Source organism: Trinickia symbiotica, from assembly GCF_003028655.1.
In the GTDB taxonomy this organism is placed as follows: Bacteria; Pseudomonadota; Gammaproteobacteria; order Burkholderiales; family Burkholderiaceae; genus Trinickia; species Trinickia symbiotica_A.
In genome coordinates this window covers 170,478-284,017 of the sequence record NZ_PYUC01000002.1, presented here as the reverse complement: position 1 = coordinate 284,017, position 113,540 = coordinate 170,478, and the positions used below count along the sequence as shown (strand labels likewise).

Below are 113,540 nucleotides of genomic sequence, written 5' to 3'. Positions count from 1 at the left end.
GTGCGCTTTTGAAGGGGTAATCCCTTAGCGCCTGCGCATAGCGCCATGCGTCACTGAGTATCTTAGTAGTCGAAACGAAAGAATGGTGAAAGTTGTTTTTTAATGAGCGGGGGCAAACTATCAGCAGAGATCTCCGCGGAGATACGCTGCGACGGCCCCTGTTAGCGCGATGCCCTCCAACTCCTCTGGCGACGCCAGATGCGCGGCGATGATCTCGCGGTTATCAAGGCGCAACTCGGGTATGCAATCGAGGTGGAGTTCGAAGAAATGCACTCGGTCGATTCGTCCGTCCCAATTGCCGCAGACGCTGCCCGCGGGGAGTAATGGATACGACGAGAGACCAATTTCCTCTTCCATTTCGCGCTGCGCCGCTGCATCAGGCGTCTCACCGGTCCGAATGCTACCGCCGGGAAGACTCCACTCGGCTCGGTACGATGACTTCACAAGCAACAGCGCTCGCCCGACGTAGATCGCTACCAGCGCGCCTTCATGGCGAGGCCGCCGAAGGCGCCACCAGGCGCGAGCGAGCGGAAACCCGAAGCGAAGCGCCATGCGCCAGGCTGAGTCGATAAGCATAGCCGCTGGCGCGCGATCAAGGCCCGTCACGTGATCTCCTCGTTCCTTCCATGATGCAACGACTCAGCGCTCGTTCAGGCGCTGAGGCGCAGGGCAAGCAGCTGGCGTTGTATGCGCGGAAGCTGCATCCGTCAATGCAATCGACGTCACCGTGATAGAGTCGAGCATCATTCTTTCTCGCGTAGCCTTATGTCGCCACGCATCGAGCTTCGGCCCGTCGATTCGGCAGGCCATCGACAGGGCATGGAAAGCGCCGGTGAGGCGCACAGCGTGAACACGCAGATTCCGGCGATTGTTCCAGCGCAAACCGCTCTAGTGGTCATGCACTATCAGACTGACATCCTGCGCTTATTCCCATCGGTCGCACCCACCTTGCTCGCCAATACGCGAAAGCTCTGCGACGCTGCGCGGGCCAAGCGTGTCAACGTCTATTTCGCGAAGATCCATTTTAGTCCGGGCTATCCGGAGGTCAGTCCATTGAACCGGAATGGGCAGGGAATCAAGCAACTGGGTCTTTTCGTCGACGACCAGATCGTGCCGGAGCTCAACCAGCAGTCCACTGAACCGCTCATCATCGCGCATCGTGCCAGCGTGTTCTTTGGTACGGACTTGCAGGCACGGCTCTTGGCGCAGGGTATCGATACACTAATCATGGTCGGCATCGCGTCGACCGGTGTCGTGCTGTCGTCGGTGGCGTATGCGAGCGATGCGGACTTTCGCTTGTTCACGGTCAAGGATTGCTGCTACGACCCTGACCACGTTGTGCACGATCATCTGTTTTCAACAGCATTCGCTTCGCGCACAACAGTTCTCTCGCTTGCGGATGCCTTGTTGTTGCTTGCCTAGTCGACCCTATCCCGCAATTCGAAGGGGTAGTCATTCGAATTTGTGAGCAGGGCGGAATTTTCGAAGAACACCCGTCGTTTACGCTTCTCCGGTGCTAGCTCGCGGATCAATTCCTCAGCAGTCAGGCGAAGGAGGGCGTCATGTGTCAGGTGTCTTGGGGTCTCAAAACGGCGGCCGCACTTGTCCTCGCGGCCGGTTTCACGATCGGGCATGCGGCTGACGATGATGTTTATGTCGTCACACCGCTCGTATCCAACTTGGCAGGCGCTGCCCCGAAGGTCGACGGCGTACTACAGAACGCATGGGGTATCGCGTTCAGTCCTGCAGGAAGCCCATTCTGGGTCAACGACAATGCGACAGGCTGCGCCACGCTGTATGACGGCGAGGGCACGAAAGTGGCGCTACAGGTCTCCATCCCGCTGCCAGGCAACGTCATACCGGCCAGCGCCTGTCATCCCTTCTTCCCGAACAACCCACCGCAAACCGCGCCCGCGGCGCCGACCGGGATGGTATGGAATCCCTCGCCGGCGTTTCTCGTGCCAGGCACCACGATCCCTGCCGTATTCATCTTCGCGACCGAGGACGGCACGATTTCCGCTTGGGCCGGCGGCTTGAATCCGGCGACCAACGCCGTGATCGCGATCGATAATTCTGCCGTTCCCTCCGCCGCCAACGGGGCGGTCTACAAGGGTCTCGTTTTCGGTGTGAACGCAAAAGGCGCATTCCTGTTTGCGACGAACTTCCGCTCAGGGCATATCGATGTGTTCGGGCCGAGCGGCGGGACGAACGGCTTTTTCACGCCAGCAACGACGGACGGTGGGTTCGTCGACTCACACATCCCTGCGGGATATGCGCCGTTTGGCATCGCCAATATCAATGGGGATCTTTTCGTCACCTACGCAAAACAGAACGAAGATAAGCACGACGACGTCGCTGGCAAAGGTAACGGCTTCGTCGATGTCTTTGATACGGACGGTCACCTGCTGCGCCGCTTCGCCAGCCGAGGGACGCTTAACTCACCGTGGGGAGTCACGCGCGCGTCGTTTGCATTCGGCCGCTTCAGCGGGAAAATCCTGATCGGCAACTTCGGCGACGGCCGAATCAACGTCTTCAATAATGACGGCACGCTCGTCGATCAGCTGGAGGATGCAAACGGCAATCCGATATCGATCGACGGCTTGTGGACGCTCACACTCGGTGGCGGTCGCAACTCGAGCTCGGACGCGTTGTATTTCTCGGCGGGTCCCAACAAGGAAGTCAATGGGCTGTTCGGCATGATAAGTCCAGTGAACGCCTCCAAGGCACACGCGTCGGCTGAGCCGAGGCAATAGCGGGAAGTGCGGCTCGCGACGCAGCGCTATCATGGACGCTCGAACCAGGAGGGCGACCATGTGCTATTCGGCGCAGATCAAGGCGGACTACCGGAAATTCCTCAGGACTTTCGGTGCACGCATCGATCTGCGAGAGTTCGTCCAGCTCTATTGGGAGCGAGAGCAGGGAAGGGCGATCTCTATACCGAAAGCGATCGATGCGATGTTCGATGAGCCGCAGACGAATGAAGAGCAGCGCATCAAAGAGATGATCGCGCGTTTCAACAAGGCGCAGGCGGCGAAGCTGGAGCAGGAGATCTTCAAGCAGCGCGCTCGCCTCGCCGATGCCGAACGCAGCCTGCAGGCCAAGGCGACAAAGGCCGCAACCGAAAGCAAGCGAATTGCGACGAACAAGATCGAGGCTGCGCTCCAACGGCTCGACGATCTGCGCCGACCTGAGCTAGACGGAGAACGGGACGCGCGAATTTTTCCGGGCCACTACGCACCCGTCCTCGTCATGGAAGGCGGCGAGCGCGTCGTGAAGCCCATGCGATACCAATGTCGTCTCGCTGGAAAGCCCGCTCTCTACGACACGAAATATCCCGGGACGTATATCGCTCGGCGGGACAACCTCGAAGGGTTCTGGAAGACGCTGTTCGGGTACTCGCATGGTCTCTTGGTCGCGACCGCCTTTTACGAGCATGTCAGCAAGGCACGGCTCGAGCGGCGCGAACTGAAGGCGGGCGAGCGAGACGAGAATGTGATTCTCGAATTCAAACCGAGCTCAGCTCAAGACATGCTGCTCGCTTGCCTCTGGTCGCGCTGGGAGGGAAAGGACGAACCGAGTCTGCTGTCGTTTGCCGCGATTACTGACGAGCCTCCGCCCGAAATTGCAGCTGTCGGCCACACGCGCTGCATCATCCCGATTAAGCCGCAAAACGTCGATGCTTGGCTTCGCCCCGACGCCGCCGATCTCGCGCAGCTCTATACCGTTCTCGATGATCGTGAACGGCCGTTCTACGAGCACTTGCTGGCGGCGTGAGGGGCGGCGTCCACCACGATTACCCAAAGAACTCGTTGAGCAGACGGTTCACTTCCGATGCAGCCTCCATCTGCACCATGTGTCCCTTGCCCTCGATCACGTGCACGCTTCCCGGCAGCCCCTGCGCCTGCTTGGCGGGAATGATCTGGTCCCGCGCCCCCCAGATCACCAGCGTCCGGGGCGCGAGCGTCTCGAGCCGGTCGCGATAGACACGCTGCTGGACGCCGCCTTCGAACGAGGACGCGGCGATCTTCTGCAACGCCTCCTTCACGCCTTCGAGCCGCTTATATTTGACGATATCTTCGATCAGCTGCCGAGTGACGAGCGACTCGTCGGCGAAGAGCTTCAACAGATGCGGCTTCAGTGCGTTGCGCGTGCTGCCGGCAACGAAACCTTCGATGTACTCGCGATTAATCTCTTCGCCGAGACCGGCCGCCGCGATCAGCGCGAGTGATACGACGCGCTCGGGCGCTTTCGCCGCGACCGTCATCGACACTGCGCCGCCCATCGAATGCCCCACGAGATGCGCACGCTCGATGCCGCGGTCGTCGAGAAACGCGATGACGCTGTCGGCCAGTTCGTCGACGCTTCCGGTCTCGACCGCCTTGCCCGACTCCCCATGCCCCGGCAGATCGAGCGCCCAGACAGCGCGGTGCGCGGCGAGTTCCGCATGATTGAAGAGCCAGTTGTTCAGATCGCCGCCGAAGCCGTGGATCAGCGCGACCGGCGTGCCGCCGTCGCCCATCTTCAGATACCGCACGGTGCGCCCGGCGATCTGTGCCTTTTCCGGCTGTGGCCCGGCATCGGCGGTGTCGGCCGCGGCCGCCACGAAGTCGCGCTGGAACGCTTCAACCGCCGCGTCGATCTCGGCATCGGACGTTGCTTCGTCGGCCACCACGCCGAGCAGTGCGCCGATCGGCAACGTGTCGCCTTCCTGCGCGATCTGCCTGCGCAGCGTGCCGTCGAAAGTGCATTCGACGCCCGACGCGATCTTGTCTGTCTCGACGTCGAGCACCTCGTCGCCTTTCGCAACCTTGTCGCCGATCGCCTTGAGCCAGCCGTTGACCTGCCCCTGCTCCATCGAAAGGCCCCACTTGGGCATCGTGATCATGTGAATCGGCATCGATCAGCTCCTCACTTTCCGCACGGCCGCGGCGATGTTGTCCGCCGAGGGGATGTACAGGTCCTCGAGCACACCGGAAAATGGCGCGGGCGTATGCGGCGCGGTCACGAGTTCGATAGGCGCCTTCAGCGAATGGAATGCGCGCTGCGCGACAAGCGCGGCGATGTCGGTCGCGATCGAGCAACGGGGATTCGCCTCATCGACAATGACGACGCGCCCGGTGCGCTCGGCGCTTTCGAGTATCGTGTCTTCGTCGAGCGGTGACGTCGTGCGCAAGTCGAGTACATCGACATGGACGCCTTCCTTCCCGAGTTTTTCGGCGGCCTCCGTCGCGTAGTGGACCATGCGGCCATAGGTCACGATGGTTGCGTCGTCGCCTTCGCGGACCACGTTCGCCTCGCCGAACGGTATCGTGTACGACTCCTCCGGCACGTCGCCCTCGCGGCCATAGAGCAGCTTGTGCTCGCAGAAGATGACCGGATCGTCGTCGCGAATCGCCTGGATCAATAGTCCTTTAGCGTCGTACGGGGTGGATGGACAGACGACTTTCAGGCCAGGTATATGGGTGAAGAGCGACGTCAGCATCTGCGAGTGCTGCGCCGCTGCGCGCAAGCCCGCGCCCTGCATCGTGCGAATCACCACCGGCGTCACCGCCTTGCCGCCGAACATATAGCGGAACTTCGCGGCCTGATTGAAGATCTGGTCGAAGCATACGCCCATGAAGTCGATGAACATCAACTCGGCAACCGGGCGCATCCCGCACGCGGCTGCACCGACCGCCGCGCCGATGAAGCCGCCTTCGGACAGTGGCGTGTCGAGCACGCGTCCCGGGTACTTATGAAAGAGCCCCTTCGTGACGCCGAGCACGCCGCCCCACGCATCCTCTTCGCCGGGCGATCCCGCGCCGCCCGCGTTGTCCTCGCCCATCACGATGACGCTTTCGTCGCGCGCCATTTCCTGGCTCAGCGCTTCATTGATCGCCTGGGAAAACGTAATTTTCCGTGCCATGTCTGTCTCCTGAAGTTCGAAATGGTTCGACGTGCGCGTTACGGATACGACACGTAGACATCGGTCAGCAAATCGTCGGCAGTCGGCAACGGCGCCGCCTTCGCATCCGTCACTGCGTTGTCGATCAGCTGCTTCACCTCGGCATCGATGCCGCGCAGCTCGTCCGAGTCGAGCATTTCTGCACGCACCACGCGCTCTTCGAAGCGCTTCAGGCAGTCCTTTTCGTCGCGCAGCTTCTGCACTTCACCGGGCGCGCGATAGGTTTGTGCATCGCCTTCGAAGTGGCCGAAATAGCGGGAGAACTTCACTTCGACGAGCGTCGGGCCGCCGCCATTGCGCGCCCGCTCGATTGCGGCACCGAGCGCTTCGTGCACGGCGAAGAAATCGAAGCCGTCGACGATCACGCCGGGCATGCCGAAGCCGTTGGCGCGGTCGGCGATGTTGTCGGACGCGACCGACCATGTCGACGAGGTCGCCTCCGCATAGCCGTTGTTCTCGGCGACGAAGATCGCCGGCAGGCGCCATACGGAAGCGAGGTTCATCGATTCGAAGACCACGCCCTGGTTCGACGCGCCATCGCCGAAGAAGCACACACCCACGCCGCCAGTCTTCTTGAGCTTCGCGGCAAGCGCGGCGCCGCATATGAGCGGAGCACCGGCGCCGACGATCCCGTTTGCGCCGAGCATCCCTTTCGATAGATCGGCGATGTGCATCGAGCCACCCTTGCCGTGGCAGACGCCGGTCCTGCGGCCGTAGATTTCGGCCATCATTGCCCGCACGTCGACGCCCTTCGCGATGCAGTGACCATGACCGCGGTGCGTCGTCGCGACATAGTCCACATCGCTCAGATGCATCATCGTGCCGACCGCCGACGCCTCCTCGCCGGCATACAGATGCACGAAACCCGGGATCTCGCCGGTTGCGAACTCGACATGCAGACGCTCCTCGAACTCGCGGATCGTGCGCATCATCCGATACGCCTCCAGCAGTTTTTCCTTGCTCAACTGATTCGAAACGGACATGGTTTGTCTCCTTGGAACGATCTCGATGTTGACTGCCACTTCAGTAAGCAGTGATTTGGTTTTCGCTTCGTCCAGCGTCGATCACCTTCGATGCGCCGCCAATTCGCGCATCAACTGCCGCGATGCCGAGTAACGCAGCGTGCGGCCTCCATCCACGGTGAGCGGGCCCGCCCAGTCGAGCGCGATCTCGTAACGGTCGTCGCGCTCCAATTCAATTTCGCGCTCGCCATCGAACGCGAGGGTCCCGTGTTCCGCATGCAGCGGCGCCCAATGGCCGGCTTCGAAACGCTCGCAGGTGCGCAGCGTGACCTGATCGAGGCGGCCTGGCGCAATCGGCGCGAAGATCGGCATTCCGGATTCGCCCGCGCGTGCGAACGTGAGATGCAGCCCATGCGGTGCCGTCCGCTCGACAGGCGCCCACGCGCCGCCGATCGACGACAGGCCGATGCCGTCCGGCGCCGCAAACGTAAGAAAGAGCGTTTCGATATCGCCCGGCTCGGAAACGGCCCGGGCACCGACGAAGCGCTGCCGGCTCACGCACACGTCGACGAGCGCGATTTCTTCGCGGCCCTTGTGCGGACCCGCGACGCAGCGGACGACGAGGCGCTTGTTGCGCGTCAATGCGATGTCGGGCGGCACAAGACCCGACGCGGCGAGCGCACCCGCAACGCCTGCCACTGTCGCTTCGCGCAGATCGGGAAACGCGTTGTTGGTGCCGGTCGAGAGCGTCAATAGCGGTACTTCGCCGCAATGCGCGGCAACCGCGCGATGCGTGCCGTCGCCGCCCAGCACCGCGATCAGATCGACGCCCATGCGGACCATCTGCGCGACACCAGCATGGGTGTCCGTCACGCTGTCCGTGATCGGCAGATCGAGGAATTCGACGTTGGGCCAGCGCTGCGGCTCGCCCACGGCCGCATGCGTTTCGAGCGCGCGCAGCACCAATGCCGCCACGCCGGTCTTATCGCGCAGCATCAACACGCGGCCCACGCCGAGCATGCCGAGGCCTGCGAGCAGGCGCACGACCATGTTCGCTTTCTCGGCGGTCGGAAAGACCGAGGCATGCGTGGTGAGGCGTCGTATATCGCGGCCCGATGCGGGGTTCGCGATCACGCCGACGGTGATGAGCGATGACACTGGCTTGTCTCCTGTCCGCGAGTTGCAGAAGCGCGGACTTGTAGTAGTGAGGCGCCGTTGCGCGCGTCTGCCACTGCAATGGATGTGCCAAAGTGCTTCGGCGTCGCTCAAATGCCCCGCAAGCCGCGTATTCAAAGGGCTCTGCGGATGTGACGCGCTGGTGGCTGCTGTCGTCATGCCCTTGGCTCGACGTTCGATGTGTCTCACGAGCACGTCCTGCGATCGGGTTCAACGTGAGACGCACAGAGCGGCAATACCCGCATGCCGCGCCACACAACGGTTTGCGCGACGAGACCAACGTCTCGTCGATGCATGAGACGTTCGTCTCATGCGACGCACTTGCTGCATCGCAGTGTGATCGCCCATCGCGGATGTGCTACAAGACGGGAACCCGCCTACTCGGTGTCGCTCGCCCGGAGCCGGCCATGCCTTACGTTTCTCAAACGCAGCACATCGATCGCGTACGCGGGGCAATCGAAGGACGGTTGCCCGCCCCCGCCAACTCGCCGCGCCTCGTGTCGTCGTGGCAGCGTTCGTATGAGCAATACCGGCTCGACCCGGGTTCCGTAATCGGCCCGCGCGTGCTGTCGTCGGCGGAGCTGCGAGAAGTCCAGGACAAGGAGCAGGCCTTTTTGCGCGCGTCCGGGCAGTGCCTGACCCGGCTGCATGAAATGATCCGCGTCGCCGACTATTGCGTGATGCTGTCTGACGCGCACGGCGTCACGATCGACTATCGGATCGATCGCGACCGGCGCAACGATTTCAAGCGAGCGGGGCTCTATCTCGGCTCGTGCTGGTCCGAGCGCGAGGAGGGCACGTGCGGCATCGCGAATGTGCTGACCGATCTCGCGCCCATCACCGTGCACAAGACGGATCACTTCCGTGCCGCGTTCACGACGCTGACGTGCAGCGCGTCGCCGATCTTCGCGCCCACGGGCGAGCTGATCGGCGTGCTCGATGCATCGGCGATTCAATCGCCGGATAACCGAGACAGCCAAGGCCTTGTCTTTCAGCTGGTGCGACAAAGCGCGAGCTTGATCGAGGACGGCTATTTCCTGAATCAGACGGCCCAGCACTGGATTCTCTTCGGCCATCAAAACCGCCATTTCGTCGAAGCGCAACCCGAAGTGCTGATCGCGTTCGACGAATGCGGCAACATCGCCGCCGTGAACCGCAAGGCCCGCGAGAGCATCGCGGGCCTCGATGGCCCCCGTCACGTCGACGAGATATTCGACACATCCGATGTCCGTCTCAACGACATCGCGCGCACCGACATGATCGTTGCGCTGCGGCTTCGGGCGACGGGCGCGATGTTCTACGCACGTATCCGCGCACCGATGAAACGCGCGGCGCGCACAGTCTTGGCAGCCACGCAAGGCGAGGTGCGCGCGAACGGAAGCATCGGCGCGATGAGCCGCTTTTTGCAGAGCCGCGACGAACGGATCGCGCGCAACGCGGAAGTCGCATTGCGGATCGCCGGCAAGCGGCTGCCGATCCTCCTCCTCGGCGAAACCGGCGTCGGCAAGGAGGTGTTCGCGCACGCCGTGCACGATTCGGGGTCGCGGCGCACGCGGCCGTTTGTCGCCGTCAATTGCGGGGCGATTCCCGAATCCCTGATCGAGAGCGAGCTGTTCGGCTATGCGCCCGGCGCGTTCACCGGCGCACGCAGCCGCGGTGCGCGCGGCAAGATCGCGCTCGCGCATGGAGGCACGCTGTTTCTCGACGAAATCGGCGACATGCCGCTCAGCCTGCAAACACGCCTGCTACGTGTGCTCGCCGAAGGTGAAGTGGTGCCGCTCGGCGGCGATACGCCGGTGCATGTCGATATCGAGGTCATCTGCGCGACCCACCGGGATCTCGCGCACATGGTCGAAGCGGGATCGTTCCGCGAAGATCTTTACTATCGCTTGAGCGGCGCGGAGCTGCGGATACCGCCGCTGCGCGAGCGCGCGGATATCGGCGATGTGATCGATGCGGTGTTCGACGAGGAAGCGCAGGCGGCCGGCCACGTGCTCACGCTCGATCCGCGGCTCGCCGGGCTGCTTGCCACATTCGCGTGGCCCGGCAACATTCGTCAATTGCGCAACGTGCTGCGCTATGCATGCGCGGTGTGCGATTCGGCTTGCGTGGCGCTGCAGCACCTGTCGCCAGATTTCGCGGCGCAACTCGTGACCGACTCGGCGAACGAACCGCCTTCGTTGGTCGCCACCGACGACGAGCGCGCGCGCATCATCGCGGCGCTCACCCACCATCATTGGCGGCCGAACGCCGCCGCGCAGGCGCTCGGCATGTCACGCGCGACGCTGTACCGGAGGATCGCGAAGCTGGGCATCATCGGTCCGCACCGCCTCTGAGCGGGTCGTTGCACTGAGCCGACTTGCGCCGACAAGGACGCAACTCGTCCCCACGGGGACTTCCTCCGCGTCCTCTGTCACGCAAACGTCACCATAATTCCGCAAAGATATCGCCCCAAAGTATGGGCGGGTTGGCCGTTGACCGGCGCGCGGGCCTTACACTATCGCTCTGCTTGGCCTAGGCCCGGCATCCGACCGGCACCATCGACGATTTCACAACGAACGGAAAACGAATGAAAAAGCCCGAACAGCCGACTTCCCACCCCGAGGATAAGGACTCCGAGCCCACGCAAACACCGCAGCGCCCCAGCCGGCGCCACTTTCTAGGCGGCGTCGCAGCCGTCGCGATGGGCGGCGGGTTGGCAGGTTGCGCTGTGCCTTCGACGCCTCGCAACGCCGCTGTCACCGGTGTCGCAGCGGGCCCGGAGTTCGACCGCCCACTTCGCAACAAGGTGAAGACAGTCGTCGTGATCTTCGCGGAAAATCGCAGCTTCAATAATCTTTTCGGCGACTACCCGGGCGTTGAGCGCCCGCTCTCCGCGCTGAAGCCGGAAGACTATCTGCAGCGCGATCGCGACGGCACGACGGTGTTGCCCAAGCTGCCGAAAGTTCCGGGCGGCTGGCTGCTGAAGGACCAGGTCGCGGACGGCGTCACCTACAAAGCCGGCGAGCAGTACCAGCTCGACCTGCCGAACGCACCGTTCGCGCTGAAGGGCCCACAGGGCGAAAACCTGCCGCTGTCGCTCGTCACGCACGACCTCTGGCACGTGTTCTACCAGAACCAGATGCAGATCAACGGCGGCAAGAACGACATGTTCGCCGCTTGGGCGGACTCGGGCGGCTTCACAATGGGCCACTATGCGAACGCGAGCTACGACTTGAGGATGTGGGACCTCGCGAGCGAGTACGTTCTCTGCGACAACTTCTTCCAGGGCGCATTCGGCGGCTCGTTCCTGAATCACCAATACCTCGCCGCGGCGACGCCGCCGGTCTACCCAGACCCGGCGCGTAGCATTGCGAAGCATCAGATCGCGGCGACTGTCAGCGGACGGCCGGACGACCCGAACCTGAAGCCGCTCGACGCATCGCCGAAAAGCGCGATGGAGGGCATCCCGAAGTTCGGCCCAAGCGCGCTGACGCCGCCGGAGACGATCGCCGACGGCCGCACCGTCAGCTACGCGGTCAACACGATGATGCCGCCGTATGCGCCTACGCCCTATGCGGTCGGTGCGGACGGCGTAGTCGACCTCACGCGCGACAGCAATGCGATGGTCGTACCGCCGCAGACGCACGAGCACATTGGCGACAAGCTCGACAAGCGCGGAATCGACTGGGCGTGGTACGCGGGTGCGTTCCAGCAGACGCTCGAGATGCACGGCAAGAACCTGACCGACGGCACGCCTTTAATTCCGAACTTCCAGTATCACCATCAGCCGTTCAACTACTTCGCGAATCTCGGGCCCGGCACTGCCGCGCGCGCGAAACATCTGCGCGACGCCGGCCTCGGCGACGATGAGAGCACGAACCGCTTTCTTGCGGACGCGCGTGCGGGCCGGTTACCGCCGGTTACGTTCTACAAGCCCCAGGGCAACCTGAATATGCACGCGGGCTATGCGGACGTGGCTTCGGGCGATCGCCACATCGTGCATGCCGTCAAGGCACTGCGCGCGAGTCCGCAATGGGAGGACATGGTGGTCATCGTGACGGTCGACGAGAACGGCGGATGGTGGGACCACGTCGCGCCGCCGAAGGGTGACCGCTGGGGGCCAGGCACGCGTATCCCGGCGCTCGTGGTGTCGCCATTGGCGAAGAAGGGCTATGTCGATCATACGGTCTACGACACGGGGTCGATCCTGCGCTTCATCACGCGCGTGTTCGATCTCGAGTTGCTCGACGGCCTGCGCACGCGCGACGCGGCGATGCGCGAGCGCGGCCAGGCGCCGATGGGCGACCTGACCAACGCGCTCAATTTGTCCGCTTGACGTAGTGGGCGCGACCATTAGGGAACGCCGGCGGCGCCATGCCACCGGCGCTTGACGGCGATGGCGTAGAACGGCAAAGCAGAACGTCTGCCATCATAGTGGCGTTCTGTTACCGCTCCCGCTTCGTCCTCGAATGCCATGCCGACCCGTCTCGCTCGCCTGCCGCCGCTCGACACACCGCGTCTTCTTATCCGTCAACGCACACTCGAAGACGCGGATGCCTGCATCGAGATGGATCTCGATCCCGAGGTGACGCGGTACATCGCGGGCCCCTGGAACGATCCGATCGCACATCGACGCTTGATCGAAGTGCGCACCACGCGACCGTACCCACCGGGACTCGGCTACTGGACGATTCGCGAAATGAATTCGCCGAGTCGGTTCCTCGGTTGGGTCTTGCTGATTCCCGACCATGGCGTCGGCCCCGAAGTCGAAATCGGATGGAGGCTCGTCCGCCGCGCGTGGGGAAGAGGGATCGCAACGGAGGCGGCGAGGGCGCTGTTGCGGCATGCGTTCGAGACGGTGCATTTGGAGGAGGTCATCGCGGACATTGCTTCGGAGAACATTGCGTCCCGTCGTGTCGCCGAAAAGATCGGCATGAAGCAAGTGACGGACACGAGCGGCGGCGATAGCGACTACGGGCGCTATTGCATTCGCCGCAGTGACGCTCCGGGCTAGTGCCCTGGCCACGCCGATTGTTAGCGCAACGGCAACGGTGAATTCGTTTCAATCGACATAGATTTCCGATAGCAAAGGCCTAAACTCACTTCTAACGTTGTGTCGGCGCATTGAACCCACGTTGCGCTCGAAGAGCGACGGGTGCGGCGTCGGCATCCCGAGCGAAGCCTCGTCAATGCGGGGCGAACTGGTCTACGAATGAATGTGAGGTGGCGGAATGCTAACGATTGTGAAAGGTTTCGAAGGTCTTGCTCTGCTTGCGGCGCTCAGCTTCTACCTAGCGCCTTCGATCGTGGCGGACGCCAACGAGCGCGACGACGCGCTGGCGATTACGCTCGTCAATGTTCTGCTCGGTTGGACCGTCATCGGATGGATCGCCGCGTTCGTATGGGCCCATCGTCCGGTGAATGACCGTCCGATCGCGCAAGTGGTAGCGCGGCGCCGCCAGGCGTGGGCCCGCACGACGATCGCCAAGCTCGTCGCGCATGCGAAGAGCGGCGTGGCGCTGCCCGGCGGACTTTCCCGGAGCCCACTCTCGCACCAACCGGTGCCTGTGACGGTGAACGCGGGTCGCGAGCACGCTCGGCAGAAGTAAAGCCGGCCTTGAAACCCAACCCTGTAGCGCCGCATCACGTTTAGTTGCGGGCGCAACGATCAGAGCGGAAAGCCATCGGCAAACGCCGAGCGCAGATAGGCGACAAAAAGCGCCACGGCCTGCGGAACATGATGGGCATAAGGCCGCACGATATAAAGCTGCTCGGCGAATGCACCCAACGTGCGCCACTCGGGCAGCACGACGACCAACTTTCCCGACTGCACGGCTGACTGTGCGCTGAAGTCGGGCAACAACGCGATGCCGAGATCATCGAGCGCGGCATCGCGCAGCGCCTCGCTGTTGTTCGCCGAAAACGGACCATTGACGGTAACGGCGACGGGCTCCCCCGAACTTTTTCTTGCTGTGCCGCGCTCGAATGACCAAACGGCCGGACCCGATCCCCTCGGATAGAAAAGGCAGTCGTGCTTGGCGAGATCGTGAGGCGTCTCGGGCAGACCGCGCCGCTTGATATACGCGCGGGTTGCGACAAGCACCGACTGCGTCTTGCAAAGCTTCCACGCCACATGGGTTTCCGGTGGATGAGCGCTGTGGCGAATCGCGAGATCGAAGCCTTCCGTCGCAAGCGAAGCGAGCCTGTCCGATACTTCCATCTGGACGCGAATCTGAGGATGCTCGTTGAGAAACGCGGATAGGCGAGGCACGATCTGCTGGCGCGCAAGTGCGACCGGCGCGGTCAACCGGATCAGTCCGCGCGGCAGGCCCGCCATGTCGCGCACGGATTCGAAGCTGCTTGCGATCGTTTCATAGTGCGCGCGCGTCGCCTCGACGAGCCGCTGGCCCGCTTCCGTAAAACGCACGCTGCGCGTGGTGCGCTGCACAAGCGCCACGCCCGCCGCGCGCTCGAGCTCTGCGATACGCTGGCTCATCGCTGCTTTGCTGACACCCAATCGATTGGCCGCGGCCGTATAGCTGCCTTGGTCGGCAAGCACGGTCAGCCAGTGCAAGTGCACCCAGAGCCCCTCCACCTTTTGCGTATCCATATCCCCATTGTTCACGAATGAAAACAATCATTTCAATGTTACCGCCTTTGCGGCAGGGGCTGCGGTTCTTAAACTCGGGGGCATAGATCAACTCAACTGGAGGGGCGCAAATGAAAGCCTTCAACGATACGGCTGACGTCACGCATTTCATCGGCGGAAATCGGGTTCGCGGCGCGGCGACGCGCACGCAGGCGGTCTTCAATCCCGCGACGGGCACGGAGGCCCGCAAGCTGATCCTCGGCGAATCGAGCGACGTCGCCGCGGCGGTCGAGTCGGCCAAGGCCGCGTTCCCGAAGTGGAGCGATACGCCCCCGATCCGCCGTGCCCGCGTGATGCTGCGTTTCCTCGAGCTGATGAACAAGCGTCGCGACGAGCTTGCGGCCATCATCACGGCCGAACATGGGAAGGTATTCTCGGATGCGCAAGGCGAAGTCGAGCGCGGCATCGACGTCATCGAGTTTGCTTGCGGCATTCCGCAGCTGCTGAAGGGCGACTATACCGAGCAGGTTTCGACCGGCATGGACAACTGGACGATGCGCCAGCCGCTCGGCGTCGTGGCCGGCATCACGCCGTTCAACTTTCCCTGCATGGTGCCGTGCTGGATGTTCCCGGTCGCGATCGCGGCGGGCAATACGTTCATCCTGAAGCCTAGCGAGCGTGACCCGTCGGCATCGCTCTTCATGGGCGAGCTGCTGAAAGAGGCCGGCTTGCCTGACGGCGTGTTCAACGTCGTGCAGGGAGACAAGGTCGTCGTCGATGCGCTGCTGACGCATCCGGACGTCAAGGCGGTCAGCTTCGTGGGCTCGACGCCGATCGCGAATTACATCTACGAGACCGGTGCGAAGCATGGCAAGCGTGTGCAGGCGCTCGGCGGTGCGAAGAACCATATGGTCGTCATGCCCGATGCCGATCTGGACAAGGCCGTCGACGCGCTGATCGGTGCGGCCTACGGCTCGGCCGGCGAGCGCTGCATGGCGATCTCCGTGGCCGTGCTCGTCGGCGACGTCGCCGACAAGATCGTGCCGAAGCTGGCCGAGCGCGCTCGCTCGCTCGTCATCAAGAACGGTATGGAGGCGGATGCCGAGATGGGGCCGCTCGTGACACGCCAGGCGCTCGAGCGCGTCGAAGGGTATGTGGCACTGGGTGTCGAAGAGGGAGCGACGCTCGTCGTCGATGGCCGAGGACACAAAGTGCCGAGCCACGAAAATGGCTTCTTCACGGGCGGCACGCTGTTCGACCACGTCACGCCGCAAATGCGCATTTATAAGGAAGAGATCTTCGGGCCCGTGCTCAGTTGCGTTCGCGTGCACGACTTTACCGAGGCCGTCGACCTGATCAACGCGCACGAGTTCGGCAACGGCGTGTCGTGCTTTACGCGCGACGGCAACGTCGCACGCGAGTTCGGTCGCCGGATCGACGTGGGGATGGTCGGCATCAACGTGCCGATTCCCGTGCCGATGGCGTGGCACGGCTTCGGCGGCTTCAAGCGCAGCCTGTTCGGCGATATGCACGCGTACGGCGAGGAAGGCGTGCGTTTCTATACGAAGCAAAAGTCGATCATGCAGCGTTGGCCCGAGAGCGTGGGGAAGGGCGCCGAGTTCGCGATGCCTACCGCTCGCTGAGCGCAATCGATGAGGCATTGGTTTCCCGCGGGGAACCCATGCCGTTCATTGTGTCGCGTCGGGAAACACGATGCGCCGCGGGCTGTCGCGGCGCATCGCGCATTGGGACGCCGCAAGACTTCCGCCTTTTCCTCGCAGTCAACACTGTTTTGCCGGTTGGCGATTGACCCACCTCCCCGCAAAAACGAAGATGTCGCTGGACGATACACGTCTATACTTTTCTGATCGCCCGTGAAGGGTTCATGAGCGCGGCTTATGTCGAAGTCGTGCACGTCCTTGGGCGCACGGGCCACGCTTTTCGGCCAAGATATTGGCGCTCGGCGGTATCGGGTGAATCGGAAGCAAACGTTCGTCAGCGATGCACCGCCTCCTATCTGAGTCCGGACCAAGGGGAAAGGAATGAATAGCGTTAGCGGCAACCAAAGACAAAAAGCGTTGTTGAGCTTGCTCGGCGTCGAGAAGCCGATCATTCAAGCGCCAATGGCCGGCGTCAACACACCGGCGCTGACGGCTGCGGTCTCGAATACGGGCGCGCTGGGTTCATATGGCGTGGGCGCGATGAACGCCGATAACGCGCGCAAGACTATCCGCGAAATCCGAGCGCTCACGAGCAAGCCGTTCAACATCAACGTCTTCTGCCACCAGCCGGCGACGGCGGACGATGCGGTCGAGCGTCAGTGGATCTTATGGCTCGCGCCGCATTTCGCGCGATTCGGCGCCACACCACCCGCGAAGCTGAACGAGATCTACAAGAGCTTTCTCGTGGACGAGGACATGTTCAACGTCTTTCTCGAAGAAAAGCCGCCTATTGTCAGCTTCCATTTCGGATTGCCTTCGCGCAGCGTGATCGACGCGCTCAAAGGGGCCGGCATTCGGCTTTTGGCCTCTGCAACGAATGTCGGCGAAGCTGAGGAAGTCGTGGCCGCGGGCGTCGATGCGATCGTCGCGCAGGGAATCGAGGCCGGCGGACATCGCGGCGCGTTCGACCCACGACAGGACGAAGAGCTCGGCACATTCGCACTGACGCGGCTCTTCGCATCGAAGTTCGATCTGCCGGTCATCGCCGCGGGTGGGATCATGGACGGCGCGGGGATCGCAGCGGTGTTCGCGCTGGGCGCCGCGGCGGCTCAACTCGGTACCGCCTTCGTCGCATGTCCGGAAACCTCGATCGACGATGGTTACCGGCGTGCTTTGCTCGGGGACGACGCACGCCGCACCACATTCACCGAGGCCATTTCAGGTCGTCGAGCGCGAAGCATCGTGAACAAGTTCACCGAGCTCGGCGCCGATGCCGAGGCGCCGCAGGTCCCGGCTTACCCCATCACCTATGACATTGGCAAGGCGCTCCATGCTGCCGCGAAGGCGAAGGGCGAATTCGGATACGGTGCGCAATGGGCAGGGCAAGCCGCCGCGCTAGCACGCGATCTGCCTGCGGCGGAACTAGTCGCGAAACTGGAGGAGGAGTTGCAGGCCACCGTTAGGGGGCTTTGCGACCGATGCGCTATCTGAAAGGCGTAAAACGGTTGCCGCGGCCGGTTGCATGGCGAGCACGCCGCCATCCTTCGATCGCTGCGGTAGGCGGCCGGCACTAGAAGCGATGCGGGGGCGGCTCATTGCTCGCATCGGCGGAAACACACGGTGGTGTAGCATTAGCAGCGATGCTTGCGATGTGTTCCACTTCCCCGAGGGGCAAAGCATGGACGTGGCCGACCTCAAGGTATTCGAAGCCGTGGCGAGGCTTGGCAGCATGAACCGCGCTGCCGCCGAACTGCATACCGTGCAGTCGAATGTCACGGCGAGGATCCGGTCGCTCGAGCGTGAGATCGGCGTGGCCTTGTTTCAGCGGCATGTACGCGGGGTGAGCCTGACGCCGGCCGGCGAGCGGATGCTCCCGTATGCCGCGCGCATCGCGAAGCTCGTGGCGGACGCGAAGCTGGCGGCACTCGACGACGGCGCGCCGGGGGGCACGCTCACGCTCGGAACGCTCGAGACGACCGCAGCGCTTCGGTTGGCCCCGGTTCTCAGCAGCTTTGCGCGCATGTATCCGCAAGTGCGCCTTTCGCTGACCACGGGCACGAGTTGCAGCTTGACGGCGGACGTAGCCGATTGCCGTCTCGACGCCGCGTTCGTGGCGGGGCCGGTCGACCATCCCGATCTTCACTGTGAAACGGTCTTCCGCGAAGAATTGGTGCTCGTTACCGCGCGCGCGATTCGCTCACGGGAAGCGCTCAACGCGATCGGCGAGCTCAAGACCATCGTCTTCCGACTCGGCTGCTCCTATCGTCAGCGGCTCGATGAACTGCTCGCCGATATGGGCATCGTGACGGCGACTCCGCTCGAATTCGGTTCGCTCGATGCGATTGTCGCCTGCGTAGCGGCGGGCATCGGCGTTACGCTGTTGCCGCGGGGCGTGGTGTCGGCTGCTGCCGATCAAAACCTCGTAACCATCCATACCGTGCCGCCGGAGATCGCTGAAGTCGAAACGTTGTTCATCCGGCGACACGATGCTTATGTATCAAGCGCGATGCGCTCGTTCGTCGACACTGCCCGTTCACAGCTCGGACCCGTCATGGCCGCGGCTTGAGTATTACGGTTCAGGCAGGAACGACATCGAACTCTATCCTGATGCCACCAGGCTCGTAGATCATCGTGTGGCGCTTCGGTCCTTTGCCGAGCAGTTCGGGCGCGAATTCGACGATGACACCGGGCCACTTCGAGACGCGCTCGACGATCTCGGCAAACGATGCCTCATCTGCTGCCCTCAGAGCAAGGTGATGGAGTCCGACGTTTCGCTTACGATCGAACTCGACCTTGCGCTCGGTGTCCGTTAGCTGCCACAGCGTCAGCATCACTGTGCCATCGGAGACGAACGACGCGGGATACTCGGGGCGGCCTCCTACCTCCCGCCAACCGAGGCAGCTTACGAAGAAATCACGGGTCGTCTCGAGGTTCGACACGGTCAGTCCGACGTGATCAATGCCGACGGTCAACGGTTGCGCGTGCATGGGGGAGCTCCTTTGGGGTTGGTTGTTGCGTCGTTTAGCAGCCTGTATTGTGCGTCCGCGCAAGGCGATGAGCCAGACGCCAGTCAGTCGTTATCGTCACGGAAAAGCATTGTTTCCTGCGTCCACGGCGGAAATCCGAGGGGTATCGCGCTTTGTGATACCCCTATCTGAACAAACCGCCAGCGTCCCATGCAAACGTTGCTAAAGTTGGTACTAGTCAACGAGGCAACAATCGGCATGGATGTCGTGCGCAGCATGAAGATTTTCATCGCGGTCGCGGAATCGGGGAGCTTCACGGCGGCCGCGCTCGAACTCGACGCGAGCACAGGATATGTCTCGCGCACGATTTCGGAGCTCGAGTCGCGCCTGCGCACACGGCTCTTGAACCGGACGACGCGCCGCATCGCGCTGACCGAGGCGGGCGAACGCTATTTGAATCGTTGCCGCGCCATTCTCGCTTCGATTGGCGAAGCCGAAGCGGAGGCATCCGAGGCGCATGCGAAGCCATCGGGCACGCTGAGGCTGCATGCGATGTCGAGCATCGGGCAGAACTTCGTCGTGCCCGCCATCGCCGCCTACCAGCAGCGCCATCCCGAAGTGACGATCGAGCTCACGTTATCGCAGAACGTACCGGACTTGCTCGAGGACGGGTATGACATTGCGCTGCGCGTGTCGCTCGATACGCTGCCCGATTCTAACTACATTTCCCATGAGCTCGGGTCGGCTCAAGGCATCCTCTGCGCCGCTCCGCAGTATCTTGCGGCGCGCGGCACGCCGAAGACGGTCGAGGATCTATCGCGGCATACGTGTTTGCAGGTCGCGTTGCCGTCTGTCTTCCCCGCCGATCACTGGCGACTCGTCGGGCCCGACGGCGAACGCCTCTTTCGTTTGCCCGACCATCGATTCAAAGTGAACGTTCCCGACGCGATGGCCGTTGCGTTGCAAGAAGGGATGGGCATCGGCGCATTGCCGGTGTTCGTGGCCCGTGCGTTCCTTCGTAGCGGATCGCTCGTCAGGGTACTGCCTCACTACCATTTGCAGACGCTCAATATCTATGCGATCTATGCATCGCGCCAATACGTCGACGCGAAGATCAAAACGTGGATCGAATTCCTCCGAGCGTGGAGCGCTGATGTGCTTGGCACGGACGAACTCGCGCGGGCCGCTCATGCACGGCCTCGCCCGCATGAGACCGCTGCCGCGATGAACAATGCTACGGCAGCGACGACGAGCGGTTGATCAAACGAGTGCGTGTGCGCGACCAGTCGATCCGACAACAGCGGGCCGACGATCTGCCCAAGCCCGTAGGCGGCTGTGAGCGTAGCCATCAGATTGAACGTCACCGCATGGGCCACGCGCTTTGCCGCCGGCATGACAACGGTCACCGTGCCGACGAACGTGCCGCCGACGAGCACGGCACTACCGAGAAATGCGAGCGCCGAATGATCGAGAACAGGCAGGATGACGCCGGCGGCTTGCACGGCCAGATTGGCGGCCATGGCGGTGCGGCTGCCCCAGCGATGATGGAGCCAATGCCAGAGGAAGCACGACGGAACGGCGGCCAGGCCGAACGCTGCCCAGATATGGACAGGATTGACCTGGGGCAGCGCGTTTCGGACGAGTAGCGGCAGATAGGTCGCCGTGACGATGTAGCCGAGGCCGGCGAGACCATAAATGGCGATGAGGGCCCAAGGACCGATGACCGCATGATTCGTGCTCGAAGCGCCTTTTGGTCCTTCACGTTGTTCGGAGTACGAAGGAATATTGCGTGCCACCGTCGGCCATGCAATAGCGGAGAGAATTGCCGATGCCGCGGCGAGGAGTAGCCAAAGCGCCGCAGTGCCAACGCCTCCCGCATGACCGAACGCAATCAGTTCGGCCGAAATGGCAATTCCCGTCCCCACGCCCGAATAGAGGATGGGCGCGCCGTGATGGTGTCCGATCACGTGGAACAGCCATACCGATGCGGCAACGAGCGCGAGGGCACTCATGGCGCCCGCGATGAACCTTGCGCCGATGATGAGCGCAATCGACGGATGCAGCGCAAGGGCGGCCAGGCAAACGACTGTTCCAATAGTGGCGAATTGGCAGAGGCGCACCGCATGCCGATGATCGATCCGGCTGACGGCGAGCGCGCCGAGCAGATAGCCGGCGTAGTTCGCGGACGCCGCGAGCGAGCCGCCCGACACAGTCATGACCGCTTCCTTCACCATCAGCGGGTACATGCCCGTGAACGAGAAACGGCCGAATCCCATTCCGACGGCAAGAATCAATGCGCCGGCAATCGACTCCAGCAAGGGAGCGCTGCGCGCGCGTACTAATGCGTTTTCCATTTACGTCCACCCACCCATCTTCCAATTCGAACGGCTCGTCACGTCGAGCCTTCAGTTCGTTCAATATTGGTTCGTCGATAGGCGAACGACAATCGCCGGCCGGTCAACACTCTTTTTACCGGCGACGATCATGCGGTCCTCCGTCAGTCGTCCTCTTTATACCGCGCGTCGAGACTATCGAAGAGGGGTTTCTGAACGAGACGCTGGCGCTCTTTGAACGGCGCGACGATGGCCGGGTCTTCATCCACGCGTCCCCGCTCGAGCAGCACGCCGAGCGACTGTTGCATGCCGCGCACGGCACCCTGTAGCGCGGCATTCGCGTAGAGCACCATTCCATAGCGCAGAGCGGCGAGCGCATCGCGATCCTGGACAGGCGTCTTGCCGCCGATGACGATATTGATGAGCAACGGCTTCTCGAAGAGGCCCGGCAACCGCTCGATATCGGCGCGCGTCTCCATCGCCTCGATGAAGAGAACGTCGGCACCTGCTTCGACGAACCGGTGCGCGCGGTCGATCGCCGCGTCGATTCCATGCGCCGCCGCGGCATCCGTCCGGGCGACGATCAGGAAATTCTCGTCGGTGCGCGCATCGACGGCGGCGCGTATCTTGCCGACCATTTCCCCGGCACTGACGACTTCCTTGCCGGAGAAGTGGCCGCATTTCTTCGGCATGACCTGGTCTTCGATCTGAATGGCATCGACACCGACGCGCTCGAGCGTACGCACCGCTTGGCGAACATTGAGCGCGTTGCCGAAGCCGGTATCGGCATCGACGATGAGCGGCAGCTCGACGGCATCGCGAACGCGCGCCGCATGTTCGGCGATATCGGTTAGGCCGATGAAACCGAGGTCAGGAAGCCCGAATGACATGTTGGTGACGCCGGCGCCCGTCAGGTAGACGGCGCCGAAACCCATATCCTCGATGAGACGCGCGCTCATGGCGTTGAACGCGCCGGGTACGAGCAGGCCCTGCTTTTTGCCGATCTCGGCGCGAAAGCGTTCTCTACGGGAGGCAGCGGATGAGCTCATAGGGTAGTCCTCGTGTGCGGGACGACGGCGCGGACGCAATCGTCAAGGAATGCGAAACAGCGTGCAGGCCGAACTCGTCAGTATCGACCGCCTGCGCGAAACGTCGGGCACCCAGGCTTCGAGTGCTTCGAACGATGAAGGATAATCGATCAGCGCCTCGTGCTGCGTATGCGGCCAGTCGCTGCCCCAGACGAGCCGTTGCTCGCCGAACGCATCGAGCAAGCCCTCGGTAAGCGCTTTGCCGAGCGCCAGGCCATCGCTGCCCGACGCACTGCGGTAGGCGGCGGACAGCTTGACCCAGACGCGGCCCGAATCGGCGGTCGAAAGCAGATAACGGAAGCCGGGGTCGGCGGCGCCGGCATGCGGGTCGGGGCGGCCGAAATGATCGACGACGACCGTGCACCCTTGCGACAACAGCGCATCGACGACGACCTGCAAATCGGCCGCCTGCCGATGCACTTCGACGTGCCAGCGCATGGCGTTCACGCGGGCAAGAAGGCGAGGCCATGCACCCGTCCGCAGGTCGGGCAGCACCAGACCGATGAGATTGAGCCGGATGCCGACGACGCCGCACTGATCGAGCGCCTCGAGCTCATGCTCGGAGATATCGACATCGACGACCGCCACACCGCGAAATCGCCGCGGATAGCGTTTCGTCGCGGCAAGCAGGAAGGCGTTATCGGTCCCGAGGAAGCTCGGCTGCACGAGCACGCCGTGAGAGATGCCGTTCGATTTCAAGTGCGCCACATAGGCATCGAGCGTCGCATCGTAGTCGGGCGCGTGGCGCCGAACCGCGGCGAGCGGCAGCCCGCGCGTAAAGACGTGAGCGTGCGAATCGACGGCCGTGATTTCAGGCGCGCGGAATTCCAGCCAATCCGCATGGTGCTGAATGGACGGGGCAGCGGTCTCAGTCTCGCTGGCGGCCTTGACGTCGAGATCGTTCATGAAGCGTAGTGAGCAAAAAAAATGACGATGCACTTATCCGCGCCCGGCAGGCGCGGGTTCCGCCGACGATGAAGACCCGTCGCGCGCGGCCGATGCGGTTGCCGCATCGATTCGCCGCCCGCGCGTCTCGGGCAGCAGCAAGGCAGCGATGACGACGAGACCATAGGCCACGCCCGCGTCGATGCCGATGGCGGCGCCGAGCGGCATCGAGCCGCTCATATGCCCGATCAGCACGGGAAAGCCTGCCGATACGATCCGTCCGAAGTTATAGCAGAAGCCGACGCCCGTCCCTCGGACGCCCTGCGGATAGAGCTCGTTGAAGAGCGCGCCGAGCGTGGCCGGGATGCCCGCGGAGAAAAGGCCGAGCGGAAAGCTCAGGATGAGCATCGCCGTATCGCCGATCGGCAGGAACACATAGAGGTTCACGGTCACGACGCAGCAAAGCGCGAAGAAAATCACGTTGAGGCGCCGGCCGATGCGATCCTGCAGCCACGCGCTGACGAAGCATCCGGTGATGAAGGCGACGATGACGACGGCGAGATAGCCGCCTGTTCCGAGCACAGACAGATGGCGCTCGGTCTTGAGGTACGTCGGCAGCCACGTCGTGATCGCGTGGTAGCCGCCGTGCGCACCGAGACCGATGACACCGCCGACGAGGGTCGTGCGGACGACGGAGCGATCGAAGATGCCCGCCGCGATGGCGAACACGCCAAGCTTTTTTTCGGGCTGCGCCGACGTTGCTTTCGGACGCGGCGGCTCCTCGACGTTACGGCGCAGATAGAGCACGAGTAGCGCGGGCAGCAGGCCGAGCGCGAAGACGACACGCCATGCCCATTGCGGCGATACCCACGAGAAGACGATCGTATAGAGCAGCACGGCGCCGCCCCACCCGAAGCCCCAGGCGCTTTGCACGACGCCCATCGCCTTGCCGCGATGTCTGGCATTGATCGTCTCGCTGAGCAGCACGGCGCCCGCTGTCCATTCGCCGCCGAATCCGATGCCCTGCAGCGCCTTCAGCGCGAGAAGCTGCTCGAAGTTTTGCGCGAATGCGCTCAGAAAAGTGAAGAGCGAGAACCAGACGACCGTCAGTTGAAGCGCGCGAACGCGGCCGATGCGATCCGACAAAATCCCGCCGAGCAGTCCGCCCAGCGATCCGGCTACGAGCGTCGCGCCGCCGATGAGGCCTGCCTGCCCCTTGCTGATGCCCCATGTCGCGAGCAAGGCAGGGATGACGAGGCTGAAAAGCTGCGTATCGATTGCGTCGAGCGCCCAGCCCGAGAAGCAACTCCATAGCGTGCGTCGTCCGGACTTCGAAATCTCTCCATACCACTGCATCAATGTCTCCCGTTTTTTATCGCGTGCAATGAGTGCGAAGAGGCGCTCGCCCACGACACGATCGAAACAGATTCTAAAAAGCATTGCAGTAGCGCGATACTATGAAATTGTTGATCTTTCATCACACGACGATATGGAATCCACGCGGAACCTTCGCTACTTTCTTGCCGTTGCCGATGCCGGCAGCGTGACGGGCGCGGCCGAAGTGCTCGGCATCGCGCAGCCGGCGCTCAGCCAGGCGATCACGCGAATGGAGCGTGAACTGGGCGTGAAGCTGTTTCAGCGCACACGCCGCGGAGCCACGCTGACGGCGGCGGGCGAAGCGATCGTCGACGATATCCGGCTCAGCGTTTCGCGCATCGAGGCCGCGCAAACGCGTGCTCGCGATATCGGCACGCAGCATGGCGGCAGGCTCGCGATCGGATTCGTCTCGGCGGCGCTCTTCGAAGTGCTGCCGGCCGCCATCGGTGCCCTGCGCAAGGACACGCCGAACGTGAAGCTGTCTCTGCGAGAAATGAGCAACGCGGAGCAGGCAAGCGCGCTCGAAAAAGGTGAGATCGACCTTGGGCTGCTGCATACCCCGGTGACCGTCGGCGGCAAGATGCACGAAAAGTTGATCGCGAGCGAGCCGCTTCTCGCCGTCGTTCACGAATCGTTTCCGCTGGCTGATGACGGCAAGGTCAGCCTCGCCGAGCTTGCGGACATCGGCTTGGTCTGGTTTCCGCAAGACCAGCTTCCGGGCATTCGCGCCGGAATACTGAGCGCTTTCAGGAAGGCGGGCCGCGAAGCCACCATCGTCCAGGACGCCAATCGCTCGTTGACGGTGCTTGCGTGCGTCGCGGCGGGCTGCGGCGCGTCGCTTCTGCCGCAGTCGACGAAGACGCTGCAGTTCGCGGGCGTGCGGCTGTGCGAGGTGCGCGACGGGGAGCACTTGCCGCCGTTCGAGCTGAGCGCGATCTGGCCGCAGCGCTCGCGGCCGACGCTCGCGGACAGATTCGCTTCGTTGCTAGGCGACACGGTCAGTCGTCCACGCGCGACCGATCGCAAAAAGGCGTAGCCCGACTGCATTGCCGAGATCGAGCCAGCCGTCGCCAAAGAACGCCGAAGCACGGCACGGGGGATAGGGTCGCCGTATCCAGGGGCGAACGATGCCTAGCTGGCACGTGCCCCCGCATCCTCAACGACAACCGACCCGGCCGCCTCCGACCGCCGTGCCGCACGCCGCCATTCTCCCGGGGTTACGCCCATCCATTGCGCGAAGCTGCGCCGAAAAGCCGCGATCGATTGGAAGCCGGCGAGTTCCGCCGCCGCTTCGGTCGTGACGGAGGGGTGCTTCAGAGCGTTGGCCGCCAGGCTCATCCTGATATCGGTCAACAGGTCGTGCGCCGAGCGCCCGAGTGCGTCCTCGAAGTGACGTACGAACGTGGCGCGCGACATATTGCAGAGTTGTGCCAGTTCCGGCAACGTCCAGGGCTTTGCGGGATCGCCGAACATCGCCATCACGGCCGGCGCGAGGCGCGGGTGTCCGGCCAATGCCAGCAGCCCCTTCGGCGTTCGCTGCGATTCGCTCGCCGCGCGCAGCGTCAATGCGAAGAGGGCCGATGACAGCACATTCAGCATCGCATGGCTGCCGAGCTTTTCTCCCGCGGCCTCGACTCTCATCATTCGCACCAGGCTGGCAAGCTGATCGGCGGCCGGCGCGCTCTCCGCGTGACGAACTGCGTTCTGCGCGCGGACGATCAACGTAGTGGGCAGATAGTCGCGAACGAGCCTATCATGCGGCGGTTCGACGAAGAATCGACCGCAGAGCATGTCGAGCCGCGCGCCCGATCCTATGTTTTCGTTGAGGATGATATTGGGCCCTTCCGTTACGCTAACGGGCGCCGGCGGCCGCCCGCTCCCGTCGTGCAAGACGTGAGCCGAGCCGTGCGGCAGCAGCAAGATATCGCCCGATGAAAGCGTCTGCGAAGTTCGCGTATCGGGATCTTCAAGGAGCGCGGACCCGTTCACGATGACGTGATAGGGAATTTCCCGCGCGGCCGATTGTTCATACACGACGTGCCACGGCGCGCCGAAGGCGCAGCGAACCTCGAGTTGGCCGGTGACGGTGACGATCTCCAGCAATCGGCTAAGCCAGTCGGGTCCAGGGCGCACGCGCTTCTCCAGCGTTGAGACTTTTGGGCATTCTATTGAGCTCTCATAGTCTCGGCAAGCTCAACGCTCACCCATAAAGTGAGGGCTCCTAACCACCTTTGAAGGAGTCCCCACCATGAGCCGCATCGCCGTTCCCTCCATCGATTCCGCCACAGGCGCTAACGCTGAAGTGTTTGCACAAGTGAAGAAGGCCACCGGCGGCAGCGTGCCCAACCTCTTCGCGACGCTGGGCCATGTCGCGCCGGGTACCTTGTCCGCCTATCTCAACGCCGAGGCCGTGCTGACGGGCGCAAGTCTTTCCAAGCAAGACCTCGAGACGATCAAGCTCGCCGTCAGCGAACTCACGGGCTGTGGCTACTGCGTCGCCGCGCACACGATGCTGGGCAAGTTCGCCGGACTGCGCCCCGAGGTACTCAAGCAAATTCGAGCCGGCGAGCCGACCGGCGACGCCAAGCGCGATGCGCTCGTCCGTTTTGTGCGGACGCTCGTCGGCACGCGCGGCGAGATTAGCGCGGCCGATTTCGATGCGATTCGCACGGCGGGCTACAGCGACACGCAATTGGCCGACATTTCGCTCGCCATTGCATTGATCACGTTCACGAACACGTTCAATCGAATCAACGATACAGACGTGGATTTCCCGCCGGTGCGGTAATAGGCGACGAGTGAACGCGCCGCATCATGAGCGCGTTCACGCTCGATTCATAATGGCAGTCTTTTGGTAGTACTAACCAAGCGCCGTCAACGCACCGCGGCGCTTGCCCGGTAGACCGATATTCCCTCCATCGGGTCCGGCTCTTCTTGCCAGGGCGCGAGCTCGAGCATTTGCTTCGTGTCTTCGTAGCCGGCGCTCCAGCGCCGCTCGATCCCGCTCGCCGAAAAATCGATGTCCCTGTTGAGGTCTCCATCGGACCGCGGGGCGTCGAGCTCGACGACTTGCATGGTCGTGTTGCATCCCCAGCCGAGCAACTCTTTCACCTCGGGCGATTCAAGCTGCTCTTGAGGAATGTGACGTCCGAGCTCGCGAATCACGTGCCGAAGCCGATGGATCTGCTTTTGCCGCGCGAGATGGCTTTCCGAGCGGCTCGAGTATTGGATGTCCCGCTGACGGCTCAGCACCTGCCAGATTGAGTCCGGCTCGGGGCCGTCCGTCGCCCACAACTGCACCGCGAAAATGATGGAGCTGCGTCGCGGCTTGTCGTCCAGAACCGCCTCGAGCGGTGTGTTCGAATAGATGCCGCCGTCCCAATACGGCTCGCCTTCCAGCCGCACCGACGGAAAGCCGGGCGGGAACGCCGCCGATGCCATGACGTGTTCGGGATTCATGGGCGCGTCGCGATTCGTAAAGTAATGCATGCGCCCGCTGCAGACGTTGACGGCACCTACCGTGAGCCTCGTTTTTCGCTCGTTGAGATACGTGAAATCGACGAGCGAAGTGAGGGTTTCGCGCAACGGCGCTGTCGAGTAGAACGCGGCGTGCTCGACGCCCACGCGCTGATGAAGGCCGGCCCAGACGTCAAGACGCGGCGTGAAGAACGAGGCGATGCCTTGCGTAACGATCGCGAGATCGCGCGACCAGTTTTCGAAGCCCGGCAGCCAGCCCGGCGTCGAAATGCCGCGCTGCGAGACACCGTCCCAGAACTGCCGCAGCCGCGCGAGCCGGTCTTCGAATGGATTGCCCGCGATGAGCGCACCATTTATCGCGCCGATCGAGGTGCCGATGATCCAGTCCGGCTCGATTCGCGCGTCGTGCAGTGCTTGGTAGACGCCGGCCTGATAGGCGCCGAGCGCGCCGCCGCCCTGCAAGACGAGCACGACCTGGCCGGGCATCGGCGCGCAGGCGCTGGTGTGGCCCGAAGCCGCTTCGGGGCTCGTGGTCCGCATTCTCCTGCTCATCGTGGGCTCCGCTCTCGTGAACGCAACAGCGACAACGAATCATCTTTTAGCGGGAATCGGCGTCGCAGTCAAAGAATTAAAGGCTTCGTTCGTGCGTCTGGAATCGCCATGGCATGCTGCGTGCAACTGCGCATAAGCGTAGCCCGAAGATTGTTCGACGGCCCGGGCTTTCGGAGGCTGACGATGGCGAAGAAGGCGGAAAACCGACGTATCGGCACGGCGGCGAAAGACGACGATGCCGTGGCTGCTGCGCCGCAGCCCAAGGTCCTGGCGCTGAGCGCGGTGACGCTTGCGACGCGCGACATGGCCCGTGCAGTGCGCTTTTACGATGCGCTCGGTTTCCCGCTCAAGTATGGCGGGCCATCGGAAACCTTCACATCGTTCGAATTCGGCGGTACGTTTTTGAATCTGATCGCCGACGCGCGCGGGCCGGCAGGATGGTGGGGGCGCGTGATCGTCTACGTCTCCGACGTGGATGGCATTTACCGCAAAGCGCTCGCCGCGGGGCTCGAGCCGGCGTTCGCGCCGCTCGACGCGCCGTGGGGCGAGCGATATTTTCATGTCGTCGATCCGGACGGACATGAGATCAGCTTTGCGAGGCCGCTTGCCTAGCCGGCCGCCGGGCTCCGCGGTAACGGCGGTCCGCCCGGCCTGGCTGCGAAGGGCGTGGCGGCCGGTCGGCGGGAGGCGGAGCGGGCCCGCTCGCAGTAATACGGCTGACACTAGGCGTAACGATAATCACTAGCTTTGCGCCGCCAGCATGGCGGCCGTTGGCGCCTACTCGTTGCCTTGGAGGATACGATGGACAAAGAGGACAGGAAATCCGACGCGGAGCTTTTCGCCGAGCGGCAGCGCCGTTTCGAGGAAGATCTCGTCGATGCCTACGACGAAGAACTCGAAATGGAGGTGGACGACCGCCTCCTCGATGCTTCGTCCGCTTTCACTCCAGAGGCGCGCCGCGACCGCAGGCATTATTTCCGCGAGCTGTTCCGCCTGCAGGGCGAGCTCGTGAAGCTGCAGGACTGGATCGTCGCGACCGGCCATCGGCTCGTGGTGATCTTCGAAGGCCGCGACGCGGCGGGCAAGGGCGGTGCGATCAAACGCATCACGCAGCGGCTCAACCCGCGCGTGTGCCGCGTCGCCGCGCTGCCCGCACCTAGCAACCGCGAGCGCACGCAATGGTACTTCCAACGATACGCCGCACATCTGCCCGCCGGCGGTGAGATGGTGCTGTTCGACCGTAGCTGGTACAACCGCGCGGGCGTCGAGCGCGTCATGGGCTTTTGCACCGATGAGGAGTACGAAGAATTCTTCCGCTCGGTGCCCGAGTTCGAAAAGATGCTCGTGAGGAGCGGCATCCAGATCCTCAAATACTGGTTTTCGATTACGGACGAAGAGCAGGAGATCCGCTTCCAGGCGCGCATTCACGATCCGCTCAAGCAATGGAAGCTGAGCCCGATGGACCTCGAGAGTCGGCGCCGCTGGGAAGCCTATACGCAGGCGAAAGAGGTGATGCTGCAGCGCTCGCATATTCCCGAAGCGCCCTGGTGGGTCGTGCAGGCGGTCGACAAGAAACGCGCGCGCCTGAACTGCATTCACCACCTGTTGAGCCAGGTGCCCTACCACGAGGTCGAGCACCCGGTCGTCACGCTGCCCGAGCGTGTGCACAACGAGGATTACATCCGCCAGCCCGTGCCGTCGTCGATGATCGTGCCCGAGATTTACTGAGCCGCTGCCGGCACCGGGGCTCTACGGAGACTGTTCCGGCATAGACGATCGTGCTCGAGGCCCACGCATGCCGGCCTCGAGCACTGTTCGATCAAGCCACTTGTCTCAGCACCCAATAGAGCCCGGCCGAAAGCGCGATCGAAGCGGGCAGCGTGAGCACCCACGCCAGCACGAGGCTGCGTACCGTGCTCCATTGCAGACCCGAGCCGTTTGCGGCCATCGTTCCCGCTACGCCGGACGACAGCACGTGCGTGGTCGAGACGGGCAGCCCATAGACGTCGGCCGCACCGATCGTGAGCATGGCGACGACTTCAGCCGAAGCGCCTTGCCCATACGTCAGATGCTGCTTGCCGATCTTTTCGCCGACCGTCACGACGATACGCTTCCACCCGACCATCGTGCCGAGCCCCAGCGCGATGGCGACGGCAACCTTGACCCAGGTCGGGATGAACTTCGTGGCGCCGTCCAACTGCTTCTTGAAGTTGTCGACCGCCTTCAGATCGTCTGCCGAAAACGCCGGTTGCTTCGCCTTTTCCATCAGCCGGATCGCCTCGGAGGCGACGTACATATCGTTGCGCGCGTTGCTGACAGTGTTGGTCGGCACATTGGCCATCGCTCCGGAACGGCCGACCTGTTGGCCGATACGCGTGACGAGCGCTTCTAGCGCGGGCAGCGTGGCCGGCGTCAACTGCCGGGTGCGGACGTAGTCTTCGACGCCGCCGCGCACATCGGCAGGCGCCGGCACGCCGTTCGTGTATTTCGAAAGCACGGCCGAAGTCTGTTGCGCCACGGCCAGGAATGTTTGCGTCTGCGCGGGCGTCACCGCCTTGTTCAGCGCATAAGCGGTGGGCACGGTGCCGATCAGAATCAGCATGATGAGGCCCATGCCCTTTTGCCCATCGTTCGAGCCGTGCGCGAACGAAACGCCCGTACAGGTGAGGATCAGAAGCGCGCGAATCCAGAACGGCGGCGGCTCGTTGCTGGTGGGTTCAGAGTAGAGCTGCGGGACGCGCACGACGGCTTTCAGCACGACGAGCAGCAGCGCCGAGAGCAAAAACCCGACGATTGGCGAAAAGAGCAGCGACTTGCCGACGCCGAGCGCCTGGCCCCAATCGACGCCGCTCGTACCGGAAGCCCCGTGCATGAGTTGATTCATGAGGCCGACGCCGATGATCGAGCCGACGAGCGTGTGCGAGCTCGACGAGGGCAGACCAAGATACCAGGTGCCCAAGTTCCAAATGATTGCCGCGATGAGAAGCGCGAACACCATCGAGAATCCCGCGCCGCTGCCGACTTGCAAGATCAGCTCGACAGGCAGCAGTTGCAGGATGCCGAACGCGACGGCACCGGTCGATGTCAACACGCCGAGGAAGTTCCAGGTCCCGGACCAAATCACCGCTGGGATCGGCGCAAGCGAATGCGTATAGATGACGGTAGCCACGGCATTCGCCGTATCGTGAAATCCATTCACGAACTCGAAGCCGAGCGCGATCAAGAGGGCCACGCCGAGCAGCAGGTACGGCAGCGCCGAAGGCAGTCGCACCGGCTGCAAATCGGTGACGAGATGGGTCGTGCAATAGGCGACGCCGAGCGCGATGGCGAGCAGGAAGACGAGAAGGCCGAGGCCGCGGCGCGCAGGGGTGGCGGTGGACTGCGGATACGAAAGTTCCGGCATGCCGGTTCTCCGAGTTGAGTCGCAGGGAGAACCCATGCTGAGTGGCGAGTGTGTCGTTAAGATGACGGGACGATGACGATACCTCCAGCCGGTCATCCGCAAGGTGGAATCAATGTGCGTTCGGGCCGGTCGATGCGGCGCCGGCACGCTCGGTAGGCCGGAACCGCCAAAACCCCCGCAAGGATTGCATCTCGCGGAGGCTCGGCGGTTGGCGCCGTTCAGAGCAAGAGCAAGTAAGCGTTCTCAGAACTTGTAGTCGAGGCCGACCGATACCCCCATCTCTCTGCCGCCCGCAAAGCAAAACGGCGCGCCTTGCGAGATCGAGCTGCCATCGTGACAATCGATCGTCACGCTGCGTCCGCCCGCGCCCATGGCGTAGTGCGCGGCCGGGTGATTGAGCACGAGCGCGTAGTCGGCATAGACGGTCGTGTGCTTGTCGACCGCGTGCTTGTACATGGCCGTGAACAGGTTGGCGGCATTGTCCGGGTTGGCGGTGCCGAGCGCATTGGTGAGCGCCGGCGTGTTGTGCTGCCCCGGGTCGCCTGGCGTGCGGCCCGCATGCGCCCAGCCGATGCTCACGCTGTCCTTCGGCGTGAACTCCTGCGTGACCGCAAGCCAGAAGCCGTTTCGGCTGCGCTCGTTTTGCACCTCGAGGTAGGCGGGCACCTCTCTGCGTATCCACTCATAGACGCCGCTCAAGATCGTGTGCGTCGGAAGCTTGTATTGCGCGCCGACCTTGAACGCCCACTCGTTGCCGATGTCGTTCGGATCGGTGCCGTCTGGCGACGCAAGCGCGGCGGGGCTCGCGGTCACGTCGCTCGAACGGTTCACGTCGCGGTGCAACTCGTACGCCGTGGTGAAATAGAAGGGGCCGTTCGCGTACGCGAGGTTTGCGCTATACGCAGAACCATAGCTGCCATCGTTACAGGCCACCGGGTTGCCGCCGCTGCCGGGAACATTGCCGCCTGTGCAGTCTGATTCGCCGGCGGCCTGCGTCGAATTCTCGTATCCGCGGTTTTGTCCCGGCGAAACGAGCGCGTTGAAGGACCAACCATGGAAATTCGGCGATTCATACCAGATCGCGTGATCGAGACGCGTTCCGAATTCGACTCGATTATCGCCGCCCGTATTACCCATTATCGAGGAATAATCGCCGAGCGTTCCGGTAAACGGATTCATGCGCGCAGTCGACGTTTTGTAAGGCGCGTCGGTTTTACCGGCTTTGATTGCACCCCATCTCGCCGAAGCGATACCGATATAGCTATTGCGCGAAGTCAAAGCGCCTTTGACCGTCGAATCCTGCGCGGAATTGGAATTCGCCGTGCCGGAAGTCGCCGATACATCGAGCTGCGTTTCCAATTGATAAACGAACGACAGATCGGATGACGAGCCGAACGGACGCCTGCCGCGCACACCGATGTAGGAGAGATTCGACGAAATGTCGGGCTGCCATCCCATGTGACCTCTCGGAGAGACGACCGTACCGTCCGGCAGCGTGTACGAGCTCGCCAAGCCTTTCGTCGCATAGTCGACGGAAAGGTCGAGGTTGCCATAGAAATCGACCTCGCCAAGAAACGACAACAAGGACTTCAGCTTGGGCGGCATGCCCGCGCCCCAGCCCGAGGAGGAGACATTCGGCGCCGGCTCGGGCGGAACGTTCGACGCGTGCACTTCGCCGGGATTGGAAGTCGCGCCGGGCGTTGCGGCCGGCTTCTGATTGCTCGTCACCGCCTGCTGCGGTTGCTGCTGCCTTGCCATGAGCGAATCGAGTTTTTTGCTCAGCATGTCCACTTGTTGCTTCAACAATTGGATTTCCTGATTCTCGTTCGTCGCGGGCAAAGCTTGCGCGAGCGCGGTTCCTGAAAGGGCGGTCCCTCCGGCTGCAAAAAGCAATAGCCGGCACGCCGCGTAAAGCGGCCTTTGTCGCGTTTTCATCGATGTCTCCTCCGTATCTCTTGTACGGTATTGAAAGTTATTTGAAATGAATGGTGGTTAATTCAGATAAGGCCGATGCCTCCAATAGGGCCGAGCGCTTTCTCATTCGCTCGCTATTCGCGGGAGAATGAGGGAGATACGAATCGTTCGCATCGCGAACGATTCGCTCGGATAAAGAATTGAAATCCTAAGATTTGTTACGACGACGTGGCAGCCAGTCTGGGGCGAACGGAATATTTTGGAAAGTCAAACGTTTTTATGGGATCTATTAGGACTTCGAAATGTTCCGTAATGGTGCGGGTCGCTTGATCCATTTTGGTGCGCAGGCGCTTCGCGGTCTCGCGCGAGCGCCCCCATTCCTGCTGCTGCAGCTTATTGGCCGGCACGCGTGGCGGCAATCCGGCTGACGATGCGCTCGCGCTTGGCGAACTCCTGCGCCGATTGCTCCTTGACGAGGTCGACGACCGATCTCGGTGCTGTCTGTGGGCTCCCGGCATCGAACGGCGGTGCAGGCGCGTATTCGAGCTCGAGCTGAATGGCCTGAGCTTCTTGCTGACCCGCGAGTTCGGCGGCGACCGACAAGGCGAAGTCGATGCCGGCCGTCACGCCGCCTCCCGTGATCAGATTCCCGTCTTGAACCACTCGGCCATGCACCGGTATGGCGCCCAACGGTTCGAGAAAATCATGCGATACCCAGTGCGTCGTGGCGCGGCGGCCGTGCAGCAAACCCGCGACACCGAGCAGCAGTGAGCCCGTGCAGACGGATGTGACATAGCGGGCGCTTTCGGCCTGCTTGCGGACGAATTCGATCGTTTCCCCGTCTTCGAGCAGCGGGGTGACGCCGCTGCCTCCGGGGATGCAAATGACGTCGAGCGGCGGGCAATCGCCGTATGTCATGTTTGGCGTCAGGACAAGACCGTTGCTCGAAACGACGGGCTCGAGCGTTTTCCAGATTAAATGGACGGTTGCGTCGGGCAACGAAGCGAATACTTCGTGCGGCCCGGTCAAGTCGAGTTGCTGCACACGTGGGAATACGAGAAAGCCGATTTGCAATGGCATGTCGAATACCTCATGGGGATGCGGAGAGTATCGCCAACCGCCGATGGCGGCCGACGAGCGAGGGTGGGCCATCGATGACGGCTAGCGCGCCCGGCCATCGATGGACAAATCGATTCTATGCGCGTAGTGTTTGGCGGAAATGCCATATCGCCAACAGTTTCTGCCACTGCATCAGTATGCTTTCCGATAACCGATCGATCCTCGTTCTTGCGTTCCCGAACGCTCAACTGCTCGACGTAACGGGCCCGCTCCAGGTATTCGCGTCAGCGAACGAGCTTGCCGCGCTACAGGGGCTCGCCAGGCCTTATGCGCCGCGTGTCGTCTCGTCCGAGGGAGGGCTCGTGACGACGTCCGCGGGCGTTGCGTTGATGTCCGATCCACTTCGATCGGCGAGCAGGCATGCCGACACGTTGATCATTGCTGGCGGTCGAGGTGTCCATTCGGCGTCCAAGGAGCCGAAGCTCCTCGATTGGGTGCGCAGGCAGGCAGCGAGATCGAGGCGTATCGCCTCCGTATGCACGGGAGCGTTTTTGCTGGCGGAGGCGGGATTGCTCGACGGACACCGCGTGGTGACGCATTGGTTTCACTGCGACGAGCTTGCACGGCGTTATCCGAACCTGCGGGTGGAGCCGGATCCGATTTTCATCCGCGAAGGGGACGTATGGACGTCGGCCGGCGTGACAGCGGGAATCGACCTGGCGCTCGCGCTCGTCGAAGACGATCTCGGCCGCGCGATGGCGCTCGATGTCGCTCGCGAACTCGTCGTGTTTTTGAAGCGCCCGGGCGGGCAGGCGCAATTCAGCGCGACATTGTCGATGCAAAAGGCGGGCGATCGTTTCGGCGAATTGCACGCATGGATCGCCGAGCATCTGACGGCCGACCTGTCGGTTCCCGAACTGGCGGAGCGTGTCCGCATGAGCGAGCGCAGCTTCATGCGTCACTATCGTGCGGAAACAGGCCGCACGCCCGCGCGCGCCGTCGAGCAATTTCGCGTCGAGGCGGCGCAGCGGTTGCTGGCCGAAACCGCGTGGCCGATGAAGCGCATCGCGGCTCGCTGCGGATTTGGCGTGGAGGAAACCATGCGGCGCAGCTTCACGCGCTTGCTGAGCGTCACGCCGCAGGTGTATCGGGAGCGGTTTGCGGGGGGATCGACGCCTTCGGCGTGAGCGCCGAGTGACGATCCACCATCCGCTCAGTTCGAGCGCCGCGACCCCACACGCGACCGGGCACCTAGCCGAAAGAGCCGCAATAGCACGCTCGTCGCGCGCGAGCGCATCGCGGGCAGCGCGTCGATCGCGAGCAGGATGAATGCGACGAGCGCGATGCCAAAGCACATGAGGAATACAGACCGGTATCCGAAAGCGCCAATGATCGTTCCCGAGAGCACGCCGGAGAGGATCGAGCCGACGCGCCAGGCGTTGAAGAAGAGCGCGGTCGCGGCGCCGGGTTCGCGAGGCATCAGGTCTTGCACATACGTCATGCCGAGGCATGATGTGACTGAGACGACGTACGCACTGAGCGCCTGCAGCGGGATAACGGCGGCCGGCTCGCGAACGGCCGCGACCGCGACGAAATAGCCTGCCTGAACGGCCGCGCTCGTCGTCAACCAGCCCAGCTTGTTCAGCTTCAACGAGCGCGCGCCGAGCCACAGCATCATCGGAATCTCGAGGAACGCACCGAGCCCGAGCGTTGCCGAAACCGTGAAGCGTGTGCCATTGAGCGCATGTACGACATAGAGCGGCAGGACGATCATCGTCGCGCTGGCGGCGAGTCCGATCAGCGTCAATGCGAAAAGTGCACGCCAGAGCAAGCCGCGAGGAACCTCGTCGGACGTGGGCAGCGCAATGCGGCGGCTCGCATGTCGAGGTTCGTCCGGCGCAGACGTGGTTCCCGATGCGGGTTCAACGTCCGCATCGGGAGCCTTCGCCGCGGCCTCCCCATGGCGCTCAGCCGGTGCCTCGACGATAAGCGAGACGAGTGCCGCACTCGCGGCGAAACTGGCGGCGGCGAAGCCGAAAAGGCCGTTGAAGCCGCCCTGAGCGAGGATCAGCGCTCCGACGGCAGGACCGAAGACCCATGCGACCGACAGTAGCGTACGAAGCGCGGCGGAAGCGAAGTCGCGCTCAGCGTTGTCCGCGACTGGCAAGGCCGCGCGTCCAAACGAAAATACCTGAGACAACGAAGCCGCCCCAGTGCCGAGCAGCAGCACGCCGCTGGCGGTCAGCAACCAATAATCGCGTAGAAAGCAAAAGAAGAGAAAGCCGAGCGCCGCCGCCACGAGCGAAACAATGAGCGGTGCGCGATGTCTGCCGCGGCGGTCGGACCAACGGCCCGCGATGGTGCTGGCCAATACGCCGCTCGCGGAAATGAGCGTCATGAAGACGCCGAGCCTCACCGGCGACATCGACGCTTCCTCGACACCGAAAAGCGAGAGGTACGGCGCGGTAAAAGACATCGCCACGCCGAGCATCAGCGTGGCGATCGCAAGCGACGCGAAATGCGGAATCCGCGCGAGGCGGCTCAGTTGAGAATGCACGGATCGATATGTGCTCAGTCGACTATCCAAGCGGCCAGCTCTATCGCGATGGTGACAACCGCTCGCCGCTGCCCGGCGCCTACTTCTTGTAGATGCGCTTGCGCGTCTGCTCGAGGCGTTGAAGGATTGCGTCGAGCTGCGTCGGATCGGAGAAGAACCGCTGCATCGCATTCATCCCTTCGTCGGCCATCTCCTTCGTCATATCGCGATCGTAGAATTGGGCGATCCCTCCCGTCGTGCCTGACAACGTCTGGAAACCGACCTTCGCAATCGGGTCCTCCGGCTCGGGTGCCTTGTTGTTCGACGGCAGTTGGCCCCAGCCTTTCGCGAGCTCGCCGTTGATCTCGGGCTGGCCCATGAACGCGAGGAGGCGTCGCGCGTCGACCTTGTTCTTGGCCTTCGCCGGCACGACGAGCACGTTGACAGGGCCGTCTTCGGCAACCGGCACCGATGCATCGATGATGGGGAAGCGGAAATAACCCATTTCGCCACGCGTCGCCTCCGGCAGCACAGCGGAGAAGAACGTGCCCATCAGCATCGTTGCGGCCTGGCCATTGGCGAGGAGCGGCCCGATCGAATCGACGTCGTACGAAAGCGCGTTGTCGATGAAGTACTTGTCGTCGATCAAGGTTTTCCACGTCTCGTAGACTTTGCGTACGCGCGCATCGGTGTAGGGTACGTCGCCGGCCATCAGCTTCTGATGGAACGCATAGCCGTTGATGCGCAGGTCCAGATAGTCGAACCAGGCGGCGAGCGTCCATGAATCGCGCGCGGCGACGGCGATGGGCGCCACGCCCGCAGCCTTCAGCTTCTTGCAGTCGTCGAGGAATTGAGCCCATGTGGTCGGCTCGCCCGAAATGCCGGCCTTCTGGAACAGGTCCTTGCGATAGAAGAATCCGTAGGCATCGGTCCCGAGCGGTACGCTGTATTGCTTGCCGGCCCACGTCGACGATTGCTTCACCGATGCGTAGGTTTGGTTCCAGCCGTTTTTTTGCCAGTCGCTGCTGAGGTCCTGGAGCAGCCCGCGCTTGGCGAAGTAGGCCATGCGTTCCCCGTTGTGCCAGCTCAGCACATCGGGCGGATCGGTCGCAAGCCACCCCGAGATCTGCACTTTGTAGGCTTCGTCGCCGACGTACGTGACTTTCAGGTCGACGTCGGGGTTCGCCTTCTTGAACTGATCGAACACGTTTTGCCAGGTGGCGCGTTGACTGCCACGCGCCGATACATTGACCGTGAGCGTGCCCGCAATGGCACTGGTCGCGGCGCAAAGCGTCGCTGCGGCAATACAGGTGAGCGCGAGCCTGCGTGCGTCGAATTTCATCTCCGTCTCCTTGACTTGGCGTTATCTGCCGCGCTGTTTCGAATCCCGTGCAGCGCGTGAATTTAAGCGCTTAAATTTTTATGGCATCAAGCATCCTGATAGACGTACCATGACGCAGCGCCATCGATTGTTATGGCTCACGACATTAGCGCAGCGATTTTCGAAGTGCAACTTTTGAGACATCGTCCCACCAAATGAGCAATCACCCTGCCGACGGTTTTGCGGCGCCGCTGACGCTGCCGATCACCCGGGCGACCGTGAACGGCCCCGACGCTCGGAGGCCGTCATGGTGACGCTCGCCGAAGTTGCACGGCGGGCCAAGGTAACGGCGGCGACAGTATCGAACGCATTGCACAACCCGCAGAAGGTCAAGCCCGCCACGCTCGAGCGCGTGATGGCCGCGATCCGGGAGCTCGGCTATCGCCCGAATTTGACGGCGCGCGCCCTTGCCTCGGGCCGTACCTCGACGCTGGCGCTGATGCTTTCGAACGTCACCAACCCGTTCTACCCGGAATTCGTGCTGGCGGCCGAGCGCGAAGCGCGCAAGCGCGGCTACTTCCTGCTCGTTTGCAATACCGACGACGATCCGGCGATTACGCGGGCCTATCTCGAGCAGATCGCGGGCACGCTCGCCGCGGGCGTCATCGTGATGAACACTGATCTGAGCGAGCGGGAACTGACCCAAACGGCGCGCAACGGCGCCGCGGTAGTGCTTTGCATGTGGGAGCATGTGAGGGCGTCGCGCGCGCTGCCTTGCGTGACAGTCGATTTCGCGGCGGCCGGCGCGCTTGCCGCCGGGCATCTGTCCGAACTTGGGCACAGGAAGTTCGGCGCGCTCGTGGGCGTGGGGTCGGGAGGGCCGCAGTCGCAACGGCTGCGCGGTTTCGCGCAGGCCCTCGCCGCACGCGGTCACCCGGACAAAGCGCTCGCCGTCGCGGAGTCACGGGATACGATCGAAAGCGGCTACGAAGCGGCGAGTGCGCTGCTGCGTGAGAGGCCAACCTTGACGTCGCTTTTCGCCACCAACGACTTGATGGCGATCGGCGCGATGCAGGCCGCCGCCGACCTTGGCAAGCGCGTTCCAAACGATCTTTCTGTCGTCGGATTGACCGACATTCATCTCGCCCAGCAGTTCCGGCCGGCATTGACCACGGTCAGGTTTCCCAAGCCGCGCATCGCTGCACAAACGATCGCGCTGACGCTGGAGATGATCGAGGGCGGTTCACCCGCTCGGAGCGTCTATACCGTCGGCGAGCCGGAGCTCGTCGTGCGTGATTCGACCGGGCCCGCGCCCGCCACACGACGCAAATCCGCGGCCTAGCGGCATGCTCAGGCACTCAAAAATGTTCGTTGATAACTGAGCGATGCTCTGTTATCGTTGAACACGGACGGTCGATGTCATGCCGTCTGGTCCCGTTCCTGGGATCCTCGATCCGCGAAAACGTCGCAGAAGGAGGGCACTGACATGCTCACGCGTCGTGAATTCATTCGAGCCGCCGCGGGCGGCGTCGCCGCCATTGCGCTCGCCGATTGCGAGACCGATACGGTCGACGCATCCGCCGCGCCGCCGCTGCCGGCCGACCGCAAATGGCTGACGTTACTGGCCAAGGGGATGGACAAGGAGTACGAGTACCCGGCCGATGTGGAGGGGCGGCTGCCTGCCGGGCTGACCGGCACCCTGTACCGAAACGGGCCCGGCATATTCGCGCGAAACGGCTTCAGCAAACGGACGATTCTCGATGGCGACGGGATGATCCGCGCGACGCGGTTCAGCGATGGCGGCGCGCGCTTCCGCAATCGGTTCATTCGGACTACGAAGTATATGGCCGAGGAGTCGGCGGGCGAGTTTCTCTACCCGACGTGGACGACACCCGCGCCCGGCTTCTTCTCGAACATCCCTTGCATCCCGACCCGCAGCCAGGCGGGCGTCACGCCGGTGATCAAAGGCGGCGTGCTCTATGCGTTCGACGAGGTAGGCGGCCCCTATCCGATCGATCCGCGGACTCTCGACGCCGGCCGCGAAATCAATCCGTACGAAGGCGAAGCCGGGACCGGGCCCGTGAACTACAAGGCGCACACGAAAACGGACGCGAAAACGGGCGACTGGGTGCTCGTGGGGCAGCGAGGTCAGCGCAAACCCGAACTGCATATCGTCGTGAAGAACAGCGCCGGGCATCAGACGCGGCACGTTGCGTATGCGAGTCCCCGTGGCCGCGCGTATTTTCACGATTTCTTCTGGGCCGATCCCTATGCGGTGTTTCATCTGCAACCGGCGATGCTGTCGCCGCTGCCGATGCTGATCGGCACCCGCACGTTTGCCGAGAGCCTTGAATGGCGACCGGAAGAAGGCAGCATGCTGTTCGTCGTCGACACGACCGGAGCGAGGCCGCCGCTTGTGCTCGATGTCCCGGCGTCGTGGATGTGGCATGCATTGAACGCGCACGTGGCGGGAAACACGATCGTGGCGGACTTCGTCGGCTACGACACGCCCGATCATTTTCTCGGACCCGACGCGAGCTTTCGCGCAATCATGCAAGGCCGAGACGGTGTGGCGAAATCGCCGGGCACGCTGAGGCGCATGATGATCGATCTGGCGGCGCGTCGAGCAAAAGTGGAAACGATCCTCACGGGCCGCTACGAATTTCCGTTCGTTGCACAGCGCCGTGTCGGGCAGCCGTATCGGTATGGCTACGTCTCATCGTCGCGCGTGTCCAATCAAGGATGGTTTCATGACGGCATCTCGCGGATCGACGTGACGTCCGGCATCGAGCAGGCGTTCCACTTCGGCAGCGGGCACTACGTCGGCGAGCCCGTCTTCGCGCCCGATCCGGCTGCGCGCGGCGACGGCGAACATGATGCGGGGTGGCTCCTCGCCGAAGTGCTCGAAGGCGCTAGCGGCACGAGCTTCATTGCCGTGTTCGACGCGAATGCGCTTGCCGATGGTCCGCTCGCAAAGGTCCGGCTCCACCACGCACTGCCGTTCAGCTTCCACGGCTGGTGGGAAGCGACGCAAACCTGAGAACGCGTTCGCCGCGCGGCGGGATCGTGGCGTTGCCGTTTCGATGGCCTGCACATCGATGCATTTTGTGCGCAAGCGCTGATTTGCCGTATCGTTGAGGTTTCATAGACGATGCCTCGACGCGATAACCGATCAGATGCCGACCAGGAAGACCGGAACGACGGCCAAGACCTATACGATTTCGCTCGCGAACCGCAAAGCGCGGGGATCGGGCCACGAGAGGCTCGGGGAGATTCTCGCCGCGGCAAAGGCGCTTTTTCTCGAGCACGGATTCGAAAACGTCTCGACGCGCAAGATCGCCGAACGCGTCGGAATCTCGCAGACGGCGCTCTTTGCGTATTACAAGACCAAGGACGACATCTTCGGCCAGTTGATTCGCGACGCCTTCGGCGAGCTGGCCCAGGCGCTCGCCGAGTGTGATCGGACCGCGACCGACGAGCGCGACTGGATGCGCCGTTGCGTCACCGGTTATGTCGCGTTCGGGCTCAGCCATCCCGACGAATACCGGCTTGCCTTCATGGTGATCAAGGCTTACCGCAAGCCGTACAACGCCGAGCAACCCGACGAGAACGAAGAGGTCGGCGAGGGCACGCGCGTCGGCGTGCCGGTGTTCATGCAGTTGACGAAGCGAATAGAGCAGGCAATCGAGGCCGGTGTCGTGCGCGCCGATCTCGGGCCGCCGCTATTGGTCGCGCAGGCACTGTGGGCGTCGATTCACGGGCTCGTCGCGATCCTGATCGCGCGGCCGCGCCCGCACTTCCCATGGGAGCCGTTGGACGAGCTGATCCGCGTGCAGACCGATATGTTGCTGAACGGCTTGCTGACCGAGCGCGACGAGCGGGCACCCACTCGCACCCCTCGCCGACGCTGAGCTCAGCCAAGCCGCACGCGTTGCGCTGTCTTCAGGCGACGAATCGGCCTTCACTCGCGATGGCGGGGAGCGGGTTTCGCGAGCTCGGCACTTCGCGCGCCTGCAGCGCTTCGGGCAGCGATGCCTTGTCGCCGGGCCGGCCGAGGGCGACGCCGGCCTCGATGGCATAGCCTTCGGGAATGGCGAGCTCGGCGCGGATCTTCTCGCGCTCGATGCCGGCGAGCCCGTGCGCTTTCCAGCCTGACAGGCTCGCCTGCAGAGCGAAGTAGCCCCACGCGGCGCCGGTATCGAACGAGTGTGTCGGCGCCGGCCGTTCTTCCGTGGTGCCCGGCGGCGTGAACGTGCGCTTCGACAGCACGATCACGATCGCGGCCGCATGTTGCGCCCAGCTACGATTGAATTCGTTGAGGAATCCTAAAAAGCGCGTCCAGTGCTCCGTATCGCGCCGAGCGTAGACGAAGCGCCACGGCTGCGAGTTGTACGAGGAGGGCGCCCAACGCGCCGCCTCGAGAAAAGTCAGCAGCGTCGATTCGGGGATCAGGTCGGGTGTGAACGCGCGAGGCGACCAACGATCGAGAAACTGCCGGTCGATCGCGTGGTCCGCTGTGCGCGAATTCGATGTCGTCATAGAGGTGTCGATGGTGGAAGTTCAGGACATGGCGATGAAGACTGCTGCCATCGCGCGACGCAGCGCGCGGCGGCTACGTGACTTTACATCGAAAATGGATACGCGACGTTATAGGACATTGTCATTTGCTTTTCGCAATAGCGGCGATTTTGTCCGGTCACGAAACTGAGCTATCCTGCGAACGCAACAATGCCGTAATGCATCGGGTTAACGTCTAACGGAGCGATCGGCCATGATGAAAAAGCTAATAATGTTGTGCATTGCCCTCACCCTGTCGTTGTGCGCTGCATTCGCTTCGGCGGTCGAAGTCAATACCGCCGATCAGGCCGCGCTCGAATCGGTCAAGGGGATAGGACCCGTCCACGCGAAAGCGATCATCGACGAGCGCACGAAGAACGGCCCGTTCAAGGATGCCGACGACCTCGTCAACCGCGTAAAGGGCATCGGACCGAAGTCGGTGCTCAAGCTCGAAGCGGCGGGCCTCACAATCAACGGTTCCGCGAAACCGCCGAGCGGCAAGTCGACATCGGCCAAGAGCGCCGCGCCCGCTGCATCCGCGCCGGCGACAACCGCTTCGTCCCCGACGGCTCCGGCCACGGGGAAGAAAAAGCCCAAGAAGGGTAAGGCCGCGTCGGCTGCGGCCGCATCGGGAGCCTAGCCAGCGGCGCAAGAAGACGCAAGCGGGCAAGCGGTCGTGCGCGGGCCGCTTGCCCGCGGTCGAACCGGACACGCGGGCGCGTCTGGCGTCCCTGCAGCCTTTCGATCATTCTTCGCCGCTATTGAAGGCCTTCGATGCGGTGACATGCCCCCGTTCCCGTGCGAGCAATTCCTGCTTCAGCGACAGCGCTTCACTGTTGTCGGGCTGCAGCGACAGCGCCCAATAGACGCCCGAGCGCGCCATGCGCAGGTCGTTTTTGTCGAATCCATTATGAGCTCGCGCGAGCGCGAGTGACATCAGCCTCTGATTTTTGGCGCTGTACTTGGCGCTCGTCGCCGAGCTTTCCTTTCTCGAGAGAGACGGCGATGGCTCGGCGGCTTGCTGCGTGATCCTCGCCGGCGGTGCCGCTTGCGATATGGCGGGTGCGGCGACAGGTTGCCGTTCGCGATTCGTTTCGCGCGCGATGTTCGCGGAGGTCGGTGCGGCCGTCGGCGCCATCGCCGGGCGTTGCGCCGCGCCGGCGCCTTCAATGGCCGCCGCGCCTTGCATCGGGCCCGCGCCGCGGGCGATCGCCGATTGTCGCGGCGCCGTGGACGCGTCATGGGCGTCTTGCGTCCCGGTTGTCTTCACCGGGCCTTGCACCGATGTCTGCTGCGGGTCGCGAGTCTCGGCGTCGTCGTACCGGTGTAAAAGGACCGTTGCTCCAAAAAGAGCGAAGAATGCCAGCAGCGTCAGCGCGGTGCCTCGTTGGATGCCCCAGCGACTGTCGCTCCGGCGAGGACTATCGCTCGAGCGATCGATAGGAGCCCAGCGATGGACAGCAGCAGCCCAGCGAGGGATAGCAGCCCAGCGCGGGATATCAGTCCAGTGGTGAGTAGCAATCCATCGATGGATTGCGGTCCAGCGATGGATAGCGGTCCAGCGGCGGGTAGCAGTCCAGCGATGGATGGCGCGGCGAAGAGCGTTGCCCCAGCGGTCGATGCCCCACCGAATCGAGCCTGCTCTCTCGGCAGACGGTGCCTGCACGTCGCCGTAAGGGTCGCTGTCGGCGGATGCGAACAACGGCGTGGGCCGGGACGGCCAGAGCATTTCGGCGCGCGAGACGCCGGCCCGCGCGCCGGCCGTGCCGTTCGGTGACGGAACCGGTGACCGGCCCGCATCTGGCCGCTTCGGCGGCGTGGATTCGCCGAACGCGAGCCGCGCCGGTGTGCCGCAATGCGGGCAGAATGAAACCGGCCCCGATAACCGCCCGCCGCAGCGTGCACAGGTTGTCGGGAAAGTGGGGCCACCCGAAGTGGGGCCGCCAATGGCCGGGCCGCGAGCGGTTTGATCGCTCATCGTTGAGTTATCCCCTGTCTCTGAAAGACGCGAACGATGCGTCGGAGGTGGACGATGTGCATGACACGTGGTGCGCGAGCACATGTACGGGCTCGATTCAGCAGACAAGTCGCCTGATCGTTGAGACGATCGGAATCGAATCGAACAACGTGGCCAATATCGGCCAGCAGCCAGCGAGCGTCAACCGCCGCGGGCCATTCCAGTCAGCGCGCATCGGTCAAAACTTAGCCGCTGCGCGCCGATTCGCTGGCAATGGCCGCTATTCGACGCGCGCGGGTACGGTCGTTCGGAATGCGAACGTCGTGTCGACGCGGGCGAGCAGCGCATGCGAGAGGCGCGTGGCAACACGTTGGATGAGCCTGTCGGTCAGGCGTGACAGCAGGTACGACGCGGCCAGCGTGAAAGCCACCGCGAGCGCGAATACCAAGAGCGAGACGGCCGGCGCATGCGCCGCGAGGAACGCCGAGTTTTTGAACAGATAGAGCGCTTCGAAAGCGAAGACGAAGTGCCAAAGATAGATGGCATAGCTCTCACGTCCGAGCGCCGCGGTGATGCGCCCGGCCAAGCGGGGGCCTACGCCCGAGCAGCATAGGAGCAAGAGAGCGGCGGAACCGATTGCCGCAACGACAGGCGCAAGTTCGTTGGCCAGTCCGAGCCACACGCCGAATACGGCCGCGCCCAAACCGCAGAGCGCGGTGAGGCAGACAGACGCGAACACCCCGCGCGGACTCAGGCTCGCGCGCCCCGTCAGGTGACGGTGAAACTTGTGCCAGCACCCAATGCCGATCAGAAAGCACGGCACTTGCACGGGAGGCCAAAAGTAGAAGAACGAGTTGTTCCGCACGTTGCAGTCGAGCCCGCCGTCGCACGCTCCGGTCGAGAGAAACGCGGCGCAAACGAGCAACAGCAAGCCGCTCAGCACGAAGAGCCGCGTCCGGTTCGTGGCATAGAAAAAGATGGCGGGGGCGATCAGGTAGAACAGCATCTCGACACCGATCGACCATCCGCCGGGCACCACATTGTTGATGGCCGAAGCCGAGACCGCATGCACGAACAGCAGATTCATCAGCACGTCGAGGGCGTCGTGCGGGCCGAGAATCGAAGCATGATCGGACTGGAAGTTGTAGGTGTACCAGCTCATGGCGCCGTATGCCGCGATGGCGACGTAGTAGAGCGGAGCGATGCGAAAAAAGCGCTTGATGTAAAAGCGAGTGGCCACGTGACCGGGTGCCTGGTAGCGTTGGCGGTCCGCATCGAGCGTCATGAAGATCGTGATGGCGCTGATGACGAAGAACAATTGAACGCCGTACTGCCCCATGCGGGCGATGATTTTGGCCCATTGCGGCAAATGAGGGAACTGAAACGAAAGGTGAACGGCGACGACGCCGATGATGGCGAAAGCGCGAGCGTGATCGAGTGCGGATATCCTTCCTCGTTGCATCGTTTCTCCGAGTCGTTGCGATGGGAATGATTCGACGGTGCATGACGAGCAGGGCGGGTAAGCAGGAACCGCGCCCGACGGGTTTGCGAGGCGGATGCTCGAAGACCGACACACGCGCTTGCATCGCTTGGCAGCGGGCCTTACGCAAGCCGAGAACTGCTCACGCGTAGCGGCGTGCCCATCACGCGCATCGCGCGGATCGACAATCGACTTGGAAAAATTTCACGGGTCAATGCGCCCCGCCCGCGTCCGATTTGCCGCCCTTGACGGGCCGCGTGATCCAGATGAGCGGAATGATGACCACGAAGATGACGGCGGAGATGTAGAAGATATCGTTCAATCCCATCATCGCGGCTTGCGTATTGACCGTGAAATCGAAGAGCGCGTTCGCCGACGGATCGCCGATGTGCAGCAGCGATTGTGTCGATTGGATCTGCTGACGAAAAACGGGGTTGTCCACGTTGGCGACCTCAGTCAGTCGAGCGTGATGGAGGACCGTGCGGTTATTCCATTCATTGGTCGCGATCGAGGTGCCGATCGCGCCGCAGAACACGCGCACGAAATTCGACAACCCAGCCGCGGCCGGGATGCGATGCGGCGGCTGGCCCGCGAGAATGATCGCGGTGAGCGGCACGAAGAAGAGCGCCATCGGAATGCCTTGCAGCAGCGTCGGCAAAACGAGATGGAACGTGTCGACCTCGATGACATACTTCGAGCGCATGAAAAACACGACCGCGAAGCCGACGAAGGCGAGTGTCGCGATCATCCGCGCGTCCGTGCGCGGCAAGACCCGGCCCATGATCGGCGCCAGCACGACGGCGAAGACGCCGAGCGGTGCGGTGACGAGGCCCGCGTCGACGGACCGGTAGTTCAGGTACTCCTGCATCCACTGCGGCAGCAGCACGAGGTTGCCGAAGAAGACGGCATAGGCGACGGAGATCGCGATCGTGCCGCCGAGAAAATTGCGCTGGCCGAAAAGGCGCAGGTCGACCACCGGATTTTGCTCGGTCAGCTCCCATACGAGGAAGAAGGAGAACGCGACCAGCGCCGTGATAGCCAGCGCGACGATCACGGGCGAGGCGAACCAGTCGAGGTCTTTGCCTTTGTCGAGCATGATCTGCAGCGGCGCGACCCACGCGATCAGCAGAGCCAGCCCGACGACATCGATCGGCGGCTTGCGGACTGGCGTTTCTCGATGGCGATAGAGCATCCACGTGGCGCCGGCGGCGAACAGGCCGACGGGGATGTTGATGAAGAAGATCCATGACCAGCTGTAGCTGTCCGTGATCCAGCCGCCGAGCGCCGGTCCGGCAATCGGGCCGACCGTCGCCGTCATCGCCCAGAGCGATAGCGCCATCGACGATTTATCTTTCGGATAAGAGCCGATCAGAATCGATTGCGAGAGCGGAATGAGCGGGCCTGCGACGGCGCCTTGCAGCACCCGCGCGCCGAGCAGCACGATCAGATTCGGCGCGATGCCGCAGAGCCACGACGCGAGCACGAACATGAGGATCGCGCCGACGAAGAGCCGGATCTGACCGATCCGCTGCGTCAGCCAGCCCGTCAACGGAATCGACACGGCGTTGGCCGCGGCGAAGACCGTGATGACCCAGGTGCCCTCGTCGACGGAGACGCCGAGGTCGCCGGCGATCGTCGGAATCGCGACGTTCGCGATCGACGTGTCGAGCACGTTCATGAACGTGGCAAGCGCGACGGCAAACGTTGCCAGCACGAGCTGGCCGCCATGCATCGGCGGCGGAGGGGCAGGCGGCGCCGATGCCGGAGCAGGGGGTGCGGTGGAGGGCTGGCTCAACGGGGACTTCTCCATCGAGAAAAACGCGGCGGGCGGGCGCGAATGCGCCAGCGCGTTGGTTGCGCGAGCAACTTTCAGGCCGACCGGGAGCGTACGGCCAGGCCGATTCCGACAAGATCGCCGATGGCGATGGCGATGGTGCACAACCTAATGTAAGCAGACTGCCCCCATCGCGCAGCGCAATTGAGTTTTGTGCGCGATAACGCTTCGACGTCGCACCTGGCTTCGTCTATGCTTCATTCGTGGCGGAACCTCCCCTTATTCGCGAGAGCCCCGGAGCCGACGATGCAATCCTGCCCACTTTTCATCATTGGCGCGCCGAGATCGGGAACGACGTTTCTGTGCTCCACGCTCAATGTGCATCCGTCGATTCACTTGACCAACGAATGCCGGATCTTCGCGCTGTTGAAGCAGATGATCGAAGTGGACAGTCGGCGAGGGGATTTGCTCACGCCGTCATATCTGCAGCGATTCGAGCGTTTCAGTCGCCGCACGCTCGGCGCGTGGGTAGAGCGCTTCTATCGCGAGGAGCTTGGCGTGAGCACGCCGATCTGGGGGGACAAGCACCCGCCTTACGCCGACCCTACGATACTGTCGGCGCGCACCGGCGCCGTCGCGCATCTGCCTACGTCGGGCTCATGCTTGCGCCTCATTCGCGAGACGTTGCCACAGGCACGCTTCATTCACCTTCATCGCCATCCCGCCCATGTCGCGAAATCGATGGTTCGCAAGCATTGGATCGGGTCGGTTGAAGACGGCGTGCGCGTCTGGGCGCAATACGTGTCCGAAATCGTCGAGTTCTTCGGCGAGTTGCCGGACGGACAGGCACTGACGTTTTCGTACAGGGACTTGATCGAAAGCCCCCAAACCACAGCGACGCGCATCGGGCATTTTCTCGATCTGGCCGATGTTTCGCCGATCGTCGACTTTCTTGCGCGCCAGCGCGAGCTGCCGACGCCGTTCAGCGAGCCTGTCACCGACATCGCGGACCTTTACGCGATACCGGCGGCCAACCGGGACGACGAGCGTCTTCTTCAGCTCGCGGGACCGGGCGCCATTCATCTCGGCTATGCCGCTGCATCGAAGGCGCCGCTCGATCATCCACCGGCAGCGGGCCTCGGTGCGCTATGAAATTCGCGAGCCGTCTCACTATTTGAACATTTTCCCCCGCAACGCCTGGTAACTAGTGGGAAACCAGTTCTTCCCGCGGCGCGTGCGAGGGGGTAGTCTTGGAACCGGTCCATCCATCGACCGAAGCGTCGAGAGATAATCCGTTCGACGCACTAACCAGGAGGAGACAACCAATGGATTTGGAGAAACGCACTATTGCGCGCGTCACGGCGCGCCTTATCCCGTTCCTGATCCTTTGTTATTTCGTGGCCTATCTCGACCGCGTCAACGTCGGCTTTGCGGCGTTGGAGATGAACAAGGCCATCGGGCTTACGGCGAGCGCATTCGGTTTCGGCGCGGGCATTTTCTTCATTGCGTACTTCTTTTTCGAAGTGCCGTCGAATCTTTTGCTGGAAAAGTTCGGCGCCCACCGCTGGATCGCGCGAATTATGCTGACATGGGGCGTGGTTGCGGGTGCAATGGCATTCATCCCCAACATCGCTCGCTATACGGGGCTATCGACCACGCACGTTTTCTACATATTGCGGATTCTGCTCGGCATCGCGGAGGCCGGATTCTTTCCGGGGATCATCTTCCTTCTGACGCTGTGGTTTCCCGCGAAGTATCGTGCGCGGATGGTCGGCTACTTCATGGTGGCGATTCCGCTTTCAACGGTAATCGGCAGTCCGATTTCGGGGGCGCTGCTGTCGATGGACGGCATTGCCGGTCTCGCCGGCTGGCAATGGCTCTATCTGATCGAGGCATTGCCGGCGCTGCTGCTTTCGTTCGTCGTCGTGCTCTACCTGACGGACAAGCCTGCCGATGCAACCTGGCTCGAAGCCGACGAGCGCGAATGGCTCGTCTCCCGGCTGGCGCGTGAGCGCAGCCAACGCGAGGCGGTGCGCAAGTTCAACGTAGTCGAGGCCCTGTTTACGCCGCGCGTTCTCGTCATTGCGCTGATCTACTTCGGCGCCGTCGCCACCAACTACGGGCTCAGCTTTTTCCTACCGCAGATCGTGAAAGGCTTCGGCCTCACGAACCTGCAGACCGGCTTCGTCACCGCGGCGCCGTATGCAGTCGGTGTGTTCAGCATGATCTTCTGGGGACGCCGCTCCGATCGCAAGCTCGAGCGCAAGCGCCATGTCGCCGTTGCATTGCTCATTGCCGCAGCCGGCATCGCGGGCGCCGCAGTGATCGACAATCCTGTCGGCAAGATGGTCGCGATCTCGATCGCGGGCTTCGGCATCTTCGGCTGCCTGCCTGTCATCTGGACCTTGCCTGCCGCGTTCCTTTCGGGCGCGGCCGCCGCGGGCGGTATCGCGGTCGTGAACTCGATCGGCAACCTGTCAGGGTTCTTCGGCCCGTATGCGATGGGCTGGATCAAGGACAGTACGGGCAGCTTCGGTCCGGGATTGCTTTGTCTCGCGGGCGCGGGCCTGGTCGGCGTCGTCGCGGCGCTGCTGCTGCATCACGATTCCGCGCTCGAGGGCCGAGCCGGTGAACCGGCGGCACATGACGACGCAGGTCACAAAAGGGTTCTCGATACCTGACTCGTCATGAAGCGTCAGCCGCTCCCATCGAATCGGTGAGTGGCTGACGCTTGATTTTCCTAATCACAGGGAGGCGGGCATGATGACGGAGCTCGCTTGCGCCTGAGGCGATGCGGCCGTTGCTCGAGCATTCACTGCGCGGCGGCTTCGCTTTGCTTTCTGAATTGCGAGGCGATTCGTTCTTGCTGGTTAGGCGGAACCGGGTCGTAGTGGCTGAGCTCGATGCTGTAGCTGCCGTGCCCGCCCGCGAGCGCATTGAGACGCGATTGATAGTCGGCCAGCTCGGATAGCGGCACCTTCCCCATCACGACGCACATGTGACCGGCCAGGTTGCGCGTGCCCTGGACCTGGGCACGCCGCGACGAAAGATCGCCGATGATATCGCCCATCACTGCCTCGGGCGCCATGACCTCGATGTTGACGATCGGCTCGAGCAGGATCGGCTGCGCTTTCAGCACCGCATCGATGAATGCTTTGCGCCCCGCCGTGGCGAACGCGACTTCTTTCGAATCGACGGGATGGCTCTTGCCGTCTAAGACCGTCACGCGCACGTCCTGCATCGGAAAGCCCGCGAGCGGTCCGCTATCGATGACCTGAAGAATGCCTTTCTCGACGGCCGGCATGAACTGGCCCGGAATCGCGCCGCCTTTGACGGCATCGACGAACTCGTAGCCGACGCCGCGCGGCAGGGGCTCCACGCGCAGCATGACTTCCCCGAATTGGCCGGCCCCGCCGGTTTGTTTCTTGTGCCGATGGTGTCCCTCGGCTTTCGTGCCGATCGTCTCGCGGTAGGCGATTTTCGGCGGCCGCGTGACGACGGCGAGCTTGTACTGATCGGTGAGGCGCTCAAGCATATGCCGCAGATGCAGCTCGCCGAGCCCGCGAACGACCGTTTCGTTCGTGCCGACCGGGTGATCGATCCTCAGGCACGGGTCTTCCGCAGCCAGCTTCTGCAGAAGCTCCCAAAGACGCTGCTCGTTGCCTCGACGCTCGGGCTCGATCGCAAGCCCATAGATCGGCGTCGGGAAGGCGAGGGGAGCGAGATGGATGTTGCCGTCTTCGGGCGCGTCGTGCAGCACCGCATCGAAGTCGATCTCGTCGACCTTCGCCGTCGCGCAGATATCGCCGGGACCGGCTTGCGCGACGTCGACATGGTCCTTGCCCTGCAGCAACATCAGATGCGCGACGCGAAACGGCTGGCGCGCATCGCCGATATAGAGCTGATTGTCGCGTCGCACGGTGCCCTGATGGATTCGAAAGACGGCCATCTTGCCGATGTAGGGATCCATCACGATCTTGAAGACGTGCGCAAGCACGTGCTTGTCGGGGTCCGGCTCCGCCTGCACCGTCTCGCGGCGGCTATCGACGTCGCGGTAGAAGAGGGGCGGGTTGCCCTCGAGCGGATTCGGCAACAATCGAACGAACACATCGAGCAGTTCTCGTATGCCGGCACCCGTCGCGGCGGACGCGAAGCAAACGGGGACGAGATGGCCTTCGCGCAGCGCGCGCTCGAACGGCTCGTGCAGCTGTTCCGGGCGAATCGCCTCGCCTTGCTCGAGATAGAGCTCCATCAGCTTCGTATCGAGCTCGATGACCTGATCGACGAGCGCGTTATGCGCCGACTCGACGGACAGAAAGTCGGACTCGCCCGATGGATTGAAAAAGCAATCGACGACGGCCTGTCCGCCCTGCGCCGGCAGATTGATCGGCAGGCACGTCTTGCCGAACGTTTCCTGGATTTGCGCGAGGAGCTCGGGCAAATCGACCTTCTCTCCGTCGATGCCATTGACGACGATGATCCTGCAGAGCTTGCGCGCCTCGGCGGAGGCCATCATGCGGCGCGTGGTCATCTCGATGCCGGTGCGTGCATCGATGACGATCGCGGCCGTTTCGACGGCGGGCAGCACGCCGATCGAGAGACCGGAGAAGTCGGGGTAGCCAGGAGTATCGAGAAGGTAGATGCGGGTGTCGCGGTAGTGGAGGTGGGTGATCGCGGAGCTCAACGAGTGATGGTACTTGCGCTCGAGCGGATCGAAATCGCAGACGGTGCTGCCGCGCTCCACACTGCCCGCCGTATGGACGGCGCCGCCCTCGTGCAGCAAAGCTTCGACGAGCGAGGTTTTGCCGCAACCGGCGTGGCCGACCCATGCGATGGTACGGATGGCTTCGGGTTGGTAATCCATGTCCTCCCCTCATCCTGCAATCGTTATCGCGCATTATTGGTGAAAAAGGCGCGGCCGGCTAGCTAGGGTATTCGTGCCTGATCGAACCGCACCTCGATCGCGAATTCGGGGGCACGGCGGCGAGACGATCGCCGGCATGTGATCGTTAGTTCAGAGGAAAGGGCGCCCCGGTAACGGCCCGCCTGGCGTCACTCCTGATCTTCCGGCGGATACAGCAGCGTACCGTCGGACTGAGGGCGAGCGGCCGGGGTCATCGTGGCGGACGTGACGTGGTGCGCATCCATGATGTGGCGGACATCCTTGTGGCGAGCCAGCAGGTAATCCGCAATGATGCGACGGTGGCAGCGCCACCAGACGGCCTCCGAGCACATGATCGCGCAACGTTGCCGGCTTCCGAGCTCGATCAGCGTCCTCAGCCCCTCGCTGAATGTCTCCGTCGTCGCATAGTCCGCGTAATTGCGAAACGCCGGATGCGTCCAATAGGCGTTCGACGAAGCATGCGCGCCCGAGGCCTTGCCACGGCGTCCGCCGAGCTGTTTCAGATGCAGATAGCCGATCCCCTCCGCCTGGAGGGCGCCCGGCAGCGTTTCTTCATTGAACTGCGGGTTCGTGCGCGACCTCGCGAAGCTGCGCACGTCGACGAGCAGTTCGACCCCGGAGTCCTTGAGCAAGCCGATGAACTCGGTCAAGCTCCGGGTCGAATGTCCGATCGTGAAAAAGGGTTGCGACATCGCGGTTGCGCTCGTCGAATCGACACATAGTGTTTGTCGATCCGAGCCACGATTGATTCCCGTCGTTTCGCAACGGCGACGCTGCGCGCCGGGCCGATTTTTCGGCTATCCGACGACAAACAAAGATGTCAGAATCGGCCGCGATACTCGATACTCGATATTCGACGACGCTCGGAGAACTCACGATGAGCAGCGAATCGACGCCCGACGGCGCGATGCCCGTCGACAGGCCGGCTGACCATGCAGGCCCAACGGATGACACTGAATCCCGCGACGGCCCGGGCATCCGCGATCATCCTCGTTATCACCAGGTTTTCCCAGTCCTGGGCGATGCGGAGCTCGACAGGATTCGCCGCTTCGGCACGTTATCGCGCTACCCGAAAGGCGAACTGCTCTACCGCGCCGGCAGCCTCTGCCCCGGCATGTTCGTCTTGTTGTCGGGCAAGATCCGCATAGTCGGCCGCGATGGACTGGGCCACGAACGCCTGATCCACACCTATACGCTGCGCGGAGAATTCACGTCGGACGTGAGTCAGCTCTCGAACAAGCCAGCCGTGGTGGATGCGCACGTCGTCGAAGACGTCGAGGTCTTGCTGATTCGGCCCGATGGTCTGCGCGCCTTGATGATCGGTGAAGCCGAGCTCGGCGAAAAGGTCATGCGGGCGCTGATCTTGAGGCGTGTCTGGGTGATCGAGAGCGGGCAGGGTGTCGTGCTTCTCGGTGAGGCCGGCCACCCGCGACTCCTCGCACTGCAGGGCTTTTTACGCCGCAATGGTTTTCCGAGCACGGTGCTCGACGCAGAGCAGGATGCGGAAGCCATCGCCTTGCTCGAGCACCTGACCCCGCAGGCCGACGACTTCCCGCTCGCCGTGTGTCCGAACGGGACGGTCCTGCGGAACCCCGACCCCGGACAACTCGCTTCTTGCCTCGGTCTGATTCCCGAATTCGATCCGACCCATATCTACGACGTTGCGATCGTCGGCGCCGGCCCGGCGGGACTCGCGGCGGCCGTCTACGGGGCATCCGAGGGATTGTCGGTCGCGGTATTCGATTGCCGTGCACCCGGCGGCCAGGCCGGCACCAGCTCGCGCATCGAAAACTATCTGGGCTTCCCCACCGGCATCACCGGACAGGCGCTTGCGGGCCGAGCCTTCGTCCAGGCGCAGAAGTTCGGCGCGCATATCGGCATTCCGTGCGAGGTTAAGGCGTTGTATTGCGACAGGCAACCGTTTGTCGTCGAGCTCACCAACGACAAGCGCGTCACCGCGCGCACGGTCGTCATTGCGACGGGCGCCGAATACCGGCGTCCTGTCGTCGACGGTCTCGCGCGGTTCGAGGGATGCGGCGTCTACTACTGGGCCACCCCGCTCGAGGCGAGGCTGTGCCGCAAGGAGCCGGTGCTGCTCGTCGGCGGCGGCAACTCGGCGGGGCAGGCGGCGGTGTTTCTCGCGTCGCACGCCGAACACGTGCACATGTTCATTCGCGGCCCGAGCCTCGAGCACAGCATGTCGCGCTATCTGATCGAGCGGGTCACCTCGCTGCCGAATCTGACGCTGCATACGCGCACCGAGCTGACTTCGCTCGAGGGCGACGCGCGTCTCGAGCGCGTCCACTATCGCGGTGCCGGCGGCATGGAGGCCAGCGTGGCGATCCATCATCTGTTCGTCTTCATCGGCGCCGAGCCGAACACCGGCTGGCTCGACACCTGCGGCGTGTCGGTCGACGGCAAGGGGTTTGTCATCACGGGCACCGGCGCCGCCGGTTCGCCGTTGATGCCCTTACAGACCAGCGTGGCGGGGATCTTCGCGATCGGCGACGTTCGTTCCGGATCGACCAAGCGCGTTGCATCGGCAGTCGGCGAAGGCGCCGCCGTGGTCGCGCAAGTTCACGGTTTCCTTGCCGAAAGGCAGGGCGAGCGCGCCGTTCATTGACGCATCAGTTTCTCGCGGCCGTAGAGCATCATCATGACGATGATCACGAGTCCGAACACCACTTGGCGAAAGACATCGGCGGGCAGACGGACGCCGATTTCCGCGAAATAGTCCTGCGGCTGCAGCACGGACAGGATCGATTGCAATAGCGTGATGAGGATCACGCCGGCGATGGTGCCGAGATAAGTGCCGCGGCCGCCGAGCACGTTCGTGCCGCCGAGCACGATCGCTGCGATCGTAGGCAGCAGATACGGATCGCCCATCGCCTGGTAGGAGCGATTCGCCCAGCCGGCGAGCAGCACGCCGCCGGCCGCGGCGCAGGCGCCGGAGAGCGCGAAGGCGATCAGCGTCACGAGCCGGCTGTCGACACCGGAGAGAAACACGGCCCGCTCCCGATTGCCGATCGCATAGATCTGCCGGCCAAGCTTCGTGCGCGTCAGCATATAGACCGTGATCGCCCCGACGGCGATCCAGACGAGCAGGGGATTGGGAATTCGGGGGACGAGCTGGCCGCCGGCGAGCTCGATCATGAGGCCGGTGGCGCGATCCTGCGGCGCGAAGCCGCCGGTGTGATAGACCATCAGGCCCTGCGCGACGGCATTCATGCCTAGGGTGAAGATCATCGAAGGCGCGCGCAGATAGGCCACCCCGAGGCCGTTCACGAGGCCGACGACGAGACCGCAGAAAATCCCGAACGGGATGGCGAGCGGTATGCCGAGGCCGGGGCCGAGAATGCCCGTGGCACCGGTGGCCATCATGCCGCCCATGGCGATCGTCCACGGGATCGAGAGATCGATTTGGCCCATCAGGATCACGATCATCTCCCCGGTTGCGATCGTGCCGAGGAACGAGGCGACTTGAAGTTGCTGAGCGAGGTATCCGACCGAGAGAAACCCCGGCTTGGCGGCGGCGCCCACCGCGAGGAGCAAAACGATGCAGCCGAAAGCGATCAGCGTTGCGGCGTCGATCTTGGGCAAGGAGCGAAGCATCTGGCTTCTACCGATAGAGGTCGAGCTTGTTGCGGATGCGCAGCAGACGCAGCGAGCCGAGACTGACCGCGAACAGCAGGACGACCCCAACGAATAGCGGCTGCAGCACCGGATTGATGTTGAAGACGATGAGCAGATCGCCCACCGTGCGCATGACGAACGCGCCGAAGACGGAGCCGACCACGCCGCCCGAGCCGCCGAAGAGCGACGTGCCGCCGATCACGAGGGCGGCGATCGAGTTCAGCGTGTAGTCGCCGCCGAGCGCGGCGCGCGCCTCGCCGGAATAGGTGATGCAAGTGAGCAGTAGCCCGCCGAGCGCCGCGAAAAGCCCCGCAAGGGTGTAGGCGCAGAGCTTCGCGCGCGCGATCGGAACGCCCGACATGTAGGCGGCCTGCTCGGACGAGCCCACGGCATAGGCCGCGCGTCCGAGCGTGCAATTGCGGTAGGGCATCCAGACAAAGGCGAGAGCGGCGAGGATCAACAGCACGGAGGAGGGGATGCCGTAAGTCGAGCGCGTCATCAAGTCGGCGAAATCGCCGTTGATGTCGCCGCCCGGCTGCGGACGCAGGGCGAGCGCGACGCCGAAATAAATCGCGCTGGTCGCGAGCGTCGCGATGAGCGGCTGCAGCCGACCGTAGACGACGATCAATCCATTCAACGCGCCGCAGGCGAGGCCCGCGACCAGCACACCGACGATGCCGAGCGCGGTCGTCGCCGCATCGCCGGTGACGATCGTCGATGCCATGCAATTGGCCAGCATGAAGATCATGCCGACCGAAAGGTCGAGCCCGCCGGTCAGCACGGGCAACGTCTGCGCCATCGCCACGAGCGCGAGCAGCGCGCCTTTGTTGGCCGCCGTATTGACGACATCGACGGTGAGCCCCATCGGCTGGGCCGCCCCATAGACGCCGAACATGGCGACAAAAATGGCCGCGGCGGCAAGCGCGCCGCGATGCGCCGCCAACCCGTAGCGCCAGCTTCCCTCGCGCCGCCTGCTCGTCATGATCATTCCTCGCTCGACGCTCATTCGGCTACCTCGCGACGGACGAAGCGGGCCGCCTGGCCGCCGACGTCAGGTTCAGTGCGGCGCCGATCAGATTGTGCTCGGTCAGCTCGGCACCCGCCAGCATCCGCGTGATCGTGCCGTCGTAGAAGACGGCCACGCGATCGCAGCAACCAATCAGTTCGTCGTAATCGGTGGAATAAAAAAGGATGGCCGTTCCTTGTTCCGCCAGCCGCCGCAGCAGTTGGTAGATCTCCTGCTTCGTGCCGACGTCGATGCCTCTCGTCGGGTCGTTCAGCAGCACGACGCGCGGCTTAGTCATCAGCCATTTGCCGATCACGACCTTCTGCTGATTGCCGCCCGACAGCGCGGCCACGGGACCGTCGAGCCCGTCCGACTTGATCGCGAGCTGGCGCACCAGCGCGTCGATCAACGCCGCTTCGGCTTTGCGGTCGATCCGGCCGAAACGGCTGACCGCGTCGAGCGCGGCGAAGGACAGGTTTTCGCGCACCGTCATCGGCAGCATCAGGCCTTCGTTCTTTCGATCTTCGGGAATCAACGCGAGCCCGAGCTCTGCCGACTTCGCGCGCCGGGGGCTCGTGATCTTCACCGGCTTACCGGCCACTTCGATCTCGCCGCCAACACCAATCAGCGCGCCGAAGAGCGCCAGCAGGAACTCGCGCTGGCCTTGACCGTCGAGCCCGCCTAACCCGACCACCTCGCCCGGACGGACTTCGAGCGAGACATCGTTCAATTCGCCGGCCCAGGAAAGATGGCGGACCGCAAGCGCCGGCGTTCCTTCGCGCCGGGTCCCGCCGAGCGGCGGAAACGCGCTCGAGTATTCCCGGCCGATCATCATTTCGACAATCGCATCGTCCGAGCGGGTGCCGGCCGCGAACGTCTCGATGTAGCGGCCATTGCGGAAAACCGTGCATTCGTCGGCCAGCTCGGCGATCTCGTGCATCCGGTGAGAGATGTAGATGATCGCCATCCCTTCCGCCCGCAGGCGCTTGAGAAGCGCGCAGACCTTCGCCACATCGGCGGCCGTCAGCGCCGACGTCGCTTCATCGAGGATCAGCACTTTAGGCCGCCGCGCCAGCGCCTTGGCGATTTCAACCATCTGCTGGCGCGACAGAGGCAGGCTGCCGACCGGGGCGGCGGGGTGGATGTCCTCGCCGCCGATAATGGCCAGCATCTCTTCGGCCCGCCGCCGCTCGGCCGCTCGATCGATCAGCCCGAACCGGCGCCGCCGGTCGGCGATGCAGATGTTGTCGGCCACGGTCAGATCGGGCAGCAGCGAAAGCTCCTGGAATATGCACGAGATGCCCGCGTCCGCTGCCGCTTTGGGCGCGTCGAAGTTGACCGGCTCGCCGTCGAGAAAAATGCGGCCGCTGTCGGGCCGCACCACGCCGGAGAGGATCTTGATGAACGTGGACTTACCCGCCCCGTTCTCGCCCAAAAGGGCGTGGATCGAGCCCGCGCGGCAGGAGAATTGCACGTCCTGCAGCGCCCGGACGCCGCCGTAGTGCTTCGATACCCCCTCGACCCGCAGCAGTGAGCCCGGCGTTTGCTCCACCATCGTGTCGTGTCTCCCTCCCGCCCGGCGGCGATCGCCGCCGCTCTCCGGTTCAGTTGTTCGTGCCGCTCTGCGTCGCGATTTCCTCGGCCGAGAAACCGATATTGCAGCTGGGGAAGTTGTTGCCGGCGAAGAAGCTGCCCGGCAGTTTCGGGAAGACGTTCTCGCCCGGCTTGAACGGTGAGTAATCGACCGACGTGGGCAGCGCGATGCTTTGTGGGATCACGTCGCCCTTGAGCGCGGCGATCGCGGTCTTGATGGCCACGGCGCTCTGCGCCGGGCCCGTGCCGCCGGACTGGCAGGTGAGATCGGCCTTGTCGCAAAGCATGCGGTAAGCGTTCTCCGTCTCACCCGAGATCGGCGCCTTGAACTTGTTGGCGTCGAGCATCGCCTGCACCGCGCCTTGCGTTCCGCCCTGAACGTAGAGGCCGTCGAACACGCCACCCGCGGCGATCGCGTCGGCGGTGGCCTTCTGCGCATCGCCGGGCGCCCAGTTGCCGATGACGTCGACCACCTTGACCTTGCGGCCCGACTTGTCGAGCACGTCATGAAAGCCCTTGTCCCGGGCGAGGTCCACCGGCTGACCGGACGGGCCGCGGACGTGCAGGAACGTCAGATCGCCCGCCTTCTTGGCTTTGTCCAGCAAAAACTTGGCGGCCATTTCGCCGAGGCCGATCTGGTTCACGTTGACCGAGATCTGGTCCGGGCTGTCGATCACGTTGTCGAACGATACGACGACCACGCCTTTCGCATTGGCCTTGTGGACCACGCTTTTGAAGGCCGCGGCGCTATTGGCGTCGACGATGATCGCGTCGAAGCCCTGATCGATGAAATTGTCGGCCGCGGCGATTTGCGCGGAGATGTCCTGGCCGACCGAGACGACCTTGAATTCCTTGATGTCCTTCTTTACCGCGGGCTGGGCGACATAGGCCTTGGCGACCCGGATCATCTGGACGCGCCAGTCGTTGGCGATGAACCCGTTCACGAGCGCAATTCGATAAGGCCCCGGCTTCGCTGGCCACTGGAAGAATTTCGTGCTGGCCGATTCCGGCTTGAAGCAGCCTGCCTCCGCGCCGGGCCCATTGACTACCTTGGGACCCGCGGAAAAAGCCGGCGTCGATAATGACAATGCGGCCGTCATCAGTATTGCAGTTGCCGTGGGATACAGAACTTTCTGCATGCTTCTCATTGATTTTTCCCCCATCGACCAGGTGAATACCGCCTGATCCGGAGACGTTAGATGAGTGGCGACAGACCTGTCAAGGAACGCCGCAGCGCCACCACTTAATGGGACGTTGCGCGGGGCGGAGCTTACGCATTGTCAGGCTGGGCTCGCATTCGAAGCGTATTCGGCTCGCCTCGACGGCTACTCGCTCGAGCGTTATGGAGCCGTCTCATTCGCACGCACCCATGCAATTTTTTGTATCGCCGCCTTGGCCGGATACATGACGATACAAACCGGGTGGGCGTTCGCGGTATAACACGACCGTCACCTAGAGGAGAGCATGATGAGCCACACCGATGCCGATGCGCCGCTGCGCGGATCCTGCCACTGCGGGGCCGTGCGGTTCGAGGTTCGTACCGCGCTCGAGCCCGCGACGCGCTGCAACTGTAGCCTGTGCCGACGCCGCGGCGCGGTGATGTCGGCGCCATTCGAGGCGGACCATCTGACGATTGTCAGCGGCCACGATGCGCTGGCGCTTTATCAGTTCAACACGCGCGTCGCGAAGCACTATTTCTGCCGGCATTGCGGTATCTATACGTTTCATCAGACGCGTATGAACCCGAAGCTCTGGCGCGTGAATGTCGCTTGCCTGGAAGGCGTCGATCCTTATGCGCTCGAAGCGAGCGTTGCCGACGGCGCGAGTTTGTCAGTCGTGGAGGAGTCATGATACGTCTCATTGCGATCGCCACCTTCATCATGGGCGGTCTTGCCGCCGAGCTCGCGCATCCGGTGCAGTGCATGCTGCTCAGTGCTAGTCCGGTGCGCGTCAAGCGACGCGGCGTATGATCCGCTCATGGACAAAATCGACCATGTGCTGGTCATCGACGACGATCGCGGCATCCGCGAGCTCGTCGGCGACTATCTCGAGAAAAACGGCATGCGTGTGTCGCTGGCGGCGAACGGTCGCGAGATGCGTCAGGTGCTCGAAGGCGGAGCGCCCGACCTGATCGTGCTGGACCTGATGCTGCCTGGCGAAGACGGGCTTGTCCTTTGCCGCGATCTGCGTGCCGGCAAGCACCGCGCGACGCCGTTCGCCGTGCGCGAGCTGCTCGCGCGCGTGCGTGCCGTCTTGCGCCGGACGCGCATGCTGCCGCCGGGCATGCAGGTGACCGAAACGGCGAACATCCTCGCGTTCGGCGATTGGCGGCTCGATACCACCGCGCGCCACTTGCTCGACTCGGAAGGAACGATGGTCGCGTTGAGCGGCGCAGAGTACCGGCTGTTGCGCGTCTTTCTCGATCACCCTCAGCGCGTCTTGACGCGCGACCAGCTGTTGAATCTGACGCAGGGACGGCAGGCCGACGCGTTCGATCGCTCGATCGACCTGCTCGTCAGCCGGTTGCGCCAGCGGTTGCGCGACGTCGCGCGCGAGCCGCGTTACATCAAGACCCTGCGCAGCGAAGGCTATGTCTTCTCCGCGGCCGTGACGGCCGTGGACGGGCCGGGGCAATGAAGCTTTTCGGTGCCTGGCATTGGCCGCGCACGCTATTCGCGCGACTGGCGCTGATTCTCTCGATCGGACTCGCGCTAGCGCAGGGCATGTCGTTCTGGCTGACGCTGACCGAGCGCGATCAGACCACGACGAGCATGATGGTCAGCTACATCGACAGGGAAGTGACGACCTCGGTCGCCTTGCTCGATCGGATGCGGGCGGATGAAAGGGAGGCGTGGCTGCCGCGGCTCGCGAGACGCACCTACCGTTTCGTGCTCGGCCCGGGCATCGCGGGCAGCACGCCTGACGAGAAGCTTTCGGCGCGAATCGCGCAAGCGATCGAAGAAGGCGTCGGCACGCGATATCCGGTGACCGCCAACGCAGTGCCTGGCGAGCACGATCATCTGCAAGTGCATCTGCGGCTCACGGACGGCACGCCGCTCACGATCGATTTCCACCCCATGTCGAGCCTCCCGCTCTCGGGATGGTTGCCATTCGGATTGATCCTGCAGCTTGCGGTGCTCCTTGCTTGCTGCTGGCTTGCGGTGCGGATCGCGACGCGACCCCTCGCGGCGCTTGCGAGCGCGGCCGATGCGCTCGGACCCGAGCTGAAGCCCATTAAGCTGTCGGAGGAAGGGCCTTCGGAGGTGGCGCGCGCGGCTCGGGCGTTCAATGCCATGCAGGAGCGCATCGCGATCTACACGGCCGAGCGGATGCAGATACTGGCGGCTATTTCGCATGATCTACAAACGCCGATCACGCGGATGCGCCTGCGGCTCGACGTCGATGACGATGGGGAGCGGGCGGGCAAGCTGCAGCAGGATCTGCGGGAAATGGAAAACCTCGTGAAGGAGGGCGTGACCTATGCGCGCACGCTCCACGGCACGGGAGAGGAGCCCCGCAAAATCGACCTCGACGCGCTGCTCGAGAGCATCGTCTACGACTATGTGGACGCAGGCGCGCAGGTATCGATGGGCAGCCGCGCCGCGCTTGCGGTGACGGCGCGGCCGCAGGCGTTGCGTCGCATCGTCGGCAACCTCGTCGACAACGCGCTCAAGTTCGGGGGAACCGCCACCATCGACGTCAACGCATTGCCCGATGGGCGTGTCGCCATTTCGGTGCTCGACAGCGGCCCCGGAATACCGGCCGAATCGATCGAGACGGTGTTCGAACCGTTCTACCGGCTCGAAACGTCGCGCAATCGCCATACGGGCGGCACGGGCCTCGGACTCGCGATTGCGCGCCAACTCGCGCGCGCGATGGATGCGACGTTGAGCCTGGCGAACCGGCCTGAGGGCGGGCTTGCTGCAACGCTCACACTGAAAAGCGCTAGTTGAAGCTTGCCGTTCTAATCGATCGCGAGCCGGCCGTCGTCGCTGCGCGATGTGCCGTCACGGCCTCCGGAGGTCGTGTGAGTCTTGCCTGTGTAAAGGACAGTCGTGGTCGTGGTCATAGTCATTCCTCGTTGGTTCGATGGGAGAAGGTACTTACTTTTGTGCAAGAAGATTGCGGATTTGCTGCTCGGTCTGGGCGTACTCGCCCTCGCCGTAGTGCGTATAGACCACACGGCCTTGCTTATCGATCAAATAGAAGGCGGGCCAATACTGATTGCTGTACGCGTTCCAGGTCGCGTACTCGTTGTCTTGCGCGACTGGGTATTCGATGCCGAAGCGCTTGATCGCGGTCTTGACGTTATCGGTGCTGCGTTCGAACGGATATTCAGGCGTATGCACGCCGACCACGACAAGGCCCTGGTCCTTGTATTTCTGGTACCAGGTCTTGACGTACGGCAGCGTATGAATGCAGTTGATGCAGCTATAAGTCCAGAAATCGACGAGCACCACCTTGCCTCGAAGCTGTTGCTGCGTCAGCGGCGGGCTGTTGATCCAGTTGTCGATGCCGGTGAATTCGGGCGCGGTCTTGCCGTTGCCGGCCTGGCCGGCTGTCGCGGTGCCACCGGCGGTGGCTACCCCGGCCGCGATCGCGACGGCAACCGCCGCCGCCGCGAGGGCCTTGAATCGAGAGAGCATGTCAAACTCCTTTGAACGAAGGAAAGAACGACGAGATCCAGCCGTAGACGAGCACGTCGTATTGCAGATAGATCGCGAGCGCGGTCAGAATGATCAGTACACCGAACAATTGCTGGAGACGCTCGGCGTGCCGCGCGACGAGCCGTACGTGACGGACCATGTATTGGCCGCCGTAGATGATCGCGAGCATGGGAATGGCGGCTCCGACGGCATACAAGGTCAGCAGCAGCGCGGACCATTCGAGGTTCTGCGCTTTGACGACGAGCACCAGGATCGATGCGAGAACCGGGCCCGCGCACGGTGTCCATACGGCGCCGAGCGACATGCCCAGCACGAAGCCGCCTGCGTTGCCGTTGCCGGCCGACGTGCCCGAGCCGGCTTGCAACAAAGGGGCGATGCGCGCGACCAGCCAGTCATAGGGGCGAGGCCAGAGGCGCAACAGTCCGAACAATCCCAGCAATGCGATAGCCGTATCGCGCAGTGCGTTCTGCGCGACATGAACCGCGGTGGAGACGGCACCGAGCATCAGCGCCACGGACGTGAACGTAACGATGAACCCCGCGACGATGAGCAGCGGGCGCCCGCGGCTCGGCCTCTCCACCGACGTGCCGAGCAGAATCGGCATGACCGGCAGGACACAGGGCGAAGCTACTGTGAAGAGGCCTGCGAGCAGGGCCAGCGGGGGTTCGAGCAGATTGTGCATGATTGGCGCTCCTCGTTTTGCGCATGCTGTATTGGAGCGCCCTCACGTATCTCGCTTGTGTCGCCGACGCCGCTTCGTTGCAATGCTTTGTATCGATACGCGGCTCGGATACATTGCGACACAATCCGGCGTGTGTCCAGGTGTAGGGGGCCGACTTGGTCGATCGAATGAAGGACAGGAAGAGTAGCGAAGCGTTGACGAGATGGATGCTTACGTACCCCGACGGATGAGCCAAATGGCAAAGGCCGGCGACGGAGCGGTCGCTCCGTGCCGGCCTCTAGTATCGGATCCGCGCCGCAACGAGAGGTGCGGGCGAGAGCTGGGCGGACTGGTCGCCCCGCTTTTGCGTCGAGGCAGTTATTGCCCGAAGTAGATGGACTTCGTGCCAGTTGCATTGGCCGCATGGCCCGACGCAGCCGCGCCCGCGCTTACGCCGCCAACGTCGGTCGTACCGGCGACACCGCCGTTTTGCGCAGCGACGCGCGCTTCGGCAGCCTGGATGTCGGCCGGATAGTACGGATCGTCACCACGGATCGGCGAGTAGCCGGCCTTCTCGAGTTGCACGAGTTCGGCGCGAACTTGTGCGCGCGTGACCGGTTGATTCGATTGCGCGAACGACGCGACGGGAGCGGCGATGGCGAGCGCGACAGCAACGGCTTTGATAAGCGAGTTCATGATGTAACCTCCTAAGTTCGGTTCCGAGTGAGCTGTGATTCGGTATCAGCAGCAGGTGAAACGAAGTCTAGGCGTGCTCGCTTGTTAGTTAAATGCCTGCTGAGTGAATTCACTGCTTCGGGGAGCGGAACAATCTCGGTCGATGCGGTCCCGCGCCGATTACTCGATGCGGTTGCTGATGCGGCCCACGAACGTCCAGCCCTTATCGCGATTCCAAACATAGGTGTAGCCAGTCGGGCCGTCGATGAATACGCTCATGGGCTGGCTTCCGTCCGCGTTCCGATCGCGGTCTTCCGCATCCGCACGTACGGCGCGGGGGGCGGCCGTCCCGGCGTCGGACCGAGCAGGCGCGGCGGAACTCCAACCTTGTCCGGGTCGATAGGCGAGTTGCTCGATGCGCCCAGTGGGAGCTTCGACCCGCAACCTGATCGGCGAATTTCCGGGAGCATGACGAGCCACCGTCGTCGGAGCCGGATCGTGCCGATTGGCGTCGGCAGCTTCGGCAATCTGGAACGTCACTGTGACGAGCGCTGCGATGAGCGCCGTCATCCATCGTTTAGCGTTTTCCATCATGGTTCTCTAGTTTGCCGAGGGTGTGCCGATGAAGGGGTTGCGTTGCCAACGCCGCACCGGGCACCGCTCTCGGCGGGATTCATACGACTGCGGAAAGCAGCATCATTGCGCGACCGTGTAGCGCGGTGCGGGGACGTTGCTCGTGAGATGCGGGGACATCGTCAAGCGCGCAGCCTCGTAAGCGTCCCATTCCTCCACCGCATGCAGTGACGGGATCGTTACGAGTTCGCGCCGATCGAAGCCGGTCAACGCCGCGTCGACCATCGCTTCAGCCGACATGACGATTTCCTTCGGAAGGTGTTCGAGCGGCAGACCGCCTGTCTGCCAAAAGTCGGTGGCCGTGGCCCCCGGCAGAACCGCCTGAATTTGCACGCCCTTGTCGGCGAGTTCGTGGTGCAGCGATTGACTGAAGGCCAGCACGAAGGCCTTGCTGCCGCCGTAGACGCCGTTGAGAACCTCCGGCGCGATCGCGACAATCGAGGAGATGTTGATCACGGCGCCCTTGCCGCGCGCCACGAAGCCGGGTACCGCGGCATAAGTGAGACGCGTGAGTGCCGTCACGTTCAGATCGATCATCTTCGTCATCGCTTCGACGTCGCTCTCGAGCAGTGGCGTGTGCGTGCCCACGCCGGCGTTGTTGACCAGCAGCGTAATGCTCGCGTCCTGCCTGAGTTTCGCTTCGACGGCGGAGAGGTCGTTCCGGTCGCTCAGGTCTGCATCGACGATCTCGACGCTTTGATGGGTCTCGTCGCCGATGCGCTCGGCGAGCGCGGCGAGGCGGTCGCGGTTGCGCGCGACGAGAATGAGGTCGTAGCCGCGGCGGGCCAACCGGTTCGCGTAGATCGCGCCGATGCCCGACGATGCGCCGGTGATGAGGGCTGTGCCTTGATGTGCTTGCGTCATGTCGTTTCTCCGATTCAACGTTGCAAGGAATTGCGTGAGGACACTTTGACGCGGTTTGACTGTGGCGTAAATGACGTATAAGGTATTGATTCAGGACACAGGGTGCGGGAGAACGGACATGCATCGGATTGGCTTTCTTCTGAGCGACGGCTTCCAGGTCATGGCGCTTGCCACACAGGCCGTTTTCGAGTGCGCCAATGTGGCGACGGGCGATCCGTTCTATGAGCTCGACAATTTTTCGGTCGACGGAGGCGAGGTGCGCTCGTCATTGGGCATGGTCGTCGGCACCCGGTCGGTGCGCGAACGCCGCGAAGTTCATACGTGGATCGTGGCGGGCGTCATCGATCCGACCACTTCACCCGCGCCTGCCGAGGTCCTCGCATTCCTGCGCAAAGCGGGCCAGCGCGCGCGGCGCATCGCGGGCATTTGTACGGGCGGATTCGTGCTGGCCGAAGCCGGGTTGCTCGCTGGGCGGCGCGCAACGATGCACTGGGCTTTCGCGCGCGAAATGCAGAAGCGCTTTCCTGACATTCGCGTCGAAGACGATCGCATTTATATCGTCGACGGTTCCGTCTGGACGTCTGCCGGGATGACCGCGGGCCTCGACCTGGCGCTCGCGATGGTGGAGAAGGATCTGGGTGCGGAAGTCGCGCGATCCGTCGCGCACAAGCTGGTCATGCATCAGAGGCGATCGGGCGGGCAATCGCAGCACTCCGAAATGCTGGATCTCGCGCCGAAGTCCGATCGCATCCAGAGCGCGTTGGACTATGCGCGCAAGAACCTGAGCCGACCATTGACCGTCGAGGAGTTGGCCGAGGCTGTCCACTTGAGCCCGCGTCAATTCAGCCGCGTGTTTACGCTGGAAACGGGCAAATCGCCGGCCAAGGCGATCGAAGGACTACGCCTCGAAGCCGCGCGCCTGATGATCGAGCAAAGCCGGCATCCGCTGGATACGATCGCCAAGGAAACGGGGTTCCGCGATCGCCGCCATATGCGGGAAGCCTTTATGCGCGGCTTTGGCTTGCCGCCGCAGGCCGTGCGACGCGATGCGCGCATCGAGACCGTTTCCGCGCTGTAAAAAACAACGGAGCAAACAATGCGCGCAATCCTTGCAGCACTTATGGCAGCGCTGACCTTCGCACCGTGGATCGTATCGGCATGTGACTTCATGCCGGTGCGCATCGAGGGCAGCATTGGCAAGGTCGGCAACGTGACGATTGAGCTCGGAGAATCCATCGGCAAACCGACACCAACTGCTTGGCAGGGGCCTATGACGATATCGATCGCTGCCGCTCCCGCGTGTACGGTCAGTGACGATGTGTCGATCGTCGAAGGACCGATCGCGTTGGCCGGCGGCATTTTGTACGTGCCGACTTATTCCGGCAGCACGAGCATCGTGTATGCGGTAGAGGCGAAGACCTGTGCCGTGATCTGGCGCAGCAAAGACTACGAGGGAGCGGCTGCGTTCAAGCCTGGGCGCTTGATCACGGGGACGAAGGCGATTCCTGTTGACCGGCGTTGTCGGCCGATGTCCCGATCCGCGATGTGACGTGCAGGAGACGATGCTGATGACTGCGGAAAATGAGCTTCACATTGCCGAGATCCCCTACGAATCCGGAGGCGTGAAATTCCGTTATGCGCGCAAGCTGTCGTCGGACGGACAACGGTGGATTCGGCATGGAAGGTACGAGCACTACGCTGTGGACGGGACGCTGCTGTCGGAAGGGCAGTACGTCGACGGAAAGGAAGAGGGCGTTTGGCGCGACTACCAGCCAAACGGGAATTTGGCCGCCGAGGGGCAGTACTCGCAGGGAGAGCAAGTGGGGCACTGGAGATACTGGTCGGCCGATGGCAACGAGGAATATGACGAACCTCCACCAATTCGCGATTGAGATGGGCGAGTTCAACGATAGTAGTTTGCTTGCCGGGAGCGGCGTGGCACTTCCGCTATGTTCGCTGACGTGGTCCGGCTCACCGATCATCGACGGCCGCATCGTACGCGCCGACTATGGCGATCTGCTCGTCCTGACGAAGGACGGAACACTACATGGGATCGATTTTGCGGCGCGGACCTGCAAGGCGCTCTGCACGGTCGATTTGCCGCATATTCCTCCCGATGGCGAAGCGCCGAAGTATCGCGCCTATCGTCTGCACGCCGCGCTAGAAGGCAGATACGCGGCGATCGTGATCGATCGGGGGCGGGAAGGCGTGATCGTGGAAGTGCCCGGCGGTAAAGTGACGATGCGCCTCGACGGCGGTCACTATTGCGAGGACACCGTCCCATTCAGCGCTTGCTTCGTTCGTCATGAAGGGCACGACGTACTCGTTCATCGCACCGACTGGAATCGGCTGGACGCGTCCGATCCTGGTACCGGAAAGCTGCTCACCGAGCGCGATGAGCCGGTGTTCGAAGACGGCAAATCGGTGGAGGACTATCACCTCGACTATTTCCACGGGGAATTGCTGCCGAGCCCGAACGGAAGCCGTCTGCTCGACGATGGGTGGGTTTGGCACCCTGTTTCCATTCCTCGAGCCTGGTCTGTTACGGACTGGCTCACATTCAACCCTTGGGAAAGCGAGAACGGCGCCTCCGCCATCAATCTCACGATGCGTCGAGATTGGGGGCCGCCTGCCTGCTGGATCGATGAACAGCACGTTGCCTTGTGGGGGCTCGAAAACTGGGACGATGAAATCTACGACGATAGCGAGGGCGCCGTGGATGGGCCGGGCGTACGCATTCTGGATGTCACTACGACAGTGCGGTTCCCGAATTCACGATGGCCCATGGCCGGCGCGGACGATCGGGTGGTGGAAATTTTCAGCGACGGCTCACGCCTGTACGTTGCCGCGATATCGGGAACGACGGTGTGGGACATTGCCTCTCGAATGCAAATCTTGTCTTTGCCGGGCTTCGCCGGTCGCCTGCATGAGCCGACACGCGGCATGATTTTCGCAATCGAGTCCGACCGAATCTCGGCTCTGCAACTGCCGTGGAGAGGCGTGACGTACTAAGTATCGCGTTACAGGTGGGGGGATCATGACAGAAGATCAATGGGCGGAACGGCGAGCGCACCGGGCTCGACTAGATGCGCTTTTGCAGACCGCGCCTGTAGTTGTGATCGAAGGCGTAGTTGGTCCGGACGGCGTATCGGGACAAAAAGGCCGCGGACAAGAGTCGTGGTCTCTCGCATGACACTGCCGGTCTGGCGTCTCGCGGGTGGCGCCATGCAGAGCGCGAGCTTGTCGCTAAGAAGGCAGGTGGACAATGAGACGCTCACGGGCTTTCGACTGGCGGCGGCGCCCTATGCTGCGGTTCGCATCCGCGCGCGTCTCGTGATCGATGCCGACGCGGGCGGACCGGAAGCCTGGCTCGAAGAGGTGCCGGAGCTTGCAGACGATGCCGAGTTGATCGAACAGGCGGCGCGGTTGCAGTTGCCCGTGACATATGAAGATCGGCTGTTCGGCACGTGTTTTCTCGATAAACGACTGGACTGGTTCGAGGCCACTGCGGAATGGCATGGGCGAAAAGTCAGCGTTCATTTCCAGGCGCCGACGCTCGACGCGCTGCCCGCTGTACTCGAACAGGCGCACGCGCTATGGCAAGAGGCGGCCGAATGGCAAGCCCGCGTGCTCGACCGAGCGATAGCCGACCTTCTCGACCTCAAAAACCGCAGTGGGCTGGACGAGGACGAAGAGCCGGTCACGGCGGACGAGTTTGCACGACGCATCTCTTTGCAGTCCATAACGATCGCCGACAGCGGCGCGTTTGACTTTTGCTTCGCCGACGGAGATTTGTTTTGGGGTCATGCGATCCTGGTTGACGGGACGTTGGCAGCGGGGCCAACGGCTGCGACTATCGTGGGTTGATGCAGGAGACAATCGATGGTCTCGCCCGAAACGGCCTACACAAGGCGTTTTTCTCGATTCACGACGGTCAGGAAGGCCCGCAACGCCGCCCGGCACGTCGCTGGCTCAAGAGTTCCAGGGGGCGGCCATCGACGCCCGCCGGCAAAGGGCTGTAATATTCCCATTCTTGGCGGACCGTTACAGGACGTAGCATGGGTTTCGAGCAACTGGCAGTACTTAAGCAACAACTTAAAAAGGCGGCGCAAGAAGAGAGGGAAGCAAAGCGGCAGCCGGCGAAGCCCGTTCGGCCCGCTCGGCCCACCGCACCCAAGACGAGCGCCCGGCCGAGCGCGAAGAGCGAGCCGGTCGATCCGGTCCTGCGTACGATCGGCAAGCTGCAAAAGCGTTTTCCGGCGGCTTTCCCCAAAAAGCCGGCCCCTAAAGTGCCGCTGAAGATCGGCATCCTGGCGGACCTTCTTGCGCACGCGGAAGAGCTCAAGCTGAAAGAAGACGAGATCCGCCTCGGAGTTAGCACCTGGTGCCGCGGCAGCCGCTACTGGGCGTGCCTTACGGATGGAGCGGTGCGCGTCGACTTGACCGGCGCGCCGGCCGGCTCGGTCACCGCACGCGACGCCGCGTTCGCACGCAGGCAAGCGCACGGCGCGCATGCTTCGCGCCGCCAAACCAAAGGGGCAACCGAGCCTGGCAATGCGGTAGCGCAGCCGAGCGCCGCAGCGACGGAACAACCGTCGGCGGCGGACCCTATCGATCAGCCTGCTGCCGATCAAGCCGCTTCCGATCGAGTCGCCTGACGTTGTTTGCCGCAATGCTTTGACAGAACGAGGGATGGGCGATGGGAGTATTTGATCGTCTCGTTCTTTTCTCCGAAGTGCACGGCACCGTGTTGATGGATGGCAAACCCGTGCAGGGGGCGGAACTCGTCGAGCAGGTTATCTGGTCGGAGAACGAGAACGAAATTCCGCCACAGCGTTGCACGACTGATGCCCGCGGAGCTTTCCGGTTTCCCGCTATCGAGCGCAGGGCGGGTCTGCGTAGGCTCATTCCTTCGCAACCGGTGGTGCTGCAGAGAATCCTCATCCGCTACCGAGGGGGCGAATATATCGGTTGGCGGAACGGCAAAATGAGCTGGGATGCGAATACCGAGCTCGATGGTCGGCCAATCGAGCTGGTGTGCGAGCTCGACCGAGAGCCTGGTCACGAAGGAACGCATTACGGGATCTGCCGGGTCGCCTAAAAGCTGAGCGAGGCTTTCACAACGGCCCCCATCACGGTCAGGGATCGCGTGCCGGTAAGGCACCGCAACCTGGCCTCATGTTGTCATCGTAGTGCCGGCTTGCGCTATAATCTGCCCCGTCGTGGGGGAGTAGTCTGCTTCACCAGCGTGGTGAAGCGTCATCATCAACATAATTGGCCCATCCGCGCCATGGTGATGACAGCCGTTTCGCGGCTTGGCGAGACCTGTGACGTTATCCCTTCTTACCCGGGCCGGGCGAAGGCGAGACGTCATTGGGTTTTCTTGTCCCGGCCCGTGGAACATAACCGAGATGCGACTGCTTTCCCAACTCCGCGCCACGGGGCGACTGTCATGATCTGGACGGTCGCACTGCTCATCGCCTCCGCTGCAATCATCTACCTCTCCTGCGAGACATTCGTCAACGGTGTCGAATGGCTCGGACAGAAACTGCACGTGAGTCAAACGGCCACGGGCACCATTCTTGCCGCATTCGGCACGGCGTTGCCCGAGAGCGTCGTGACGCTCGTTGCGGTTGCCTTTGGCGGCACCGCCGCGCAGAAGGAGATCGGTGTCGGCGCCGCGATCGGCGGACCGCTTGCCCTGAGCACCGTCGCCTATGCGGTCGTGGGCATCACGCTTCTCGCAACGGCGCGCCGTGTCGGTCGGGACAAGGCACACGTCGAGGCGGACACGCGCCGACTGCGCCGCGATCAATTGTGGTTTCTCGCAATCTTCGTCTTCAAGATCGCGTTAGGCTTGGTGGTGTTCTCCTTCAAGCCCGTGCTGGGTATCGCGTTTCTGTTGGCGTACGCCGTTTATTGCTGGAAAGAACTCACGGCGACCGACGATATCGACGGGCTCGACGAGCTGGAACCGCTGAAATTGCGTCCGCATGATCCGAGTCCGGCGATGTTCTGGATCGTCGTTCAGACGCTCGGTGCGCTGGCCGTGATCTTTCTGGCCTCGCGCCTGTTCGTGCGGCAAATCGAAGTGATCGGACCTTGGCTAGGTCTTGCGCCGCAGCTCACCGCGCTGCTGCTCAGCCCAATCGCGACCGAATTGCCGGAAATCATGAACGCAGTAATCTGGGTACGGCAGCGTAAGGAACGTCTTGCGCTCGCCAACATCAGCGGCGCAATGATGATTCAAGCGACCGTGCCCACTGCATTCGGTCTCTTCTTCACGAGCTGGCATCTGGCCACGCAATCGATCATCGCCGCGGGCGTCACGGCGGTTGCCATCGTTTTCTTGCAACGAGCCTTCAAGGCGCCGCAGGTGCATAGCCGAGAGTTGGTCCGCGTCGGTTGGCTGTACGCGGTATTCGCGGCGCTTTTGCTCGTTTTTTGATCGTCAGCGTTCGAGCGTAAGCTTGCAACGGGCAAGACGCGGCATCAATATATGTCCTCATCTATTGCGTGCGCGATTCACGTGTCGCTCCAATGCTCGTTGCAAGCGTTCTTCCACCGGGATTTCGCGCGGCGTTCGCATCCGTGCTGCTCGTGGCATTGTCCATCGCCGGAATCCCGAGCGCGCGAGCCCAGGCGGACGATGCGGCGCCGGCGACGATCGAGTCCGACGTTCATCGATTTGTCGTCCAGCACAACGGCACGGTCGACGAGTACGACGACACGACGATGCGCGCGAACACCGCAACCGGCGTCGATGCGATTGCGCAGCACTACGTCTGGTTCGATAAGGACACCGAAAGATTGACGTTGGTGGCGGCCGAATCGATCGATTCCGATGGCAACGCGCATCCGGTGGGCCGCGACGCGATTCGCGACGTGCAGGAACCGCGCGCGGCCGGCGCGCCGATGTTCGAGGACGGTCTCCTGCGCACCGTGATCTTTCCGGGCGTCGAGCCCGGGTGGCGCATTCACGTCGCGTTTCGCAAGTCGCGCTTCAAGGCGATCGAGCCGGGCACGTTCGCCTACTTCGTCGAGCCTGAGCGCGTCCCCGTCGAGAATCAGGAGCTCGTCTTCGATCTGCCGGCTGACATGCCGCTTTATGCCGACGCTCGCGGGTACGCAGCGAAGCCGCCTGTGACCGAGGGCGGGCGTACACGATACGAGTTCGATTACCGTCACGGTCCCTATGCGCCAATCGAGCACGGCGCGGTAGGGTATGCGCAGTATGGCGATCGTCTGATGGTCACCACGGCGCCGAGCTTCGCCGCTTTCGCGGAGCGCTACAAGGAGGGTGCGGTCGATCCGACCGCGAACGATCCGACGATCGTCTCCTTCGCGCGCGCACTGACGGCCAATGCGCCCGATGCCTGGTCGAAAGCGCGCGCGCTCTACGACTGGATGCGCGCAAACATCCGCTACGTGGCCCTGTTCGTCGGCGAAACGGCGACGCGGCCGCACCATGTGGTCGACATCCTGCGCAACCGCTATGGCGACTGCAAGGACCATGTCGCGCTCTATGGCGCACTGCTCGAGGCCGTCGGCATACGTAGCGAGCCTGCGCTGATTGCACTCGGGCCCGTCTACGCCTTACCCTCGGTGCCCGGTTACGGAGCAGGCGCGATCAATCACGCGATCGTATGGATTCCCGAGCTTCGGCGCTTCGCCGATACCACCGCGGGCGGCATCGCGTTCGGCGATCTGCCGACGAGCCTCATGGATAGACCGGCGCTGCTCGTCGATGAAGGCGTGCTCGTGCGCACGCCGGCGACGCAGCAACGCTCGCGCGATGCGCGCGTGCAGATCGACGTCGACTCGAGTGGCAGAGGGCGCTACGCCTACCATGTCGAGGACAGCGGTTTCACGGCCGAACTCGAGCGCAACGCCTTCCGGCGCGCGACGCGCGAGCGCATGCAGCAGATCGCCTATGAGCGGTTGCAGAAAGCGGGCTTGCGCGGCACGGCGACGCTCACGACCGACGACGTATCGGCGACGGCCGGCCCGTTCGCGGTCACGATGACGGGCGCGATCGAGCATATCGTCTGGCCCGACGGCGTGACGGGCGTGCCGGCGCTCTCGAGCCTGGCGGGCGGGATCGCGACACAGGTCGAGGACTGGCTCGCGGTGCCGCGGCGGACTCGGCCTTTTGTCTGCATCGGAGGCACCTTCGAAGAGGAAGGGCAGATCGATCTGCCGCCGAACGTCAAGACGATCTATGTCCCCGAAGCACTTTCGATAAACGCGGGCGGCTTGACCTATGCGTCCGATTACATTTTCGATCCTCAGACACGCGTCGTTCAGGTTACGCGCCGGCTGAAGGTCGACTTCGGCAAACAGGTTTGCACGCCGGATGAATTTGCGCAGATGCGCGTCGCGCTCGAACGAATCGAGCGCGATGCCATGGCGCAGGTCGTCGTGCAAGGCGGTGGCCTCGGTGGCCAATAGCGATTGCGTACATACACGATCGAACGTATCGATCACCGTGCGATTTTAAAAAGTACGCGAATAATCGGTTCCCGGCAGGTCAACGCCGAAGCGTTCTTCGTCGTCATGTATTAAGCTGCTCGGGGGCTTCGAACACCGCGACGACGCCCACATGGAGCGTATCGATAGGATTCATGCTCGCGGTCAAGAGGCAAGTGATGATCAGTGACGGTTCTTCGCAAAGCGGCGCCCCCGCGAACCCAGTCGAAATGGGTACGAATGGCGCCGCTCGTTCGCCCGCGGTAGACGAGCAGTCTCCGTTCAGCAGTCTGCGTTTCCACCAGATCTTTCCGACGCTGACCGATGCGGAGATCGACCGCATGCATCGTTTCGGTGCGCTCTGCTGTTACGCCGCGGGCGACTTGCTTTATAGCGCGGGCAGCACGAGTCCGGGCATGTTCGTCCTGTTGTCCGGCAAGGTTCGTTACACCGCGCGCGACGGGCTCGGTCGTCAACGCTTGATTCGCGAGGATGTTCTGCGGGGCGAATTCACGGCCGACATCGGCATGCTGTCCGGCAAGCCAGCCCTCGTCGATGCTGAAGTCATCGATCAGGTCGAAGCGCTCGTGATCCCGCCGGACAGGCTGCGCGCGCTGATGATCGCGGAGGCCGAGCTCGGCGAAAAAATCATGCGCGCGCTCATTTTGAGGCGCGTCGCGGCGATCGAGCGCGGGCAGGGCGCAGTGCTCGTGGGCTCGCCCGATACGCCCCGCCTGCTCGCGCTGCAGCACTTTCTGCGACGCAACGGGTTTCCGCACATGGCGCTCGATGTCGGCGATGCCGATGCGATTGCCTTGCTCGAGCGTCTGACTCCCCAGTGCGATGACATGCCGCTCGTCGTATGTCCCGATGGGACCGTATTGCGGAATCCCGACGAGGGGCAGCTCGCGTCTTGTTTAGGAATCCTGCCGGAGTTCGATCCCGCCCACATATACGACGTCGCGATCGTCGGCGCGGGACCGGCGGGCCTGGCGGCGGCCGTGTATGCGGCGTCCGAGGGCTTGTCGGTGGCCGCATTCGACTGCCGCGCGCCAGGCGGTCAGGCGGGTCTGAGCGCCCGCATCGAGAACTTCCTCGGTTTTCCGACGGGGATTTCGGGGCAGGCGCTAGCCGGGAGGGCCTTCAATCAAGCTCAGAAATTCGGTGCGCACATCGGAATTCCGGTAGAGGTCAAGGCCCTGCATTGCGGAGAGTATCCGCTCGAGGTGGAGTTGACGAACTCACGCCGTGTCACGGCGCGCACCGTCATCATCGCGAGCGGTGCGGAGTATCGGCGTCCGGCCGTGGATAGGCTTGGGCGCTTCGAAGGCCGCGGCATTTACTACTGGGCGACGCCAATCGAGGCGCGACTATGCCGCAACGAATCGGTGCTGCTGGTCGGCGGCGGCAACTCCGCGGGGCAGGCGGTAGTGTTTCTTGCTTCGCACGCCGCTCACGTGCATTTACTCGTCCGCGGCCCCGATCTCGAACAGAGCATGTCCCGGTATCTGATCGATCGCATTCAATCGCTGCCGAACGTCACGATCCATACGAATTGCGAAGTCGCCGCGCTCGAAGGCGAGGAGCGGCTCGAGCTCGTCCGTTATCGCCGGCGCGACGGTGCGCTCGAAAGCATCGCGACTCATCATCTGTTCCTCTTCATCGGTGCCGAGCCTAATACGAGCTGGCTCCGCACTTGCGGTGTCTCGGTGGACAAGAAAGGCTTTGTATTGACAGGCGCTGACCTGGGGGCGGAAGACAGTCCGAGGGCCTCGCGGCTGCCGCTCCAGACCAGCGTCGCGGGCGTGTTCGCGATCGGCGATGTCCGGTCGCGTTCGACGAAGCGCGTTGCGGCGGCCGTGGGAGAAGGGGCCGCTGTAGTCTCGCAGATTCACCAGTTCTTGGCCGCGCAGTCGGAAGCAGCCGGTGCGTCCATAGCCACCGCCAACGTTCGCTAACGCGTGGCGCGATGTAGTGTCCCTGGAGTGCTGCTGCGCATGCTGCCCCTTCGATGATACTGTCGAAGCTTCATTAAAAAGGGCTCGTAGATGGACCGCATGGCAGCCATGGAAACGTTCGTCGCCGTCGTCGAGGCGGGATCTTTTTCGGCCGCTGCGCGCCGGCTCGACCTCGGGCAGCCCGCCGTTTCAAAATCGATCGCGCAATTGGAACAGCGACTCGGCGCGCGGTTGCTCTTGCGCTCGACGCGCGGGCTGACGACGACCGACGCAGGCCAGCGTTTCTACGAGCACGCGAAACGAGCCATCGAAGAAGCCGAAGAAGCGGAGCACGCGGCACGGCAGTCTTCGGAGAGCCTTTCCGGGCGCCTGCGCGTGTCGGCGGCCGTGACCTTCGCACGCTTGCACGTTCTGCCGGGGTTGAAGCGCTTTCTCGATCGTCACCCGCATCTCGAGATCGACATCGCGCTCGACGACCGCAACATCGATTTGCTCGAAGAAGGCATGGACGTCGCCCTGCGCATGGGGACGCTCGACGACTCCGCGATGACCGCGCGCAAGATTGCAAGCAGTCCGCGGCTCGTCGTCGGCACGCCTGCCTACTTTGCCGAGGCCGGCATTCCGAAGACGCCGGCCGATCTGAGCGGCCACGAAGTCATCGTCTATTCCCAGCGAGGAGGCGGTGAGTCATGGTCGTTCAGTCGAAACGGCAAGCAGGAGATCGTGGTCGTTTCAGGCAGGGTGCGTGTGAGTGCGGCGGAAGGCATACGAACGGCCGTGCTCGGCGACATGGGCCTCGCGGTTGCTTCGCAATGGATGTTCGCGCCCGAACTCAGTGAGGGAAAAGTGCGCGCCGTGCTCACGGACTGGCAACTGCCTCCAGTCGACCTATGGGCTGTGTTCCCGTCCGGCCGCCTTGTCACGTCGAAGGCGCGCGCGTTCGTTGCTTTTGTCGAGGAAGTGCTGGCGGTCTCGCCCGCTTGAGGCACCGGATCTCCTGCCTTGGTGGTTGAGGCGAGTGCGGAACCACTCGCCGCGGCCACCAGGCCGCGGCTTGTCGACAAAGCGGCATTATGCCGATTGCGTCGCCTTTTGCAGGACCGGGAACATTTCCGACGGATCGGGACGGTGCGTGTAATCGGGGTTCACTTCGGAGTACAGAACAATGCCGTTCGTGCCGATGACATAGCGCGCCGGCATCGGCAGCGTCCAGCTCGGGTCGGCATTGAAAGTCGGCAGATCGTTCTTGAGCTTCTGGTAGAGCTCGATCAGATAGTCAGGGAGCTCGAATCGCAGTCCGAACGCAGCAGCCGTGCCATTGTGCGTATCACTGAGCACGGGGAAGCCCAGCTCGTTGATGCGGACTGACTTGCGGCTATTGACAGCGGTCTGCGGCGAAATCGCAACGACATTCGCACCGTAGCGCTGCAACTCGGGAAGCGCCTCATTCAGCGCCTGCAGTTCGAGGTTGCAGTACGGGCACCACACCCCGCGATAAAACGTGACGACGAGCGGACCTTGCTCGAGCAGTTCGGCGGACGAGACGTCGTTGCCGTCCTGATCCTTCAGGCGAAAGTGTGGCGCGAGATCGCCGACCTTGATCGCACGGCTTGCCTGACCGGAGGCAATGAGCTCTGCCGTCGCTCGCTCCATGACGGGGTGGATCTCCGGTGGCGCGTGATACGGGGGCTTGCCCGCTTTGAAGTCGGCTTTGAAAGCGTCGAGTTTGTCCTGAAGCGACATGATGAGTCTCCGATGATGCGGTAGGTGGCTTTTCGCTGCGGGCCTGTTTATTGACCGTATAGGCAGGACACAGCGGCTTTCGTTACGGCAGTCACGACATCTCGATTCGTCGTGGCTCGATCATCGGTGAAACGCAAACGGCTCGGATAGGAGTCAGCGGGCATAACTGCCATTCCCATGGGGCATGGCTCAAAGGGCGAGATCGAGACCGATAGGTCAGCGTCTGCGAGAGGACAGGGCCACATCGGCGTGCGAACGATAGCTGATCTGCTAGTATCTGATGGGTCAGTCGTATTGCGATACCGGCAGGAGCCGACACGTGCGCCATTACACGAAAGCAACCTTCAATGTGACCGAAAGCGTCGGCTTCCAACTCGTCAGGGCGCGCAATCTCATCACCGCCGAGATGGACGGCGCGCTTAAGGAATTCGATATTTCGAGCCAGCAGATGGGTATCTTGCTGATGCTCAGGCGGAAGCTGGCAACGACACCGTTCGAGATGTCGAAGATGCTCGGCATGGACACGGGCCTGATGACGCGGATGCTCGACAAGCTGGAAGCGAAAGGGCTCCTCGTTCGTTCGCGAGATCAGCAAGACCGGCGTGTCGTCAACCTATCGCTGACGAAGGACGGGACCGCCGTCGCCGATAAGGTGCCGGAGGTTGCCGTCGAAGTGCTGAACGCCCGCCTGAAGGCTTTCACGAAGGATGAGGTCGCCGAGTTGCGCAGGTTGCTGCGCAAGTTTGCCGGCGACTGACCAGACACGACGGGTCATCATCTCCCGACCACCCAGTCTCATCGAACAAGACGGATTGTTCGTCCCACGGAAACTGTGAGTTATCAGCGCGCCGTTGACTATATCTGACAGGTCAACTATTGTGCATGCACAGAGTGGAGAGCGAACATGTGCGGCACGATTTTTTCTACCATATATCTGACAAGTCAGAGAAATGGCGTTCAACGGAACCCTGGGCGGCGCGTTTCAGCGGTACTGAAGATTGGTATGTCGGTGATATTCGCGGCAGTGCTATCGGCGTGCGCGAACTACGCGGGCATCCATAGCGACGCGAAGCCTGCCGAGCCGCAACAGTACGCCACGCAGCAAAGCATTCCCGCTGACGGGGGCCGTTGGCCTGCGGCCGACTGGGCTGACCAGTTCGGCGATGCGCAACTGAAGGCGCTTATCGTCGAAGCGTTGAAGGGCAGCCCTACGCTCGACCAGGCGCGTGCCCGCGTAGCGGCTGCTGCTGCTTACAGCGAAACGGCGAACGCCAACACGATGCCGCGCGTCGATGCCAGCTACTCGCTCACGCGCCAGCAATTCTCGAGCACGGCCCTCGTGCCGCCGCCCTACGGCGGATCGTGGCAGACGGAAAACAAGGGGCTGCTCAGCGCTTCGTACGATCTCGACTTATGGGGCAAGAACCGTGAGGCGCTAAGGGCGGCTATCTCCCAGCTTCAGGCGAGCGAGGCCGACGCGCAAGTCGTCAAACTGACGCTGACGACATCCATTGCCCGGACATACAACCAGCTCGCACGCCTCTACGCGCTGCGCGATATCGCTCAGCAGGAAGTCGCCAGACGGGAGCAGATCGAGCGCATCACCGCAGGGCGGATTGCGACGGGGCTGGATACCGAAGTCGAGCGCAAGACCGCGCAGGCCAATCTGGCGACGAGCCGCGCCGCGCTGAAAGCGCTCGATGGGCAAATCCTCGCGACACGCTATCAAATCGCCGCGCTGCTCGGCGCCGGTCCCGATCGTGGCTTGCAGCTTGCCCGGCCGACACTAGGCCCGGGGGACGACGTTCGCCTGCCGGACAACCTGCCGGCCGATCTCGTGAGCCGTCGCCCCGATATCGTTGCGTCGCGCTGGCGGGTCGACGCGATGATGCACGACGTGAAGGAGGCGAAGGCCGAGTTCTATCCGGACATCAACCTGAGCGCCGCAATCGGTTTCGACGCATTCGGCTTCGGCCGATTCCTGACGGCGGCGAGCCGGACGGCGTCCGTCGGCCCGGCGATCCATTTGCCGATCTTCGATGCGGGGGAGCTGCGCGCCAACCTGAAGGGCCGCTTTGCCGACCTCGACTATGCCGTCGCGACGTATAACAAGACGCTCGTGACTGCGCTGAGCGAAGTCGCCACGCAACTCGCCGGCGTTCGTTCGGCAGATGCTCAACTCGTCGATGCGCAGGCGGCACAGGACGCCGCGCGCAAAGCCGACGAACTCGCGCTCGTCCAATACAACGCGGGTCTCACGAATCAACTGACTGTATTGAACGCGGACGTCAACGCGCTATCGGCTGATCAGGCGGTCGCCAATCTGCGTATGGACCGCCGCGACAAACAGATCGCGCTGGCCTCCGCGCTCGGCGGTGGGTTTGTCGATACGTCCGACTCGAGACAAGACGCACGACCCCATTCGGCAGCGACATTGCCTGACGGCCGCGCTCGCTCGATAGGACCGGCTGTTGTCAGTCCTCGTTGAATGGCAAACCCATCCCATCTACCCGGAGAACTCAAATGAGCGAAATCGACACCTCGGAGCTCGAATCGTCGCAAGGGACGAGCGCCAAACGCGAGGCCACATCGGCGAAAGCCGTTACCTCGAACGAATCGAGCTTTCGAAAGAGGAAGTTGCTACTGGCACTGCTCGGCGCGGCCATCGTGGTTTCGGCGGCAGCATATGGCGCGTACTACATGACCTATGCCCGCTATCACGAATCCACTGACGACGCGTACGTCAGCGGCAACCTCGTGCAACTGACGCCGCAGGTGACGGGCACCGTCGTCGCCGTGAATGCCGACGATACCCAGATCGTCAAGCAGGGCGACCCGGTCGTCCGACTCGACGACGCCGACGCTAAAGTCGCGCTCGGCAACGCGGAAGCGACACTCGCGCAGACCGTGAGGCAAGTCAGCCGACTCTACGTAGACAACCAGTTCTACGCCGCGAACATCGCTCAGAAGCAATCGGAGTTGGCCCGCGCCCAGGACGACCTGCGCCGCCGTCAGGCAGTGGCCGGTACGGGGGCCGTGTCGGCCGAAGACATCGCTCACGCGCGCGACACCGTCACGGCCGCGCAGGCGGCGCTCGATGCCGTGCGGCAACAGGCGCAAGCCAACCACGTTATGACCGACAACACGACCATCACGCAGCATCCGAGCGTGCTGGCGGCCGCCTCGAAGGTGCGCGACGCGTACCTGGCATACGCGCGCAACACGCTGCCCGCGCCGGTCACCGGCTATGTCGCGAAACGTTCCGTGCAAGTCGGCGAGCGCGTGTCGCCGGGTACGCCGCTGATGGCGATCGTGCCGCTCGACGGGGTGTGGGTCGATGCCAACTTCAAGGAGAGCCAGCTGCGCGGCATGCGCATCGGCCAGCCTGTGACGCTCGAGGCGGACGTCTACGGCGGCAAGGTCAAATATCACGGCCGCGTGGTCGGTTTCTCGGCGGGTACGGGGAGCGCCTTTGCCACATTGCCCGCGCAGAATGCGACCGGGAACTGGATCAAGGTGGTCCAGCGTCTGCCCGTACGCATCGAACTCGATCAGAAAGAACTGAACGCCCATCCACTGCGTATCGGACTATCGATGAACGTCGACGTGGACACGCACGACGACGCCGGCGCGCAACTCGGCGCAGCCTCGAACACGACTTACCGCACGGATGTATTCGCGAACTACGGCGCGCAGGCCGATGCCGAGATCGAAAAGATCATCGAGCAAAACACGAGACCTGTCCGGCAACTTGAGCGGAGCGCGTCATGAATTCCCCGATTCGACTCGCACCGCCGCCGCTGACAGGCGGCAAGCTGATTCTGGCGACGATCGCGGTTGCGCTTGCAACGTTCATGAACGTCCTGGATTCTTCGATCGCCAATGTGGCCATCCCTACGATCTCGGGCAACCTTGGCGTATCGGTCGACGAGGGCACCTGGGTGATCACGCTGTTCGCCGCGGCCAATGCGGTGGCGATTCCGCTGACAGGATGGCTGACTGAGCGAGTCGGCCAAATCAAGCTCTTCGTCGTCGCGATCCTGCTGTTCTCGTTCTCTTCGTGGCTGTGCGGCGTGGCACCGAACCTGATGGTGCTGCTCGCGGCGCGCGTATTGCAGGGCGCGGTAGCTGGACCGCTGATCCCGCTGTCGCAGGCGATCCTGCTCGGATCTTATCCGAAGGAGAAAAGCTCTACGGCGCTGGCATTGTGGGCAATGACGGCGACGGTCGGCCCGATCGCCGGCCCCGCGCTGGGCGGATGGATCACCGATAGCTATAGCTGGTCGTGGATCTTCTATATCAACGTGCCAGTCGGTCTCTTCGCGGCGGGGGTGACGTGGTTGATCTATCGGGACCGGGAATCGCCGAAGCGCAAGCTTCCCATCGATAAAATCGGTCTGCTGTCGCTGATTGCATGGGTGGCATCGCTGCAGATCATGCTCGACAAGGGCAAGGACCTCGACTGGTTCAACTCGCCTGTCATCTGCACGCTAGCCGCCGTGGCCGCTGTCAGCTTCCTCTTCTTCCTGATCTGGGAGTTCACGGCGAAAAATCCGATCGTGGACGTGCGACTTTTTGCGGTACGCAATTTTCGGGGCGGCACGATTGCGATCTCCGTCGCTTACGCCGTGTTCTTCGCGAACCTGGTGATTCTTCCGCAGTGGATTCAGGGCTATCTGGGCTATCGCGCCGTGGATGCCGGTCTTGTGACAGCGCCGCTCGGCATCTTCGCCGTACTGCTTGCTCCCGTGATGGCGAAGGTCATGCCGAAGTCCGATCCGCGCGTGTTGGCGACGCTGGCGTTCGTCGGCTATGCCGGCGTCTTCCTGATGCGTTCGCACTACACGACAGACGTCGATCAATGGACCCTCGTATTGCCGACGCTCTTGCAGGGCATCCCGACCGCGCTCTTTTTCGTCCCGCTCACGGCGATCATCCTGTCCGGCCTGCCCGCGGAGAAGATTCCCGCGGCGGCCGGCGTATCGAACTTCGCGCGCGTGTTCGCGGGCGCGGCCGGCACTTCGCTCGTCACGACCGGCTGGAACGATCGGACGATTCTGCATCACGCGCAACTCGCCGAGCAGTCGAGCGTCGACAATCCCGCATACCGGGCGGCGATCGCGAATGTACATGCGGTCCTGGGCGGCAGCGTGGATCAGGCTGTCGCCTTCTTCGAGCGTTCGCTGAACGCGCAGGCGGCGATGCTCGGGTTGAACGACATTTTCTGGCTGTCCGCCGGGATCTTTGTCGTGATCATTCCGCTCATCTGGCTGACGAGGCCGGCGAAGGGCGGAGGTGGCGCCGCAGCCGCGGGCGCGCACTGATCGCACCGCAACACGAGCGGCGAACTGCGTCGGATGATTGCTCATCCGACGTTCTTTTTTCCAAAAGCGACACGAGCCAGTCATCGTTTTTTTATTGATTGACCGTTCAAATAAAAAAACCATAGAGTGGCCGCGAATGACAGAACGCCACTCGAAGAGCGATCGATTTCAACGACGACGGAGCGCATATGGACCACCTGAACGGGAAGTCACGTCAACTCGGCACAGCCATTAGCTGCGCCGCTCTATGTCTCGGCTCGCTGTACGCGGCAAGCGCGTTCGCGCAGGCAAGCACAAGCCCAGGCGCTGTAAGCGCAGCCGATAGTGCGAATTCGTCGAGCGCGGCGAGCGTTGCTCCCGCAACGACCGCGGCCGTGGATCCCCCGACGCCCGCGAGTGCTCCCGCTTCGGCATCGGCGCCGGCGGCCTCACCATTGACAGCGAACGTCACGCTGGCCTCGCAATACGTCTCGCGCGGCTTTCGTCAGACGTGGGGCAAGCCGGCAATTCAAGGCGGCTTCGACTACACGCACTCGAGCGGCCTCTTTGCCGGCACCTGGCTGTCGACCGTCAGCAGCAAATTCATCGAAGGCGGCACGGTCGAATGGGATCTCTACGGTGGCTACGGCGGCTCCCTCGGCGATCTGACCTACACCGGCACGGTCTACTACTACGTGTATCCCGGCGCCCGCATGGAAGCGAGCGCAACGAACTACAACTACGGCGAATTCGTTGCCGCGCTGACCTACAAGTGGTTCACGGCCCGCTATTGGCTGACTTACACGCCGAACTACTTCGGCTACGACAGCCAGTCGCTTGGCATTGGCAACGACAAGGGCAGTCGCGGCTCCGGCTACCTCGATCTGAACACCAACATCGATCTCACGCACGGCTTTTCGCTGCTGCTGCACTACGGCTGGGAGCGCGTGCAAAACTTCTCGGCCTACAACTGGCAGGATGCGAAAGTGGCTGTCTCCAAGACGTTCGACGGCGGCTGGACACTGACCGGGGCCGTCACTAAGGCGTGGGGCGCCACAAACGTGTACGACCACTACACAACGGGTGCGCGCGATTCGGCCGGCAACATCGCGGTTTCGAATCCGTTGCAGACGACGTTTTTCGCGACGCTGACCAAGACGTTCTGATTCATTTCCGAGGGCTCATCCATGCTTTCCCCAAAACGACATGAGCAGATCGTCCCTGTTTTTATTGATTGATCGTTCAAATAAAAAACACTAGAGTATCCGCATCGAATCCCGAGGCCGCTGACCCATGCCCAAAGTCGGAATGCGCGAAGTGCGTCGCGCGCAACTGATCGACGCCACCCTGCTGTGCATCGACCAGTGTGGCCTATCAGGCACGACGCTCGCATCGGTCGCGCAGCGCGCGAACATTTCGACGGGCATCGTCAGCCACTACTTCGGCGATAAGAGCGGACTGCTCGAGGCAACGATGCGCCATATCCTGCGCGATCTCTGGGCGGCGACGAGGCGTCGCCGCCTCGTCGCGGCGAAGGGCGGCCCGCGCGCGCGGCTTCGCGCGATCGTGGCGGCCAACTTCGACGTCTCGCAGGTGAATACGCCGGTGATGAAAACGTGGTTGGCGTTTTGGGCGCAAAGCATGCACGAGGATGCGCTGCGCCGCTTGCAGCGTGTCAACACGCGGCGCCTGTACTCGAATCTGTGCGCCGAGTTTAGAAAAGTGATGCCGCTCGCTGCCGCACGCCGCGCCGCGCGCGGGCTCGCGGCGATGATCGACGGCTTGTGGCTGCGCGGCGCGCTCAGCGGCGAGCCGTTCGATACGCGGGCCGCGTTGCGGCTCGCCAACGAGTACATCGACTTGCTGCTCGCGCAGCGCGAGGGCTCACGCGAATGATCCGCGCGGCATGGCCGCGCCGTCCTACCGGTTTGCGAGGAAACCCCTGATGCCAGACTACGGTTTGCAGCGACTCTTCATCGGCGGCGAGTACGTCGATGCCACCAGCGGCGCGACTTTCGACACGCTGGACCCGGCAACGGGCGAAAAGCTCGCGACGGTTCAGCAGGCGAGCGAGGCCGATGTCGATCGCGCGGTTCGATCGGCGCAGCAAGGTCAGCGCGCATGGGCGGCACTGAGCCCGATGGATCGCTCGCGCATTCTGCGGCGCGCGGTCGACCTATTGCGTGCCCGCAACGATGAGCTTGCCGAGCTCGAAATGCGCGACACGGGCAAGCCGATCGCGGAAACACGTGCCGTCGATATCGTCACTGGCGCCGACGTGATCGAATACTACGCGGGCCTCGTCATGGCGATCGAGGGGCAGCAGATTCCGCTGCGTGACGAGTCGTTCGTCTATACCCGTCGCGAGCCGCTCGGCGTGACGGCCGGCATCGGCGCGTGGAATTACCCGATCCAGATCGCATGCTGGAAGTCCGCGCCCGCGCTGGCCGCCGGCAACGCGATGATCTTCAAGCCGAGCGAAGTCACGCCGTTGTCGGCGCTGAAGCTCGCCGAGATCTATCTCGAAGCCGGTGTGCCCGCCGGGGTGTTCAACGTAGTGCAAGGCGATGGCCGCGTGGGTGCGATGTTGAGCGCTCACGCGCATATCGCAAAGATGTCGTTCACCGGGAGTGTCGAGACAGGCCTGAAAGTGATGTCGCGCGCGGGCGGATCGTCGCTCAAGGAAGTGACGATGGAGCTCGGCGGCAAGTCGCCGCTGATCGTGTTCGAGGACGCGGACCTCGATCGTGCCGCCGATATCGCGACGGGCGCCAACTTCTTCAGCGCCGGGCAAGTGTGCACGAACGGCACGCGCGTATTCGTCCATCGCTCGATTCAGCAAGCCTTCGAAGCACGCATCGGCGAGCGCGTGAAGCGTATCCGTATCGGCAAGCCATCGGACCCGGCGACGAACTTCGGTCCGCTCGTGAGCCGTGCGCAACTCGACAAGGTGCTCAGCTTTATCGAGAGCGGCCGACGCGAAGGCGCACGGCTCGTGGCAGGCGGGGCGCGCATCGTCGAGGGCGAGTTCGCGCGCGGCCTTTTCGTGCAGCCGACGGTGTTCGCGGATTGTCGCGACGAGATGAAGATCGTACAGGAGGAAATCTTCGGTCCGGTCATGAGTCTGCTTTCGTTCGAGACGGAGGACGAGGTCGTCGCGCGCGCGAACGACACGCGCTACGGTCTCGCGGCAGGTGTCGTCACGGAAAACCTCGCGCGTGCGCATCGGGTGATCCATCGGCTCGAGGCCGGCATTTGCTGGGTCAATACCTGGGGCGAATCGCCCGCGCAGATGCCGGTAGGCGGCTATAAGCAATCGGGGGTGGGGCGGGAGAACGGCCTCGCGACACTCGAGCACTACACGCGGCTGAAGTCCGTCCAGATCGAGCTGGGCAGATATCAGCCGCTGTTCTGAGCAAGGCAGAGCGGGGTTGGGCGATGAGCATCGTTTCATGCTCGTCGGCGCGGCAGGCCAACGCGGGTCTGCGACGGCCAACGTGTTGAGGCAACTCGGTATGGGTTCGAACGAATACGACTACATCATCATCGGTGCCGGTTCCGCGGGCAATGTGCTCGCGACGCGGCTGACCGAAGACGCCGGCGTGACGGTGCTACTGCTCGAAGCAGGCGGCCCGGATTACCGCTTCGACTTCCGCACGCAGATGCCGGCGGCGCTCGCTTATCCGCTGCAAGGCCGGCGTTACAACTGGGCGTACGAGACGGAGCCTGAACCGCATATGAACAACCGCCGGATGGAATGCGGGCGCGGCAAGGGGCTGGGCGGCTCGTCACTCATCAACGGCATGTGCTACATCCGCGGCAACGCGCTCGACTACGACGGCTGGGCGCAACGCGAGGGTCTCGAATCCTGGTCCTATCTCGACTGCCTGCCCTATTTCCGGAAGGCGGAAACGCGCGACGCCGGTCCGAACGACTACCATGGCGGCGAGGGCCCGGTGCATGTGATGACGAGCAAGCCGGGCGTCAATCCGCTCTTCGAGGCGATGGTCGAGGCCGGCGTACAGGCGGGCTATCCGCGCACCGACGATCTGAATGGCTACCGCCAGGAAGGCTTCGGGCCGATGGACCGCACCGTCACGGCGAATGGGCGGCGCGCGAGTACCGCGCGCGGTTATCTGGATCAGGCGCGGGCGCGCCGGGAACTCACGATCGTCACGCACGCCACGGCGGACCGCATTCTGTTCAGCGGCAAGCGCGCCAGCGGCGTCGCGTACCTGCAAGGCAATTCGACCTCGATCGTGACCGCCCGTGCCCGGCACGAGGTTCTGCTGTGCGGAGGCGCCATCGCATCGCCGCAGATCCTGCAACGCTCGGGCGTCGGTCCCGGCGAATGGCTACGGGAACTCGGCATTCCGGTGGTGCTCGATCTGCCCGGCGTCGGCAGGAACTTGCAGGATCATCTGGAAATGTATCTGCAGTACGCGTGCAAAGAGCCCGTGTCGCTCTATCCCGCGCTGCTGCTGCACAACCAGCCCGCGATCGGCCTCGAGTGGCTGCTGAAGGGTACGGGGATCGGCGCCAGCAATCACTTCGAAGCGGGCGGCTTCATTCGTACGCGCGACGACGACCCGTGGCCCAACATCCAGTATCACTTCCTGCCGGTCGCCATCAATTACAACGGCACGAATGCGATCAAGATGCACGGTTTCCAGGCGCACGTCGGCTCGATGCGCTCGCCGAGCCGCGGGCGCGTCAAGCTGCGTTCGCGCGATCCGCGCGATCATCCGTCGATCCTTTTCAACTACATGGCCGAGCCGCTCGATTGGCGCGAGTTCCGCGACGCAATCCGCATCACGCGCGAAATCATGAGGCAACCCGCGCTCGATCGCTTCCGCGGTGAGGAACTGAATCCGGGAGCGAAATGCGTGACCGATTCGGAGCTCGATGCGTTCGTGCGGTCACGCGCGGAGACCGCGTATCACCCGTCGTGCTCGTGCGCGATGGGCAGCGACGAAATGTCGGTAGTCGATGCGGAAGGTCGCGTGCATGGGCTCGAAGGGCTTCGAGTCGTCGATGCATCGATCATGCCGCTGATCACCACGGGCAACCTGAACGCGCCAACGATCATGATCGCAGAGAAGATCGCCGACCGGATCCGCGGTCGCGCGCCGCAGCCCCGCGCGAGCGCGCCGTACTACGTCGCGAATGGCGCGCCGGCGCGGGGTGCCGCACTGCGCGAGGCCACGACTCCCGCCAGCTGAGCGACACATGTTTTTCGACGCCACACGTGTGCAACAACCATCGCCCGACGGACACGCGGGCAATCTACGTACTAACCAAAGTGAAATGAGGAGAAGGTGATGAAGCAGCTCTTGATCAAAGCCGGTTGCGCGTGGATTGCCACCGCGGCGTTGGCGGCACCGGCGTTCGCGGGCGACGCGGCAGCTTGCCGCAATGTGCGCTTTGCGGACGTCGGCTGGACCGATATTGCGGCGACGACCGGCATTGCGTCGACGATCTTCGAAGGGCTCGGCTACCATCCGACGACGACGATCGCTTCAGTGCCGATCACGTTCGCCGGTATCAAGAGTAAGCAGATCGATGTGTTCCTCGGTTATTGGTCGCCGACGATGGATCCGATCATCGATCCGTTCGTGAAAGCGGGGCAGATCAAGGTGCTGCAGCCCGCGAATCTGACCGGGGCGAAGTACACGCTTGCAGTGCCCGACTACGTTTATAACGCCGGCCTCAAATCGTTCGCCGACATCCAGAAATACGCGGACAAGCTCGGCGACAGAGTCTACGGCATCGAGCCCGGCAACGACGGCAACGCGCTGATCGACAAGATGATCAAGAACAATCAATTCGGTCTCGGCAAGTTCAAGCTCGTCGAATCGAGCGAGGCGGGCATGCTCGTTCAGGTCAACAAGGCGATTCGCGAAAAGCAATGGATCGTCTTCCTCGGCTGGGAGCCGCATCCGATGAACGTACAGATGAAGATCGACTACCTGAGCGGCGGCGATGACGTCTTCGGCCCGAACTACGGGGAGGCGAAAGTCTTCACGGCGACACCGCCTGATTATTCGGCGCGCTGCCCGAACGCGGCCAAGCTCGTGTCGAATCTGCAGTTCACGACGGAAATCGAGAACCATGTGATGGTGCCGATCATGAACAAGGAAGAGCCGGGGAAGGCCGCCGAGGCATGGCTCAAGCGCAATCCTCAAGTGCTCGATAAATGGCTGACGGGCGTGACGACGTTCGACGGCAAGAACGGGCTCGAGGCCGTGAAGTCGTATATCGCCTCGCACTGAGCGTGCAATACGAAGCGGGAAGCGGCGGCGCTTGAGTTCGCGTAAGGGCGCCCCGCGGAGGACGATCTCCCGCACCCCCGCGAAGCATCATTCGCGAACTCAGCGGCGTCTCGCGAGCGTCAACTTCCCTTGTTGTCCGACGAGGGCTTTGTTTCCGATAGATCGTCCTTCCTGACTTCCGCCTGACGGACCTCGGTTCCGTCCTCGCCGGTTTCTGAAATATCGGTCTCGAACGTCTCGGAGTCGTCCGCTGCTTGGTCCTTGTCCGGATTGTCCGGTTGCTTGGTAATCGGTCCTTTCTGGTCAGTCGCCATGATTCGCTCCTTGCACATTGCATTTCGTTTTCGCCGTGCCGCCTTTCGATCGCGCTCGCCGGCGGGCGTTGGCGGCGCCGGCATGCTCAACCGCTGACTCCCTTCTTCTTGGCGAGCGACTGTGCCATGCGGTAATGCTCCTCGATGATGGACAGGCCCTTTTGCGCGAGTTTTTTCAAATCGGCGTTTTTCCCGTCGGAGATTTCCTTCTTGAACGCGGCAATCGCCTGTTCATGGCCTTGCAGGCCGACCTTGTCGATATAGGCGTCATCGAACTCCTTGCCCTTTAACGGGCGCAGCGAATCGAGCACGCTCGTATCCGAATTGTCCTTCGGCACCTTGACGTCATGCGGCGCGGCAGCCTTGAGTTCCACTGTCATCTTCGTGTGATCCAGCAGCATGTGATGCGCGAACGACTTGACGTCCTTGTCCTTTGAATTTTTTTGCGCGAGCTTGGCTGCGTCGATCTCCGTGGAACTGGACATCGAGGCCGCCTGCACGAAGTCGCGATCGGGCGCCGGCAGCGGATTGGCCTCCGTCGTGGATGCAGCCTGGCTTTCCTGCGCATGCACCGTCGCAACAGGCATCAGTGCGACGCAGCATGCGAGAACAAATGTCGGAAGTTTCAATTCGAGCTCCTCGAAGCGTGGTTGCGGGGACGCAAAGCGGTTAGCGCCTGCGAAGACGCAGGCGCATCTCTGTGTCGCAACGAACGTGCCGGAGGAGGCGGCGGGCGCAATGGCCGTGTGCGGCGGCTTACCGGCGCTTGCCATATTCTTCGCCCGCGGCTGTCCAAGCGATCGCCTGTTCGCTCAGGCTGAAGCCGAGGCCGGGCCGGCTGGGCACGTGCATTCGCCCACCGCGCAACTCGAGCCGCTCGTTGAAGAGCGGCTCCAGCCATTCGAAGTGCTCGAGCCACGGTTCTTCCGGATACGCGGCTGCCAGATGAAGATGGATCTCCATCGCGAAGTGCGGGGCAAGCTTGAGTCCGCGCAGACTGGCAAGATGCATGATTTGCAGAAATGGCGTGATGCCGCCGACCCGCGGTGCGTCGGGCTGGACGTAGTCGGCTCCTCGGGTTTCGATCAGTTGTGCGTGTTCGCCGAAGCTCGTCAGCATTTCGCCGGTGGCGACAGCCGTGTCGAGCGATGCGGCCAGTGCAGCGTGCCCCTCGAAGTCGTACGCGTCGAGCGGTTCCTCGATCCAGGTCAGATCCAGCTCTTCGAACTTGCGGCACGCGCGCTGCGCCTTGAGCCGGTCCCATTGCTGGTTGGCGTCGACCATGAGTGGGAAGTCCGGACCGAGAAGATCGCGCACGGCCTTCACGCGCCGGAAGTCTTCGCGCGTGTCGGGCTGCCCCACCTTGATCTTGATGCCGCCGATGCCGTTGCCGCGCGAGCGGTCGACATTCTCCAGAACGGTGTCAAGCGACATCGAGAGGTAACCGCCGGGCGTGTTGTAGCACTGCACGGAATCGCGATGGGCGCCAAGCAGCTTGGCGAGCGGCAATCCCGCGCGTTTGGCTTTGAGGTCCCACAGTGCGATATCGAATGGGGCAATGGCCTGTGTCGTGAGGCCGCTTCGCCCCATCGACGCGCCGGCCCACAGCAGTTTGTTGAAGATTTTCCCGATGTCGTTGGGATCTTCGCCGAGCAGCGCGGGCGCCAGCTCCTTGGCGTGCGCGAACATCCCTTGTCCGCCCGCACGCTTCGAGTAACCGAATCCGATGCCGCGATGGCCTTGCTCACTCTCGATTTCGGCGAAGATGAACGCGATTTCCGTGAGCGGTTTCTGTCTTCCGGTGAGGACCTTGGCATCGCTGATGGGCGCGGCAAGCGGCAGGAAAGTCAGCGATAGCTTCACCCATGTAATGCGGTCTGTCGTCGCTTCGCCAGGTTGAAGGCTCGCGATTCCGGGCGGATTGAAAGTTTGCGTCTGGTCAGCCATGTTGAGTCTCCCGAATCCAGATCAGTGCGGACTAGCGGCTCAGTTCGTCGAGCGCCCGTGTTGAAGCGGACCCGAGCCGTCCCTCCCGTTATTTTGTCCTAGTTTGATCGCACTAGAAGATCGCGATAGCTTTTGCGGCGCATCGTTCGCCTCGTTCAAATGCGATCGCTTCATGCGTATCGCATATGCGCAATTGGAGCGATTCGATATGAACAGAGGCAATAACAAAGCAAGAGAGTAGGCGATGCAGAACCGAGTGCTAGTACAGGTTGGGTACGGGCCGTTGCCGTCCCAGGCGAATCGCGCCATTCGATTGAAGTGGCGCGATAACGAGAAGGAGTTCGACGGGCTAATCCTGCCGCAGCGCATCGATATCCGCGAGGAAGTTTGCGGCGGTATCGAGGGCAGGCTGTCTTGCGTGACCGGTATCGACGGCATATCGCTTACTGATTTGCTTGGCGTGCCGGTCGCGGTCCAGCTCGTGACGGACCGCGGCGATCTGCATTCGATTTGCGGCATCGTGACGGACGCGTGGAAGGGTGCGTCCGATTTGGGGCTGATCGCCTATCAGCTCGTCATTCGCGATGCATTGAGCATCCTCGAGCGGCGCGTCAACACACGGATTTTTCGAAACCAGACGGTGCCGGGGATCGTCGCTACGCTCGTCGCGGAGTGGCGCCGCAAGAGTTCGACGCTGGCGAGTTCGTTCGATCTCGACATCTCCCGGCTGCAGCGCGACCGATATCGGAGCCACGATCAGACGATCCAATTCGAGGAGTCCGACGCCGATTTCATTCGCCGGCTGTGCCGGCGGGAAGGTATCGCCTGGTTCATCAAAGCGGGCAAGCGCAATCACGGAAGCGGGTACGACCGTAAGGCGGTCGCGCATACGCTCGTCCTGTTCGAGCGGTCGCATAGTCTCGACGATTCTTCGGCAGGGTGTATTCACTATCGATCGCATGATGCGCACGAGCAGCGCGACACGATCACTCGACTTTCTTCGGGGCGCCGGATCGTGCCGGGCTCGACACGGAACGTGGGCTGGAATCGGGACCAGGCGCGACTGGATCATGTTGGAATGCGGACGGGTGTCGATCAGGGTGAAGCCGGCAACGACCTCGCGAGCTTGCTGAAGGATGCTCGCGTCGATCCTCCCGATACGGCCGATTCGTGGGATCAGTACGACCAACGCGGCACGTGGCGCGCGGATGCCCATCTCGCGCGGAGCATGTGCATCGAAGGTGCGAGCAATGTGCGCGATCTCGCGGTGGGCCATAGGATCGGCATCGCCGGGCACCCCGACTTCGACCGGCTGCACGAGTGGAATCGATGGGTCATCGTGACGTCCCTTCATCATCGCGGTGAGAACAATCTTCCCAAGGATTTGACTGAGCGTGCGCAGGCGCTCTTCGCTGCGAGCCGGTGGCTGTTCGATTCTCCACCCGGTTCAGTCAGTACCCAGGCTCGGCCGAGCGCATGGCCCGGCACACCGGAAAACCGCTACGAGAACACGTTCAGTTGCATATCGCGCGATACGCCATTGACGCCGCTCTACGATCCTCGGGTTCATTTGCCGCGCGTGCATCCGATTACGGGTGTCGTAGTGTGTCCCGAAGGCGATGAGGTCTATTGTGACGAGCTTGGACGAATCCGCGTGCGGATTGAGGGGCTTAACGCCGATGATCACGAACATGCGAAAGGGGCCGGTACGAGCGGCACGCCCGCGGATAGCGCGGCTGTACCGGTGAGCACGCGGTGGGCGGGCTCGCGCTTCGGCGAGAGCCTGCTGCCGCGCAGAGGCATGGAAGTCATCCTCGACTTCATGAATGGCGATCCCGATAAGATGTTCGTCGCTGGTGTGTTCTACAACGGCGCGAAAACGCCGGCTGCTTTCAGCAATAAGGGATCGCTGCCTGCGAACCGCCGTTTGTCCGGGATGAAGACGAAGGAAATCAATGGCACTCGGTATAACCAATTGCGATTCGACGACACCACGGGGCAGATAAGCAGCCAGCTCGCTAGCGCACATGCGAGCAGCGAACTCAATCTGGGTTACCTCACCCATCCGCGCGAGGAAGGGTGGGCGGAGGCGCGCGGCGAAGGGGCGGAGTTGCGTAGCGATGCCAACGTGGCGATCCGCAGTGGCAAAGCATTGCTGATTTCGGCTTGGCAGCGACTGAATGCAGCCGGTGGTCAATTGTCGCGCGATGAATATCTTCGGCTGATGCAGGAATGCATGGCGCTTTCTCGCAGCCTTGGCGAATATGCGGCGGCGCATCGCGGCGTCGATTTCGATATGCAGCCGCAAGACGAACTGGCTTCAACGGTGAAGAGTTGGCCGGATGCTGATGGAGACGGTTCCACCGAACAAGCTGCGATCGGCATTACCGCGCCGGCCGGAATCAGCGCCGCGACATCCAAAACCATCGCGATGCATGCGGGCGGCAATGTCGACTCGGTCGCCCAGGGGCATATTCAATTCGCGAGTGCTCATCGGGTCAATCTTCAAGCCGGACATGGCGTGGCGATGTTCGCGCATCGAGAGGGCGTCTCGGCCATCGCCAATCAAGGCAAGGTGATGCTTCAGAGTCAGGCCGACGATACGCAGATCGAGTCGGCGAAGAGTATCCGGCTCATGGCTGCGGAAGGCCAGCTCGCCGGCACGGCGAGCGACGAGGTGGTCTTTGTCACGTCGGGCGGGGCGTACTTGAAGCTTCGGGGCGGCGACATCGAATTGGGTTGTCCCGGCCGCTTCACGGTCAAGGCGGCAGGCCATACATGGGATGGGCCGGCGAGCATGAGTGCCGACTTCCCTTCATTCGACGATGCGGCGCTCGACCGCATGCCGAAACTGGTTCGTGCCACGGACGATGAAGGCGTCCCCGGTTACGACGCCGAAGTTCGGCGAGCCACCGGCCAGATTGTCAAAGGTGAGACCGACGCGGCGGGATGCTCTGAACCAATCGACAGCGACCAATTCGAGCAGTTGGACGCGGTCTTCTTCAAGAAGAAAACCTGATCAACCAACGTGACAACAAGAATATGAGCGACTCAAATCTGAATACAGCTACGTCGCCAGCTGGGGCAGTCACCGACCCGCCGCGCATTCAAGTCGGTCGAGTGCAGGGCGTCACCCTCTTTGGTGCTCGCAACGAGCTTATCTGCGTCAAACAAATGCCGCTGCCGGGCGTAGTCATCTTCGTGCACGGCGTGAACTCTGAAGGCGAGTGGTACACCGCAGCCGAGGAGGGGCTCTGCAAAGGGCTGAACCGGCGGTTGGGCCGCTTGGACGACCAGCTGGCTTATACGGGCGTCAAGGCTGGGCAGATGGCGCCCGTCAGCTATATCGAGAGTCTGACGCCTGATGGTTACGTCAATCCAAAGATGTGGGCTGAGACTTATATCAAGCCCGATCTGTCGTTTTCTCCGGTCATCCATTTCCGTTGGGGCTACAAGGCGAACAAGCAGGACTTGAAGGACTACGGCGCAAACTTGTTTCTCAACGAGCACAACTACTGGGGCGGCGGCCCGTTTGCGAATGGCTGTTCGAGCCTGGCGGATCTATGGAGCCCGGGGCTCGACGATCGGATATTCGGGTGGCTCACGGTGCAGGCGTTGAATTCCACGCCGCGTCTGGTCTATCAAACGCCGCCACGCGCCTACATGGTGATGGCTGCGCTACGGCTCGCGAAGCTGATCAAATCGATACGAGAGAAGCAAGCCGATGTGCCGATCACCGTCGTCTGTCACAGCCAAGGCAACATGATCGGGCTGGCGGCCGCGTTTCTCGGCGACCGGATGTCCGATGTCACCGATCCGTGGGGCAAGGCCGGAAGCTGTGTGGCGGACGCCTACGTGTTGGCCAATGCACCGTACAGCCTCGTCGAAAAGCTGGGCATGGAGAATTGGGCGCAGCGCACGGTGCGCGATGCCGACGGCAACCGCGGCCGTTCGACATTCAACGCGCGGGCTGAGACGTTGAAAGCCTTCTTCGAGATGTTGCGCAAGCGCGCGGCACTGGAGCCCGACGCACGCGAACTCGATGAGGAGATGGGCAACAAGCGGCCATCGGCGAAAGGTAAGCCGTATGGCGCCGGTGACGACCGCACGAGTCACGGCCTGAACGGCCACACGCTTGGCCGCGTGACGCTCTACTGCTGCCCGCACGATCAGGTGATTTCGGCAACGACCGTGCAAGGGATCGGCTGGCGCGGCATGAGCGCCGAGGAGATCGAGCGGACGGGCGGTCATGGCGTCTTCACGCAGCGCGTCTTCGCATCGGGGTGGGACGTCGGTAAGGATCCAGCTGACAGCCCCACGTATCGCTATTGGGAAGACGACTGGCGCGCCACGGTGAACCGGAGCAAGGGATTCTGGTATCCACCCTCGCCGAGCGCCGAGTTCGGGCTCTACCGAGCATTGAACGCGAACGAAAATCCGTTGGCCGCGCTGGGCACGTTGGCATCGGCGCCGCTTCTCTATTTCGCCAGGCTCATCGCGAAGCCGCGTATCAATGCGGATCCGCCGGAGAAATGGAGCATCCCTGTGGCCGCGCCGAAGCTGGACGAGCCGTTCGAGCCCGAGGCGATGCGCTATGGGAAGGTGTCGGAGATTGTCGTTGATGGCTTGACGAGCCGGTTCAACGAAACCTACGACCCGCCGTCTGCCGCGCGCAACGCGCAAAAGGCCGAGGCCGAGAAGGACCCGGACGACCCTTACGACACGTTCCGATCGAACGAGCCTGGAACCCAGGCACAGGGAACGCAGGAATCCGAGGCCGCGCAACGCTACGAGGACCATGCACTGATGCGACAGGAGGCTCGCCGAAACGAGCGGAACGGTCGTACCCAAGGGTGGGTCAACGGCGATGGCAAGGTGGTCGGCGAGGACGATCTGGCCAACGCTACCGTCGAATACAAAGTATGGCGTAACGGGCAGATCGGCAAGATTTTAAAAAACGGCAAAAGAAACAATCCGACGAATCACTCGACGATCTTGACCAATCCGATGCATGCGGAAAAGGCGCTCGCATACGACATCGCGATTGGTCTTTGCTATCTGTCGGACGATGACTGGTGGGCGCTTCGAATCGAGGCGGATTGGCGGTTTGGCGATGGCCTCGACAAGAGGAATCCGAACAAAAAGTATTGGAAGTATTTCGCAACGGGGAAATACGACCATCAGGTGCTGCATGACTGGGCCCATAGCGACCCGGAGGCCATGAGGCCGGCAATGATTCAGGACAAGCGGGAGGGTGAACTATTCCTCAATATGGGGGACTTCTTATGAATTCGCTGATCGGCGCATGGTCTCGCCGGCTGCTGCTGGCAATGGGCGCGATTGTGTTGACGTTTGGGGCGACCCTTGCATGGATGCTTTATACCGACGGGTACGAGCCTCAATATTTTACCGACGAGGACCTTATGAGGCGATTGGTGCATTTTCCTCTGTGGATGGGTATGTGCGTGTTTGTGGTGAGCACATTCTTTGCCCTTTGCGTGTCTGGTACCGCGACGGCAAAAACCGTCGCAATGCAGCCGGCACCGGCGGAAACTGCCAAGCCATTTGTTGCTCAGGTGGTAGGGCTTGAATGGTTGAACCCTCTACAACGCCGCGATTACCCGACCGAATGGCAGATTCTTTGGACACTAGGTCTCGTGAAGCCGAACAAGAATGACGACATGGTGAGAACCGATCCTGCTAGTTTTACTTCGCTTCAGCCAGTTGCGGGAATCGCATATGGAAACCGCGGCAGGGAAACCTTCGACGGCTTCTATGAAAAGTACATCGACAAGCTTCTCGGGCTCTTTGACGAAAGATATGTGATGAACGGCAAGTACTTTTACACGGTCAAACCGGACGACCGAAAGAAGTGGCGTGAACTTGCGGGCATTCATGTTGAGTTCGCGATACCGTCGGATCGCCTCGATCCCACCGAAGCAGCAACGTTCTTGCGCGACGAGATAGTGGACTACTTCGAGATTGGCACGAAGGCATTCCCGGATCTTTGGAGCAAGGCCACTCCGCCTGATGTTCGCGTAACGCCAGGCGGTCCCAACGCGGGCTTCGCTTCGCTAAACGCCGCACTCGATTACCTCCAGGCGCACCCGCAGGAAAGCGTCTGGGTGATGAACTGGGACGCGCCGAGTTTTCCGCCGAAGGACAATCAACTCAACGAAAACATCGCCTTGCTGATCCTCGCCGGGCCGGAGATGAAAACCGAGCGCGCGCCGCTCGCTTGGATCGGCAAGGCAGCGGCAGCCCACGTCAACGACTACGAAAAGAAGGCTGGAACGACGCGAGCAGTTCAGGCATGGAAGGCGGCGATCGCGGCCGCGGCAAACAACTCGAATGTATCGGTCAATGACATCGATTACGTCCTTCACGACGCAGGCAAAGGCAGTGATGAGGCCTCGCAGCGCATCGGCACGCTCGGCCGTACGCTCACCGAAACACTGCCGGAATTGGACTTCCAGAAGCAGACATTCAACACCGCTGGGCTGCTCGGCTACATGGGCGCCGGGACGGCACTCACCAACGTCGTTCTTGCGATCGGGCGCGCCAACCATTTGGGCGGCAATGTCCTCGTCGCGGGCACCACGACTTCAGACCAGCCGGTCGCCGTCGTGATTACTCCTCCGGAGAAGCTGAATCCAATCGATCCCGACGCAGACTGGTTCCGAGCACGAGGCGAGAGCAACGCCTACCTACCGTGGTGGGGGCGGCGCTACGACGAGACTTACTACAACCAACAAGGATGGTCTTGGTGACAAAAAAAGGAGCGACGCAATGCGAGGCATCATCCGAGTAGGTGACGCAACGTGGCTACCATCTGAAGGCCGCATTATGACGAAACATCGTCATGTTCTGGAAGCTCGCGCACGTCGATCGGCAACCAGCGCTCGAGCAGCAACTCGTTGCAAGGATGCGTGCGCTCGAGCGTCTGAGAACGACTTCAGAAAATCACGTAGACCTTCCGGATCGTTTCGTCGACCTTCCACAGTCCTTCGGTGTTCGCTTCGAAGAACAACGTATCGCCGCTGCAAAAGTGAATCGTCTCTTCACCATCGGGCGTGAACGTGCCCGAGCCGGCAATGAAGTGCATCACTTCCGCCTGCTTGACCGAGCGCCGATAGGTGCCGGGCGTGCACTCGAACACGCCTGTGTCGATCGCTTCGCTACCCGGAATCACGTACTGACGGCCCGACACCCGGGCCGGCTCCGTTCCCGGTAGACCGGCGGTGCCCCAGTCCTCCAGCGCGTCGAGTCGAGCGGCTTGCTTGATTTGCTGGACTTTCACGTTGCTTTTCCGTGTTTGCGCGTGGAGAGATCGATACGGTGTTCGATCCGGCCCAGCCGGACCACGGTGACACCGGGCCGCAACTGGCGCAGCGACGGCATCACGAGCACGCAATCGTCGTAAGGCGTGGCGACGGGTTCTCCGTCGGACCAGCCGATCACCGTGCCGGTCTTCTCGATTACTTCGAGGCCCGTATACGGCGCCGCGAAACGAAAATCCATGCTCTTCGCGACGACCGGTTCCGTCACGCGCACGACGCGCATTTCATCGGGCAGCGGCACGATCCATCCGGACGGCAGATCGCTTTCGTCGACGACCCCTGCCAGCAGCAGGAAGCGCGCGGTGCAGTCGCGAGCCACCGTGACGGCACTTTTCTCCCAGTGCTGACCGCATTCGATGAGAAGGGCGTTTTTCGGGCTCGCGTCGTCGCCGAAGCCTTCATAGTCGCGCATGCGGCGGCCTTCGGGGTGGCCCTCGTCGCAGATCACCGTGGCCGGCGTGCCGAGGCGGACCGCAAGCTCGGTGCCTTTTTGCAGCGGCCCCGCGACGATGAGCGGCAAGCTCTTCTCGTGCATCGAGTGTAGATCGAGCAGCAGATCGACGGTATCGACCACGGGTCGCATCGCGCGTGCGCGATCGAGCTCGGACGAGCGCGTCGCGAGATCGTCGAGCTTCGCGGCGGTCCATACGCGATTGAAGTCCTGATCGACGAAGCGCGCCTTGTCCGGAATCGCGCGGTCGAAACGCGCATAGGCGTTGACGTTAGCGAACGAGAGCGTGAGTTTGCCGCGGCGGGGACGCAACTGCCCGCGCAACAATTCATCGACGACGATCGCGCCGCAGACTTCGTTGCCGTGCGTGAGCGCGTTGATCATCACATGCGGGCCGGCCACGCCGGAATCGAACGTGTAGACGTAGGGGACACCCGCGTTGCCGGGCGCGTGAGCGGCGATATCGGGGAAATCGACTTCGATCGGATAGGCATCCATCTTATTCCAGCCCTCCTTGGCAGAGATACTTGATCGACAGGTAGTCATCGAGGCCGTACTTCGAGCCTTCACGGCCGTAGCCCGATTCCTTCACGCCGCCGAAAGGCGCCGCTTCCGACGCGAGCGCGCCTTCGTTGATGCCGACGATACCCGCCTCGAGCGCCCGCGATACGCGATCGATGCGGCGTACGTCCTGGCTGTAGAAGTACGATGCGAGGCCGAATGGCGTATCGTTCGCGGCGTCCACCGCTTCCTGCTCGGTGTCGAACGGGAAGAGCGGCGCGACAGGTCCGAACGTTTCCTCGCAGCAGAGCATCATGTCCGGCGTCGCGTTTCCCAGCACCGTCGGCGCGTAATAGTGGGGCCCAAGTTCCGTCAGGCGCTTGCCGCCCGCCAGCACGAGCGCGCCATTCGCGACCGCATCCTCGACGTGATGCGCGATCTTGTCGACCGCGCGCGCGTTGATCATCGGGCCGATCTGCGATGCCGGGTCGCTCGCGGGGCCGACTCGCAGCTCAGCCACTTTCGCACTCAGCAGCGCCGAAAAGCGCTCATAGACACCGCGCTGCACATAGATACGGTTCGGGCACACGCAGGTCTGGCCGCCGTTGCGGAATTTCGCGGCCAAGAGACCTGTCACGGCCGCATCGAGGTCCGCATCGTCGAACACGATGAAAGGCGCATTGCCGCCCAACTCCAGCGAGAGCTTCTTCAGCGTGCCGGCCGATTCGCGCGCCAGGTACTTGCCGACCGGCGTCGAGCCCGTGAACGTGATCTTGCGCACGCGGCCATCGGCGAGCCATTCGCCTACCGTCTCGGCGGCCGACTCGCGCGACGCCGAGATCAGGTTGAGCACGCCGTCGGGCACGCCCGCCTCATGCGCGAGCATCACGAGCGCGATTGCGGTCAGCGGCGTATCCTCCGCGGGCTTCGCGACGACGGTGCAGCCCGCGGCGAGCGCGGGCGCGATTTTGCGCGCGATCATCGCCAGCGGGAAATTCCACGGCGTGATCGCCGCGACGACGCCGATGGGTTCCTTGATCGCGCTCATGCGCTTGCCGCGCTGCTGCTGCGGAATCACGTCGCCGTAGATGCGCGTGGCTTCGTCCGCGAACCACGCGACGTACGACGCGCCATACGCCACTTCGCCTCGGCCTTCGGCGAGCGGCTTGCCCTGTTCGAGTGAGATCAGCGCGCCGAGCGCGTCCTGTTGCTCGACGATCAGCGCATGCCAGCGGTGCAGCACCGCGGCGCGCTCCTTCGGCAGCTTGGCACGCCAGGCCGGCAACGCTTTCGCCGCGGCATCCGCGGCGGCGCGCGCATCCGCCGCGCCGCTGTCGGCAACATCGACGATCAGCTTGCCGGTAGCGGGATCGGTGACGGCGAAGCGCCGGCCGCTCGCCGCGGCGACCCACTGGCCGTCGATGAAATTGTCGGCGCGAATCAGCGCGCGGGCCTGCTCTTCGAGGTTGAAGCTCATCCGAGTGTCTCCTGCTGCGTTTGTGCTGCGTTAGCGAGCTTGCGCGACATGCGCCGCGATCGCCGCGCCGACGTCCGTCGTCGACGCACTGCCGCCCAGGTCGCCCGTGCGCGGGCCTTCCTTGAGGATTTGCGTGATCGCCGCGACGATCGCATCGTGCGCGTCATGTTCGGCGCCTGTGCCGTTGCCGAGGAAGTCGAGCATCATCGCCGCGGACCAGATCATCGCGATCGGGTTCGCGATGCCCTTGCCGGCGATGTCGGGCGCCGAGCCGTGCACCGGCTCGAACAGCGACGGAAAGCGCCGGTCGGGATTGAGGTTGCCCGACGGCGCAATGCCGATCGTGCCGGTACAGGCGGGGCCGAGATCCGAGAGGATGTCGCCGAACAGATTCGATGCGACGACGACATCGAAGCGGTCCGGATTCAGCACGAAGCGCGCGCAGAGAATGTCGATGTGCTGGCGGTCCATCTTGACGTCGGGATAGCGTGCGGCCATCTCGTCGGCGCGTGCGTCCCACCATGGCATGCTGATCGAGATGCCGTTGCTCTTCGTCGCGACGGTGAGCTTTTTCGCGCGGCGCTGCGCGAGTTCGAACGCGAACTTCATGACGCGCTCGGTGCCGTGGCGCGTGAAGATCGACTGCTGCATCACGACTTCGCGCTCGGTACCCTCGAACATCGTGCCGCCTACCGACGAATACTCGCCCTCGGTGTTCTCGCGCACGATCATGAAGTCGATGTCGCCGGGCTTGCGGTTCGCGAGCGGGCTGGGCACGCCTTCGAAGAGGCGAGCGGGGCGCAGGTTCACGTATTGGTCGAACTCGCGGCGAAACTTCAGCAGCGATCCCCATAGGGAAATGTGATCGGGGACCTTCGCGGGCCAGCCGACCGCGCCGAACAAGATGGCATCGCGGTCCTGCACTTGTGCCTTCCAATCGTCGGGCATCATCTGGCCGTGCTGCTCGTAGTAGTCGCACGATGCCCATTCGATGTTGCGGTAGTCGATGCCAATGCCGAAACGCTTGCACGCGGCGTCGAGCACGCGTACCCCTTCGGGCATCACTTCAGTGCCGATGCCGTCACCGGGGATGACGGCAATGCGGTAAGTCCGGGTCATACATGTCTCCTTGAGGGCCTGCGCACAGCTTCGACGCTTTGCGCACGGCAATAACAAAATCGTCGTTCGGCTCGACGGGCTCGGCTCAGTATCCGCGCGCCCGGTTGATCTCGCCGATCATCGGCTCGCCTGCCCGATGACGGCGCAAATTCTCCAGCACGACATCGACAGCCGTATCGGCGCGCGTGGCGCTCGCGATGTGCGGTGTGATCCGCACGCGCGGCTGGCCCCAGAGCGGATGATCGGCAGGCAAAGGCTCGGGGTCGGTCACGTCGATCACCGCGCTGTGAATCTGGCCGCGGTTCAACGCATCGAGCAGATCCGCCGTGACCAGTTGCGATCCGCGGCCTACATGCACGAGCGATGCGCCTGTCGGCAGCATAGCGAAAATACGTCGGTCGAGCAGGCCGCGCGTCGCGTCGGTGAGCGGCAGCAGGCAGACCAGCATATCGGTGCGCGCGAGAAACGCGTCGAGCGCGCCTTCGCCCGCGAAGCATTCCACGCCGTCGATTACGCGCGGCGAGCGGCTCCACCCCGCGCACGCGAACCCGAAAAGACGCAGCCGCTCGAGCACCGCGGTGCCGAGCATGCCGAGCCCCAGCACGCCGACGCGCCGCGCTGCGGCCGGCCGCAGCGGCATGGGTTTCCATACGCGCGCCTGCTGCTGCAGTGCGTAGTCGAAGAGGTCTCGATGGATGGCCAGCACCGCCTCGGTCACGTACTCGACCATGCCGTCCACGATGCCCGGCTCGATCATGCGCACGACGGGCAGATGCGCGGGAATGCGCGCGAGGTCGAGCTGATCGACGCCGGCGCCCACCGAGAATACGACCTCGAGATTGGGTAGCGTGATCGCTAGATCGTCCGGTTGCCAGGCGATCAGATAGCGAACGGCGGCGGGGTCTCCGATGTCGGGCCAGACGCGAAACGGCGTATCCGGCGCGAGCTGCGCGAAGCGCTCCGCCCAGATCGCGCCGCGCACGGGGTCGGCCTTGTAGAGCACGGTCATATCGCTAATGGCGCTCACGTCGCTATGCCATGGCCTGATTGATGATGCCGAATGCGCGATACGGCGCATCCTGCTGATCGCTGTGCGCTTCGGCAGGCGCATTGCGCACCATCTTCACGACCGAGTCGATGCGCGCCATGCCGAGCGCGATCAGCCAGTCGTTGAGGCCGGTGCCGCCCGGCACGTCGATGCGCACGAACTCGCCGGCGTGTTTCGCGAGCCAATGCGCGATCAGCGACTTCGCGCGCTGATCGTCGGGCGAGGGCGCCGAGGCGACAGGCCCGATTACATAACCGCGACCGAAACGACGGAACAATGAGAACCCCACCAGTTCGCCGTCGCGTTCGAGCACCGCGCCCTCCGCGACATCGAGCAGCGCGGGGATCGTCGCGCTGCGATCGAGCCCGCTCGCATGCGATGCCATTTCGATGACCTTCGGCACATCGTCGCGTGTCAGCGGGCGCAGTCGATCTCCCACTGGCGGCGTGACCGGCTGCACATTGCCGATCGCGCCTTGATACTGAGCGAGCGTGCCGCACTCGCGGAAGCCGAGCTTCTCGTAGAGCGGCTTGCCGGCGGCTGTCGCATGCAGGAACGTGATACGGTTGCCGAGCGCTTCGAGCACCAGCTCCATCAGCTTGCGGCCGATCCCGCGCCCCTGTTGTTCCGGCGACACGATCACGAGGCCGAGCGTGCCGCGGTCGACGCCGAACTTCCAGTAGAGGGCCGTGCCGATCACGCCGCCGTCGTCTTCCGCGATGAAGCCGGCACCGGCATCGAACATGAAGCGCCAGTCTTCCGCGCGATGCGGCCACCGCACGGCAAGCGACAGCGCATGGGCGGCGGCGATGTCGTCGGACGTAAAGGGTCGATAGGTCGGGGCCTGCTTGACGAGTGGTGCGGACACGGAGCGCTCCTGTTGGCGGCCGATCGACCTGGGCCGTGCGACGGGTTCCACTGTTCGATTGTCGCAGGGCGGTTGATAGGACGATCTTTTTGTCTGGAGACCGACCGGTGGACGGAAGACCGCAGCAGTCGGCGTTCACTACAATGTCGCATTATTCAATATAATGAGCAAGATCGTCGAGCGTTTGTCGTGCCGGCGGCAGTCAAAACGTCGCTTTGCGCTGGACCAGCGCCGGCATGCAAGCGATCAGGTGCGCGTCGAAGCGGAGGTCGGGACCGTCCGCGTCGTTTTGAACAGGGATCACATGCAGCGAACACAGCTCAGCAAGAAGCGCGCGGTCGAACCGAGCCACGCCGACGTCGGCGCCCGCCTGCGGGCCTTGCGCGTCGCTCAAGGACTGTCGGTCAACGAGCTCGCGATGCGTGCCGGCGTATCGGTCGGTACCGTGAGCCAGGTCGAGCGCAACAAGGCGAATCCGTCGGTGCGCATTCTCGAGCGGCTGCGGCAGGCGCTGGCCGTGCCGCTTGCGACGCTGCTCGAGGCGGACGACGCCATATCGGATCCCGTCACGGGCGACTTCGTGCGCAAGGCGGCCGAGCGGCCCATCTTCGAGGTCGGCAAGAACGGCATGCAGAAAGAACTGCTGTCGCCGCACGGCGAACACGATCTGAAGATGATGATCATCTTGCTGCCGCCGGGCGCGGGCTCGGAAGAGGTACTCATCGGTGTGGGGGAAAAAGCCGGCCTGGTGCTCGAAGGCACGGTGGTGCTCAACGTCGGCGATCGCCGCGCCGAGTTGCGGACCGGTGACAGTTTCCAGTTCAAGAGCACGGTGCCGCACAGTGTGCGCAATGAAAGCGGCAAGACGGCGCGCCTGCTGTGGATTATGAACACGCAGCCGCCGGTCGTTCATCTCTGATCCGTCTTACTCACCGGATCCGTTTCGCGTTGTCACTTTCATCCCCTCGATGACGCGCGCTCGTTCAGCGCAGTCGTTCACTCCAGCGCGTCCGCGCTGCGCTTTGGTTCATCCGGCGCAGTCGCGGACCACGGCTTCAGCCACAGTCTGAACCTCCCGCACCATCGAACTCCGCTGCATTGCAGCGTCCCCTGTTCGAGCAGCGCGTACCGCGCCAATGCTGTGTGTCGCACACTTCACGCGATCGCCTGCCGACGGCGGTGAACGGATCTCTTGCGCGCCGCACCACAATTTTTTTTGAAGATTTATTTTTGATCACTAGGAATTCATTTCGCGTTCACTATAATGAACTTCGATCGGTGCTCGTTCATTGCCGGAGTAGCGCGATGAGCAGGCCCAACAACAATTGGTGGTGATGTGCCGAAGGAGACAGGCGATGTCGGCATCTCACTGCATGCTTCGAGGTTACTCATAGGCTCAGCATGTCCACACCGTCACTCGATTTCGATCCGTCTACCGTCCCATTGCCGCAGGGACATTTCATTGGCGGTGCATACCACTCGACAGATGAGGCGCAGATCGCCGTCTACCGTCCATCCGATGGCCGATTGCTTGGCTACATTCCCGATGCTTGCGCCTCCACCGTCGACTATGCGGTGAGCAACGCGCTCAACGCGTGGAAGACGAGCGGCTGGGCGACGCAGTCTCCGCGCGAACGAGCAAGGGTGCTCACGCGCTGGGCCGAACTGATCGAACGGAGCAAGGTGAGTCTCGCCCAGCTCGAGACGGTGAGCTCGACGCGCCCGGTGGCCGAAGCGTACGCATTCGACGTGCCGTTCACGGCGGATGCGATCCGCTTCTTCGCGGAGCTTGCCGACAAGCTCGGCGGCGACGTCGCGGCGACGCGTCGCGACAGTCTGGGCTTCGTGACGGCCGAGCCTTACGGCGTCATCGGTGCGATCGCGCCGTGGAATTTCCCGCTGTCGACGTGCTCGTGGAAATGCGGGCCCGCACTCGCGGCCGGCAACGCGGTCGTGCTGAAGCCGTCGGAAATGACGCCGTTCTCCACGCTGCGCCTGGCGGAGCTCGCGATCGAAGCCGGCATGCCGCCCGGCATCTTCAACGTCGTGACCGGCCACGGCGCGACGACCGGAGCGACGATCACGCGCCACCCCGATGTTTCCAAGGTCAGCTTCACCGGTTCGACGCGTACCGGCGCCGCGATCATGAGCGACGCCGCACTGCATGGAACGAAGCCGGTCACGCTGGAGCTCGGCGGTAAAAGCCCGCAACTGGTGTTCGAACGTCTGACGAACCTCGAGCACACGGCGCGTTGTGTCGCTCGAGGCTTCACGACCAACGGCGGCCAGGTCTGTGTCGCCGGTACGCGGTTGATCGTGCACAAGCGCATCGTCGAGCCGTTGCTCGACGCGGTGCAGCGTTTGCTGGCGCCGATTGCGCCGGGGCCCCTGTGGCACAGCACGACGAGCTACTCGCCCCTCATCAGCCGAGGCCAGGCCAAGCGGATCGATTCGCTGATCGAAGAAAGCCGCGCGAGCGGCGCCGAAGTGATCTTCGGCGGTGGCTATTTCGAGGATACGGGCGACGGCTATTTCCATCGGCCCACGCTGCTTGCCAACGTGACGGAAGCCACGCCCGCGGTGCGCGAGGAGCTGTTCGGCCCGGTGCTGACGGTGCAGACGTTCGAGGATGAGGAAGAGGGGATCGCGCTCGCCGGCCACCCGATGTACGGCCTGTGCGCGGGCGTCCATACGAGCGATATCGGTCAGGCTCTGCGCGCGATGCGCCGTATCACGGCGGGCACGATCTGGATCAACCGCTATGGCCGCAGCGGCGACATGATCATTCCGACCGGCGGATTCAAGCAGTCGGGCATCGGCAAGGATCTCGGGCGGCAGGCGCTGGAAGCCAGCATGCGTCACAAGAGCGTGCTGATCGACTTCGACCCGGTGTAACCGCGCCGATGCGCAGAGAGGCAGCCTGGTGCACCGCACGCGGTTTTCACTGCAACGAGCGGCGCATCAGGAAGATGAAGGCCAACTTGAACCCGCAGCGGGTTCGCACGACGACAGGATTTTGATCATGATCGATTTCGAGCCGAAGTACATCACATTCGACTGCTATGGCACGCTGACGAACTTCCAGATGGCCCAGACGGCGCGTCAGCTTTACGGCGACCAGCTGGACAAGGCGAAGATGGACGAATTCGTCGAGTTCTTCCGCGGCTACCGGCTCGATGAAGTGCTCGGCGCATGGAAGCCGTATCGCGACGTGGTCGTGAATTCGGTTCGCCGAACCTGTGAGCGCACGGGTGTGCCGTTCGACCTCGCGACCGCGGAGAAGATCTATGAGGCCGTGCCGACGTGGGGCCCGCATCCTGACGTGCCGGAGGGGCTCTCGCGCCTTGCGAAGAAATACAAGCTCGTGATCCTGTCGAATGCGTCGAACGATCAGATTCAGAGCAACGTCGCCAAGCTCGGCGCGCCGTTCCACAAGATCTATACCGCGCAGCAGGCGCAAGCGTACAAGCCGCTGCAAAAGGCGTTCGAATACATGTTCTCGCAGCTCGACTGCAATCCGGAAGACGTGCTGCATGTCTCGTCGAGCTTCCGCTACGACCTGATGACCGCCTACGACATGAACATCAAGCACAAGGCGTTCGTCAACCGCGGTCATGAACCGCTCAACCCGTACTACCAGGTCAACGAGGTCAAGGGCATTCCGCAACTCGCGTCGCTGCTCGGCCTGTGATTCGGGCCGGGCAGACCCGTTAAGCCACCACTCGCGTGCCGCCAACCGACAGGGAACGCAACAGGACATCAGGATGAAGCTCGACTCGTACTGGCTCGATACGGCGCCCCGTTTCTCGCAGCCCGCGCAAGAACCGCTCGCGGGACGCGTCGACGTGGCCGTGGTCGGCGGCGGTTTCACCGGACTGTCTGCGGCGCTCGAGTTGGCAAAGCGCGGCAAGTCGGTGGTCGTGCTCGAGGCGGGGCGGCTCGCCGCGCAGGCGTCGGGCCGCAACGGCGGCCACTGCAATACGGGCGTTGCGCAAGACTACGCGTCGCTCGCCGCGCGCATCGGCAGTGAACGCGCATCGGAGTTCTATCGTGCCTATGCGGGCGCCGTGGAGACGGTCAAGTCGATCATCGTGGAAGAGCAGATCGACTGCGACCTGCGGCAAAGCGGCAAGATCAAGCTTGCGGCGAAGCCGCGGCATTTCGCGTCGCTCGCGAAGTCGTACGAGGTGCTCAAGCGAGAAGTCGATCCGGACGTCGAGCTCGTTCCGCCGGAACGCATTCACGACGAGGTCGCCTCGGACGGCTTCTTCGGCGGTCTCGTGCAGCGCAATGGCATGCAGATGCACATGGGCAAATTCGGTGTCGGGCTCGGCGAAGCGGCCGCGCGCCGCGGTGCGCGGATCTTCGAGGAAACGCCCGTCACGGGTCTCAAGCCGCTCGGCGGCAACGCGTTCGAGCTCGAGTGCGCGCGCGGTACGCTGCGCGCCGACCGCGTGCTGATCGCCACCGGCGCCTCGCAGGTCGGGCCGCTGCAGTGGTTCCGCCGCCGGCTCGCGCCGGTCGGCAGCTTCATCGTTGCGACCGAGCCGCTCGGCAAGGCGCGCCTCGACGCGCTGCTGCCGACGCGCCGCTCGTACGTGACCACCCGCCATATCGGCAACTATTTTCGCGCGACGCCCGACGAGCGCCTGCTGTTCGGCGGCCGCGCGCGCTTCGCGATGTCGAATCCGCGCTCGGACGAGAAGAGCGGTCGCATTCTGCGCGAAAGCCTCGTGACGTATTTCCCGCAGCTCAAGCACGTCCGCATCGACTACTGCTGGGGCGGCCTCGTCGACATGACGATGGACCGCCTGCCGCGCGCGGGGCAGCACGAGGGTTTGTTCTATTCGATGGGCTATAGCGGCCACGGTGTGCAGATGTCCGTGCACATGGGGCGCGTGATGGCCGACGTGATGTTCGGCGCCGCCGCGCGTAACCCGTGGCGAACGCTCGAATGGCCGGCGATACCGGGACATTTCGGGCGTGCCTGGTTTCTGCCGCTCGTCGGCGCGTATTACCGGTTGCAGGATGTGCTGCATTGAACGGTGTCACGAGCCGTATCGGCTAAACGGTACGGCCGAAAACACATTGAAGGTCGTCAATCCCCGAGGAGATCCCATGTCGCGTTTCAGCTTTGAGTCCGCTTTCGCCGTCCGCCCGCACGCCGTTCAACGTTTCGTCGCCGGTGCCGGCGTTGTGCTGTCCATGATGTTCGGCGCCGCCCACGCCGCCGATCAGCAAACGCTCACGGCGGGCTCGCCCCCGTCGAGCGCACCGACCACGTTCATGGACGTGAAGACGCAGAAGATCGAAGGTTTGATGCCCGACGTCGTAAAGGAAATCGGCAAGCGCGAAGGCTTCAACGTGTCGTACGACGCGGTGCCGTTTTCGGCGCTGATCCAGTCGGTCGTGTCGGGCAAGATCGACATCATCGTCGCCGGCATGACGCCGACGCCGAAGCGCGCCGAGGTCGTCGATTTCTCGCAGCCGGTCACCGCGTTCGGTGAAGGGATCATCGTCAAGGAGTCGAACAAGACCAATTACCGCTCGGTGCAGGACCTGAAAGGCTTGTCGGTCGGCGCGGGAACGGGTACGGACTACGGCGATCAACTCGTGAAACTCGGCATCTTCAAGGAAGTGAAGATGTACGACAGTCCCGCGGACATGACGCGCGACGTCGCACTCGGCCGCATCGCGGCGGGCTTCAACGACTACCCGATTCTGAAGGCGCAGGAAGCGGCGGGCGCGCTCGCCGGCACACGCGTCGACGACGACTACGTGCCGATGAAGAAGTTCGACATCGCGATCGCGGTGAAGAAGGGTAACAGCGAACTGCTCGCGAAGATCAACGACGCGCTCACGAAAATGAAGGCGGACGGCTCACTCGATTCGATCCTGAAGAAGTGGCATCTGGCGGGTTGATCGAGCCGACGAAACGACCGCAATGAGACCGCAACGAGCGATGGCAAAAGGGAAGACATGCGTTGGCACGATATAGTCGACTTTGTACCCATTCTGCTGCAGGGTGCGGTGATGAGTATCTTCATCACCATCGGTTGCCTGCTGCTGAGCACGGCGCTCGGGCTCGTCTGGGCGTTGCTGAAGATGTCGCGCTACCCGAGGGTCGTGCGCGTGGTCAGCGCGATGATCAACGTCGTGCGTGGGCTGCCGATGATCGTGCTGCTGTTTTACATCTACTTCGTCCTGCCCGACGTTCATGTGCAGGTGACGGCGCTCGAGGCGAGCATCATCGGCCTCGGCTTCGGCTACTCCACTTACGTCGCGGAGATCATCCGCTCAGGTATCGAGGCGGTCGATCCGGGGCAGTTCGAGGCGGCGCAGTCGATCGGCATGGGTCGTGTGAAGACGATGGTGCGCGTGATCCTGCCGCAGGCAATCAAGGTCGCTCTGCCACCGTACAGCAACACGCTCGTGATGATGCTGAAGGACTCGTCGCTCGCCTCGACGATCACGGTGGCGGAGATGACGCGCGAGGGCCAGCTGATCGCCGCGTCGACGTTCCAGAACATGACCGTCTACACGCTCGTCGCACTCGGCTATCTGGCGATGAGCCTGCCGCTGATGAGCATGACGCGCTCGCTGGAGCGCCGATTCGGCCGGCACCGGGCGCGTTGAGGCGCGACGATGATCCAATGAAGTCGAAGCGAGATTGAAATGATCGAAATCAGGGACGTCCACAAAAGCTTCGGCGCCGTGCCCGTGCTCAAGGGCATCACGCTCCGGATCGAGCAGGGCGAAGTCGTCTGCCTGATCGGCGCGTCTGGCTCGGGCAAGTCGACGCTTCTGCGCTGCATCAACGCGCTCGAGTCGTACGATTCGGGGGAGATCATGCTGTTGGATCAGCGCGTCGAGCAGCGCTCGCGCCACATCAACCAGCTTCGCACGCAGGTCGGCATGGTCTTCCAGCGCTTCAACCTGTTCCCGCACCGCACGGCGCTCGAGAATGTGATGGAGGGGCCGGTGCACGTGAAGCGCGAACCGCGCGAGCAAGCGCGGCGCGAGGCGATCGAGCTGCTGCACAAGGTCGGTCTTGGAGAAAAGCTCGACGCCTATCCGCATCAACTATCGGGCGGTCAGCAGC

Annotated in this window: 100 protein-coding genes, 2 pseudogenes and 1 riboswitch (1 of these 103 only partly in view); of the genes and pseudogenes, 57 read left to right on the top strand and 45 right to left on the bottom strand. The window is 63.0% G+C overall.

Features of this window, described 5'->3' with window-relative positions; translation table 11 throughout:
* Positions 1-120 precede the first annotated feature (120 nt).
* Positions 121-576 (bottom strand): NUDIX domain-containing protein, encoded by a 456-nt coding sequence (locus C9I57_RS04760; RefSeq protein WP_440130177.1) that lies wholly within the window; start codon positions 574-576, stop codon positions 121-123.
* A gap of 243 nt (positions 577-819) precedes the next feature.
* Here C9I57_RS04760 and C9I57_RS04755 point away from each other — a divergent pair, with 243 nt between their 5' ends.
* The 3 genes from C9I57_RS04755 to C9I57_RS04745 all read left to right on the top strand — a co-directional run bounded on the left by C9I57_RS04755 (position 820) and on the right by C9I57_RS04745 (position 3,774).
* Positions 820-1,422: an isochorismatase family cysteine hydrolase gene (locus C9I57_RS04755; RefSeq protein ID WP_107149726.1), complete on the top strand. Its 603-nt coding sequence runs from the start codon at positions 820-822 to the stop codon at positions 1,420-1,422.
* Between the two features lie 140 nt (positions 1,423-1,562).
* Positions 1,563-2,753 carry a TIGR03118 family protein gene (locus tag C9I57_RS04750; protein WP_107149495.1) on the top strand — a complete coding sequence of 397 codons (1,191 nt, stop codon included), beginning with the start codon at positions 1,563-1,565 and terminating at the stop codon, positions 2,751-2,753.
* 58 nt (positions 2,754-2,811) lie between these two features.
* Positions 2,812-3,774 carry an SOS response-associated peptidase family protein gene (locus C9I57_RS04745; RefSeq protein ID WP_107149494.1) on the top strand — a complete coding sequence of 321 codons (963 nt, stop codon included), beginning with the start codon at positions 2,812-2,814 and terminating at the stop codon, positions 3,772-3,774.
* A 19-nt stretch (positions 3,775-3,793) separates the two neighbouring features.
* Here C9I57_RS04745 and C9I57_RS04740 read toward each other — a convergent pair whose 3' ends face one another.
* The 4 genes from C9I57_RS04740 to C9I57_RS04725 form a co-directional block, all read right to left on the bottom strand.
* A complete protein-coding gene (locus tag C9I57_RS04740) occupies positions 3,794-4,897 on the bottom strand; it encodes an acetoin dehydrogenase dihydrolipoyllysine-residue acetyltransferase subunit (RefSeq protein ID WP_107149493.1) in 1,104 nt (367 codons plus the stop codon).
* 3 nt (positions 4,898-4,900) lie between these two features.
* Entirely contained in the window at positions 4,901-5,905 is a 1,005-nt protein-coding gene (locus C9I57_RS04735; RefSeq protein ID WP_107149492.1) for an alpha-ketoacid dehydrogenase subunit beta, read from the bottom strand.
* A 38-nt stretch (positions 5,906-5,943) separates the two neighbouring features.
* Positions 5,944-6,927: a thiamine pyrophosphate-dependent dehydrogenase E1 component subunit alpha gene (locus C9I57_RS04730; protein WP_107149491.1), complete on the bottom strand. Its 984-nt coding sequence runs from the start codon at positions 6,925-6,927 to the stop codon at positions 5,944-5,946.
* A gap of 81 nt (positions 6,928-7,008) precedes the next feature.
* The gene (locus C9I57_RS04725; protein ID WP_107149490.1) at positions 7,009-8,064 is read right to left on the bottom strand and encodes an ATP-NAD kinase family protein; all 1,056 of its coding nucleotides are present in this window, start codon (positions 8,062-8,064) and stop codon (positions 7,009-7,011) included.
* A 425-nt stretch (positions 8,065-8,489) separates the two neighbouring features.
* Between C9I57_RS04725 and C9I57_RS04720 the strand changes: the two genes are divergently transcribed.
* The 4 genes from C9I57_RS04720 (at position 8,490) to C9I57_RS04705 (ending at position 13,673) form a co-directional block, all read left to right on the top strand.
* Positions 8,490-10,418, top strand: coding sequence for a sigma-54-dependent Fis family transcriptional regulator (locus C9I57_RS04720; RefSeq protein ID WP_107149725.1), 1,929 nt, complete (start codon positions 8,490-8,492; stop codon positions 10,416-10,418).
* A gap of 233 nt (positions 10,419-10,651) precedes the next feature.
* On the top strand, positions 10,652-12,400 hold the full coding sequence (gene acpA, locus C9I57_RS04715) for an acid phosphatase (RefSeq protein WP_107149489.1): 1,749 nt from the start codon (positions 10,652-10,654) through the stop codon (positions 12,398-12,400).
* Between the two features lie 138 nt (positions 12,401-12,538).
* Complete coding sequence (locus C9I57_RS04710; protein ID WP_107149488.1) at positions 12,539-13,078, top strand: GNAT family N-acetyltransferase; 540 nt, start codon at positions 12,539-12,541, stop codon at positions 13,076-13,078.
* A gap of 217 nt (positions 13,079-13,295) precedes the next feature.
* A complete protein-coding gene (locus tag C9I57_RS04705; RefSeq protein WP_107149487.1) occupies positions 13,296-13,673 on the top strand; it encodes a superinfection immunity protein in 378 nt (125 codons plus the stop codon).
* A gap of 59 nt (positions 13,674-13,732) precedes the next feature.
* On the opposite strand, the gene C9I57_RS04700 is transcribed toward C9I57_RS04705, so the two are convergent.
* Positions 13,733-14,674: a LysR family transcriptional regulator gene (locus C9I57_RS04700; RefSeq protein WP_107149486.1), complete on the bottom strand. Its 942-nt coding sequence runs from the start codon at positions 14,672-14,674 to the stop codon at positions 13,733-13,735.
* A gap of 110 nt (positions 14,675-14,784) precedes the next feature.
* On the opposite strand from C9I57_RS04700, the gene C9I57_RS04695 reads away from it, so the two are divergent.
* From C9I57_RS04695 to C9I57_RS04685, 3 genes are all read left to right on the top strand, one after another.
* Complete coding sequence (locus C9I57_RS04695) at positions 14,785-16,296, top strand: CoA-acylating methylmalonate-semialdehyde dehydrogenase (RefSeq protein WP_107149485.1); 1,512 nt, start codon at positions 14,785-14,787, stop codon at positions 16,294-16,296.
* 399 nt (positions 16,297-16,695) lie between these two features.
* Complete coding sequence (locus C9I57_RS04690) at positions 16,696-17,805, top strand: NAD(P)H-dependent flavin oxidoreductase (protein WP_107149484.1); 1,110 nt, start codon at positions 16,696-16,698, stop codon at positions 17,803-17,805.
* Positions 17,806-17,992: 187 nt separating this feature from the next.
* The gene (locus tag C9I57_RS04685; protein ID WP_107149483.1) at positions 17,993-18,880 is read left to right on the top strand and encodes a LysR family transcriptional regulator; all 888 of its coding nucleotides are present in this window, start codon (positions 17,993-17,995) and stop codon (positions 18,878-18,880) included.
* Between the two features lie 10 nt (positions 18,881-18,890).
* Here the strand turns inward: C9I57_RS04685 and C9I57_RS04680 are convergent, their stop codons facing one another.
* A complete protein-coding gene (locus C9I57_RS04680) occupies positions 18,891-19,301 on the bottom strand; it encodes a VOC family protein (protein ID WP_107149482.1) in 411 nt (136 codons plus the stop codon).
* A 237-nt stretch (positions 19,302-19,538) separates the two neighbouring features.
* On the opposite strand from C9I57_RS04680, the gene C9I57_RS04675 reads away from it, so the two are divergent.
* Positions 19,539-20,540 (top strand): LysR family transcriptional regulator, encoded by a 1,002-nt coding sequence (locus tag C9I57_RS04675; protein WP_107149481.1) that lies wholly within the window; start codon positions 19,539-19,541, stop codon positions 20,538-20,540.
* Here the strand turns inward: C9I57_RS04675 and C9I57_RS04670 are convergent.
* The 4 genes from C9I57_RS04670 to C9I57_RS04655 form a co-directional block, all read right to left on the bottom strand.
* Positions 20,468-21,634, bottom strand: a complete 1,167-nt coding sequence (locus C9I57_RS04670; RefSeq protein WP_107149480.1) for a YbfB/YjiJ family MFS transporter — start codon at positions 21,632-21,634, stop codon at positions 20,468-20,470. The genes C9I57_RS04675 and C9I57_RS04670 overlap by 73 nt on opposite strands.
* A 143-nt stretch (positions 21,635-21,777) precedes the next feature.
* Complete coding sequence (locus C9I57_RS04665; RefSeq protein ID WP_107149479.1) at positions 21,778-22,662, bottom strand: isocitrate lyase/PEP mutase family protein; 885 nt, start codon at positions 22,660-22,662, stop codon at positions 21,778-21,780.
* 42 nt (positions 22,663-22,704) lie between these two features.
* Positions 22,705-23,607, bottom strand: a complete 903-nt coding sequence (locus C9I57_RS04660; RefSeq protein ID WP_107149478.1) for an amidohydrolase family protein — start codon at positions 23,605-23,607, stop codon at positions 22,705-22,707.
* Positions 23,608-23,640: 33 nt separating this feature from the next.
* Positions 23,641-24,942, bottom strand: a complete 1,302-nt coding sequence (locus tag C9I57_RS04655) for an MFS transporter (RefSeq protein WP_107149724.1) — start codon at positions 24,940-24,942, stop codon at positions 23,641-23,643.
* 133 nt (positions 24,943-25,075) lie between these two features.
* Here C9I57_RS04655 and C9I57_RS04650 point away from each other — a divergent pair, with 133 nt between their 5' ends.
* On the top strand, positions 25,076-25,999 hold the full coding sequence (locus C9I57_RS04650) for a LysR family transcriptional regulator (RefSeq protein WP_107149477.1): 924 nt from the start codon (positions 25,076-25,078) through the stop codon (positions 25,997-25,999).
* A gap of 95 nt (positions 26,000-26,094) precedes the next feature.
* Here C9I57_RS04650 and C9I57_RS04645 read toward each other — a convergent pair whose 3' ends face one another.
* The gene (locus C9I57_RS04645; RefSeq protein ID WP_107149476.1) at positions 26,095-27,096 is read right to left on the bottom strand and encodes a cupin domain-containing protein; all 1,002 of its coding nucleotides are present in this window, start codon (positions 27,094-27,096) and stop codon (positions 26,095-26,097) included.
* Between the two features lie 115 nt (positions 27,097-27,211).
* On the opposite strand from C9I57_RS04645, the gene C9I57_RS04640 reads away from it, so the two are divergent.
* A complete protein-coding gene (locus C9I57_RS04640) occupies positions 27,212-27,751 on the top strand; it encodes a carboxymuconolactone decarboxylase family protein (protein ID WP_107149475.1) in 540 nt (179 codons plus the stop codon).
* Positions 27,752-27,837: 86 nt separating this feature from the next.
* Here the strand turns inward: C9I57_RS04640 and C9I57_RS04635 are convergent, their stop codons facing one another.
* The gene (locus C9I57_RS04635; protein WP_107149474.1) at positions 27,838-28,980 is read right to left on the bottom strand and encodes a patatin-like phospholipase family protein; all 1,143 of its coding nucleotides are present in this window, start codon (positions 28,978-28,980) and stop codon (positions 27,838-27,840) included.
* 195 nt (positions 28,981-29,175) lie between these two features.
* On the opposite strand from C9I57_RS04635, the gene C9I57_RS04630 reads away from it, so the two are divergent.
* Both C9I57_RS04630 and ppk2 read left to right on the top strand, forming a co-directional pair.
* Positions 29,176-29,604, top strand: coding sequence for a VOC family protein (locus tag C9I57_RS04630; protein ID WP_258187498.1), 429 nt, complete (start codon positions 29,176-29,178; stop codon positions 29,602-29,604).
* Positions 29,605-29,793: 189 nt separating this feature from the next.
* The gene (gene ppk2, locus C9I57_RS04625; RefSeq protein ID WP_107149473.1) at positions 29,794-30,720 is read left to right on the top strand and encodes a polyphosphate kinase 2; all 927 of its coding nucleotides are present in this window, start codon (positions 29,794-29,796) and stop codon (positions 30,718-30,720) included.
* Between the two features lie 91 nt (positions 30,721-30,811).
* Here the strand turns inward: ppk2 and C9I57_RS04620 are convergent, their stop codons facing one another.
* From C9I57_RS04620 to C9I57_RS04610, 3 genes are all read right to left on the bottom strand, one after another.
* Positions 30,812-32,395: an inorganic phosphate transporter gene (locus tag C9I57_RS04620; protein WP_107149472.1), complete on the bottom strand. Its 1,584-nt coding sequence runs from the start codon at positions 32,393-32,395 to the stop codon at positions 30,812-30,814.
* A gap of 243 nt (positions 32,396-32,638) precedes the next feature.
* Positions 32,639-34,330 (bottom strand): porin, encoded by a 1,692-nt coding sequence (locus tag C9I57_RS04615; RefSeq protein WP_258187497.1) that lies wholly within the window; start codon positions 34,328-34,330, stop codon positions 32,639-32,641.
* A gap of 372 nt (positions 34,331-34,702) precedes the next feature.
* Complete coding sequence (locus C9I57_RS04610; RefSeq protein ID WP_107149721.1) at positions 34,703-35,389, bottom strand: DJ-1/PfpI family protein; 687 nt, start codon at positions 35,387-35,389, stop codon at positions 34,703-34,705.
* A gap of 176 nt (positions 35,390-35,565) precedes the next feature.
* On the opposite strand from C9I57_RS04610, the gene C9I57_RS04605 reads away from it, so the two are divergent.
* Positions 35,566-36,555, top strand: a complete 990-nt coding sequence (locus tag C9I57_RS04605) for a GlxA family transcriptional regulator (RefSeq protein WP_107149471.1) — start codon at positions 35,566-35,568, stop codon at positions 36,553-36,555.
* Positions 36,556-36,581: 26 nt separating this feature from the next.
* Here the strand turns inward: C9I57_RS04605 and C9I57_RS04600 are convergent, their stop codons facing one another.
* Positions 36,582-37,925 carry a sugar efflux transporter gene (locus tag C9I57_RS04600; RefSeq protein WP_107149470.1) on the bottom strand — a complete coding sequence of 448 codons (1,344 nt, stop codon included), beginning with the start codon at positions 37,923-37,925 and terminating at the stop codon, positions 36,582-36,584.
* A gap of 79 nt (positions 37,926-38,004) precedes the next feature.
* Positions 38,005-39,246, bottom strand: a complete 1,242-nt coding sequence (locus tag C9I57_RS04595) for an ABC transporter substrate-binding protein (protein WP_107149469.1) — start codon at positions 39,244-39,246, stop codon at positions 38,005-38,007.
* Between the two features lie 286 nt (positions 39,247-39,532).
* Between C9I57_RS04595 and C9I57_RS04590 the strand changes: the two genes are divergently transcribed.
* From C9I57_RS04590 to C9I57_RS04580, 3 genes are all read left to right on the top strand, one after another.
* Positions 39,533-40,567, top strand: a complete 1,035-nt coding sequence (locus C9I57_RS04590) for a LacI family DNA-binding transcriptional regulator (RefSeq protein ID WP_107149468.1) — start codon at positions 39,533-39,535, stop codon at positions 40,565-40,567.
* Positions 40,568-40,711: 144 nt separating this feature from the next.
* A complete protein-coding gene (locus C9I57_RS04585) occupies positions 40,712-42,265 on the top strand; it encodes a carotenoid oxygenase family protein (protein WP_107149467.1) in 1,554 nt (517 codons plus the stop codon).
* Positions 42,266-42,401: 136 nt separating this feature from the next.
* Positions 42,402-43,136 carry a TetR/AcrR family transcriptional regulator gene (locus C9I57_RS04580; RefSeq protein ID WP_107149466.1) on the top strand — a complete coding sequence of 245 codons (735 nt, stop codon included), beginning with the start codon at positions 42,402-42,404 and terminating at the stop codon, positions 43,134-43,136.
* Positions 43,137-43,167: 31 nt separating this feature from the next.
* Here the strand turns inward: C9I57_RS04580 and C9I57_RS04575 are convergent, their stop codons facing one another.
* Complete coding sequence (locus C9I57_RS04575) at positions 43,168-43,764, bottom strand: nitroreductase family protein (protein ID WP_107149465.1); 597 nt, start codon at positions 43,762-43,764, stop codon at positions 43,168-43,170.
* A 232-nt stretch (positions 43,765-43,996) separates the two neighbouring features.
* Here C9I57_RS04575 and C9I57_RS04570 point away from each other — a divergent pair.
* Positions 43,997-44,419: pseudogene (locus tag C9I57_RS04570) on the top strand (ComEA family DNA-binding protein); the annotation flags it as partial.
* 108 nt (positions 44,420-44,527) lie between these two features.
* On the opposite strand, the gene C9I57_RS32360 reads toward C9I57_RS04570, so the two are convergent.
* The 3 genes from C9I57_RS32360 to C9I57_RS04555 form a co-directional block, all read right to left on the bottom strand.
* Positions 44,528-45,760 (bottom strand): hypothetical protein, encoded by a 1,233-nt coding sequence (locus tag C9I57_RS32360; RefSeq protein WP_146166173.1) that lies wholly within the window; start codon positions 45,758-45,760, stop codon positions 44,528-44,530.
* A 259-nt stretch (positions 45,761-46,019) separates the two neighbouring features.
* Positions 46,020-47,201, bottom strand: coding sequence for an acyltransferase family protein (locus C9I57_RS04560; RefSeq protein WP_107149462.1), 1,182 nt, complete (start codon positions 47,199-47,201; stop codon positions 46,020-46,022).
* A gap of 229 nt (positions 47,202-47,430) precedes the next feature.
* Positions 47,431-49,029, bottom strand: a complete 1,599-nt coding sequence (locus C9I57_RS04555) for a DHA2 family efflux MFS transporter permease subunit (protein WP_107149461.1) — start codon at positions 49,027-49,029, stop codon at positions 47,431-47,433.
* Between the two features lie 270 nt (positions 49,030-49,299).
* On the opposite strand from C9I57_RS04555, the gene C9I57_RS04550 reads away from it, so the two are divergent.
* Together C9I57_RS04550 and C9I57_RS04545 are read left to right on the top strand one after the other, a co-directional pair.
* Positions 49,300-50,145: a sulfotransferase family protein gene (locus tag C9I57_RS04550; RefSeq protein ID WP_107149460.1), complete on the top strand. Its 846-nt coding sequence runs from the start codon at positions 49,300-49,302 to the stop codon at positions 50,143-50,145.
* A 173-nt stretch (positions 50,146-50,318) separates the two neighbouring features.
* Entirely contained in the window at positions 50,319-51,674 is a 1,356-nt protein-coding gene (locus C9I57_RS04545) for an MFS transporter (protein ID WP_107149459.1), read from the top strand.
* Positions 51,675-51,805: 131 nt separating this feature from the next.
* Here C9I57_RS04545 and fusA read toward each other — a convergent pair whose 3' ends face one another.
* Both fusA and C9I57_RS04535 read right to left on the bottom strand, forming a co-directional pair.
* Positions 51,806-53,857: an elongation factor G gene (fusA, locus tag C9I57_RS04540; RefSeq protein ID WP_107149458.1), complete on the bottom strand. Its 2,052-nt coding sequence runs from the start codon at positions 53,855-53,857 to the stop codon at positions 51,806-51,808.
* A gap of 188 nt (positions 53,858-54,045) precedes the next feature.
* Positions 54,046-54,588, bottom strand: coding sequence for a DUF488 domain-containing protein (locus C9I57_RS04535; protein ID WP_107149457.1), 543 nt, complete (start codon positions 54,586-54,588; stop codon positions 54,046-54,048).
* A 185-nt stretch (positions 54,589-54,773) separates the two neighbouring features.
* On the opposite strand from C9I57_RS04535, the gene C9I57_RS04530 reads away from it, so the two are divergent.
* Positions 54,774-56,519 (top strand): FAD-dependent oxidoreductase, encoded by a 1,746-nt coding sequence (locus C9I57_RS04530; RefSeq protein WP_107149720.1) that lies wholly within the window; start codon positions 54,774-54,776, stop codon positions 56,517-56,519.
* Here the strand turns inward: C9I57_RS04530 and C9I57_RS04525 are convergent.
* From C9I57_RS04525 to C9I57_RS04510, 4 genes are read right to left on the bottom strand one after another with little or no spacing between them, the layout of a single operon-like run.
* The gene (locus tag C9I57_RS04525; protein ID WP_107149456.1) at positions 56,513-57,508 is read right to left on the bottom strand and encodes an ABC transporter permease; all 996 of its coding nucleotides are present in this window, start codon (positions 57,506-57,508) and stop codon (positions 56,513-56,515) included. The genes C9I57_RS04530 and C9I57_RS04525 overlap by 7 nt on opposite strands.
* Positions 57,509-57,515: 7 nt before the next feature.
* A complete protein-coding gene (locus C9I57_RS04520) occupies positions 57,516-58,535 on the bottom strand; it encodes an ABC transporter permease (protein ID WP_258187496.1) in 1,020 nt (339 codons plus the stop codon).
* Between the two features lie 4 nt (positions 58,536-58,539).
* Positions 58,540-60,090 (bottom strand): sugar ABC transporter ATP-binding protein, encoded by a 1,551-nt coding sequence (locus tag C9I57_RS04515; protein WP_107149454.1) that lies wholly within the window; start codon positions 60,088-60,090, stop codon positions 58,540-58,542.
* Positions 60,091-60,139: 49 nt separating this feature from the next.
* Positions 60,140-61,267 (bottom strand): substrate-binding domain-containing protein, encoded by a 1,128-nt coding sequence (locus C9I57_RS04510; protein WP_107149453.1) that lies wholly within the window; start codon positions 61,265-61,267, stop codon positions 60,140-60,142.
* 328 nt (positions 61,268-61,595) lie between these two features.
* On the opposite strand from C9I57_RS04510, the gene C9I57_RS04500 reads away from it, so the two are divergent.
* The 4 genes from C9I57_RS04500 to C9I57_RS04490 are packed head-to-tail and all read left to right on the top strand — an operon-like array spanning position 61,596 to position 64,081.
* On the top strand, positions 61,596-61,979 hold the full coding sequence (locus C9I57_RS04500; protein WP_107149719.1) for a GFA family protein: 384 nt from the start codon (positions 61,596-61,598) through the stop codon (positions 61,977-61,979).
* The gene (locus C9I57_RS33135) at positions 61,976-62,098 is read left to right on the top strand and encodes a hypothetical protein (protein ID WP_258187495.1); all 123 of its coding nucleotides are present in this window, start codon (positions 61,976-61,978) and stop codon (positions 62,096-62,098) included. Before C9I57_RS04500 ends, C9I57_RS33135 begins: the two co-directional genes overlap by 4 nt.
* 7 nt (positions 62,099-62,105) lie before the next feature.
* Positions 62,106-62,765: a winged helix-turn-helix domain-containing protein gene (locus C9I57_RS04495; RefSeq protein ID WP_107149451.1), complete on the top strand. Its 660-nt coding sequence runs from the start codon at positions 62,106-62,108 to the stop codon at positions 62,763-62,765.
* A complete protein-coding gene (locus C9I57_RS04490) occupies positions 62,762-64,081 on the top strand; it encodes a sensor histidine kinase (protein WP_107149450.1) in 1,320 nt (439 codons plus the stop codon). Before C9I57_RS04495 ends, C9I57_RS04490 begins: the two co-directional genes overlap by 4 nt.
* A gap of 17 nt (positions 64,082-64,098) precedes the next feature.
* On the opposite strand, the pseudogene C9I57_RS04485 reads toward C9I57_RS04490, so the two are convergent.
* The 6 genes and pseudogenes from C9I57_RS04485 to C9I57_RS04460 form a co-directional block, all read right to left on the bottom strand.
* Positions 64,099-64,197 (bottom strand): annotated as a pseudogene (locus C9I57_RS04485) (peroxiredoxin); the annotation flags it as partial.
* A gap of 34 nt (positions 64,198-64,231) precedes the next feature.
* Positions 64,232-64,774, bottom strand: coding sequence for a thioredoxin family protein (locus C9I57_RS04480; RefSeq protein ID WP_107149449.1), 543 nt, complete (start codon positions 64,772-64,774; stop codon positions 64,232-64,234).
* Position 64,775: 1 nt separating this feature from the next.
* Positions 64,776-65,477, bottom strand: coding sequence for a cytochrome c biogenesis CcdA family protein (locus C9I57_RS04475; protein ID WP_107149448.1), 702 nt, complete (start codon positions 65,475-65,477; stop codon positions 64,776-64,778).
* Between the two features lie 357 nt (positions 65,478-65,834).
* The gene (locus tag C9I57_RS04470) at positions 65,835-66,152 is read right to left on the bottom strand and encodes a DUF4148 domain-containing protein (protein ID WP_107149447.1); all 318 of its coding nucleotides are present in this window, start codon (positions 66,150-66,152) and stop codon (positions 65,835-65,837) included.
* Positions 66,153-66,311: 159 nt separating this feature from the next.
* The gene (locus C9I57_RS04465; RefSeq protein ID WP_146166172.1) at positions 66,312-66,725 is read right to left on the bottom strand and encodes a hypothetical protein; all 414 of its coding nucleotides are present in this window, start codon (positions 66,723-66,725) and stop codon (positions 66,312-66,314) included.
* Positions 66,726-66,827: 102 nt separating this feature from the next.
* Positions 66,828-67,628: an SDR family NAD(P)-dependent oxidoreductase gene (locus C9I57_RS04460; RefSeq protein ID WP_107149445.1), complete on the bottom strand. Its 801-nt coding sequence runs from the start codon at positions 67,626-67,628 to the stop codon at positions 66,828-66,830.
* Between the two features lie 118 nt (positions 67,629-67,746).
* On the opposite strand from C9I57_RS04460, the gene C9I57_RS04455 reads away from it, so the two are divergent.
* The 11 genes from C9I57_RS04455 to C9I57_RS04405 all read left to right on the top strand — a co-directional run bounded on the left by C9I57_RS04455 (position 67,747) and on the right by C9I57_RS04405 (position 79,039).
* Positions 67,747-68,706, top strand: a complete 960-nt coding sequence (locus C9I57_RS04455) for a GlxA family transcriptional regulator (RefSeq protein ID WP_107149444.1) — start codon at positions 67,747-67,749, stop codon at positions 68,704-68,706.
* A gap of 18 nt (positions 68,707-68,724) precedes the next feature.
* Complete coding sequence (locus C9I57_RS04450) at positions 68,725-69,177, top strand: hypothetical protein (protein ID WP_219909852.1); 453 nt, start codon at positions 68,725-68,727, stop codon at positions 69,175-69,177.
* 19 nt (positions 69,178-69,196) lie between these two features.
* Positions 69,197-69,520, top strand: a complete 324-nt coding sequence (locus C9I57_RS04445; protein WP_107149718.1) for a toxin-antitoxin system YwqK family antitoxin — start codon at positions 69,197-69,199, stop codon at positions 69,518-69,520.
* Entirely contained in the window at positions 69,492-70,640 is a 1,149-nt protein-coding gene (locus C9I57_RS04440) for a hypothetical protein (RefSeq protein WP_146166170.1), read from the top strand. Before C9I57_RS04445 ends, C9I57_RS04440 begins: the two co-directional genes overlap by 29 nt.
* A 213-nt stretch (positions 70,641-70,853) precedes the next feature.
* Positions 70,854-71,495, top strand: coding sequence for a DUF2262 domain-containing protein (locus C9I57_RS04435; RefSeq protein WP_181321723.1), 642 nt, complete (start codon positions 70,854-70,856; stop codon positions 71,493-71,495).
* Between the two features lie 191 nt (positions 71,496-71,686).
* Entirely contained in the window at positions 71,687-72,286 is a 600-nt protein-coding gene (locus tag C9I57_RS04430) for a ProQ/FinO family protein (protein ID WP_107149440.1), read from the top strand.
* A 41-nt stretch (positions 72,287-72,327) separates the two neighbouring features.
* A complete protein-coding gene (locus C9I57_RS04425) occupies positions 72,328-72,729 on the top strand; it encodes a DUF6795 domain-containing protein (protein ID WP_107149439.1) in 402 nt (133 codons plus the stop codon).
* A gap of 112 nt (positions 72,730-72,841) precedes the next feature.
* Positions 72,842-73,025, top strand: a riboswitch (yybP-ykoY riboswitch).
* 55 nt (positions 73,026-73,080) lie between these two features.
* Complete coding sequence (locus C9I57_RS04420; RefSeq protein WP_107149438.1) at positions 73,081-74,076, top strand: sodium:calcium antiporter; 996 nt, start codon at positions 73,081-73,083, stop codon at positions 74,074-74,076.
* A gap of 92 nt (positions 74,077-74,168) precedes the next feature.
* Positions 74,169-76,079 (top strand): DUF3857 domain-containing transglutaminase family protein, encoded by a 1,911-nt coding sequence (locus C9I57_RS04415; RefSeq protein WP_107149437.1) that lies wholly within the window; start codon positions 74,169-74,171, stop codon positions 76,077-76,079.
* A 173-nt stretch (positions 76,080-76,252) separates the two neighbouring features.
* Positions 76,253-78,055 carry an FAD-dependent oxidoreductase gene (locus C9I57_RS04410; protein WP_107149436.1) on the top strand — a complete coding sequence of 601 codons (1,803 nt, stop codon included), beginning with the start codon at positions 76,253-76,255 and terminating at the stop codon, positions 78,053-78,055.
* Between the two features lie 90 nt (positions 78,056-78,145).
* A complete protein-coding gene (locus C9I57_RS04405) occupies positions 78,146-79,039 on the top strand; it encodes a LysR family transcriptional regulator (protein ID WP_107149435.1) in 894 nt (297 codons plus the stop codon).
* 87 nt (positions 79,040-79,126) lie between these two features.
* On the opposite strand, the gene C9I57_RS04400 is transcribed toward C9I57_RS04405, so the two are convergent.
* Positions 79,127-79,798: a peroxiredoxin-like family protein gene (locus tag C9I57_RS04400; RefSeq protein WP_107149434.1), complete on the bottom strand. Its 672-nt coding sequence runs from the start codon at positions 79,796-79,798 to the stop codon at positions 79,127-79,129.
* Positions 79,799-80,117: 319 nt separating this feature from the next.
* Here C9I57_RS04400 and C9I57_RS04395 point away from each other — a divergent pair, with 319 nt between their 5' ends.
* From C9I57_RS04395 to C9I57_RS04380, 4 genes are all read left to right on the top strand, one after another.
* On the top strand, positions 80,118-80,555 hold the full coding sequence (locus C9I57_RS04395) for a MarR family winged helix-turn-helix transcriptional regulator (protein ID WP_107149717.1): 438 nt from the start codon (positions 80,118-80,120) through the stop codon (positions 80,553-80,555).
* A 246-nt stretch (positions 80,556-80,801) separates the two neighbouring features.
* Positions 80,802-82,286: an efflux transporter outer membrane subunit gene (locus tag C9I57_RS04390; RefSeq protein ID WP_107149433.1), complete on the top strand. Its 1,485-nt coding sequence runs from the start codon at positions 80,802-80,804 to the stop codon at positions 82,284-82,286.
* Positions 82,287-82,321: 35 nt separating this feature from the next.
* Positions 82,322-83,569: an HlyD family secretion protein gene (locus C9I57_RS04385; protein ID WP_107149432.1), complete on the top strand. Its 1,248-nt coding sequence runs from the start codon at positions 82,322-82,324 to the stop codon at positions 83,567-83,569.
* Positions 83,566-85,122 carry a DHA2 family efflux MFS transporter permease subunit gene (locus C9I57_RS04380; protein ID WP_107149431.1) on the top strand — a complete coding sequence of 519 codons (1,557 nt, stop codon included), beginning with the start codon at positions 83,566-83,568 and terminating at the stop codon, positions 85,120-85,122. The genes C9I57_RS04385 and C9I57_RS04380 overlap by 4 nt, the downstream gene beginning before the upstream one ends.
* Before the next feature lie 214 nt (positions 85,123-85,336).
* Here the strand turns inward: C9I57_RS04380 and C9I57_RS33130 are convergent, their stop codons facing one another.
* Entirely contained in the window at positions 85,337-85,573 is a 237-nt protein-coding gene (locus C9I57_RS33130; protein ID WP_258187535.1) for a hypothetical protein, read from the bottom strand.
* Between C9I57_RS33130 and C9I57_RS04375 the strand changes: the two genes are divergently transcribed.
* The 5 genes from C9I57_RS04375 to C9I57_RS04355 all read left to right on the top strand — a co-directional run bounded on the left by C9I57_RS04375 (position 85,557) and on the right by C9I57_RS04355 (position 91,373).
* Positions 85,557-86,267, top strand: a complete 711-nt coding sequence (locus tag C9I57_RS04375; RefSeq protein WP_308835699.1) for a TorF family putative porin — start codon at positions 85,557-85,559, stop codon at positions 86,265-86,267. The two genes, C9I57_RS33130 and C9I57_RS04375, sit on opposite strands and share 17 nt — an antisense overlap.
* Positions 86,268-86,394: 127 nt before the next feature.
* A complete protein-coding gene (gene betI, locus C9I57_RS04370; protein WP_107149429.1) occupies positions 86,395-86,997 on the top strand; it encodes a transcriptional regulator BetI in 603 nt (200 codons plus the stop codon).
* A 49-nt stretch (positions 86,998-87,046) separates the two neighbouring features.
* The gene (betB, locus tag C9I57_RS04365) at positions 87,047-88,516 is read left to right on the top strand and encodes a betaine-aldehyde dehydrogenase (protein WP_107149428.1); all 1,470 of its coding nucleotides are present in this window, start codon (positions 87,047-87,049) and stop codon (positions 88,514-88,516) included.
* A gap of 100 nt (positions 88,517-88,616) precedes the next feature.
* Positions 88,617-90,323, top strand: coding sequence for a choline dehydrogenase (betA, locus tag C9I57_RS04360; RefSeq protein WP_107149716.1), 1,707 nt, complete (start codon positions 88,617-88,619; stop codon positions 90,321-90,323).
* A 99-nt stretch (positions 90,324-90,422) separates the two neighbouring features.
* The gene (locus tag C9I57_RS04355) at positions 90,423-91,373 is read left to right on the top strand and encodes a choline ABC transporter substrate-binding protein (protein ID WP_107149427.1); all 951 of its coding nucleotides are present in this window, start codon (positions 90,423-90,425) and stop codon (positions 91,371-91,373) included.
* A 119-nt stretch (positions 91,374-91,492) separates the two neighbouring features.
* On the opposite strand, the gene C9I57_RS04350 is transcribed toward C9I57_RS04355, so the two are convergent.
* The 3 genes from C9I57_RS04350 to C9I57_RS04340 all read right to left on the bottom strand — a co-directional run bounded on the left by C9I57_RS04350 (position 91,493) and on the right by C9I57_RS04340 (position 93,634).
* The gene (locus tag C9I57_RS04350) at positions 91,493-91,687 is read right to left on the bottom strand and encodes a hypothetical protein (RefSeq protein ID WP_107149715.1); all 195 of its coding nucleotides are present in this window, start codon (positions 91,685-91,687) and stop codon (positions 91,493-91,495) included.
* An 86-nt stretch (positions 91,688-91,773) separates the two neighbouring features.
* On the bottom strand, positions 91,774-92,274 hold the full coding sequence (locus C9I57_RS04345; protein ID WP_051089950.1) for a DUF4142 domain-containing protein: 501 nt from the start codon (positions 92,272-92,274) through the stop codon (positions 91,774-91,776).
* Between the two features lie 169 nt (positions 92,275-92,443).
* A complete protein-coding gene (locus tag C9I57_RS04340; protein WP_107149426.1) occupies positions 92,444-93,634 on the bottom strand; it encodes an L-talarate/galactarate dehydratase in 1,191 nt (396 codons plus the stop codon).
* 244 nt (positions 93,635-93,878) lie between these two features.
* Here C9I57_RS04340 and C9I57_RS04335 point away from each other — a divergent pair, with 244 nt between their 5' ends.
* Genes C9I57_RS04335 through C9I57_RS04325 form a run of 3 tightly spaced genes read left to right on the top strand, consistent with a single transcriptional unit; the run spans position 93,879 to position 100,404 of the window.
* Entirely contained in the window at positions 93,879-96,653 is a 2,775-nt protein-coding gene (locus C9I57_RS04335) for a type VI secretion system Vgr family protein (protein ID WP_258187493.1), read from the top strand.
* 23 nt (positions 96,654-96,676) lie between these two features.
* Positions 96,677-98,923 carry a T6SS effector phospholipase Tle3 domain-containing protein gene (locus C9I57_RS04330; RefSeq protein WP_107149424.1) on the top strand — a complete coding sequence of 749 codons (2,247 nt, stop codon included), beginning with the start codon at positions 96,677-96,679 and terminating at the stop codon, positions 98,921-98,923.
* Positions 98,920-100,404, top strand: coding sequence for a virulence factor (locus C9I57_RS04325; RefSeq protein ID WP_107149423.1), 1,485 nt, complete (start codon positions 98,920-98,922; stop codon positions 100,402-100,404). The genes C9I57_RS04330 and C9I57_RS04325 overlap by 4 nt, the downstream gene beginning before the upstream one ends.
* Positions 100,405-100,589: 185 nt before the next feature.
* On the opposite strand, the gene C9I57_RS04320 is transcribed toward C9I57_RS04325, so the two are convergent.
* The 6 genes from C9I57_RS04320 to C9I57_RS04295 all read right to left on the bottom strand — a co-directional run bounded on the left by C9I57_RS04320 (position 100,590) and on the right by C9I57_RS04295 (position 106,438).
* The gene (locus tag C9I57_RS04320; RefSeq protein WP_107149422.1) at positions 100,590-100,934 is read right to left on the bottom strand and encodes a cupin domain-containing protein; all 345 of its coding nucleotides are present in this window, start codon (positions 100,932-100,934) and stop codon (positions 100,590-100,592) included.
* Positions 100,931-101,923 (bottom strand): M14 family metallopeptidase, encoded by a 993-nt coding sequence (locus C9I57_RS04315; RefSeq protein ID WP_107149421.1) that lies wholly within the window; start codon positions 101,921-101,923, stop codon positions 100,931-100,933. The genes C9I57_RS04320 and C9I57_RS04315 overlap by 4 nt, the downstream gene beginning before the upstream one ends.
* A gap of 1 nt (position 101,924) precedes the next feature.
* On the bottom strand, positions 101,925-103,403 hold the full coding sequence (locus C9I57_RS04310; protein WP_107149420.1) for an NAD-dependent succinate-semialdehyde dehydrogenase: 1,479 nt from the start codon (positions 103,401-103,403) through the stop codon (positions 101,925-101,927).
* A 30-nt stretch (positions 103,404-103,433) separates the two neighbouring features.
* A complete protein-coding gene (locus C9I57_RS04305) occupies positions 103,434-104,522 on the bottom strand; it encodes a tartrate dehydrogenase (protein ID WP_107149419.1) in 1,089 nt (362 codons plus the stop codon).
* Between the two features lie 85 nt (positions 104,523-104,607).
* Positions 104,608-105,531 carry a 2-hydroxyacid dehydrogenase gene (locus C9I57_RS04300; RefSeq protein ID WP_107149418.1) on the bottom strand — a complete coding sequence of 308 codons (924 nt, stop codon included), beginning with the start codon at positions 105,529-105,531 and terminating at the stop codon, positions 104,608-104,610.
* Between the two features lie 22 nt (positions 105,532-105,553).
* A complete protein-coding gene (locus tag C9I57_RS04295; protein WP_107149714.1) occupies positions 105,554-106,438 on the bottom strand; it encodes a GNAT family N-acetyltransferase in 885 nt (294 codons plus the stop codon).
* 304 nt (positions 106,439-106,742) lie between these two features.
* Here C9I57_RS04295 and C9I57_RS04290 point away from each other — a divergent pair, with 304 nt between their 5' ends.
* The 7 genes from C9I57_RS04290 to C9I57_RS04260 all read left to right on the top strand — a co-directional run.
* Complete coding sequence (locus C9I57_RS04290) at positions 106,743-107,357, top strand: cupin domain-containing protein (RefSeq protein WP_107149713.1); 615 nt, start codon at positions 106,743-106,745, stop codon at positions 107,355-107,357.
* A gap of 482 nt (positions 107,358-107,839) precedes the next feature.
* Positions 107,840-109,333 (top strand): aldehyde dehydrogenase family protein, encoded by a 1,494-nt coding sequence (locus C9I57_RS04285; RefSeq protein WP_107149417.1) that lies wholly within the window; start codon positions 107,840-107,842, stop codon positions 109,331-109,333.
* A 127-nt stretch (positions 109,334-109,460) separates the two neighbouring features.
* On the top strand, positions 109,461-110,129 hold the full coding sequence (locus tag C9I57_RS04280) for a haloacid dehalogenase type II (RefSeq protein WP_107149712.1): 669 nt from the start codon (positions 109,461-109,463) through the stop codon (positions 110,127-110,129).
* Between the two features lie 73 nt (positions 110,130-110,202).
* Positions 110,203-111,480 carry an NAD(P)/FAD-dependent oxidoreductase gene (locus tag C9I57_RS04275; RefSeq protein ID WP_107149416.1) on the top strand — a complete coding sequence of 426 codons (1,278 nt, stop codon included), beginning with the start codon at positions 110,203-110,205 and terminating at the stop codon, positions 111,478-111,480.
* A 76-nt stretch (positions 111,481-111,556) separates the two neighbouring features.
* A complete protein-coding gene (locus C9I57_RS04270; protein WP_107149415.1) occupies positions 111,557-112,360 on the top strand; it encodes an ABC transporter substrate-binding protein in 804 nt (267 codons plus the stop codon).
* A gap of 57 nt (positions 112,361-112,417) precedes the next feature.
* The gene (locus C9I57_RS04265; protein WP_107149414.1) at positions 112,418-113,074 is read left to right on the top strand and encodes an amino acid ABC transporter permease; all 657 of its coding nucleotides are present in this window, start codon (positions 112,418-112,420) and stop codon (positions 113,072-113,074) included.
* Between the two features lie 39 nt (positions 113,075-113,113).
* Positions 113,114-113,540 carry the 5' portion of an amino acid ABC transporter ATP-binding protein gene (locus C9I57_RS04260; protein WP_107149413.1) on the top strand. The gene runs 350 nt beyond the window's last position, so only the first 427 of its 777 coding nucleotides appear in the window; the start codon lies at positions 113,114-113,116; its stop codon lies off the right edge, out of view.

Excerpts from the sequence above, each read along its gene's own strand:
- C9I57_RS04760 (WP_440130177.1), bottom strand. The coding sequence starts at position 576 with ATGCTTATCGACTCAGCCTGGCGCATGGCGCTTCGCTTCGGGTTTCCG.
- C9I57_RS04755 (WP_107149726.1), top strand. The coding sequence starts at position 820 with ATGGAAAGCGCCGGTGAGGCGCACAGCGTGAACACGCAGATTCCGGCG.
- C9I57_RS04750 (WP_107149495.1), top strand. The coding sequence starts at position 1,563 with ATGTGTCAGGTGTCTTGGGGTCTCAAAACGGCGGCCGCACTTGTCCTC.
- C9I57_RS04745 (WP_107149494.1), top strand. The coding sequence starts at position 2,812 with ATGTGCTATTCGGCGCAGATCAAGGCGGACTACCGGAAATTCCTCAGG.
- C9I57_RS04740 (WP_107149493.1), bottom strand. The coding sequence starts at position 4,897 with ATGCCGATTCACATGATCACGATGCCCAAGTGGGGCCTTTCGATGGAG.
- C9I57_RS04735 (WP_107149492.1), bottom strand. The coding sequence starts at position 5,905 with ATGGCACGGAAAATTACGTTTTCCCAGGCGATCAATGAAGCGCTGAGC.
- C9I57_RS04730 (WP_107149491.1), bottom strand. The coding sequence starts at position 6,927 with ATGTCCGTTTCGAATCAGTTGAGCAAGGAAAAACTGCTGGAGGCGTAT.
- C9I57_RS04720 (WP_107149725.1), top strand. The coding sequence starts at position 8,490 with ATGCCTTACGTTTCTCAAACGCAGCACATCGATCGCGTACGCGGGGCA.
- acpA (WP_107149489.1), top strand. The coding sequence starts at position 10,652 with ATGAAAAAGCCCGAACAGCCGACTTCCCACCCCGAGGATAAGGACTCC.
- C9I57_RS04710 (WP_107149488.1), top strand. The coding sequence starts at position 12,539 with ATGCCGACCCGTCTCGCTCGCCTGCCGCCGCTCGACACACCGCGTCTT.
- C9I57_RS04705 (WP_107149487.1), top strand. The coding sequence starts at position 13,296 with ATGCTAACGATTGTGAAAGGTTTCGAAGGTCTTGCTCTGCTTGCGGCG.
- C9I57_RS04700 (WP_107149486.1), bottom strand. The coding sequence starts at position 14,674 with ATGGATACGCAAAAGGTGGAGGGGCTCTGGGTGCACTTGCACTGGCTG.
- C9I57_RS04695 (WP_107149485.1), top strand. The coding sequence starts at position 14,785 with ATGAAAGCCTTCAACGATACGGCTGACGTCACGCATTTCATCGGCGGA.
- C9I57_RS04690 (WP_107149484.1), top strand. The coding sequence starts at position 16,696 with ATGAATAGCGTTAGCGGCAACCAAAGACAAAAAGCGTTGTTGAGCTTG.
- C9I57_RS04685 (WP_107149483.1), top strand. The coding sequence starts at position 17,993 with ATGGACGTGGCCGACCTCAAGGTATTCGAAGCCGTGGCGAGGCTTGGC.
- C9I57_RS04680 (WP_107149482.1), bottom strand. The coding sequence starts at position 19,301 with ATGCACGCGCAACCGTTGACCGTCGGCATTGATCACGTCGGACTGACC.
- C9I57_RS04675 (WP_107149481.1), top strand. The coding sequence starts at position 19,539 with ATGGATGTCGTGCGCAGCATGAAGATTTTCATCGCGGTCGCGGAATCG.
- C9I57_RS04670 (WP_107149480.1), bottom strand. The coding sequence starts at position 21,634 with ATGGAAAACGCATTAGTACGCGCGCGCAGCGCTCCCTTGCTGGAGTCG.
- C9I57_RS04665 (WP_107149479.1), bottom strand. The coding sequence starts at position 22,662 with ATGAGCTCATCCGCTGCCTCCCGTAGAGAACGCTTTCGCGCCGAGATC.
- C9I57_RS04660 (WP_107149478.1), bottom strand. The coding sequence starts at position 23,607 with ATGAACGATCTCGACGTCAAGGCCGCCAGCGAGACTGAGACCGCTGCC.
- C9I57_RS04655 (WP_107149724.1), bottom strand. The coding sequence starts at position 24,942 with ATGCAGTGGTATGGAGAGATTTCGAAGTCCGGACGACGCACGCTATGG.
- C9I57_RS04650 (WP_107149477.1), top strand. The coding sequence starts at position 25,076 with ATGGAATCCACGCGGAACCTTCGCTACTTTCTTGCCGTTGCCGATGCC.
- C9I57_RS04640 (WP_107149475.1), top strand. The coding sequence starts at position 27,212 with ATGAGCCGCATCGCCGTTCCCTCCATCGATTCCGCCACAGGCGCTAAC.
- C9I57_RS04635 (WP_107149474.1), bottom strand. The coding sequence starts at position 28,980 with ATGCGGACCACGAGCCCCGAAGCGGCTTCGGGCCACACCAGCGCCTGC.
- C9I57_RS04630 (WP_258187498.1), top strand. The coding sequence starts at position 29,176 with ATGGCGAAGAAGGCGGAAAACCGACGTATCGGCACGGCGGCGAAAGAC.
- ppk2 (WP_107149473.1), top strand. The coding sequence starts at position 29,794 with ATGGACAAAGAGGACAGGAAATCCGACGCGGAGCTTTTCGCCGAGCGG.
- C9I57_RS04620 (WP_107149472.1), bottom strand. The coding sequence starts at position 32,395 with ATGCCGGAACTTTCGTATCCGCAGTCCACCGCCACCCCTGCGCGCCGC.
- C9I57_RS04615 (WP_258187497.1), bottom strand. The coding sequence starts at position 34,330 with ATGAAAACGCGACAAAGGCCGCTTTACGCGGCGTGCCGGCTATTGCTT.
- C9I57_RS04610 (WP_107149721.1), bottom strand. The coding sequence starts at position 35,389 with ATGCCATTGCAAATCGGCTTTCTCGTATTCCCACGTGTGCAGCAACTC.
- C9I57_RS04605 (WP_107149471.1), top strand. The coding sequence starts at position 35,566 with ATGCTTTCCGATAACCGATCGATCCTCGTTCTTGCGTTCCCGAACGCT.
- C9I57_RS04595 (WP_107149469.1), bottom strand. The coding sequence starts at position 39,246 with ATGAAATTCGACGCACGCAGGCTCGCGCTCACCTGTATTGCCGCAGCG.
- C9I57_RS04590 (WP_107149468.1), top strand. The coding sequence starts at position 39,533 with ATGGTGACGCTCGCCGAAGTTGCACGGCGGGCCAAGGTAACGGCGGCG.
- C9I57_RS04585 (WP_107149467.1), top strand. The coding sequence starts at position 40,712 with ATGCTCACGCGTCGTGAATTCATTCGAGCCGCCGCGGGCGGCGTCGCC.
- C9I57_RS04580 (WP_107149466.1), top strand. The coding sequence starts at position 42,402 with ATGCCGACCAGGAAGACCGGAACGACGGCCAAGACCTATACGATTTCG.
- C9I57_RS04575 (WP_107149465.1), bottom strand. The coding sequence starts at position 43,764 with ATGACGACATCGAATTCGCGCACAGCGGACCACGCGATCGACCGGCAG.
- C9I57_RS32360 (WP_146166173.1), bottom strand. The coding sequence starts at position 45,760 with ATGAGCGATCAAACCGCTCGCGGCCCGGCCATTGGCGGCCCCACTTCG.
- C9I57_RS04560 (WP_107149462.1), bottom strand. The coding sequence starts at position 47,201 with ATGCAACGAGGAAGGATATCCGCACTCGATCACGCTCGCGCTTTCGCC.
- C9I57_RS04555 (WP_107149461.1), bottom strand. The coding sequence starts at position 49,029 with ATGGAGAAGTCCCCGTTGAGCCAGCCCTCCACCGCACCCCCTGCTCCG.
- C9I57_RS04550 (WP_107149460.1), top strand. The coding sequence starts at position 49,300 with ATGCAATCCTGCCCACTTTTCATCATTGGCGCGCCGAGATCGGGAACG.
- C9I57_RS04545 (WP_107149459.1), top strand. The coding sequence starts at position 50,319 with ATGGATTTGGAGAAACGCACTATTGCGCGCGTCACGGCGCGCCTTATC.
- fusA (WP_107149458.1), bottom strand. The coding sequence starts at position 53,857 with ATGGATTACCAACCCGAAGCCATCCGTACCATCGCATGGGTCGGCCAC.
- C9I57_RS04535 (WP_107149457.1), bottom strand. The coding sequence starts at position 54,588 with ATGTCGCAACCCTTTTTCACGATCGGACATTCGACCCGGAGCTTGACC.
- C9I57_RS04530 (WP_107149720.1), top strand. The coding sequence starts at position 54,774 with ATGAGCAGCGAATCGACGCCCGACGGCGCGATGCCCGTCGACAGGCCG.
- C9I57_RS04525 (WP_107149456.1), bottom strand. The coding sequence starts at position 57,508 with ATGCTTCGCTCCTTGCCCAAGATCGACGCCGCAACGCTGATCGCTTTC.
- C9I57_RS04520 (WP_258187496.1), bottom strand. The coding sequence starts at position 58,535 with ATGAGCGTCGAGCGAGGAATGATCATGACGAGCAGGCGGCGCGAGGGA.
- C9I57_RS04515 (WP_107149454.1), bottom strand. The coding sequence starts at position 60,090 with ATGGTGGAGCAAACGCCGGGCTCACTGCTGCGGGTCGAGGGGGTATCG.
- C9I57_RS04510 (WP_107149453.1), bottom strand. The coding sequence starts at position 61,267 with ATGCAGAAAGTTCTGTATCCCACGGCAACTGCAATACTGATGACGGCC.
- C9I57_RS04500 (WP_107149719.1), top strand. The coding sequence starts at position 61,596 with ATGAGCCACACCGATGCCGATGCGCCGCTGCGCGGATCCTGCCACTGC.
- C9I57_RS33135 (WP_258187495.1), top strand. The coding sequence starts at position 61,976 with ATGATACGTCTCATTGCGATCGCCACCTTCATCATGGGCGGTCTTGCC.
- C9I57_RS04495 (WP_107149451.1), top strand. The coding sequence starts at position 62,106 with ATGGACAAAATCGACCATGTGCTGGTCATCGACGACGATCGCGGCATC.
- C9I57_RS04490 (WP_107149450.1), top strand. The coding sequence starts at position 62,762 with ATGAAGCTTTTCGGTGCCTGGCATTGGCCGCGCACGCTATTCGCGCGA.
- C9I57_RS04480 (WP_107149449.1), bottom strand. The coding sequence starts at position 64,774 with ATGCTCTCTCGATTCAAGGCCCTCGCGGCGGCGGCGGTTGCCGTCGCG.
- C9I57_RS04475 (WP_107149448.1), bottom strand. The coding sequence starts at position 65,477 with ATGCACAATCTGCTCGAACCCCCGCTGGCCCTGCTCGCAGGCCTCTTC.
- C9I57_RS04470 (WP_107149447.1), bottom strand. The coding sequence starts at position 66,152 with ATGAACTCGCTTATCAAAGCCGTTGCTGTCGCGCTCGCCATCGCCGCT.
- C9I57_RS04465 (WP_146166172.1), bottom strand. The coding sequence starts at position 66,725 with ATGATGGAAAACGCTAAACGATGGATGACGGCGCTCATCGCAGCGCTC.
- C9I57_RS04460 (WP_107149445.1), bottom strand. The coding sequence starts at position 67,628 with ATGACGCAAGCACATCAAGGCACAGCCCTCATCACCGGCGCATCGTCG.
- C9I57_RS04455 (WP_107149444.1), top strand. The coding sequence starts at position 67,747 with ATGCATCGGATTGGCTTTCTTCTGAGCGACGGCTTCCAGGTCATGGCG.
- C9I57_RS04450 (WP_219909852.1), top strand. The coding sequence starts at position 68,725 with ATGCGCGCAATCCTTGCAGCACTTATGGCAGCGCTGACCTTCGCACCG.
- C9I57_RS04445 (WP_107149718.1), top strand. The coding sequence starts at position 69,197 with ATGACTGCGGAAAATGAGCTTCACATTGCCGAGATCCCCTACGAATCC.
- C9I57_RS04440 (WP_146166170.1), top strand. The coding sequence starts at position 69,492 with ATGACGAACCTCCACCAATTCGCGATTGAGATGGGCGAGTTCAACGAT.
- C9I57_RS04435 (WP_181321723.1), top strand. The coding sequence starts at position 70,854 with ATGCAGAGCGCGAGCTTGTCGCTAAGAAGGCAGGTGGACAATGAGACG.
- C9I57_RS04430 (WP_107149440.1), top strand. The coding sequence starts at position 71,687 with ATGGGTTTCGAGCAACTGGCAGTACTTAAGCAACAACTTAAAAAGGCG.
- C9I57_RS04425 (WP_107149439.1), top strand. The coding sequence starts at position 72,328 with ATGGGAGTATTTGATCGTCTCGTTCTTTTCTCCGAAGTGCACGGCACC.
- C9I57_RS04420 (WP_107149438.1), top strand. The coding sequence starts at position 73,081 with ATGATCTGGACGGTCGCACTGCTCATCGCCTCCGCTGCAATCATCTAC.
- C9I57_RS04415 (WP_107149437.1), top strand. The coding sequence starts at position 74,169 with ATGCTCGTTGCAAGCGTTCTTCCACCGGGATTTCGCGCGGCGTTCGCA.
- C9I57_RS04410 (WP_107149436.1), top strand. The coding sequence starts at position 76,253 with ATGCTCGCGGTCAAGAGGCAAGTGATGATCAGTGACGGTTCTTCGCAA.
- C9I57_RS04405 (WP_107149435.1), top strand. The coding sequence starts at position 78,146 with ATGGACCGCATGGCAGCCATGGAAACGTTCGTCGCCGTCGTCGAGGCG.
- C9I57_RS04400 (WP_107149434.1), bottom strand. The coding sequence starts at position 79,798 with ATGTCGCTTCAGGACAAACTCGACGCTTTCAAAGCCGACTTCAAAGCG.
- C9I57_RS04390 (WP_107149433.1), top strand. The coding sequence starts at position 80,802 with ATGTCGGTGATATTCGCGGCAGTGCTATCGGCGTGCGCGAACTACGCG.
- C9I57_RS04385 (WP_107149432.1), top strand. The coding sequence starts at position 82,322 with ATGAGCGAAATCGACACCTCGGAGCTCGAATCGTCGCAAGGGACGAGC.
- C9I57_RS04380 (WP_107149431.1), top strand. The coding sequence starts at position 83,566 with ATGAATTCCCCGATTCGACTCGCACCGCCGCCGCTGACAGGCGGCAAG.
- betI (WP_107149429.1), top strand. The coding sequence starts at position 86,395 with ATGCCCAAAGTCGGAATGCGCGAAGTGCGTCGCGCGCAACTGATCGAC.
- betB (WP_107149428.1), top strand. The coding sequence starts at position 87,047 with ATGCCAGACTACGGTTTGCAGCGACTCTTCATCGGCGGCGAGTACGTC.
- betA (WP_107149716.1), top strand. The coding sequence starts at position 88,617 with ATGGGTTCGAACGAATACGACTACATCATCATCGGTGCCGGTTCCGCG.
- C9I57_RS04355 (WP_107149427.1), top strand. The coding sequence starts at position 90,423 with ATGAAGCAGCTCTTGATCAAAGCCGGTTGCGCGTGGATTGCCACCGCG.
- C9I57_RS04350 (WP_107149715.1), bottom strand. The coding sequence starts at position 91,687 with ATGGCGACTGACCAGAAAGGACCGATTACCAAGCAACCGGACAATCCG.
- C9I57_RS04345 (WP_051089950.1), bottom strand. The coding sequence starts at position 92,274 with ATGCCTGTTGCGACGGTGCATGCGCAGGAAAGCCAGGCTGCATCCACG.
- C9I57_RS04340 (WP_107149426.1), bottom strand. The coding sequence starts at position 93,634 with ATGGCTGACCAGACGCAAACTTTCAATCCGCCCGGAATCGCGAGCCTT.
- C9I57_RS04335 (WP_258187493.1), top strand. The coding sequence starts at position 93,879 with ATGCAGAACCGAGTGCTAGTACAGGTTGGGTACGGGCCGTTGCCGTCC.
- C9I57_RS04330 (WP_107149424.1), top strand. The coding sequence starts at position 96,677 with ATGAGCGACTCAAATCTGAATACAGCTACGTCGCCAGCTGGGGCAGTC.
- C9I57_RS04325 (WP_107149423.1), top strand. The coding sequence starts at position 98,920 with ATGAATTCGCTGATCGGCGCATGGTCTCGCCGGCTGCTGCTGGCAATG.
- C9I57_RS04315 (WP_107149421.1), bottom strand. The coding sequence starts at position 101,923 with ATGGATGCCTATCCGATCGAAGTCGATTTCCCCGATATCGCCGCTCAC.
- C9I57_RS04310 (WP_107149420.1), bottom strand. The coding sequence starts at position 103,403 with ATGAGCTTCAACCTCGAAGAGCAGGCCCGCGCGCTGATTCGCGCCGAC.
- C9I57_RS04305 (WP_107149419.1), bottom strand. The coding sequence starts at position 104,522 with ATGACCCGGACTTACCGCATTGCCGTCATCCCCGGTGACGGCATCGGC.
- C9I57_RS04300 (WP_107149418.1), bottom strand. The coding sequence starts at position 105,531 with ATGACCGTGCTCTACAAGGCCGACCCCGTGCGCGGCGCGATCTGGGCG.
- C9I57_RS04290 (WP_107149713.1), top strand. The coding sequence starts at position 106,743 with ATGCAGCGAACACAGCTCAGCAAGAAGCGCGCGGTCGAACCGAGCCAC.
- C9I57_RS04285 (WP_107149417.1), top strand. The coding sequence starts at position 107,840 with ATGTCCACACCGTCACTCGATTTCGATCCGTCTACCGTCCCATTGCCG.
- C9I57_RS04280 (WP_107149712.1), top strand. The coding sequence starts at position 109,461 with ATGATCGATTTCGAGCCGAAGTACATCACATTCGACTGCTATGGCACG.
- C9I57_RS04275 (WP_107149416.1), top strand. The coding sequence starts at position 110,203 with ATGAAGCTCGACTCGTACTGGCTCGATACGGCGCCCCGTTTCTCGCAG.
- C9I57_RS04270 (WP_107149415.1), top strand. The coding sequence starts at position 111,557 with ATGTCGCGTTTCAGCTTTGAGTCCGCTTTCGCCGTCCGCCCGCACGCC.
- C9I57_RS04265 (WP_107149414.1), top strand. The coding sequence starts at position 112,418 with ATGCGTTGGCACGATATAGTCGACTTTGTACCCATTCTGCTGCAGGGT.